This window comes from Nocardioides bruguierae (assembly GCF_023656415.1).
In the GTDB taxonomy this organism is placed as follows: Bacteria; Actinomycetota; Actinomycetes; order Propionibacteriales; family Nocardioidaceae; genus Nocardioides; species Nocardioides bruguierae.
Genome location: NZ_JAMOIL010000013.1, coordinates 57,672 through 171,783 on the forward strand (window position 1 = coordinate 57,672; position 114,112 = coordinate 171,783).

Annotated in this window: 107 protein-coding genes, 3 tRNA genes and 1 riboswitch (2 of these 111 only partly in view); of the genes, 62 read left to right on the forward strand and 48 right to left on the reverse strand. The window is 73.6% G+C overall.

Annotated features, from left to right (window positions below):
* A protein-coding gene (locus tag M8330_RS11740; protein ID WP_250827474.1) for an IclR family transcriptional regulator crosses the window boundary here: on the forward strand, window positions 1-75 show its 3' end. Its footprint begins 693 nt before the window's first position; only the last 75 of its 768 coding nucleotides appear in the window; the start codon falls outside the window, past its left edge; the stop codon is at window positions 73-75.
* A 3-nt stretch (window positions 76-78) separates the two neighbouring features.
* Here the strand turns inward: M8330_RS11740 and M8330_RS11745 are convergent, their stop codons facing one another.
* Entirely contained in the window at window positions 79-1,527 is a 1,449-nt protein-coding gene (locus tag M8330_RS11745) for a CCA tRNA nucleotidyltransferase (protein ID WP_250827475.1), read from the reverse strand.
* Between the two features lie 161 nt (window positions 1,528-1,688).
* On the opposite strand from M8330_RS11745, the gene M8330_RS11750 reads away from it, so the two are divergent.
* The 7 genes from M8330_RS11750 (at window position 1,689) to trxA (ending at window position 11,565) form a co-directional block, all read left to right on the forward strand.
* Window positions 1,689-4,316 carry a DUF6049 family protein gene (locus M8330_RS11750; RefSeq protein WP_250827476.1) on the forward strand — a complete coding sequence of 876 codons (2,628 nt, stop codon included), beginning with the start codon at window positions 1,689-1,691 and terminating at the stop codon, window positions 4,314-4,316.
* On the forward strand, window positions 4,313-5,989 hold the full coding sequence (gene murJ, locus M8330_RS11755) for a murein biosynthesis integral membrane protein MurJ (RefSeq protein WP_250827477.1): 1,677 nt from the start codon (window positions 4,313-4,315) through the stop codon (window positions 5,987-5,989). Before M8330_RS11750 ends, murJ begins: the two co-directional genes overlap by 4 nt.
* A gap of 129 nt (window positions 5,990-6,118) precedes the next feature.
* Window positions 6,119-8,338: a protein kinase family protein gene (locus M8330_RS11760; RefSeq protein ID WP_250827478.1), complete on the forward strand. Its 2,220-nt coding sequence runs from the start codon at window positions 6,119-6,121 to the stop codon at window positions 8,336-8,338.
* Window positions 8,335-9,039: an RNA polymerase sigma factor SigM gene (gene sigM, locus M8330_RS11765; RefSeq protein WP_250827479.1), complete on the forward strand. Its 705-nt coding sequence runs from the start codon at window positions 8,335-8,337 to the stop codon at window positions 9,037-9,039. Before M8330_RS11760 ends, sigM begins: the two co-directional genes overlap by 4 nt.
* Before the next feature lie 96 nt (window positions 9,040-9,135).
* Complete coding sequence (locus M8330_RS11770; protein WP_250827480.1) at window positions 9,136-9,903, forward strand: hypothetical protein; 768 nt, start codon at window positions 9,136-9,138, stop codon at window positions 9,901-9,903.
* A gap of 163 nt (window positions 9,904-10,066) precedes the next feature.
* Entirely contained in the window at window positions 10,067-11,086 is a 1,020-nt protein-coding gene (gene trxB, locus M8330_RS11775) for a thioredoxin-disulfide reductase (RefSeq protein ID WP_250827481.1), read from the forward strand.
* 164 nt (window positions 11,087-11,250) lie between these two features.
* Complete coding sequence (gene trxA, locus M8330_RS11780) at window positions 11,251-11,565, forward strand: thioredoxin (protein WP_250055902.1); 315 nt, start codon at window positions 11,251-11,253, stop codon at window positions 11,563-11,565.
* Window positions 11,566-11,592: 27 nt separating this feature from the next.
* Here the strand turns inward: trxA and M8330_RS11785 are convergent, their stop codons facing one another.
* On the reverse strand, window positions 11,593-12,246 hold the full coding sequence (locus tag M8330_RS11785; RefSeq protein ID WP_250827482.1) for a GNAT family N-acetyltransferase: 654 nt from the start codon (window positions 12,244-12,246) through the stop codon (window positions 11,593-11,595).
* An 84-nt stretch (window positions 12,247-12,330) separates the two neighbouring features.
* On the opposite strand from M8330_RS11785, the gene M8330_RS11790 reads away from it, so the two are divergent.
* Together M8330_RS11790 and M8330_RS11795 are read left to right on the forward strand one after the other, a co-directional pair.
* Window positions 12,331-13,644, forward strand: coding sequence for an aminotransferase-like domain-containing protein (locus M8330_RS11790; protein WP_250055866.1), 1,314 nt, complete (start codon window positions 12,331-12,333; stop codon window positions 13,642-13,644).
* Between the two features lie 71 nt (window positions 13,645-13,715).
* Window positions 13,716-14,480, forward strand: coding sequence for a lysophospholipid acyltransferase family protein (locus M8330_RS11795; protein WP_250827483.1), 765 nt, complete (start codon window positions 13,716-13,718; stop codon window positions 14,478-14,480).
* Between the two features lie 119 nt (window positions 14,481-14,599).
* On the opposite strand, the gene M8330_RS11800 is transcribed toward M8330_RS11795, so the two are convergent.
* From M8330_RS11800 to rpmH, 8 genes are all read right to left on the reverse strand, one after another.
* On the reverse strand, window positions 14,600-15,634 hold the full coding sequence (locus M8330_RS11800; protein ID WP_250827484.1) for a ParB/RepB/Spo0J family partition protein: 1,035 nt from the start codon (window positions 15,632-15,634) through the stop codon (window positions 14,600-14,602).
* Window positions 15,631-16,566, reverse strand: coding sequence for a ParA family protein (locus tag M8330_RS11805; RefSeq protein ID WP_250827485.1), 936 nt, complete (start codon window positions 16,564-16,566; stop codon window positions 15,631-15,633). The genes M8330_RS11800 and M8330_RS11805 overlap by 4 nt, the downstream gene beginning before the upstream one ends.
* A gap of 173 nt (window positions 16,567-16,739) precedes the next feature.
* On the reverse strand, window positions 16,740-17,414 hold the full coding sequence (gene rsmG / locus M8330_RS11810) for a 16S rRNA (guanine(527)-N(7))-methyltransferase RsmG (protein WP_372490201.1): 675 nt from the start codon (window positions 17,412-17,414) through the stop codon (window positions 16,740-16,742).
* Between the two features lie 76 nt (window positions 17,415-17,490).
* On the reverse strand, window positions 17,491-17,967 hold the full coding sequence (locus M8330_RS11815; protein WP_250055876.1) for a Jag family protein: 477 nt from the start codon (window positions 17,965-17,967) through the stop codon (window positions 17,491-17,493).
* Window positions 17,964-19,034 (reverse strand): membrane protein insertase YidC, encoded by a 1,071-nt coding sequence (yidC, locus tag M8330_RS11820; RefSeq protein WP_250827486.1) that lies wholly within the window; start codon window positions 19,032-19,034, stop codon window positions 17,964-17,966. Before yidC ends, M8330_RS11815 begins: the two co-directional genes overlap by 4 nt.
* Before the next feature lie 3 nt (window positions 19,035-19,037).
* Window positions 19,038-19,349 carry a membrane protein insertion efficiency factor YidD gene (gene yidD, locus M8330_RS11825; RefSeq protein ID WP_250055880.1) on the reverse strand — a complete coding sequence of 104 codons (312 nt, stop codon included), beginning with the start codon at window positions 19,347-19,349 and terminating at the stop codon, window positions 19,038-19,040.
* Window positions 19,346-19,684, reverse strand: coding sequence for a ribonuclease P protein component (gene rnpA / locus M8330_RS11830; RefSeq protein ID WP_250827487.1), 339 nt, complete (start codon window positions 19,682-19,684; stop codon window positions 19,346-19,348). Before rnpA ends, yidD begins: the two co-directional genes overlap by 4 nt.
* Window positions 19,685-19,701: 17 nt before the next feature.
* Entirely contained in the window at window positions 19,702-19,839 is a 138-nt protein-coding gene (rpmH, locus tag M8330_RS11835; protein WP_250055884.1) for a 50S ribosomal protein L34, read from the reverse strand.
* A 511-nt stretch (window positions 19,840-20,350) separates the two neighbouring features.
* Between rpmH and dnaA the strand changes: the two genes are divergently transcribed.
* Window positions 20,351-21,835 carry a chromosomal replication initiator protein DnaA gene (gene dnaA, locus M8330_RS11840; RefSeq protein WP_372490202.1) on the forward strand — a complete coding sequence of 495 codons (1,485 nt, stop codon included), beginning with the start codon at window positions 20,351-20,353 and terminating at the stop codon, window positions 21,833-21,835.
* 15 nt (window positions 21,836-21,850) lie between these two features.
* Here the strand turns inward: dnaA and M8330_RS11845 are convergent, their stop codons facing one another.
* On the reverse strand, window positions 21,851-22,291 hold the full coding sequence (locus M8330_RS11845; protein WP_308196282.1) for a MarR family winged helix-turn-helix transcriptional regulator: 441 nt from the start codon (window positions 22,289-22,291) through the stop codon (window positions 21,851-21,853).
* A gap of 52 nt (window positions 22,292-22,343) precedes the next feature.
* Between M8330_RS11845 and M8330_RS11850 the strand changes: the two genes are divergently transcribed.
* From M8330_RS11850 to M8330_RS11900, 11 genes are all read left to right on the forward strand, one after another.
* Entirely contained in the window at window positions 22,344-22,760 is a 417-nt protein-coding gene (locus tag M8330_RS11850) for an organic hydroperoxide resistance protein (protein ID WP_250827490.1), read from the forward strand.
* 604 nt (window positions 22,761-23,364) lie between these two features.
* Window positions 23,365-24,501, forward strand: coding sequence for a DNA polymerase III subunit beta (gene dnaN / locus M8330_RS11855; RefSeq protein ID WP_250827491.1), 1,137 nt, complete (start codon window positions 23,365-23,367; stop codon window positions 24,499-24,501).
* Window positions 24,502-24,619: 118 nt separating this feature from the next.
* Window positions 24,620-25,504: a phosphogluconate dehydrogenase (NAD(+)-dependent, decarboxylating) gene (gene gnd / locus M8330_RS11860; protein WP_250055893.1), complete on the forward strand. Its 885-nt coding sequence runs from the start codon at window positions 24,620-24,622 to the stop codon at window positions 25,502-25,504.
* Between the two features lie 62 nt (window positions 25,505-25,566).
* Complete coding sequence (recF, locus tag M8330_RS11865; RefSeq protein WP_250827492.1) at window positions 25,567-26,718, forward strand: DNA replication/repair protein RecF; 1,152 nt, start codon at window positions 25,567-25,569, stop codon at window positions 26,716-26,718.
* Window positions 26,719-26,779: 61 nt separating this feature from the next.
* Window positions 26,780-27,322 (forward strand): DciA family protein, encoded by a 543-nt coding sequence (locus tag M8330_RS11870; RefSeq protein ID WP_372490205.1) that lies wholly within the window; start codon window positions 26,780-26,782, stop codon window positions 27,320-27,322.
* Between the two features lie 299 nt (window positions 27,323-27,621).
* The gene (gyrB, locus tag M8330_RS11875; RefSeq protein WP_372490203.1) at window positions 27,622-29,751 is read left to right on the forward strand and encodes a DNA topoisomerase (ATP-hydrolyzing) subunit B; all 2,130 of its coding nucleotides are present in this window, start codon (window positions 27,622-27,624) and stop codon (window positions 29,749-29,751) included.
* Window positions 29,752-29,886: 135 nt separating this feature from the next.
* Window positions 29,887-32,577: a DNA gyrase subunit A gene (gyrA, locus tag M8330_RS11880; protein WP_250827562.1), complete on the forward strand. Its 2,691-nt coding sequence runs from the start codon at window positions 29,887-29,889 to the stop codon at window positions 32,575-32,577.
* Window positions 32,577-33,086, forward strand: a complete 510-nt coding sequence (locus M8330_RS11885) for a DUF3566 domain-containing protein (protein ID WP_250827494.1) — start codon at window positions 32,577-32,579, stop codon at window positions 33,084-33,086. The genes gyrA and M8330_RS11885 overlap by 1 nt, the downstream gene beginning before the upstream one ends.
* Window positions 33,087-33,219: 133 nt before the next feature.
* Window positions 33,220-33,293, forward strand: a tRNA-Ile gene (locus M8330_RS11890).
* 45 nt (window positions 33,294-33,338) lie between these two features.
* A complete protein-coding gene (locus M8330_RS11895) occupies window positions 33,339-33,464 on the forward strand; it encodes a DLW-39 family protein (RefSeq protein WP_250055897.1) in 126 nt (41 codons plus the stop codon).
* A gap of 46 nt (window positions 33,465-33,510) precedes the next feature.
* Window positions 33,511-33,586, forward strand: a tRNA-Ala gene (locus M8330_RS11900).
* Between the two features lie 30 nt (window positions 33,587-33,616).
* Here M8330_RS11900 and M8330_RS11905 read toward each other — a convergent pair.
* From M8330_RS11905 to M8330_RS11915, 3 genes are all read right to left on the reverse strand, one after another.
* Window positions 33,617-34,060 (reverse strand): hypothetical protein, encoded by a 444-nt coding sequence (locus tag M8330_RS11905; protein WP_250827495.1) that lies wholly within the window; start codon window positions 34,058-34,060, stop codon window positions 33,617-33,619.
* 335 nt (window positions 34,061-34,395) lie between these two features.
* Window positions 34,396-35,352 (reverse strand): methyl-accepting chemotaxis protein, encoded by a 957-nt coding sequence (locus tag M8330_RS11910; RefSeq protein ID WP_250055907.1) that lies wholly within the window; start codon window positions 35,350-35,352, stop codon window positions 34,396-34,398.
* Window position 35,353: 1 nt separating this feature from the next.
* On the reverse strand, window positions 35,354-35,899 hold the full coding sequence (locus M8330_RS11915; RefSeq protein WP_250055908.1) for a PAS domain-containing protein: 546 nt from the start codon (window positions 35,897-35,899) through the stop codon (window positions 35,354-35,356).
* Between the two features lie 217 nt (window positions 35,900-36,116).
* Here M8330_RS11915 and M8330_RS11920 point away from each other — a divergent pair, with 217 nt between their 5' ends.
* Window positions 36,117-36,983 (forward strand): SURF1 family protein, encoded by an 867-nt coding sequence (locus tag M8330_RS11920; protein WP_250827496.1) that lies wholly within the window; start codon window positions 36,117-36,119, stop codon window positions 36,981-36,983.
* Window positions 36,980-37,369, forward strand: coding sequence for a DUF3817 domain-containing protein (locus M8330_RS11925; RefSeq protein WP_250827497.1), 390 nt, complete (start codon window positions 36,980-36,982; stop codon window positions 37,367-37,369). Before M8330_RS11920 ends, M8330_RS11925 begins: the two co-directional genes overlap by 4 nt.
* A gap of 102 nt (window positions 37,370-37,471) precedes the next feature.
* On the opposite strand, the gene M8330_RS11930 is transcribed toward M8330_RS11925, so the two are convergent.
* Window positions 37,472-38,332 (reverse strand): DUF5324 family protein, encoded by an 861-nt coding sequence (locus M8330_RS11930; protein ID WP_250827498.1) that lies wholly within the window; start codon window positions 38,330-38,332, stop codon window positions 37,472-37,474.
* 222 nt (window positions 38,333-38,554) lie between these two features.
* Here M8330_RS11930 and M8330_RS11935 point away from each other — a divergent pair, with 222 nt between their 5' ends.
* Window positions 38,555-39,067: a peptidylprolyl isomerase gene (locus tag M8330_RS11935; RefSeq protein ID WP_250827499.1), complete on the forward strand. Its 513-nt coding sequence runs from the start codon at window positions 38,555-38,557 to the stop codon at window positions 39,065-39,067.
* Between the two features lie 31 nt (window positions 39,068-39,098).
* Complete coding sequence (locus M8330_RS11940; RefSeq protein ID WP_250827500.1) at window positions 39,099-40,055, forward strand: rhomboid family intramembrane serine protease; 957 nt, start codon at window positions 39,099-39,101, stop codon at window positions 40,053-40,055.
* Window positions 40,056-40,408: 353 nt separating this feature from the next.
* Here the strand turns inward: M8330_RS11940 and M8330_RS11945 are convergent, their stop codons facing one another.
* The gene (locus M8330_RS11945; RefSeq protein ID WP_250827501.1) at window positions 40,409-40,843 is read right to left on the reverse strand and encodes a cell division protein CrgA; all 435 of its coding nucleotides are present in this window, start codon (window positions 40,841-40,843) and stop codon (window positions 40,409-40,411) included.
* Between the two features lie 135 nt (window positions 40,844-40,978).
* On the opposite strand from M8330_RS11945, the gene M8330_RS11950 reads away from it, so the two are divergent.
* Window positions 40,979-41,677: a DUF881 domain-containing protein gene (locus tag M8330_RS11950; RefSeq protein WP_250055916.1), complete on the forward strand. Its 699-nt coding sequence runs from the start codon at window positions 40,979-40,981 to the stop codon at window positions 41,675-41,677.
* A gap of 70 nt (window positions 41,678-41,747) precedes the next feature.
* Here M8330_RS11950 and pknB read toward each other — a convergent pair whose 3' ends face one another.
* From pknB to M8330_RS11985, 7 genes are read right to left on the reverse strand one after another with little or no spacing between them, the layout of a single operon-like run.
* Window positions 41,748-43,547, reverse strand: coding sequence for a Stk1 family PASTA domain-containing Ser/Thr kinase (pknB, locus tag M8330_RS11955; RefSeq protein WP_250827502.1), 1,800 nt, complete (start codon window positions 43,545-43,547; stop codon window positions 41,748-41,750).
* Window positions 43,547-45,271, reverse strand: coding sequence for a serine/threonine protein kinase (locus M8330_RS11960; RefSeq protein ID WP_250827503.1), 1,725 nt, complete (start codon window positions 45,269-45,271; stop codon window positions 43,547-43,549). The genes pknB and M8330_RS11960 overlap by 1 nt, the downstream gene beginning before the upstream one ends.
* On the reverse strand, window positions 45,268-46,767 hold the full coding sequence (locus M8330_RS11965) for a peptidoglycan D,D-transpeptidase FtsI family protein (RefSeq protein ID WP_250827504.1): 1,500 nt from the start codon (window positions 46,765-46,767) through the stop codon (window positions 45,268-45,270). The genes M8330_RS11960 and M8330_RS11965 overlap by 4 nt, the downstream gene beginning before the upstream one ends.
* Window positions 46,764-48,188 (reverse strand): FtsW/RodA/SpoVE family cell cycle protein, encoded by a 1,425-nt coding sequence (locus M8330_RS11970; protein WP_250827505.1) that lies wholly within the window; start codon window positions 48,186-48,188, stop codon window positions 46,764-46,766. Before M8330_RS11970 ends, M8330_RS11965 begins: the two co-directional genes overlap by 4 nt.
* Window positions 48,185-49,570, reverse strand: coding sequence for a PP2C family protein-serine/threonine phosphatase (locus tag M8330_RS11975; protein WP_250055921.1), 1,386 nt, complete (start codon window positions 49,568-49,570; stop codon window positions 48,185-48,187). The genes M8330_RS11970 and M8330_RS11975 overlap by 4 nt, the downstream gene beginning before the upstream one ends.
* Window positions 49,567-50,043 (reverse strand): FHA domain-containing protein FhaB/FipA, encoded by a 477-nt coding sequence (locus M8330_RS11980; protein WP_250827506.1) that lies wholly within the window; start codon window positions 50,041-50,043, stop codon window positions 49,567-49,569. Before M8330_RS11980 ends, M8330_RS11975 begins: the two co-directional genes overlap by 4 nt.
* Window positions 50,036-50,752: an FHA domain-containing protein gene (locus M8330_RS11985; RefSeq protein WP_250055923.1), complete on the reverse strand. Its 717-nt coding sequence runs from the start codon at window positions 50,750-50,752 to the stop codon at window positions 50,036-50,038. The genes M8330_RS11980 and M8330_RS11985 overlap by 8 nt, the downstream gene beginning before the upstream one ends.
* Before the next feature lie 355 nt (window positions 50,753-51,107).
* On the opposite strand from M8330_RS11985, the gene M8330_RS11990 reads away from it, so the two are divergent.
* The 4 genes from M8330_RS11990 to M8330_RS12005 all read left to right on the forward strand — a co-directional run bounded on the left by M8330_RS11990 (window position 51,108) and on the right by M8330_RS12005 (window position 54,808).
* A tRNA-Leu gene (locus tag M8330_RS11990) sits at window positions 51,108-51,191 on the forward strand.
* Between the two features lie 104 nt (window positions 51,192-51,295).
* Window positions 51,296-51,637, forward strand: a complete 342-nt coding sequence (locus M8330_RS11995; RefSeq protein WP_250827507.1) for an immunity protein Imm33 domain-containing protein — start codon at window positions 51,296-51,298, stop codon at window positions 51,635-51,637.
* 64 nt (window positions 51,638-51,701) lie between these two features.
* A riboswitch (cobalamin riboswitch) is annotated at window positions 51,702-51,936 on the forward strand.
* Between the two features lie 176 nt (window positions 51,937-52,112).
* Window positions 52,113-53,111 carry a ribonucleotide-diphosphate reductase subunit beta gene (locus M8330_RS12000; RefSeq protein ID WP_250055925.1) on the forward strand — a complete coding sequence of 333 codons (999 nt, stop codon included), beginning with the start codon at window positions 52,113-52,115 and terminating at the stop codon, window positions 53,109-53,111.
* Complete coding sequence (locus tag M8330_RS12005) at window positions 53,111-54,808, forward strand: ribonucleotide reductase barrel domain-containing protein (RefSeq protein WP_250827508.1); 1,698 nt, start codon at window positions 53,111-53,113, stop codon at window positions 54,806-54,808. Before M8330_RS12000 ends, M8330_RS12005 begins: the two co-directional genes overlap by 1 nt.
* A 224-nt stretch (window positions 54,809-55,032) precedes the next feature.
* Here the strand turns inward: M8330_RS12005 and M8330_RS12010 are convergent, their stop codons facing one another.
* The 3 genes from M8330_RS12010 to M8330_RS12020 all read right to left on the reverse strand — a co-directional run bounded on the left by M8330_RS12010 (window position 55,033) and on the right by M8330_RS12020 (window position 57,463).
* Window positions 55,033-56,016, reverse strand: coding sequence for an NHL repeat-containing protein (locus tag M8330_RS12010; protein ID WP_250827509.1), 984 nt, complete (start codon window positions 56,014-56,016; stop codon window positions 55,033-55,035).
* 93 nt (window positions 56,017-56,109) lie between these two features.
* Window positions 56,110-56,766, reverse strand: a complete 657-nt coding sequence (locus M8330_RS12015) for a hypothetical protein (RefSeq protein ID WP_250827510.1) — start codon at window positions 56,764-56,766, stop codon at window positions 56,110-56,112.
* Window positions 56,767-56,908: 142 nt separating this feature from the next.
* Complete coding sequence (locus tag M8330_RS12020; RefSeq protein ID WP_250827511.1) at window positions 56,909-57,463, reverse strand: TetR/AcrR family transcriptional regulator; 555 nt, start codon at window positions 57,461-57,463, stop codon at window positions 56,909-56,911.
* Between the two features lie 98 nt (window positions 57,464-57,561).
* Here M8330_RS12020 and M8330_RS12025 point away from each other — a divergent pair, with 98 nt between their 5' ends.
* Entirely contained in the window at window positions 57,562-58,461 is a 900-nt protein-coding gene (locus M8330_RS12025; protein ID WP_250827512.1) for an NAD-dependent epimerase/dehydratase family protein, read from the forward strand.
* A gap of 3 nt (window positions 58,462-58,464) precedes the next feature.
* Here the strand turns inward: M8330_RS12025 and M8330_RS12030 are convergent, their stop codons facing one another.
* A complete protein-coding gene (locus M8330_RS12030) occupies window positions 58,465-58,737 on the reverse strand; it encodes a hypothetical protein (RefSeq protein ID WP_250827513.1) in 273 nt (90 codons plus the stop codon).
* A 115-nt stretch (window positions 58,738-58,852) separates the two neighbouring features.
* Here M8330_RS12030 and M8330_RS12035 point away from each other — a divergent pair, with 115 nt between their 5' ends.
* Complete coding sequence (locus tag M8330_RS12035; protein ID WP_250827514.1) at window positions 58,853-59,686, forward strand: alpha/beta fold hydrolase; 834 nt, start codon at window positions 58,853-58,855, stop codon at window positions 59,684-59,686.
* Between the two features lie 69 nt (window positions 59,687-59,755).
* Window positions 59,756-60,637, forward strand: coding sequence for an aldo/keto reductase (locus tag M8330_RS12040; RefSeq protein WP_250827515.1), 882 nt, complete (start codon window positions 59,756-59,758; stop codon window positions 60,635-60,637).
* A gap of 26 nt (window positions 60,638-60,663) precedes the next feature.
* On the opposite strand, the gene M8330_RS12045 is transcribed toward M8330_RS12040, so the two are convergent.
* The 4 genes from M8330_RS12045 to M8330_RS12060 form a co-directional block, all read right to left on the reverse strand.
* Complete coding sequence (locus M8330_RS12045) at window positions 60,664-61,359, reverse strand: hypothetical protein (RefSeq protein ID WP_250827516.1); 696 nt, start codon at window positions 61,357-61,359, stop codon at window positions 60,664-60,666.
* Window positions 61,356-61,871: a hypothetical protein gene (locus tag M8330_RS12050; protein WP_250827517.1), complete on the reverse strand. Its 516-nt coding sequence runs from the start codon at window positions 61,869-61,871 to the stop codon at window positions 61,356-61,358. The genes M8330_RS12045 and M8330_RS12050 overlap by 4 nt, the downstream gene beginning before the upstream one ends.
* A gap of 215 nt (window positions 61,872-62,086) precedes the next feature.
* The gene (locus M8330_RS12055) at window positions 62,087-62,518 is read right to left on the reverse strand and encodes a universal stress protein (protein ID WP_250055942.1); all 432 of its coding nucleotides are present in this window, start codon (window positions 62,516-62,518) and stop codon (window positions 62,087-62,089) included.
* 122 nt (window positions 62,519-62,640) lie between these two features.
* Window positions 62,641-63,057, reverse strand: coding sequence for a universal stress protein (locus M8330_RS12060; protein ID WP_250827518.1), 417 nt, complete (start codon window positions 63,055-63,057; stop codon window positions 62,641-62,643).
* 172 nt (window positions 63,058-63,229) lie between these two features.
* Here M8330_RS12060 and M8330_RS12065 point away from each other — a divergent pair, with 172 nt between their 5' ends.
* Complete coding sequence (locus tag M8330_RS12065; protein WP_250827519.1) at window positions 63,230-64,297, forward strand: Gfo/Idh/MocA family protein; 1,068 nt, start codon at window positions 63,230-63,232, stop codon at window positions 64,295-64,297.
* A 12-nt stretch (window positions 64,298-64,309) separates the two neighbouring features.
* On the opposite strand, the gene M8330_RS12070 is transcribed toward M8330_RS12065, so the two are convergent.
* Both M8330_RS12070 and M8330_RS12075 read right to left on the reverse strand, forming a co-directional pair.
* Complete coding sequence (locus M8330_RS12070) at window positions 64,310-65,185, reverse strand: LLM class flavin-dependent oxidoreductase (protein WP_250827520.1); 876 nt, start codon at window positions 65,183-65,185, stop codon at window positions 64,310-64,312.
* A gap of 130 nt (window positions 65,186-65,315) precedes the next feature.
* Window positions 65,316-67,358 carry a glycoside hydrolase family 5 protein gene (locus M8330_RS12075; RefSeq protein ID WP_250827521.1) on the reverse strand — a complete coding sequence of 681 codons (2,043 nt, stop codon included), beginning with the start codon at window positions 67,356-67,358 and terminating at the stop codon, window positions 65,316-65,318.
* 501 nt (window positions 67,359-67,859) lie between these two features.
* On the opposite strand from M8330_RS12075, the gene M8330_RS12080 reads away from it, so the two are divergent.
* From M8330_RS12080 to M8330_RS12100, 5 genes are all read left to right on the forward strand, one after another.
* The gene (locus M8330_RS12080; RefSeq protein ID WP_250827522.1) at window positions 67,860-68,942 is read left to right on the forward strand and encodes an SDR family NAD(P)-dependent oxidoreductase; all 1,083 of its coding nucleotides are present in this window, start codon (window positions 67,860-67,862) and stop codon (window positions 68,940-68,942) included.
* 29 nt (window positions 68,943-68,971) lie between these two features.
* Window positions 68,972-69,661, forward strand: coding sequence for a hypothetical protein (locus M8330_RS12085; RefSeq protein ID WP_250055951.1), 690 nt, complete (start codon window positions 68,972-68,974; stop codon window positions 69,659-69,661).
* A 47-nt stretch (window positions 69,662-69,708) separates the two neighbouring features.
* On the forward strand, window positions 69,709-70,209 hold the full coding sequence (locus M8330_RS12090) for a glutathione peroxidase (RefSeq protein ID WP_250827523.1): 501 nt from the start codon (window positions 69,709-69,711) through the stop codon (window positions 70,207-70,209).
* The gene (locus M8330_RS12095) at window positions 70,206-70,679 is read left to right on the forward strand and encodes an SRPBCC family protein (protein WP_250827524.1); all 474 of its coding nucleotides are present in this window, start codon (window positions 70,206-70,208) and stop codon (window positions 70,677-70,679) included. The genes M8330_RS12090 and M8330_RS12095 overlap by 4 nt, the downstream gene beginning before the upstream one ends.
* Before the next feature lie 143 nt (window positions 70,680-70,822).
* Complete coding sequence (locus M8330_RS12100; protein ID WP_250827563.1) at window positions 70,823-72,172, forward strand: NAD-dependent malic enzyme; 1,350 nt, start codon at window positions 70,823-70,825, stop codon at window positions 72,170-72,172.
* 70 nt (window positions 72,173-72,242) lie between these two features.
* Here the strand turns inward: M8330_RS12100 and ppgK are convergent, their stop codons facing one another.
* Window positions 72,243-72,986, reverse strand: a complete 744-nt coding sequence (ppgK, locus tag M8330_RS12105; RefSeq protein WP_250827525.1) for a polyphosphate--glucose phosphotransferase — start codon at window positions 72,984-72,986, stop codon at window positions 72,243-72,245.
* Between the two features lie 103 nt (window positions 72,987-73,089).
* On the opposite strand from ppgK, the gene M8330_RS12110 reads away from it, so the two are divergent.
* Window positions 73,090-73,473, forward strand: a complete 384-nt coding sequence (locus tag M8330_RS12110; protein WP_250827526.1) for a hypothetical protein — start codon at window positions 73,090-73,092, stop codon at window positions 73,471-73,473.
* Window positions 73,474-73,510: 37 nt separating this feature from the next.
* Here M8330_RS12110 and M8330_RS12115 read toward each other — a convergent pair whose 3' ends face one another.
* Window positions 73,511-74,368 carry a GTP-binding protein LepA gene (locus tag M8330_RS12115; protein ID WP_250827527.1) on the reverse strand — a complete coding sequence of 286 codons (858 nt, stop codon included), beginning with the start codon at window positions 74,366-74,368 and terminating at the stop codon, window positions 73,511-73,513.
* Between the two features lie 98 nt (window positions 74,369-74,466).
* Between M8330_RS12115 and M8330_RS12120 the strand changes: the two genes are divergently transcribed.
* Window positions 74,467-75,786 carry a M15 family metallopeptidase gene (locus tag M8330_RS12120; protein WP_250827528.1) on the forward strand — a complete coding sequence of 440 codons (1,320 nt, stop codon included), beginning with the start codon at window positions 74,467-74,469 and terminating at the stop codon, window positions 75,784-75,786.
* 67 nt (window positions 75,787-75,853) lie between these two features.
* Here M8330_RS12120 and M8330_RS12125 read toward each other — a convergent pair whose 3' ends face one another.
* Window positions 75,854-76,258 (reverse strand): thiol-disulfide oxidoreductase DCC family protein, encoded by a 405-nt coding sequence (locus tag M8330_RS12125; RefSeq protein WP_250827529.1) that lies wholly within the window; start codon window positions 76,256-76,258, stop codon window positions 75,854-75,856.
* Window positions 76,259-76,312: 54 nt separating this feature from the next.
* Between M8330_RS12125 and M8330_RS12130 the strand changes: the two genes are divergently transcribed.
* From M8330_RS12130 to M8330_RS12150, 5 genes are all read left to right on the forward strand, one after another.
* Window positions 76,313-76,687 (forward strand): hypothetical protein, encoded by a 375-nt coding sequence (locus M8330_RS12130; protein ID WP_250827530.1) that lies wholly within the window; start codon window positions 76,313-76,315, stop codon window positions 76,685-76,687.
* 360 nt (window positions 76,688-77,047) lie between these two features.
* Window positions 77,048-79,003, forward strand: coding sequence for a M13 family metallopeptidase (locus tag M8330_RS12135; RefSeq protein ID WP_308196284.1), 1,956 nt, complete (start codon window positions 77,048-77,050; stop codon window positions 79,001-79,003).
* Between the two features lie 5 nt (window positions 79,004-79,008).
* Entirely contained in the window at window positions 79,009-79,851 is an 843-nt protein-coding gene (locus M8330_RS12140; protein ID WP_250827565.1) for a 2-phosphosulfolactate phosphatase, read from the forward strand.
* Window positions 79,852-80,116: 265 nt separating this feature from the next.
* The gene (locus tag M8330_RS12145) at window positions 80,117-80,815 is read left to right on the forward strand and encodes a response regulator (protein ID WP_250827531.1); all 699 of its coding nucleotides are present in this window, start codon (window positions 80,117-80,119) and stop codon (window positions 80,813-80,815) included.
* Complete coding sequence (locus M8330_RS12150) at window positions 80,812-82,041, forward strand: sensor histidine kinase (RefSeq protein ID WP_250827532.1); 1,230 nt, start codon at window positions 80,812-80,814, stop codon at window positions 82,039-82,041. Before M8330_RS12145 ends, M8330_RS12150 begins: the two co-directional genes overlap by 4 nt.
* Window positions 82,042-82,074: 33 nt before the next feature.
* Here the strand turns inward: M8330_RS12150 and M8330_RS12155 are convergent, their stop codons facing one another.
* On the reverse strand, window positions 82,075-82,467 hold the full coding sequence (locus tag M8330_RS12155; RefSeq protein ID WP_250827533.1) for a hypothetical protein: 393 nt from the start codon (window positions 82,465-82,467) through the stop codon (window positions 82,075-82,077).
* Between the two features lie 399 nt (window positions 82,468-82,866).
* Here M8330_RS12155 and M8330_RS12160 point away from each other — a divergent pair, with 399 nt between their 5' ends.
* Window positions 82,867-84,939 carry a RecQ family ATP-dependent DNA helicase gene (locus M8330_RS12160; RefSeq protein WP_250827566.1) on the forward strand — a complete coding sequence of 691 codons (2,073 nt, stop codon included), beginning with the start codon at window positions 82,867-82,869 and terminating at the stop codon, window positions 84,937-84,939.
* Window positions 84,940-85,035: 96 nt separating this feature from the next.
* Here the strand turns inward: M8330_RS12160 and M8330_RS12165 are convergent, their stop codons facing one another.
* Both M8330_RS12165 and M8330_RS12170 read right to left on the reverse strand, forming a co-directional pair.
* Window positions 85,036-85,425, reverse strand: coding sequence for a hypothetical protein (locus M8330_RS12165; protein ID WP_250827534.1), 390 nt, complete (start codon window positions 85,423-85,425; stop codon window positions 85,036-85,038).
* 89 nt (window positions 85,426-85,514) lie between these two features.
* Window positions 85,515-86,000: a glutathione peroxidase gene (locus tag M8330_RS12170; protein WP_250055977.1), complete on the reverse strand. Its 486-nt coding sequence runs from the start codon at window positions 85,998-86,000 to the stop codon at window positions 85,515-85,517.
* An 81-nt stretch (window positions 86,001-86,081) separates the two neighbouring features.
* Here M8330_RS12170 and M8330_RS12175 point away from each other — a divergent pair, with 81 nt between their 5' ends.
* Together M8330_RS12175 and M8330_RS22460 are read left to right on the forward strand one after the other, a co-directional pair.
* Window positions 86,082-89,132: a DEAD/DEAH box helicase gene (locus M8330_RS12175; RefSeq protein WP_250827535.1), complete on the forward strand. Its 3,051-nt coding sequence runs from the start codon at window positions 86,082-86,084 to the stop codon at window positions 89,130-89,132.
* Window positions 89,129-89,887, forward strand: coding sequence for an SWIM zinc finger family protein (locus M8330_RS22460; RefSeq protein WP_250827536.1), 759 nt, complete (start codon window positions 89,129-89,131; stop codon window positions 89,885-89,887). Before M8330_RS12175 ends, M8330_RS22460 begins: the two co-directional genes overlap by 4 nt.
* Before the next feature lie 34 nt (window positions 89,888-89,921).
* Here the strand turns inward: M8330_RS22460 and M8330_RS12185 are convergent, their stop codons facing one another.
* Both M8330_RS12185 and M8330_RS12190 read right to left on the reverse strand, forming a co-directional pair.
* Entirely contained in the window at window positions 89,922-91,229 is a 1,308-nt protein-coding gene (locus M8330_RS12185) for an HNH endonuclease signature motif containing protein (RefSeq protein WP_250827537.1), read from the reverse strand.
* Between the two features lie 97 nt (window positions 91,230-91,326).
* Window positions 91,327-91,920, reverse strand: a complete 594-nt coding sequence (locus M8330_RS12190) for a TetR/AcrR family transcriptional regulator (protein WP_250827538.1) — start codon at window positions 91,918-91,920, stop codon at window positions 91,327-91,329.
* Between the two features lie 169 nt (window positions 91,921-92,089).
* Here M8330_RS12190 and M8330_RS12195 point away from each other — a divergent pair, with 169 nt between their 5' ends.
* From M8330_RS12195 to M8330_RS12225, 7 genes are all read left to right on the forward strand, one after another.
* On the forward strand, window positions 92,090-93,367 hold the full coding sequence (locus M8330_RS12195; RefSeq protein WP_250827539.1) for a glycosyl hydrolase: 1,278 nt from the start codon (window positions 92,090-92,092) through the stop codon (window positions 93,365-93,367).
* Between the two features lie 80 nt (window positions 93,368-93,447).
* A complete protein-coding gene (locus M8330_RS12200; RefSeq protein WP_250827567.1) occupies window positions 93,448-95,085 on the forward strand; it encodes a carboxyl transferase domain-containing protein in 1,638 nt (545 codons plus the stop codon).
* A 5-nt stretch (window positions 95,086-95,090) separates the two neighbouring features.
* Complete coding sequence (locus M8330_RS12205) at window positions 95,091-97,223, forward strand: ATP-binding protein (RefSeq protein ID WP_250827540.1); 2,133 nt, start codon at window positions 95,091-95,093, stop codon at window positions 97,221-97,223.
* The gene (locus M8330_RS12210; protein WP_250827541.1) at window positions 97,220-98,215 is read left to right on the forward strand and encodes a hydroxymethylglutaryl-CoA lyase; all 996 of its coding nucleotides are present in this window, start codon (window positions 97,220-97,222) and stop codon (window positions 98,213-98,215) included. Before M8330_RS12205 ends, M8330_RS12210 begins: the two co-directional genes overlap by 4 nt.
* Window positions 98,216-98,261: 46 nt before the next feature.
* A complete protein-coding gene (locus M8330_RS12215; protein ID WP_250827542.1) occupies window positions 98,262-99,374 on the forward strand; it encodes a hypothetical protein in 1,113 nt (370 codons plus the stop codon).
* Window positions 99,371-100,624, forward strand: coding sequence for a hypothetical protein (locus M8330_RS12220; protein ID WP_250827543.1), 1,254 nt, complete (start codon window positions 99,371-99,373; stop codon window positions 100,622-100,624). Before M8330_RS12215 ends, M8330_RS12220 begins: the two co-directional genes overlap by 4 nt.
* Window positions 100,621-101,829 carry a hypothetical protein gene (locus tag M8330_RS12225; RefSeq protein WP_250055997.1) on the forward strand — a complete coding sequence of 403 codons (1,209 nt, stop codon included), beginning with the start codon at window positions 100,621-100,623 and terminating at the stop codon, window positions 101,827-101,829. The genes M8330_RS12220 and M8330_RS12225 overlap by 4 nt, the downstream gene beginning before the upstream one ends.
* Window positions 101,830-101,854: 25 nt before the next feature.
* Here the strand turns inward: M8330_RS12225 and M8330_RS12230 are convergent, their stop codons facing one another.
* Entirely contained in the window at window positions 101,855-102,547 is a 693-nt protein-coding gene (locus M8330_RS12230; protein ID WP_250055999.1) for an EcsC family protein, read from the reverse strand.
* 65 nt (window positions 102,548-102,612) lie between these two features.
* Here M8330_RS12230 and aat point away from each other — a divergent pair, with 65 nt between their 5' ends.
* Together aat and M8330_RS12240 are read left to right on the forward strand one after the other, a co-directional pair.
* The gene (gene aat, locus M8330_RS12235) at window positions 102,613-103,296 is read left to right on the forward strand and encodes a leucyl/phenylalanyl-tRNA--protein transferase (RefSeq protein WP_250827544.1); all 684 of its coding nucleotides are present in this window, start codon (window positions 102,613-102,615) and stop codon (window positions 103,294-103,296) included.
* A 57-nt stretch (window positions 103,297-103,353) separates the two neighbouring features.
* Window positions 103,354-103,743, forward strand: coding sequence for a hypothetical protein (locus M8330_RS12240; protein WP_250827545.1), 390 nt, complete (start codon window positions 103,354-103,356; stop codon window positions 103,741-103,743).
* A 33-nt stretch (window positions 103,744-103,776) separates the two neighbouring features.
* Here the strand turns inward: M8330_RS12240 and M8330_RS12245 are convergent, their stop codons facing one another.
* The 5 genes from M8330_RS12245 to M8330_RS12265 all read right to left on the reverse strand — a co-directional run bounded on the left by M8330_RS12245 (window position 103,777) and on the right by M8330_RS12265 (window position 109,153).
* On the reverse strand, window positions 103,777-104,106 hold the full coding sequence (locus tag M8330_RS12245; protein ID WP_250056004.1) for a rhodanese-like domain-containing protein: 330 nt from the start codon (window positions 104,104-104,106) through the stop codon (window positions 103,777-103,779).
* A gap of 87 nt (window positions 104,107-104,193) precedes the next feature.
* Window positions 104,194-105,060, reverse strand: a complete 867-nt coding sequence (locus M8330_RS12250) for an Fpg/Nei family DNA glycosylase (RefSeq protein WP_250827546.1) — start codon at window positions 105,058-105,060, stop codon at window positions 104,194-104,196.
* 189 nt (window positions 105,061-105,249) lie between these two features.
* Window positions 105,250-105,726 (reverse strand): hypothetical protein, encoded by a 477-nt coding sequence (locus M8330_RS12255; RefSeq protein ID WP_250827547.1) that lies wholly within the window; start codon window positions 105,724-105,726, stop codon window positions 105,250-105,252.
* Complete coding sequence (locus tag M8330_RS12260) at window positions 105,723-107,681, reverse strand: primary-amine oxidase (protein ID WP_250827548.1); 1,959 nt, start codon at window positions 107,679-107,681, stop codon at window positions 105,723-105,725. Before M8330_RS12260 ends, M8330_RS12255 begins: the two co-directional genes overlap by 4 nt.
* A complete protein-coding gene (locus tag M8330_RS12265) occupies window positions 107,678-109,153 on the reverse strand; it encodes an APC family permease (RefSeq protein ID WP_250827549.1) in 1,476 nt (491 codons plus the stop codon). The genes M8330_RS12260 and M8330_RS12265 overlap by 4 nt, the downstream gene beginning before the upstream one ends.
* Window positions 109,154-109,402: 249 nt before the next feature.
* Here M8330_RS12265 and M8330_RS12270 point away from each other — a divergent pair, with 249 nt between their 5' ends.
* Both M8330_RS12270 and M8330_RS12275 read left to right on the forward strand, forming a co-directional pair.
* Window positions 109,403-110,884 carry an APC family permease gene (locus tag M8330_RS12270; protein ID WP_250827550.1) on the forward strand — a complete coding sequence of 494 codons (1,482 nt, stop codon included), beginning with the start codon at window positions 109,403-109,405 and terminating at the stop codon, window positions 110,882-110,884.
* Window positions 110,881-111,558, forward strand: a complete 678-nt coding sequence (locus tag M8330_RS12275) for a helix-turn-helix domain-containing protein (protein ID WP_250827551.1) — start codon at window positions 110,881-110,883, stop codon at window positions 111,556-111,558. The genes M8330_RS12270 and M8330_RS12275 overlap by 4 nt, the downstream gene beginning before the upstream one ends.
* Window positions 111,559-111,623: 65 nt before the next feature.
* On the opposite strand, the gene hpxO is transcribed toward M8330_RS12275, so the two are convergent.
* A complete protein-coding gene (gene hpxO / locus M8330_RS12280; protein WP_250056018.1) occupies window positions 111,624-112,781 on the reverse strand; it encodes an FAD-dependent urate hydroxylase HpxO in 1,158 nt (385 codons plus the stop codon).
* A 263-nt stretch (window positions 112,782-113,044) separates the two neighbouring features.
* On the opposite strand from hpxO, the gene M8330_RS12285 reads away from it, so the two are divergent.
* A protein-coding gene (locus M8330_RS12285; RefSeq protein ID WP_250056020.1) for an ATP-binding protein crosses the window boundary here: on the forward strand, window positions 113,045-114,112 show its 5' portion. It continues 180 nt past the right edge of the window; only the first 1,068 of its 1,248 coding nucleotides appear in the window; the start codon lies at window positions 113,045-113,047; its stop codon lies off the right edge, out of view.

Genomic DNA, 114,112 nt, shown 5'->3' on the forward strand with positions numbered 1-114,112 from the left:
CTCCAGCGCAGCCGGCTGGTGGCGGGGCTCCAGGTGGCCGCGCAGGGCATCGGCCGCGCGCTCGGCCCGGGCTGAGGCTCAGCCCCGCGCGGCCCACCAGGCGAGCAGCTTCTCCCGGGCGACCTCGGGCTCCTGCGGGCCCTCTTCCATGCGCAGCTCGAGGAGCCACGTGTAGGCCTCGCCGACCTCGCGGCCGGGTGCGATGCCCAGGATCTCCATGATCTGGTTGCCGTCGAGGTCGGGGCGGATCGAGTCCAGCTCCTCGCGCTCGCGCAGGTCGGCGATGCGCCGCTCCAGGTCGTCGTACGTGCGCTGGAGCCGCTCGGCCTTGCGCTTGTTGCGCGTGGTCGAGTCGGCGCGGGTCAGCACGTGCAGACGCTCCAGCTGGTCGCCGGCGTCGCGGACGTAGCGGCGCACCGCGGAGTCGGTCCACTCACCGGTGCCGTAGCCGTGGAACCGCAGGTGCTGCTCGACGAGCTGGCTGACCTGCTCGGTCTCCTCGTTGGAGAACCGCAGTGCCTTCATCCGCTTGCGGGTCATCTTGGCGCCGACGACGTCGTGGTGGTGGAACGTCACCGAGCCGTCGTCCAGGAACTTGCGGGTGCGCGGCTTGCCGACGTCGTGCATGAGCGCGGCGAAGCGCGCGACGAAGTCGGGGCCCTCGAGCCGCTCGGCCTCCAGGTCGATCGCCTGCTCGAGCACGGTGAGGGTGTGCTCGTAGACGTCCTTGTGCCGGTGGTGCTCGTCGCGCTCCAGCGCCAGCGCCGGCAGCTCGGGCAGGACGCGCTCGGCCAGCCCGGTCTGCACGAGCAGCGTGAGGCCGCGCCGCGGCCAGCGGGCGCACACCAGCTTCACCAGCTCGTCGCGGACCCGCTCGGCGGAAATGATCTCGATCCGGTCGGCCATCGCGGTCATCGCGGCGACGACCTCGGGAGCGACGTCGAAGCCGAGCTGGGCGGCGAACCGGGCCGCGCGCATCATCCGCAGCGGGTCGTCGGAGAAGGACGCCTCGGGGGTGCCGGGGGTGCGCAGCAGGCCCTGGGCCAGGTCGAGCACGCCGCCGAAGGGGTCCTCGACGGTGCGCGCGGGCAGCCGCACGGCCATCGCGTTGACGGTGAAGTCACGGCGGCCGAGGTCGCCGGCGAGGCTGTCGCCGAAGTCGACGTCGGGCTTGCGGGACGACGGGTCGTAGGACTCCGAGCGGTAGGTGGTGACCTCGATCTGGAAGTCGCCCTTGCGGCAGCCGATCGTGCCGAACTCGCGGCCCACGTCCCACATGCCCTCGGCCCAGCCCTTGAGCACCCGCTCGGTCTCCTCGGGGCGTGCCGAGGTGGTGAGGTCGAGGTCGTTGTGGCGGCGGCCGAGCATGGCGTCGCGCACCGGACCACCGACGAGGGCGATCTCGTGGCCGGCCTCGGTGAACAGGCGACCCAGGTCGTCGATCACCGGGCCCAGCCGGTCCAGCTCCGCCGTCACGGCGCGCTGCACCTCGACGATGCTCACGGGGGTGGGGTCGGTCTCCGGCACGGCGGACCACTCTAGTGAAGACACCGCCCGCACGCCGCATGCGCGAGCACCCGCCCCGGTGCGGGTGGTCGCACGGGCCCGTCCTCCGTCCCGGGTGACGATCCTCTCCCCGCCTGGCGGGGCTGGGCGTCAGGGCGTGCCCGCCCCTCTATCCTGCGCACGTGCCTCGCCTGCCCGGACCCGTCGTCGCGCCCCTGCCCGGGCGCCCCGACCGGCGACGTCCGGCAGGGCGACGTCCGGACGCGCAGCGGGTGGTGAGGCTGCTCGTCGGGCTGGTGCTGGCCCTCACCGTCCTGCCCGTGCTGGGCGTCGCCGCGGCCGACGAGGCCGCCGAGCCGCTCACCCTCACCCTCGACGAGGTCTCCCCGCAGATCCCGGCCCGCGGGTCGGTGCGGGTCTCCGGCACGATCACGAACACCGACGACGTCACCTGGACGACGATCAACCTCTACCCGTTCGTGGGCACCGAGCCGATCACGACCGCCTCCGGCCTGGCCGCGGCCTCGGAGACCGCGCTCGACGAGGTCGTCGGCGAGCGGGAGGCCAGCCAGGGGCCGTACCAGGTGATCGACCGGCTCGACCCGGGCGACACCGCCTCCTACTCCTTCCGGGTGCCCGTGCGCCGCCTCGCGCTGACCGGCCAGGGCGTCTACTGGTTCGGGGTGCACGCCCTGGGCCAGGACGACGTCGGTCGCGACGACGTGGCCGACGGCCGGGTGCGCACCTTCCTGCCACGCGTGGTCGACGACACCGCCTCGGTGCCGGTGGCCGTCGTGCTCCAGCTGCGCCGCCGCGTCCGCTACGAGACCGACGGCTCCGTGGCCCGGCTCGACACCTGGACCAGCTCGCTGGACCCGGACGGCCGCCTCGGCCGGCTGCTACGGATGGCCGAGGGGGCCGGCTCCAGCGGCGTGACCTGGGTGGTCGACCCGGCCGTCACCGACGCCCTCACCCGCCTCGCCGCCGGCAACCCTCCGCGCTCGACCGCCCCCACCCTCACCCCCGAGGAGCTGGACGACGCGACGGCGAGCCCGGACGCCTCCGCGAGCCCCACCCCCGCGCAGCCGCAGCCCACGGACGAGGACGACGTCGCCCAGGAGGAGCCCTCGGGCACCGCCTCCCCCTCCGACGAGGACAGCGCGCCCGAGGAGGAGGAGCCCGAGCTGGACGCGGCCACCCAGGCCGCCGCCGACGCCGCGGCCGACTACCTCGCCCGGCTCCAGGTGCTCGCCGACCAAGGGCAGGAGTTCCTGTCGCTGCCCTACGGCGACCTGGACGTGGCGGCCGCCGCCCTGCGCGGACGACCCGGCAACCGGACCGTCGCCGACCCGCGGCAGAGCACCACGGCCGACCCCTCGGCCTCGGCGTCCCCCTCGGCCTCGGCGTCCCCCTCTGCCTCCGCCTCCGCCTCCGCCAGCTCTTCCTCCAGCGCCACCGGCACCCCCCAGCCCGGGGAGACGGTGACGGTGGAGCCCGACGAGGACGCCACCGACGAGCCGACCGACGAGCCGGCGGCCCGCACCGCCGCCTCCTACGTCCCCACGACGGGGCAGGACTGGTTCGACGCCGCCCGCTTCCGCGCCGGCAACCTGCTGGCCGGCACCACCACCCGGACGATGCCGGTGGTGGCGCCCCCCGGCGGCTACCTCTCGGGCCGCGCCCTGCGACTGCTCGGCAACCGCGAGACCGTGCTGCTGACCGACGACGCGGTGCGCGACGAGGGCCTGCGCACCGACGGCGTCGCGCCCACCACCGTCTCGGTCGCCGGCAACCGGGTGGTGCTCAGCGCCTCGGCGGTGCTGGACGGCGGCCCCGACTCCGACGACCGGCCCTCCACCCTCTCGCTGCGCCAGCGGCTGCTCTCCGAGGCGGCCGTGCGCTCCGCGACGGTCGCCGGGGAGGACAGCGACGCCGTGCAGCCGCTGGTCGTCGTGCTGCCCGCGTGGTTCACCCCGGAGGACCCGGACACGTTCCTCGCCCAGCTCGACCTCTCCTGGACCGACCCCGACGCCCTCACCGAGGCCACCGCGGGCGGCGGCGGCACCGCGCTGCGGCGCAACGCGCTGGTCTACGGCCGCGCCGCCGCGTCCGCCCAGATCGAGGCCGGCGTCTTCACCTACGCCCAGCGGCTGGCGGCCGCCGGCGCCGGGCTCCAGGACCTGCTGACCTACAACGACCAGGTGGGCTCCGACGTCCTGGACGAGGCGCTCACCGACCTCGGTTACGGCTGGCGCCGCCGACAGACCGCCATCAGCCGCGCCGCCTTCGCCAGCACCGTCGGGCTGCGCAGCAGCATCGGCGGCGTCACCATCAGCGCGCCACCGGGCGTGACCCTCTCCAGCGCCACGGGCAGGTTCTCGGCCACCGTGGAGAACACGTTGGACGAGGCGGTCACCGTGCAGGTCACGGCGTCGACCGACGCCGACCTCGCCGTCGACCAGCCCGACGCGGTGACCGTGGCCGCCGGTGGCTCGGCGACGATCCTGCTCGACGCCACCGCGGTCACCCAGGGCGTGCACGCCGTGCGGCTGGTGCTGGTCGACGCGGCCGGCACCCCCACGGGCGCCACGGTCACGGTGCCGGTGCGGGCCGCGGCCGTCAGCGACGTCATCTGGCTGGTGATGGGCTCGGGCGTCGTGCTGCTCTTCGGCGCGATCGCGGGCCGCCTGTTCCGCCGCGTCCGCCGTGCCCGGGCCACCGCCCGCGAGGCGCGCACGGCCGGGGCCGCCCCGGCCGGTACGGACCACGCGGACCAGGACCAGCAGGACCAGCAGGACGGACACGCATGAGCGACCCACAGGAGCCGACCCGCGACCAGGATCGCCGCTCGCTCCTCTCCAGCTCGGCGGTGATGGCCGCCGGCACGACGTTCTCCCGGCTCTCCGGCCTGATCCGCTCGGTGCTGCTCGCCGCGGCCCTGGGCAACCTGGCGCACGCCGACGCGTTCAACGTGGCGAACACCGTGCCGAACATGCTCTACATCCTGCTGGCCGGCGGCGTGTTCAACGCCGTGCTCGTGCCGCAGCTGGTGCGGGCGATGAAGAACGACGCGGACCGGGGCGAGGCCTACACCAACCGGATCATGACGCTGGCCGTGCTGTTCCTGGGCGCGGTGACCGTGGCCCTGGTGGTGGCCGCGCCGTGGGTGGTGGCGCTGTACTCGGACCCGGACTGGCCCCCCGCCGTGACCGAGGCGACCGTCGACCTGGCGCGCTACTGCCTGCCCCAGGTCTTCTTCTACGGCATGTTCGTGCTGGTCGGTCAGGTGCTCAACGCCCGCGGCCGGTTCGGGCCGATGATGTGGGCCCCGATCGCCAACAACGTGGTCTCGGTGGCGGTGCTGCTCACCTACCTGGTGGTCTTCGGCGCCGCGGACGAGGCCGAGCAGGTGGGCGGCTACAGCACCGGTCAGGAGGTGCTGCTGGGCGTCGGGTCGACCCTCGGCATCGCCGTCCAGCTGCTGGTGCTCCTGCCCTACCTGCGGGCGGCGGGCTTCACCTGGCGTCCGCGCTTCGACTTCCGCGGCTCCGGCCTCGGCCACACCCTGCGCCTCGGCATCTGGACCGTCGGCTTCGTCATCGTCAACCAGGCGGCGTACACCGTGGTGGTGCGGCTGGCGACGTCCGGCACGGCCGGCGGCACGACGGAGGGCACGGGGTACTCGGTGTACTCCGCGGCCTTCCTCATCGTGATGGTGCCGCACTCGGTGGTGACGGTCTCGCTGGCCACGGCCGTGCTGCCCCGGCTCTCGGCCCGGGCGGAGGACGGCGACCGCGCCGGCGTCGCCGACGTCCTCTCCTCGGTGATGCGCACGTCCCTGGCGATCATCGTGCCGTTCGCGTTCCTGCTGCCGGCGCTGGCCGACCCGCTCGCCCGGGTGCTGCTGGGCTGGGGCGCCGCGGAGGGCACCGTGGAGAACTACGTGCCCACGATCGCCGTGTTCGGGCCGGGCATCGCGCTGTTCACGCTGCACTACCTCGTCCTGCGCGGGTTCTACGCACTCGAGATGACGCGGACCGTGTTCTGGATCCAGTGCGTCGTCGGCGCGGTCAACGTCGCCGTCGCCGTCGCCCTGGTGAGCGCCACCGGCGTCGAGGCCACCGCGCCCTCGCTCGCCATCGCCTACGCCTGCGCGTACGCCGCGGGCTCCGCGGTCTCCTTCGTCGTCCTCGGGCGACGCCTGGGCGGCCTGGGTGGACGACGGCTCGTCGGCTACGGCCTGCACCTGGTGCTGCTCAGCGCGGTGACCGCGGGCGTCGGGTGGGGCGTGGCACGCCTCGTCGGCGTGGGGCTGGACGACCGGCTGCCCGACAAGCTGGCGGCCCTGGCCGAGCTGGCCGCCGTGGGTGTCGCCGCCGTCGTGGTGTACCTGGTGCTGGCTCGCCTCACCCGCCTGCGCGAGGTCGCCGAGGTGCTCGACACGGTCGGCGTCGGCCGGGTGCTCGCCAAGCTCCGGCGTTGACCCGCCACGCGCCCTGCCCACCTCGTACGGTGGCCCCACCGGGCCTACGATGAGGCCCACGTGACCGGTGCCGTGCACGGAGGTACCGGTCGCAGCCCGCGACCACCCCCACGGCGAACGGAGCGCAGCGTGCCCCTGTCCAACCGCCCCGGCGACGAGCTGGTCGGGCGGTACCGCCTCGTGGACCTGCTCAGCGAGAGCAGGGGCGGTCGGTTCTGGCGGGCGCACGACCGGGTGCTGGAGCGACAGGTCGCGGTGCACGTCATCAGCGAGGACGACGACCGCGCCGACGCGCTGCTCGACGCTGCCCGACGCTCGGCCACCGTGCTCGACCCCCACATCCTGCGGGTGCTCGACGCCGCCCGCGCCGACGGCCTCTGCTTCGTGGTCAACGAGTGGGGCAGCGGCACGTCGCTGGACACGATGCTCTCCGCCGGCGGCCCGCTGCCGCCGCGCCAGGCCGCCTGGCTGGCCGGCGAGGTCGCCCGGGCCACCCGCACCGCGCACCGCGCCGGGGTGCCGCACGGGCGCCTGGTGCCCGAGAGCGTGCTGGTCGACTCCTCCGGCTCGGTGCGGATCATCGGCTGGTGCGTCGACGCGGCGCTGCACGGCCGCGGCGCCGGCTCCACCGAGGACGACCTCGCCGACCTGGCCGGCCTGCTCTACGCCGGGCTCACCGCCCGCTGGGGCGGCCCCTCCTCCTCGTCCGTGCCCGCAGCGCCCCGCGACCACGACCGGGTGCTGCGCCCGCGGCAGGTCCGCGCCGGCATCCCGCGACCCCTCGACAGCCTCTGCGACGCCCTGCTCAACCCCGACGGGGACGAGGCCCGCAGCGCCGAAGACGTGGTGGAGGAGCTGGAGGACTTCGTCGGCGACGACACCGGCCTGCGGCGCTCCATCATCGGCCGGCTGGTGACCCCCGAGCCCCGCGTCTCCCTGCCCGCCGTGCCGGACTTCTCCGTGCGCGAGACCGCCGTCGAGCAGCCCACCCAGGCCTGGACGCCACCCGCGGACCTGAGCGCCCCCTCCGACGACTCCGAGGACACCGGCGACACGGGCGCGGTCGCGGCCGCCGGGGCTGCTGCTGGGGCCGGGGCTGCTGCTGTGGCCGCCGGAGCGCACGCGGCGGCCGTCGGGGACAGCGACGACCAGCCCGACGACCAGCCCGACGACCAGCCCGACGACCAGCCCGACGACCCGGGCGAGGACCTCAGCGGGGGCCAGGGCGAGGCCGCGACCGCCGAGCACGCCGCTGTCCCGGCCGCGGACGACCCCCTCTTCGGCGACGTCCCGCCCGCGAGCGGCGAGGTCCCCGACGACGCCGACGCCGACGCCGACGACGCCGAGAGCACTCCCGGGGACGAGGCGGACGACCCGGCCGAGGACGAGCCCGACCTGGGGCCCGCCACCGTGGCCACCCTCCCGCCGCAGCCGGCGGCCGCCGCGGGCGAGGAAACGGGCGAGGAGACGGGCGGCCAGGGCCACCACCGCCCCGCGCCCGGCCCGCCCCCCGAGCCGCTGGCGCCCGTGCCCGCGCGCCCCCTGTTCGCTCCCGACCCCGAGGACGGTGGGCCCGCCCGCCGCACCCGCCACCCCGCGCCCACCGGCCCCGAGCCGGACCCCGAGTATTGGCCGTGGGAGACGGGCACCGGCACGGTGCCGCCGATGCTCCCGCCCGAGGACGAGGACGTCCCGCCGCCGCGCAGCCCGGGTCGGCGGACCCTCACGGTCGCCGCCGTCCTGCTCGTGCTGCTGGGGCTCTTCGTCGCGCTCACCGTGGCGTGGAACGTCGGTCGGGGCCGCACCCCGCTCGGCGCCGAGCCGACCACGCAGGAGACCTCGGCCTCGGCGACCGACGGCACCTCCGCCTCCGCCGAGCCCACGCCCCTGACCGGGCTGACCGCCACGGACCTGGACCCCCTGGCCGACCCGCCCGAGGAGAACCCGGAGCTCGCGCCGAACGCGGTCGACGGCGACGCCTCCACCTCCTGGGTCACCTCCACCTACATCCAGGACCTGGGGCCGTCGGGCCTCAAGACCGGCGTGGGCCTCGTGGTCGACCTCCAGGACGTGACGAGCCTCGACAGCGTCCGGGTGCAGCTGCGGGGCCGTCCCACCGGCTTCTCGCTCTACCTGACCGACGACGAGGTCACCACCGACCCCGCCGCCGTCGACGGCCTGGAGCCGGTCGCCTCGCGCGGCCGGGCCGGCACCGACGTCACCGTCGACCTGGACGGGGCACAGGGCCGCTACCTCACCCTGTGGCTCACCTCGCTGCCCAGCGTCGACGGCGGCTTCCGCGGCGAGGTCCGCGAGATCACCGTGCTGGCGGCCGAGGACGGCTCGTGAGCCACCCGGACGCGCCCGGCGACGTCCACCTCGAGGAGCTCGACGACAAGGAGCTCGTGCGTCGCCACGTGGCCGGCGAGCCCGGGGCCTTCGGCGAGCTGTTCCGCCGGCACCGCGACCGCCTGTGGGCCGTCGCCCTGCGCACCTGCGGCAACCCCGAGGACGCCGCGGACGGCCTCCAGGACGGCATGGTGGCCGCCTACCGCCGCGCCGGCAGCTACCAGGGCCGGGCCGCCGTCACCACCTGGCTGCACCGCGTCGTCGTCAACGCCTGCCTCGACCGGCTCCGCGCCCAGCAGGTCCGCCGGGCCGAGCCGCTGCCCGACGTCCTGCCCGTGCACCTGGAGGAGTACGGCCCCCGCGGTGCCGACGGGCCGCCGTCGCCGGACCCGGCCGCGGAGGTCGTGCGCGGCGAGACGCGACGGGCGGTGCTCGAGGCGCTCGCCGAGCTGCCCCTGGAGCAGCGGGCCGCCCTCGTCCTCGTGGACATGGAGGGCCACTCCGTGGCCGAGGCCGCCGACATCCTGCGCTGCGCCGTGGGCACCGTGAAGTCGCGCTGCTCCCGCGGGCGCGCCCGCCTCGCCGTGCTCCTGGCCGACCTGCTCGAGGACGCCGAGACACCCGTCACGCCCCCGCCGGGGAACCCCGAGGGGCGGCGGGCCGTCCCACCCGTGGAGCCACGCGGCCCACCCACCGCCTGACCCCCCCTTCTGACCACCCCGCTGACCACCCCGCTGACCACCCCGCTGACCACCCCGCTGACCACCCCGGCTGACCATCACCTCGAGAGGAGCCCCGTGACCACCCCGAACTCGCGCGAGCGCGACGACCAGGTGCGCGCGCTCCTCGCCGGCGTCCGCGAGGACGAGGGCACCCCCACCGAGGTCGCCTCCCGGCTGGACGACGTGCTGGCCCGGCTCGAGGCCGGGGAGGACGTGCCCGGCCCCGCCTCGCCCGCGTCCGTCGTGGAGCTGGCCGCGGTGCGCCGCCGCCGGGTCGTCCGGCTGCTCGCCGGTGCTGCCGCGGTCGTGGTGCTCGGCGTCGGCGTCGGCAACGGGATCCAGTACCTGTCGGGCGGCACCTCGGGCAACGACTCCGCCTCGTCGGCGGCCTCCTCCCTCACGCAGGGCGACGCCGCGGACTCCTCCGCCGGCCGCACCAGCGAGGACGACGGCGGCGGCGCCGCCGAGAGCGGGAACGACACCTTCTCCGACCAGTCCGGCTCCGACCAGTCGGGCCGGCTGCAGGTGCCGGTGAAGCAGGTCCTCTCGCTCGACGGCACCCTCCAGCCCGTCTCCGAGGCCGCGTTCGCGGACGACGCGCGCCACCTGCGCTCGCGCCTGCGCGCCGGCGAGGGCACCGCGGCGGCCGGCGCCGGGCTCGGCGCCGACTGGCAGGCCTGCACGCCCGCCGACTGGGGCCGGGGCCGACTCCTGGCCGTCGAGTACGACGGCCGCGCCGCCGTCCTCGCCTACCGCCCGTCGGAGGGCGAGACGCAGGTGGTCGACGTGCTCCAGTGCGGGTCCGGCGACGTCCTGCGCTCCGCCACCCTCACCGGCCGCTGAGCGTGACGTCCACCCCCGGCACCGCGGACCGGGGTGGGGGAATGGCGCTCGCCTACGATGCGTTCGCAACGATGCACCGAGCATCAGAGGCACCGACCGGCGAGGGACGAGTCCCCCGGTCGTCGAGAGCCCCACGGGGGCTGGAACGAGGAGCGATCCAGGCATGACCCTGAACGAGCAGGAGACGGCCGCGCAGGACACGGCTGTCCGCAACGTCATCATCATCGGCTCGGGTCCGTCCGGGTACACCGCAGCCGTCTACGCGGCCCGCGCGAACCTGAGCCCGCTGGTCTTCGAGGGCTCCGTCACCGCCGGTGGCGCACTCATGAACACCACCGAGGTCGAGAACTTCCCCGGCTTCCGCGACGGCATCATGGGCCCGGCCCTGATGGACGAGATGCGTGCCCAGGCCGAGCGCTTCGGCGCCGAGTTGGTGGCCGACGACGTGGTCGAGGTCGACCTCACCGGTGACGTGAAGGTCGTCAAGACCGCCACCGACACCCACCTGGCGCACTCCGTCATCCTCGCCACCGGCTCCGGCTACCGGAAGCTCGGCCTGGAGAAGGAGAACACCCTCTCGGGCCGCGGCGTCTCCTGGTGCGCGACCTGCGACGGCTTCTTCTTCCGCGACCAGCACATCGCCGTCGTCGGCGGCGGCGACTCCGCCGTCGAGGAGGCCACCTTCCTCACGCGCTTCGCCTCGAAGGTCTCCATGATCGTGCGTCGCGACGAGCTCCGCGCCTCCAAGATCATGCAGGAGCGGGCCTTCAACGACCCCAAGCTCGAGATCGTCTGGAACTCGGCCGTCAGCGACATCCACGGCGAGGACAAGGTCTCCGGCATCACGCTGACCGACACCGTCACCGGCCAGACCCGCGACCTGGACGCCACCGGCCTCTTCGTCGCCATCGGCCACGACCCGCGCAGCGAGCTGCTGAAGGGCCAGGTCGACCTCGACAGCGAGGGCTACGTCCTGGTCAAGCACCCCTCTACCGCGACCAACCTCGCCGGCGTCTTCGCCTGCGGCGACCTCGTCGACCACCACTACCGCCAGGCGATCACCGCGGCCGGCACGGGCTGCTCCGCGGCCCTGGACGCCGAGCGCTTCCTCGCCGAGCTCGAGACCACCGCCACGTCCCCCGCCGACGCCGAGGCCCGCGCCGAGGCCGAGCTGGGGGTCTGAGACCCGCACCGGGGTCCCCACCAGGGGCTTCCCCCCCGGCGGTCGCGGCGGAACAATCGAGGGCCCCGACCGTGTTGAACCCACATCCGACGCCGCGTGAGCAGCGTCGCCCAGGCGCACACCGCTGCGCGACCAGACCAGAAAGGGACATCCTCGTGGCCAAGATGGATGCAGTCACCGACGCCGAGTTCGACACCTCGGTCCTCCTGTCCGAGAAGCCCGTCCTCGTCGACTTCTGGGCCGAGTGGTGCGGCCCGTGCCGCCAGGTCTCCCCGATCCTGGAGGAGCTGAACGGCGAGCACGGCGACAAGGTCACCTTCCTCAAGATGAACGTGGACGAGAACCCGGTCACCCCGGCCTCCTACCGCGTCACCGGCATCCCGACCATCAACGTCTACTCCAAGGGCGAGGTCGTGAAGTCCATCGTGGGTGCCCGCCCCAAGGCCGTGCTGCTCAAGGAGCTCGCCGAGTTCATCTGAGTCCCCGCCCTCCCCGGAGGGCCGCGCTCAGTCCGCGTCCCCGTCGTCCCTGCGGACGGCGGGGACGCGCCGTTCCGGAGCCGGGGCCGGAGCCGGGCGCACGACCCCGGCGAGCCTGCCCAGTGCCGCCTCCACCTCCTCGCGCCAGGTCAGCGCGGTGCGCAGGTCCATCCGCATCCGCGGCGCGACCGGGTGCGGTCGCACGGTGCGGAAGCCCACCCGGGCCAGGAACTCCGCCGGCGCCGCGCAGCCCGGCGCGCTGCCGTGCGAGCCGAACGCCTCCAGGGCCCGCACGCCACGACCGACGAGGTCGCGGGCCGCCTGCTGCACGAGCATCCGCCCGAGTCCCCCGCCGCGGTGGTCGGGGTGCACCCAGAGGCCGGCCAGGAGCACCGCGTCCTCGCCCGCGGGAGCCGTCGGGAAGGCGCCGGCGCCCGGCAGGTGCCCGGCCGGGGCGTAGAGCACGTGGGCCACCTCGACGCCGTCGACCAGCAGCACCCTCCCGCAGGAGCCCCACTCCCGGAGGCGCTCGGAGACGAGCGCCTGCTTCTCCTCGGCCCGCTCGTCCTCGGCAACCCGGTCGCGACGCACCGGGTCGAGCTCCCAGAACAGGCACCGGGCGCAGGGCGAGCCGGTGGCCTCCAACCGGTCCAGCGTGAGCGGGACTCCTCGTCGTGCCACGTGCCACCTCCGTGTGGGCCGCGACTGACCAGCACCTGACCGGCGCGTGCGATGGCGGGCCTCATCCTTCATGCTAGGGGGACCATGGAGTCCACGCCTGCCCGCACCAGCACCCGCCTCGACTCGTTCGTCGACCGGTACGCCGCCCGCACCAGCGGGATGACGGCGTCCGAGATCCGTGCGCTCTTCGCCGTGGCCTCCCGCCCGGAGGTGGTCTCCCTCGCCGGCGGCATGCCGAACATCTCCGGCCTGCCGCTCGACGTCGTGGGCGACGCCATCGGCAACCTGGTCGCCGAGCACGGTGCCGTGGCGATGCAGTACGGCTCCGGCCAGGGCGTCCCGTTCCTGCGCGAGCAGATCACCGACGTGATGCGCCTGGAGGGCATCGAGGCGCACCCGGACGACGTCGTGGTGACCGTGGGCTCGCAGCAGGCCGTCGACCTGGTGACCCGCATCTTCTGCGACCCGGGCGACGTGGTGATCTGCGAGGCGCCGTCCTACGTGGGAGCCCTCGGCGTCTTCCGCGCGTACCAGGCCGACGTGGTGCACGCCGAGATGGACGCCCAGGGGCTGGTGCCCGAGGCCCTCGAGCAGGCCATCGCCTCCTGCAAGCGCGCCGGGCGCAAGATCAAGTTCCTCTACACGATCCCCAACTTCCACAACCCGGCCGGCGTGACGCTGAGCGCGGAGCGTCGCACGCGGATCATCGAGATCTGCCGCCGCGAGGGCGTCCTCGTCCTGGAGGACAACCCCTACGGCCTCCTCGGCTTCGACGAGGCCCCCATGCGGGCCATGCGGGCCGACGACCCGGACAACGTCATCTACCTGGGCTCCTTCTCGAAGACCTTCGCGCCGGGCTTCCGGGTCGGCTGGGCGCTCTGCCCGCCGCCGGTGCGCGAGAAGATGGTGCTCGCGCAGGAGTCCGCGACGCTGTGCCCGCCGCAGTTCTCGCAGATGGCGGTCTCGGCCTACCTCTCCAACCACGACTGGCAGGGCCAGATCAAGCAGTTCCGCGAGATGTACCGCGAGCGTCGGGACGCGATGATCTCCAGCCTCGCCGACCTCATGCCGGCCGGGACCCACTGGAACGTCCCGGACGGCGGGTTCTACGTGTGGCTCACGCTGCCCGACGGGGTGGACGCCAAGGCCATGCTCCCGCGCGCCGTGACCGCACGCGTGGCCTACGTGCCCGGCACCGCGTTCTTCGCCGACGGCTTCGGCTCCCGCTCGATGCGGCTCTCCTTCTGCTACCCCACGCCGGAACGGATCCGCGAGGGCGTCCGGCGGCTCGCCGGCGTGGTCGAGGCGGAGCTGGAGCTGCGCACGATGTTCGGCGCCACCATCTCCGCCCCAGGCCTCTCCACCGGGTACGACAACCCGAGCGTCGACCTGTCCTGAGGTCGTCCCGGGCCCGCCCGCGGTCGTCGGGGTGCCCGCGCGGGTTCCCGCGGATGTGGGAGAGTCACCGCATGCGTGACATCACCTACCCCGCGATCATCGTCGCCGCCAAGACGGCGTTCAGGCTGCTGGGTCAGCGGTTCCAGATGACCGGCACGGAGAACGTGCCCCGGGAGGGCGGCGTCATGCTGGCCTACAACCACATCGGCTACGTGGACTTCGTCTACGGCGGCCTGGGGGCCAACCCCTCCGGGCGCCTCGTGCGGTTCATGGCGAAGCGCGAGATCTTCGACCACCCGGTCGGCGGGCCCCTCATGCGCTCCTTCCACCACATCGAGGTCGACCGCGCCGAGGGGCAGGGCTCCTACCTCAAGGCCGTCGACTACCTGCGCAAGGGCGAGGCCGTGGGCATCTTCCCCGAGGCCACCATCTCGCGCTCCTTCGAGCTGAAGGAGTTCAAGAGCGGCGTGGTGCGGATCGCCGCCGCCGCCGGTGTCCCGATCGTCCCCGTCATCCTGTGGGGCACGCAGCGGATGATGACCAAGGGTCACCCGAAGGACTTCTCCCGGGGCAAGACCATCGCGATCCGCGTGGGCGAGCCGATCGCCACGACCGGGGACCACGACGCCGACCGCGCCGCCCTGCACGCGGCCATGGCGCAGATGCTCGAGGACGCGATCGCGGCCTACCCGGCCGACGAGCAGCCTCCGGGTTCCTGGTGGCTGCCGGCACGTCTCGGGGGCTCCGCACCCACGCCGGACGAGGCGGAGAAGCTCGACCAGGCGGAGAAGAGAGAGAGAGCAGCCCGTCGCGCGGCCAAGCGCGCGAAGAAGTAGCGCTCAGATCGCTTCCTGACGAACTCCCAGGACGCTGGAAGGGGCCCGATCCGCACGGATCGGGCCCCTTTCCTGTCGCTAGGCCGACAAACTGCTTTGTCGACTTATCGTCTTGTCTCTTAGTTGCTGGATGGATCTGTGGACTCCTGGTCGGTGTCCAGGATGCCGAGGATGCGCTGCAGGTCCTCCATCGAGGCGAACTCCACGGTGATCTTGCCCTTGTGCTTGCCGAGGTCGACCTTGACCCGGGTCTCGAACCGGTCGCTCAGCCGGTCGGCGATCTCCGTGAGGCCAGGTGCCTGCGGCTTGCGTCGAGCCGTGCGGCGCGGGGCGTCCTCGTCGCCGGATCCCAGCGCCACGATCTCCTCTAGGCCGCGCACGCTGATGCCCTCGGCGACCACGCGCTGGGCCAGCCGGTCCTGGGAGTCCGCGTCGCCCACCGCGAGCAAAGAGCGGGCGTGCCCCGCCGACAGGACGCCGGCCGCCACCCGTCGCTGCACCGCGGGGCTCAGCCGCAGCAGGCGCAGGGTGTTGCTGATCTGCGGGCGCGACCGACCGATCTGCTGCGCCAGCTCCTCGTGGGTGCATCCGAAGTCCTCGAGCAGCTGGGCGTAGGCCGACGCCTCCTCCAGCGGGTTGAGCTGCGAGCGGTGCAGGTTCTCCAGGAGCGCGTCCCGCAGCATGGCGGTGTCGTCGGTCTGCCGGACGATCGCCGGGATGACCTCCAGGCCCGCCTCCTGCGCCGCCCGCCACCGCCGCTCGCCCATGACCAGCTCGTACCCGTCACCAGCGTCGCGGACGACGACGGGCTGGAGCAGCCCGATCTCGCGCAGCGAGTGCACCAGCTCGGCCATCGCGTCCTCGTCGAAGACCTGGCGCGGCTGGTGGGCGTTCGGCCGGATGCGCTCCACCGGGAGCTCGGCGAAGTACGCACCCTCGACCGGCGCCAGCGACGTCGTGTCGGGGGACCCGGACTCGCCGGATGCCGACCGGGAGGACGAGTCCGCCGCGGTCCGACCTGCTACAGGAGAGCTGGTCGCACCCGACGCGTCGTGCTGGCCGGCATCCTCCGCGGCAGGCGGTGCGGTCGGGATGAGTGATCCGAGGCCCCGACCCAGGCCACGACGCGTGCCTGGGCGCTGACCGCCGCTCATCGCTCGACCCCGCGGAACGCGAACTCGCGAGCCGCCTCCAGGTAGGAGAGCGCGCCCGGAGAGGCCGGGTCGTAGGTCATGACGGTCTGCGCGTAGGAGGGTGCCTCGGAGACGCGGACGGAGCGGGGGATCGTCGTGCCGAGCACCTGGTCGCCGAAGTGTGCCCGGACCTCGTCGGCGACACCGGAGCTCAGGCGCGTGCGTGCGTCGTACATGGTGATGAGGATGGCGGAGATCCTCAGGTGCTGGTTGAGGTTCGCTCGCACCAGCTCGACGGTCTCCAGCAGCTGACCGAGCCCCTCCAGGGCGTAGTACTCCGCCTGGATGGGGATGAGCATCTCCTCGCCGGCGACCAGGGCGTTCAACGTGAGCAGGCCCAGCGACGGCGGGCAGTCGACGATGACGTAGTCGTACCGGTCCTCGCCCGCCTCCGCGCCGCCCACCCAGGGGTGCGCCTGGATCGCCTTGCGCAGACGGCTCTCGCGCGCGACGACCGACACGAGCTCGATCTCCGCGCCCGCCAGGTCGATCGTGGCCGGGCAGACCCACAGGAGGTCGTGCTCCGGGCTCTGGGTGACGACTTCCTCGAGGGGGACACCGTCCACGAGCATGTCGTACGTCGAGGGCGTGCCCCGACGGTGGTCCACGTTCAGGGCGGTGGAGGCGTTGCCCTGCGGGTCGAGGTCGATGACCAGCACCCGCTGTCCGAGCTGAGCCAGGGACGCGGCCAGGTTCACCGACGACGTGGTCTTGCCGACGCCGCCCTTCTGGTTCGCGATCACCACGACGCGCGTCCCGCGAGGCCGTTCGACCGGGGGCCGCGAGCCCGCCTGCCCTCGGGCGAGCAGCGTGCTCTCCGCGGCGCGGGCGAGGGGCGTGTCCTCGTCCGCCATGGCGACGTCGTAGCCGGCCATGTCGGCTGCGGTCCTCACGCGGTAGCCGGTGGGCGTTTCACGTGAAACGTCGGCCTCCGTCGCTTGCTCGGCACCGACCTCGTCGGGCCCCTGACCACTCTCGCCCTGTGGAAAAATCTCACTCACCTGTGGAATCTCACGCTCAGGGTGCTTCTCGCACCGGTGGATAACTCCCGAGACAGCTGCCGTGGTCACCGACCCTGACGGCCCCGCTTGCGACGACGAGACGTGTCCTGGCGGCGCTTCGCTCCTCCGACGGAGCCCCGAGGGGGCCACGTTACCGACCCGGGATCGGCCCAGGGAACTCGGCACAGCGTCGTGGGGGTGTCGAGGACGTCCTCACCCACGACCAGCACCTCCGGTCGACCCCAGCCGGCGCGCTCGAGAGCGGGGCGGGCCTCCACGATCTCGTCGTCGACCGAGGAACCCTTCATCGCCAGGACGTGCCCCTGTGGCCGCACCAGCGGCATGCACCACTCCAGCAGCGTGGTCAGCCCTGCCACAGCACGAGAGGTGACCACGTCGAAGCCACCGAGGTGCACCGCACTGTCCGCACGGCCACGGTGCACCGTGACGTTGGGGAGCCCCAGCTCGTCGACGACCTCCTGCAGGAACGTCGTGCGACGGAGGAGCGGCTCGATCAGGGTCACGGAGAGATCAGGCCGCCGGATGGCCAGCACCATGCCCGGCAGGCCGGCACCGGTGCCCACGTCGGCCACGTCGACGCCCTCCGCGATGGCATCGGCGACGACAGCCGAGTTCAGGAGGTGCCGCTCCCACAGACGTGGGGCCTCACGCGGACCGATCAGGCCGCGCACCACCCCGTCCGTGGCCAGCAGCCCCGCGTAGCGCTCTGCCAGCGCCACTCGCTCGATGCCGAACACCCCCTGCGCCGCAGCGGGCACAGGGGGTGTTTCACGTGAAACCTCAGCGGGCTCGACGTCACTCAGGGCGGATCACCACGTACCGACGGGGCTCCACGCCCTCGGACTCGGACACCAGACCAGCGGCGGCCACGACGTCGTGCACGACCTTCCGCTCGAAGGGGCTCATGGGCTCCAGCCGCACGGCCTCGCCGGACGACTTCGCCTCCTCCACGGCCGCGGCACCCTGCGCCTCCAGCACCTCGCGACGACGGGCACGGTGACCCGCGACGTCCAGCATGAGGCGGGAGCGCTCGCCGGTCGACCGCAACACGGCCAGGCGCGTCAGCTCCTGGAGAGCCTCCAGCACCTCGCCGTCCTTGCCCACGAGCTGACCCAGGTCGCCGCCGATGATCGACACGGCAGCGCGATCGCCCTCGACGTCCATGTCCAGGTCGCCGTCGAGGTCGGCGATGTCGAGGAGCTCCTCGAGGTAGTCAGCGGCGATCTCGCCCTCGTTCTCGAGTGCCTCGACGCGGCTCTTCTGGTCGCTCATCGGGACCCTCCGTCCTTCTTCTCGACACCGGCGTCTCCGGTGCTCTTCGCCTGGTTGCCCTGCTTGGACTGGTTGGACTGGTTGGACTGGTGGGGCTGGCCCTTGCGGCGCTGGTCCCGCGACTGGCGCTTGGGCTGCTGCCGCTGGGCCGGCCGACGCTCCTCGGTGGTCTCCTCGGCGGTGGGAGCGGCCGTGGCCACCCCACCTCCGTGGCGCGCTGCCTTGGCCGCGTCCCGCTTCTCCTTGGCCGCGAACGCCGGAGTCCCCGGCGCGGGGTTGTTGCGGATGACGTAGAACTGCTGGCCCATCGTCCACAGGTTCGACGTGGTCCAGTACAGGAGCACGCCGATCGGGAAGGCCACGCCACCGACACCGAAGGCCACGGGCAGGATGTAGAGCAGCATCTTCTGCTGCTGGGCGTACGGCCCGCTCATGGCGTCGGCCGGCATGTTCTTGCTCATCAGCTGACGCTGGGTGACGAACGTGGTCGCCGTCATCGCGAGCACCAGGAACAGCGCGAGCAGCATGACGCCCAGCTGGCCACCGTCCGCGCGCCACACGCCCGCGCCCCAGAAACTCTCGGCCAGGGGGATGCGCCCGAAGATCATCGCCGAGCCGAAGGACTCCGCCATGTTCTCGTTGAGGAAGCCGTGCGGGGTGGAGTCCCGCGCCGCCTCGTTCAGCAGGTGGAACAGGGTGATGAAGATGGGCATCTGCACGAGCAGCGGCAGGCAGGCGGCGAACGGGTTGGTACCGGTGTCCCGGTACAGGTTCATCGTCTCCGCGGCCAGCTTCTCGCGGTCGTGCTTGTACTTCTCCTGCAGCGCTCGCACCTTGGGCTGCAGCAGCTGCATGTTGCGGCTCGACTTGATCTGCTTCACGAAGAGCGGGATCAGCAGCGCGCGGATCACGACCGTGAGGCCGATGATCGACAACGCCCAGGTCGAGCCACCGTCGGGGTCCATCCCGAGGGTGGTGAAGAGCTTGTGCCAACCCACCAGCACGGCCGAGATGGCGTAGTACAGCGGCGTGGCGATCAGGCTCAGCAGGTCACCGAGTGCACCCACGGGTCAGACTCCTTGCTCGTGCGGCGCGGCGTCGTCTGCGCCGCGGTACGTGGTCATGGTGCCGGACGCCTCCGCGTCCACCGGCACCGGTGGGCCGTCGACGTGCCCCGGGACGGGGTCGTAGCCGCCGGGGGCCCAGGGATGACAGCGGGCCAGCCTGCGTGCCCCCAGCCACGACCCCTTCACCGAGCCGTGCAGCTGCACGGCCTCCAGCGTGTAGGCCGAGCAGGAGGGGTAGTACCGGCACACCTGCCCGTAGATCGGGCTGATGAACAGGCGGTAGCCCCGCAGCAGGACGATCAGCACGTACTTCACGACATCACCCGATCAAGGCAACCTGCGAGGTCCGCGCCGAGTTCCGCCGACGAGGCCGATGCCGCGGCGGGCAGCGCCCGCACCACCAACGTGCAACGGCCCGGGAGCAGAGAGATCTGCTCCCGGGCCAGATGACGAAGCCGGCGCTTCACCCGGTTGCGGACGACAGCGACGCCCACCGCCTTGCTGACGACCAGGCCCACCCGGGACTCCCCGGGCAGCCCGCCGTCCTCGGCGAGGTGGACGACCAGCGTCCGCGACCCCGCCCGACGACCACAACGCACCGCCTCGCGGAAGGAGGCGGAGTCGGTCAGCCGGTTGGGGGCGGCGAGCACCGGAGGGTGCCCGCGACTCAGACGGCCAGGCTCTTGCGGCCCTTGCGGCGGCGACCGTTCAGGATCGCGCGACCGGCACGGGTCCGCATGCGGAGGCGGAAGCCGTGGACCTTGTGGCGACGACGGTTGTTCGGCTGGAAGGTGCGCTTGCTCATCGTGAGCTCCTCGTTGTTGGACGTCGGCGGCGTGGTCTCCCCACACCAGGGCCGTCACCCGACCCGATCGGCAGCGCCCCGGCCACGGCGTGCGAGAGTGCTCGCACCCCGTCCCAGGGTTCCCGGACCGCCCTTCGGCCGGCACCGCCCACCCACGCGAGGGCCCGTCTGGTGCGGACCAGCCCCGTGGACATGCGGCACCCGTCGACCTCGGGTGACCGGCCAACGGTACGCGCGGCGCGAGACCAGGGTCAAACCACGCGCGACCCCCCGCCGCACCCCTGTGGATGACGGCTTGCCCGCACCTCCACCACGGGGCTACGTTCGCCCGCATCCCCCACGGCCTGCCGGCCCCGGACCCGTCCGGGGTTCTCACGGTTCGTGGGACGTACCGCCACCGCGCACCTATCCTCTGACCTGCAACGCACCAGCCGAGGCCAACACGCGGCGGCACTCGGGCGCCTCGCCACGAGTGCCCGGCGGGCATTTCCCACAACCTGTGGACAACGTTGTGGAACACGCATCCTCAGGAAGGCCCCACCTCACCGTGACGGACGAGCCCAGCACCTCGCTCTCGGACGCCTGGAGCGCCGTGCTCGCCGACCTGCAGCCGAACCAGCGCGCGTGGCTGACGGCCTCCGAGCCGGTGACGCTGCACGGCACCACCGCCATTGTCGCGGTGCCCAACGACTTCACCCGGCAGCAGCTCGAGGGGCGTCTGCGCGCCCAGCTCGAGGACGCGCTCTCGGTCACCTACGGCACCGAGATCCGCCTCGCCGTCACGGTCAATCCCGACCTCGACGCCGCGGAGAGCCCCGCGCCCGCGCCGGTGGCGGACCTCGCCCCCGTGGACGCCCCGCCGCCTGCACCCCGGGTCGACGCCCAGGTCACCCTGCCGCCGCCGAGCACCGGCCCGGCGGCGGCACCGCCGGCCCCCGAGAAGGACCGCGGAGCCCCCGAGACCCGGCTGAACCCGAAGTACACCTTCGAGACGTTCGTCATCGGCTCGTCCAACCGGTTCCCGCACGCCGCCGCGGTGGCGGTGGCCGAGGCACCGGGCAAGGCCTACAACCCCCTGCTGGTCTACGGCGACTCCGGGCTGGGCAAGACCCACCTCCTGCACGCCATCGGCCACTACGTGCGCTCGCTCTACACGACCGCCCGCGTGCGCTACGTGTCCAGCGAGGAGTTCACCAACGAGTTCATCAACGCGATCCGCGACGACCGGCAGGACCGGTTCAAGCGTCGGTACCGCGACGTGGACGTGCTCCTGATCGACGACATCCAGTTCCTGGAGGGCAAGACCCAGACCCAGGAGGAGTTCTTCCACACCTTCAACACGCTGCACAACGCCAACAAGCAGATCGTGCTCACCTCGGACCGGCCCCCCAAGCGCCTGGAGGCGCTGGAGGACCGCCTGCGCAACCGGTTCGAGTGGGGCCTGATCACCGACGTGCAGCCGCCGGACCTCGAGACGCGCATCGCCATCCTCCGCAAGAAGGCCGCGATGGACCGGCTCACGGCCCCGCCGGACGTGCTGGAGTTCATCGCCTCGAAGATCCAGACGAACATCCGCGAGCTCGAGGGTGCCCTCATCCGCGTCACGGCCTTCGCGAACCTCAACCGCCAGGAGGTCGACATGACCCTGGCCGAGATCGTGCTGAAGGACCTGATCCCCGACGGCGGCGAGCCCGAGATCACCGCCGGGCTGATCATCGCCCAGACCGCCGCGTACTTCGGCCTGAGCATCGACGAGCTCACCGGCCCCAGCCGGGGCCGGCACCTCGTGATGGCGCGCCAGATCGCCATGTACCTGTGCCGCGAGCTCACGGACCTGTCGCTGCCCAAGATCGGCGCCGAGTTCGGCAACCGCGACCACACGACGGTCATGTACGCCGACCGCAAGATCAACCAGCTGCTCGCGGAGCGCCGCGCGGTCTTCAACCAGGTCAGCGAGCTGACCAACCGCGTGAAGATGCAGGCCCGCCAGGCCTGAGCCCGCGACGGCGCCTCAGCCGTCCAGGTGCGCCAGGAGCCGGCCGAGGTCCGCGCGCAGTCGCTCCGCCTCGTCCCGCTCCAGGCCCATCGCCCCCGCCAGCCGCAGGGGGACGTCGGCCACCTGCTCCCGCAGCGCCCAGCCCTCCTGCGTGCACGAGACCAGCACCCGCCGCTCGTCGGCCGGGTCGCGCCGGCGCACGATCCGTCCCGCCGCCTCCAGGCGCTTCAGCAGCGGTGTGAGCGTCCCTGAGTCCAGGCGCAGGCGCGCCCCGAGCGCGGAGACGGACACGGGGGAGCCGGCGTCCCACAGCGCCAGCATCGTCAGGTACTGCGGGTAGGTCAGCCCCGACGGCTCCAGCAGGTCGGCGTACGTCCTGGTCACCGCGCGCGTCGCCGCGTAGAGCGGGAAGCAGAGCTGGGCGTCGAGCGCGAGCTGCGGGTGCTGTGGAGCCACGCCACCAGGGTAGCCGCTTGACAATTAGATTGTGCGCAATAAAGTTGCGGACATGGAAACTGTGTACACCGCCACCGCACTCGCCACCGGCGACGGCCGCAACGGCCACGTCGCCTCCTCCGACGGCGTCGTCGACACCGACGTCCGCATCCCGAAGGAGATGGGTGGCCCCGGCGGCGCCACCAACCCCGAGCAGCTCTTCGCCGCCGGCTACGCGGCCTGCTTCCACTCCGCGCTCAAGATGGTCGCCCGCGGCACGGGCGCGGACCTGGGGGAGACCGAGGTCGTCGCCGACGTCTCCATCGGGACGCTCGAGGGCGGCGGCTTCGGCCTCGCCGTCGGGCTCGAGGTCACGATCCCCCGCCTCGACCGCGACCAGGCCCAGCAGCTGGTCGAGCAGGCCCACCAGGTCTGCCCGTACTCCAACGCGACCCGCGGCAACGTCGAGGTCACGCTCACGGTCGCCTGACCGCACAGCAGCACCCAGGGCCGGTCACGGCCCGTCTCGAGGCCCCCGACGCCGGATCGGTGTCGGGGGCCTTCGCCGTCCGGAGGCTCCCGACGACCCGCCTCGGACCCTGTGGAGAACCGGCCCGCCGGAGATGAACTACACGGTGGTGACTTGAGGATCCCGTGGCAGAGCCCTCCACACGGACGAGGATCCCCACACGGACGCCAGGATCCCCACGACGTCCTCCACACCCCCTGTGCACCTCGATCGAGCGTGGCGACCAGGCATTACCCACGTCGTCCACAGGATCCACCGGACCTATGACCACTCTGGATCCATCACCGACTCGATTCCCGGTGCACTTCTGCACCGACCCCTTCCTGGGGACAAACCCTCTCCGGGCCCGGCGGCTACCTCCCGGAACCACCTGGCCCACCCCGACCCCTCGCTGTCGAAGGTGGCAGGTTGCTGCCACACCGGGGCAGCCGCACGACCACCACCAGGATCACAAAAATCCGTGGGATCACCCGCGGCGTGCCGGTGCGCCGACGCGCGTGGCAGGATTCGACTTCCGCGAGGCCGCGCCCGCCGCCGGCCCACCACGAGGAGAGGGACGCCAACAGTGAAGTTCCGCGTCGAACGCGACGTGCTCGCCGACGCCGTCGCCTGGGCGGCACGCAGCCTGCCCGCACGGCCGAGCGTCCCCGTCCTCGCAGGTCTGCTGATCCAGGCCGGCGACTCCGGCCTCGTCCTCTCCGCCTTCGACTACGAGACCTCTGCCCGCGCGACGCTCGCGGCCGACGTCTCCGAGGACGGTCGGGCCCTGGTCAGCGGTCGTCTGCTCGCCGACATCTGCCGCAGCCTCCCCGGCAAGCCGGTGGAGATGACCCTCGAGGGCTCTCGCGTCTCCCTCACCTGCGGCAGCGCGCGGTTCAGCCTCCAGACCATGCCGGTCGAGGACTACCCGACCCTCCCGGAGATGCCCACCGCCACGGGCACCGTCGACAGCGGTCTGTTCGCCCACGCCGTCGCCCAGGCCGTCACGGCGGCCGGCAAGGACGACATGCTCCCGGTGCTCACCGGCGTCCGGCTCGAGATCGACGGCTCCAGCATCTCGCTGCTGGCCACCGACCGCTTCCGCCTCAGCCACCGCGAGCTGGGCTGGAACCCGAACACCCCCGACGCCACGGTCGCGGCCCTCGTCCCCGCCAAGGTGCTGGCCGACACGGCCAAGTCCCTGAGCGCGGGCGACGAGATCACCATCGCCCTGTCCGCCGGCAACGGCGGCGAGGGGATCATCGGCTTCGAGGGCGCGGCGGCCGGCGGCGTGCGCCGCACGACGACCCGCCTGCTGGACGGCGAGTTCCCGAAGGTGCGCAGCCTGTTCCCGAACGAGCACCTCACGGTGGCCAAGGTCGACAAGGCCTCGCTGGTCGAGTCGGTGCGCCGCGTCTCGCTGGTGGCCGAGCGCAACACCGCCGTGCAGCTCGCCTTCGTCGACGGCGTGCTCACCCTCGACGCCGGCTCCGGCGACGAGGCGCAGGCCTCCGAGTCGGTCGAGGCCGACATCGACGGCGACGAGCTGACCACCGGCTTCAACCCGCAGTACCTGCTCGACGGGCTCACCGCGATCGACGAGCCCGTCGTCGAGCTGGCGTTCACCCAGGCCTCCAAGCCCGTGGTGATCTCCGGCACGACGGACGAGGCGGAGGGGCCCGGCTTCCGGTACCTGCTCATGCCTCGCCGTCTGCTCTCCTGACGACGTGGATACCGTGGGGTCGTCGGACGGCACCCGCGGCACCCACCGGGAACCGCAGGACCGTCCCGAGCAGACCCGGCAGCAGACCCGGCAGTGACTGACAACGAGGAGCGCGTGCATGGACATCGGACTGGTCGGCCTCGGCAAGATGGGTGGCAACATGCGCACCCGGCTCCGCCAGGCGGGGCACACCGTGGTCGGTTTCGACTTCGACCCGGCCCTGCGGGACGTGGACAGCCTCGAGGCGCTCGTGGAGGCGCTGCCCAGCCCCAAGGTCGTGTGGGTGATGGTCCCGCACGGCAAGCCGACGCACGACACGGTCTCCCAGCTCGGTGAGCTGCTCTCCGAGGGCGACGTGGTCGTCGACGGCGGCAACTCCAAGTGGACCGACGACGCCCGGCACGCCGCCGAGCTCGGCGAGAAGGGCATCGGCTTCGTCGACTGCGGCGTCTCCGGCGGCGTCTGGGGCCTGGAGAACGGCTACGCCCTGATGTGCGGCGGCTCGAACGAGGACGTGGCCAAGGTCCAGCCGGCCTTCGACTCCCTCAAGCCGACCGACGGCGGCTTCGTGCACGCCGGCCGCAAGCCGGGCGCCGGCCACTTCGCCAAGATGGTCCACAACGGCATCGAGTACGCGATGATGCAGTCCTACGCCGAGGGCTGGGAGCTGCTCGAGGCGGTCGACCTCGTCGAGGACGTGCCGGCCACGTTCGACTCCTGGCGCAGCGGCACCGTCATCCGGTCCTGGCTCCTGGACCTGCTCACCAACGCGCTCCAGGACGACGAGCACCTCGAGGCGCTGCGCGGCTACGCGGACGACTCCGGCGAGGGCCGGTGGACGGTCGAGGCCGCCATCGACAACGCCGTGCCGATGAACGTCATCGCCGCCTCGCTCTTCGCCCGGTTCACCTCCCGCCAGGAGGACAGCCCCGCGATGAAGGCCATCGCCGCCATGCGCAACCAGTTCGGCGGCCACGCCGTCCACTCCGGCGCGAAGGGCTGAGGGAGCCCCGCTCCCCCGGCCCCACTCACGCCCCGCGCCCCGAGCCCCGCACCCCGGTCGCCATGCACGTCTCCCACCTGACCCTGCACCAGTTCCGCTCCTACGAGCAGGTGGACGTCGCGCTGGAGGCCGGGGTCACGGCGTTCGTGGGGCGCAACGGCCAGGGCAAGACCAACCTGGTCGAGGCGATCGACTACCTCTCGCGGCTCTCGTCCCACCGGGTCGCCGGCGACGCCCCGCTGATCCGCGCGGGCGCCGACCGGGCCCTGGTCCGGGCCGCTGTCGTCCGGGACGGGCGGACCGCCGTGCTCGAGGTGCAGCTCAACCCCGGCAAGTCCAACCTCGCGAAGGTCAACCGGTCCGCCCTCCCCCGTGCCCGCGACCTCGTCGGCCTGGTCCGCACGGTCGTCTTCTCCCCCGAGGACCTGGCGCTGGTCAAGGGCGACCCCGGCGAGCGCCGCCGGTTCCTCGACGACCTGCTGGTGCTGCGGGCACTGCGGCTGGCCGGCGTCCGCAGCGACTACGACCGGGTGCTCAAGCAGCGCTCCTCCCTGCTCAAGACCGCCGGCGCTGCCCGTCGCGGGTCGTCCTCCTCCGAGGGGGCGCTGGCGACCCTCTCGGTGTGGGACTCCCACCTGGCCCGCACCGGCGCCGAGCTGCTGGCCGAGCGGCTGCGCCTGGTCGAGGAGCTCTCCCCCTACGTCGGCCGCGCCTACCAGTCCGTGGCGCGCGGCGCCGGACGCGACGACGCCCGGATCGAGTACCGCCCTTCCTTCGAGCTGCCGCCGGCGCACGACCAGGAGACGCTGGAGAAGACGATCCTCGTGGAGCTCGAGGCGCGCCGCCGCGACGAGCTGGAGCGCGGCGTCTGCCTCGTCGGCCCGCACCGCGACGACCTGCTGCTCACCATCGGCTCGGACGACGGCCCGCGACTGCCCGTCAAGGGCTACGCCAGCCACGGGGAGTCGTGGTCGTTCGCGCTCGCGCTGCGCCTGGCCTCCTTCGACCTCCTGCGGGACGACGGCGACGACCCGATCCTCGTGCTCGACGACGTCTTCGCCGAGCTGGACGCCGGCCGGCGCACCCAGCTGGCCGAGCTGGTGGCCGGCGCCGAGCAGGTGCTGGTGACGGCCGCCGTGGCCGAGGACGTGCCCCCGGCGCTCGCGGGTGCGCGCTTCGCGGTCGCCGGTGGCGAGGTCTCCCGTGTCGAGTGAGTCGCCCCGTCCCGAGGGGGACGGGGAGGACACGGGTGCCACGGACGGTGGGCCGCAGGAGGTGGCGTCGGACGCCGCCGAGCTCCCCGAGCCGCGCACCGGCCCCGAGGAGGAGCCGCACGACGACGCGGGGCTGGACCTGGCCCGCCGCATCGCGCGCGCCACGGCCGCCGGGGGGCTGCCGCCGGACAAGCGGTCACGCCGCCGTCGTCCTCGTGGTGACGCCCCGAGGAAGGCGCGGGGGGACGACCGGGACCCGCAGCTGCTCGAGGGCTCCCTCTCCCGGCTGGTGGCCGACCACGGGTGGGCGCTGGACCTGCGGGTGCACGGCGTCTTCGCCCGCTGGCCGGACCTGGTGGGCGAGGAGATCGCCGGCCACTGCACGCCCGAGTCCTTCACCGAGGGACGTCTCCTGGTGCGCACCGACTCCACCGCCTGGGCCACCCAGCTGAAGCTGCTCGCCCCCCGGGTGCTGGCGCGGCTCAACGAGGACCTCGGGCCCGGCACCGTGACGTTCCTGGACGTGCAGGGCCCCCACGCCCCGTCCTGGACGAAGGGGCCCCGCCGGGTCAAGGGCCGCGGCCCTCGCGACACCTACGGCTGAGCGAGATCCCGGGGTGGACCGCGGGCCGCGCCCTGTGGACGGCAAGTGGCCCTCTCTGCCGATCTGCGGGCCTCGCGTCCGTATCCGGGGCCGTTCCCACCCCCGTTCGGCGCTCTGAGCGCCCGTTCCGGGGCGATGAGAGGGGTCCGGCGGACGATTCATCCCCCGCGGCGGCGAGGGGGACGTGGCTCAGAGGCGCTCAGCCGCTAGACTGAGCCCGGGTCACGACTGCGTGACCCTTCGTCTTGCGTCAGGCCCGACACCCCCCGGTCGGCGCCGACCCCCGGGAAGAGGTAGCAGTGACCGAGCAGGCCGGAAACCCCGCCACCGACGGTGACGGGAACGTCCCCGAGATCACCACCGACATCGCCACCGGCATCCCCGCCGGCGCCGACCCCGAGGTCGCCTACGACGCGTCGGCGATCACCGTGCTCGAGGGCCTCGAGGCGGTCCGCAAGCGCCCCGGCATGTACATCGGGTCCACCGGTGAGCGCGGCCTGCACCACCTCATCTGGGAGATCGTCGACAACGCGGTGGACGAGGCCCTGGCCGGGCACTGCGACCGCATCGTCATCACCCTCACCGAGGACGGCGCGATCCGCGTCGAGGACAACGGCCGCGGCATCCCGACCGACACCGCCCCCGGCCAGGAGCTGCCGGCGCTGACGCTGGCGCTGACCGTCCTGCACGCCGGCGGCAAGTTCGGCGGCGGCGGCTACAAGGTCTCCGGCGGTCTGCACGGCGTGGGCGTCTCCGTCGTCAACGCGCTCTCGAGCCGGGTCGTGGCCGAGGTCAAGAACCGAGGCCACCTGTGGCGCCAGACCTTCACGCTGGGCGACCCCGACGGGCCGCTGCAGGAGGTGCGCCCCATGGAGGACGGTGAGGCCACCGGCACCACCGTCAGCTTCTGGGCCTCCCCCGACATCTTCGAGACCACCACCTACAACCTCGAGACGATCACCTCGCGCATCCGCGAGATGGCCTTCCTCAACAAGGGCCTGGAGATCGTCGTCCGCGACGAGCGCCCCGAGGGCGTGGCCGTCGCCGAGGTCGTCGAGGGCGAGCCCGTGGAGGACGCGGTGGAGACCGACGCCCCGGTGCGCGGCGAGGGCGGCGCGCTCGAGCAGGTCTTCAAGTTCGACCGCGGCCTGGTCGACTACGTCGAGCACCTGAACAAGCGCAAGACGATCGCGACGCCGTCGGTGATCTCCTTCGAGGCCGAGACCCCGGCCTCGGTGAAGAACCACATGAGCGTCGAGATCGCGATGCAGTGGAACACCTCGTTCGCCGAGTCGGTCCACACCTTCGCCAACACGATCAACACCCACGAGGGCGGCACCCACGAGGAGGGCTTCCGTGCGGCCCTCACCTCGCTGGTCAACAGCAAGGGCGAGGACTGGGGCCTGATCAAGAAGAAGGAGGACCGGGTGTCGGGCGACGACATCCGCGAGGGCCTCACCGCGATCATCTCCGTGAAGATGGCCGAGCCGCAGTTCGAGGGCCAGACCAAGACCAAGCTCGGCAACACCGAGGCCAAGGGCTTCACCCAGCGCGTCGTCCACGACGAGTTCGGTGCGTGGATGGAGGCCAACCCCCAGGAGGGCAAGGACATCGTCCGCAAGGCCCAGGCCGCCGCGATGGCGCGCATCGCCGCCCGCAAGGCGCGCGACCTGGCCCGCTCCCGCAAGGGCTTCGGCACCGGCGGCTCCCTGCCGGGCAAGCTCGCCGACTGCCAGTCGCGCAACCCCGCCGAGTGCGAGGTCTTCATCGTCGAGGGTGACTCCGCCGGCGGCTCGGCCAAGTCGGGCCGCGACCCGCGCATCCAGGCGATCCTCCCGATCCGCGGCAAGATCCTGAACGTCGAGAAGGCGCGGCTGGACAAGGTCCTGGGCAACCAGGAGGTCCAGGCGATCATCTCGGCGCTGGGCACGGGGATCCAGGAGGAGTTCGACCTGGAGAAGCTGCGCTACCACAAGGTCGTCCTCATGGCGGACGCCGACGTGGACGGCCACCACATCAACACGCTGCTGCTCACCCTGCTGTTCCGCTTCATGCGGCCGCTGATCAAGGAGGGCTACGTCTACATGGCGCAGCCCCCGCTGTACCGCCTGCGCTGGAGCAAGCCGGCCGAGCACGAGTTCGTCTACTCCGACGCCGAGCGCGACGCGCTGCTGCGCGCCGGTGCCGAGGCGGGCAAGAAGCTGCCCAAGGAGAACCCGGTGCAGCGCTACAAGGGTCTGGGCGAGATGAACGCCGACGAGCTGTGGGAGACCACGATGGACCCGGACAACCGGCTCCTGCTCCAGGTCACCCTCGACGACGCCGCCCACGCGGACGAGATCTTCTCGATCCTCATGGGCGAGGACGTCGACCAGCGGCGCTCCTTCATCCAGCGCAACGCCAAGGACGTCCGATTCCTGGATATCTAGGTCTCTAAACCCAGTCCTAGATACCGGTAGAACGAACCAGAGAGATCGAGACACGTGACTGAGACCCCCACCGACGGCGTCACCCCCACCCCGGGGCCCGGCGGGCGCATCGAGCGCGTCGAGCTGCAGACGTCCATGCAGCGCTCCTACATCGACTACGCGATGGCGGTCATCGTCGGCCGCGCGCTGCCCGACGTGCGTGACGGCCTCAAGCCGGTGCACCGCCGCGTCCTCTACGCGATGTTCGACGGCGGCTACCGCCCGACCGCCGGCTTCTCCAAGTGCTCCCGCGTCGTCGGTGACGTCATGGGTCAGTACCACCCGCACGGCGACTCGGCGATCTACGACACCCTCGTGCGCCTGGCCCAGCCGTGGGTCATGCGTGCACCCCTGATCAACGGTCAGGGCAACTTCGGCTCGCCGGGCAACGACCCGGCCGCCGCCATGCGGTACACCGAGTGCCGGATGGCGCCGCTGGCGCTGGAGATGGTCCGCGACATCGAGCAGGACACCGTCGAGTTCGGCCCGAACTACGACGGCCGCTCCTCCGAGCCGCTGGTGCTCCCCTCACGCTTCCCGAACCTGCTGGTCAACGGCTCCGCGGGCATCGCGGTCGGCATGGCGACCAACATCCCTCCGCACAACCTGCGCGAGGTCGCCTCCGGCGCCATCTGGGCGCTGGAGAACCCCGAGGCGACCCGGGAGGAGCTCCAGGCGGCGCTGCTGGAGCGGATCAAGGGCCCCGACTTCCCCAACGCCGCGCTCATCGTGGGCCGGCAGGGCATCGAGCAGACCTACAAGACCGGGCGCGGCTCGATCACCCAGCGCGCCGTGGTCGAGGTCGACGAGGACAGCAAGGGCCGCACCTCGCTGGTCATCACCGAGCTGCCGTACATGGTCAACCCCGACAACCTGGCCGAGAAGATCGCCGACCTGGCGCTCTCGGGCAAGGTCCAGGGCATCGCCGACGTCCGTGACGACACCTCCTCGCGCACCGGCCAGCGCCTCGTGGTCGTCCTCAAGCGCGACGCCGTGGCCCGCGTGGTGCTGAACAACCTGTTCAAGCACACCGAGCTCCAGACCAACTTCAGCGCCAACATGCTGGCGCTGGTCGACGGGGTGCCGCGCACCCTGACCATCGACCAGTTCATCTCGCACTGGGTCGAGCACCAGGTCGACGTCATCCAGCGGCGCACCCGCTTCCGCCTGAACAAGGCCGAGGAGGACGCGCACATCCAGCGCGGCCTGGTCAAGGCGCTGGACGCGCTCGACGAGGTCATCGCCCTCATCCGCCGCTCCCCCGACGTCGCCGAGGCCCGCACCGGGCTGATCCAGCTGCTGGAGATCGACGAGATCCAGGCGGACGCCATCCTCGCGATGCAGCTGCGCCGCCTGGCGGCCCTGGAGCGTCAGAAGATCATCGATGAGCTGGCCCGGCTCGAGGAGATCATCGCGGACCTGCGCGACATCCTCGCCAACCCGACGCGTCAGCGCACGATCATCGCCGACGAGCTCACCGAGATCACCGACAAGTTCGGGGACGACCGGCGCACGCAGATCGTGGCCGCGGCCGAGGGCGACATCTCGATGGAGGATCTGATCCCCGACGAGGAGGTCGTCGTCTCCATCACCCGCGGTGGCTACGCCAAGCGCACCCAGCGGCACGCCTACCGCGTGCAGAAGCGCGGCGGCAAGGGCGTGCGCGGCGCGACCCTGCGCGGCGACGACGTCGTCGAGCACTTCATCGCCACCACGAACCACCACTGGCTGCTGTTCTTCACCACCGCCGGTCGTGTCTACCGCACCAAGGTCTACAACCTGCCCGAGGCGGCCCGGGACGCGAAGGGCGGCCACGTCGCCGGCCTGCTCTCGTTCCAGCCGGACGAGCAGATCGCCCAGGTGCTGGCCATCCGCGACTACGAGCAGGCGCCGTTCCTGGTGCTCGCCACCCGCGCGGGCCTGGTGAAGAAGACCCGCCTGGGCGACTACAACTCCCCCCGTCAGGCCGGCGTCATCGCGATCAACTTCCGCGAGGACGACGACGCCCTGATCGGCGCGGAGCTCGCCTCGGGCGAGGACGACATCCTGCTCGTCTCCCGCCACGGCCAGGCGATCCGGTTCCGGGCCGAGGACAGCCAGCTCCGCCCGATGGGCCGCGCCACCTCCGGCGTCACGGGCATGAAGTTCCGCGACGACGACTCGCTGCTCTCCCTGTCGGTCATCCGTGCCGCGCAGGTGGCGGCCGAGGAGGCCGCGGGCCTGGCGGAGACCACCGAGGACTCCGCCGACGTGGAGGTCAGCTCCGAGGCCGTGGAGGAGGTGAAGGCGCAGTTCGTCTTCACCATCACCGACGGCGGCTTCGCCAAGCGCAGCCGCATCTCGGAGTATCGCCTGCAGTCCCGCGGCGGCCTGGGCATCAAGGCGATGGCCCTGACGAACGCCGACCGCGGTGGCCTCGTCGGCGCCTTCATCGTGGAGGACGGCGACGAGATCATGTCGATCACGGCCACCGGCCAGGTCGTCCGCTCCCCCATCGACGCGGCCTTCCGCGCCACCGGTCGCTCCACGCAGGGCGTGAAGTTCGTCAACCTCAAGCGCAACGACTCCGTGGCCGTCGTGGCCCGCTCGGTCGAGGCAAAGGAGGAGCCCGCCGAGGACGAGGTGGAGGGTGCCCCCGAAGGGGTGGACCCGGCCACGGACTCGGGTGCCACGGCAGAGGGTGCAACAATCGCAGAGGGTGAAACGTCGCAGCAGGTGAGCGGCGACGAGCCCGCGACCGACACGGCCCCCGCGGCCACCGACGAGCACGACGAGGATGACGACTGATGACGGAGCGTCCCACCCAGGAGCGAACCGCCCCCGCCGAGCAGACGGCGGCGTTCGGCAACGGGCTGACCTCGTCCCGCCCGGCGGAGAAGCCGAAGAAGACGGCCGCGCCGGCGAAGGACACCGTCAGCGTCGCCCCGTCGCGTCGCGCCCGCCTGCGCCTGACCCGCGTGGACCCGTGGTCGGTGATGAAGACCGCGTTCCTGCTCTCCATCGCCGCCGGCATCGTCACCGTGGTGGCCGTGCTGATGGTGTGGAGCGTGCTCGGCGGCGCCGGCGTGTGGGACTCGATCAACCAGACCGTCGCGGACGTCGTCGGTGAGGACTCGATGGGCGGCTTCGACATCGAGGCCTACCTCGGCACCTCCCGCGTCGTCGGCTTCACGATGGTGATCGCCGCGATCGACGTCGTGCTGCTCACGGCCATCGCGACCCTCGGCGCGTTCCTCTACAACATGGCGGCCGCGCTGCTCGGCGGCATCGAGATCACCCTCGCCGAGGACCGCTGAGCCGCACCCCCACCCGCACGTCGATCCCGGGTGCCGCCGCGTTTTGTGGCGTCAGCGGCACCTCGGGTATCGTCCACTCTCGGTTCAGGGCACGACATCGTGCCTGATCCGGGCGGTCGTGAGAGCGACCGACGGGCCTATAGCTCAGACGGTTAGAGCGCTTCCCTGATAAGGAAGAGGTCACAGGTTCAAGTCCTGTTAGGCCCACCCAGCACCACCATCTCTGGCCCGCGACGCTCGGCAGGAGCAGCCATGAAGAAGATCCTCCTCGTGGCCCTGGCCGCTGCCGCGGCCGTCGTCGCGAAGAAGCAGCTCGACCGCACCAAGGCCGAGCAGGCGCTCTGGGCCGAAGCCACGGACGACGTCACGTCCCACTGACCCACGCGGTCAGTCCAGCACTTTCCCACCGCGGCCCCGGCCGCACGGGGCCTTGGCGCAATTGGTAGCGCACCTGCTTTGCAAGCAGGGGGTTAGGGGTTCGAGTCCCCTAGGCTCCACCAGCTCCCTCACCGATCGGCCGGCAGGGCTGATCAACCGAGCGCCAGCGCCACCGGCGCGGCGAGCGCCGAGAACCGGGCGATCCGCCCGACGAGCACGAGGGCTCCGAACTCCCAGCGCGGCTGCGCCGTGGCACCGGCCGCGACGCTGACCACCATGAGGGGTGGCAGGCCGACCGTGGCCGCGGTCAGCACCAGCGGCGCCCGGGTGGCGCGGTGTCCGAGGCGGGCCGCCACGTGGGTGGCCCACCGCGAGGACGGTCGCCGGCGGTGCCGGGCCAGGATCGCCGAGCCGCGCCGGGTCGCCTCGAAGAGCCCGACCTTGGCCAGGGTCTGCCCCACGGCGAGCGCCAGCACCAGCCCGGTGGTCACCGACGCGCCGTGCCGACCGGCGGCGACCGCGAACAGCTCGGCGTTCGCGACGGGCACGAACGCCGAGAGGGCACCGAAGCCCAGCGCGCCGAGCAGTGTCAGCACAGCGGTGCCGCCGCGGTCGCGAGGATGGTCATGCCCGGGAGATCGGCACCGCCGCGCAAGCGTTGACGTCCCTCACGAGAACTTTACCGACACGCCCCGGCGTGTCGCGGCGTGTCGTGGTGGCGCTGGGGCGCCGCTGGTCTAGCGTTCTTGCAACGGCTGCGGCCGGCCTGGGGAAGGGCCGTCCGTGGCCGTTTCCACGTCCGGACGCGGTGTGCCCGCCTCGTCCGCCCGTCCCCGGCGCACGGCGCGGGCCGGGTGAGGACGAGGAGCAGGGACGGTCGTCGGCCACCGCCGTGTCGTGGTGGCACGCAGGACGGCGGTGCGGGGAGCGCTCAGTCCTGGCTGCGGATGCGCTCGAGGAACGTGAGCACCTCGCCCTGGAGGCCGTGGGCGCTGTTGGTCATGCCGTCGTGGCCGTCGACCACGCCCGACATCGAGTCGACCATCCCGGTCATGTCGGAGACGGTCGCGATCACGGTGCCGATCACCTCCACGGCGTGCGCGGTGCGGCCCTGGATCTCGGTGACCTGCTCGGTGACCTGCTGGGTCGCCTTCGAGGTCTCCGTGGCCAGCTCCTTGACCTCGGCCGCGACCACGGCGAAGCCCTTGCCGGCCTCACCGACCCGGGCCGCCTCGATGGTGGCGTTGAGGGCGAGCAGGCGCGTCTGGCTGGCGATCGTGTCGATCAGCTTGGCGACGGACTCGATCTCCTGCACGGCACGGTTGAGGGAGTCGATGGTCTCGCGGGCCACCTCGGTCTGGTCGGCCACGCCCTGGGCGTTGCCGGTGAGCTGCCGGGTCGCGTCGGAGAGGCCGGAGGCCGCGTCGGCCACCCGGCTGGTCACGCCGACGACGGCCTGCTCGAAGCCGTCCGCCAACGCCATCCGCTCGGCGGTGGCGGCGGCCACGACCTGGGCCGTGGAGCGGATCAGGTCGCCGCCCTCGTTGATCTGGCGGGCGCCCTCGCGCAGCGAGCCGGGCATGCCCTGCTCCAGGAACCGGCGGGGGTTGCCGGGGTCCGTGGCGGCGAGCAGCGAGGCGCCGGCCTCGCGGACGAACGCGTCGAACAGGTCCAGCACGCGGTTGACGGCCCAGCGGGCCTCCTGCATCTCGGGCTCCTGGCACCCGCGCCCGGTCACGCGGGCCTCGAGGTCGCCCTCGCCGACGCGGCGGCAGACCTCGTCGATCTCGGCGACGAACGTCATCGCCGCCCGGCAGGAGTCACTGTTGCGTCCGGGGGTGGACGGGGCGGAGCGCTCACGGCGCAGCACCAGGTCGATCGCGGTCATGTCAGGCTCCGGTCAGGGTGGGGTCGGTGATGTGCCAGATCAGCTCGTCGTAGCTCAGGCCCTGGGCCTCGAGCTCCGCCTGGAGGGCGGAGTAGCCCGCCTCGGCCTGCGCGCGGGCGCCGCCGGCGCCGGCCTCGGCGGCCAGCAGCCGGTCGTACAGGGGGCGGACGCGGCCGAGCGCGGCCTGGCTGGGCGCACGCCGGCTGGAGTGGAAGCCGACGATCACGCCGCCCGGCCCGAAGCTGGGCGTGACGTGCGCGAAGACCCAGTAGTAGCCGCCGTCCGCGGTCTTGTTCACCACGTAGGCGAAGACCTCGCGGCCCGCCTCCAGGCGGTCCCACAGGAGACGGAAGACGGCCCGCGGCATCGCGGGGTGGCGGACGACGTTGTGGGGCTCGCCGATGAGCGACTTCTCGGTGTAGCCGCTGACCTTGAGGAAGGTGTCGTTGACGTAGGTGAGCCGACCCTGACGGTCGGTCTTGGAGACGATGAGCTCCTCGGTGCCGAGGCGCGCCTCGCGACCGGACAGCAGGGTGGCGGTGGTCATGCATGCTCCTTCGGGCCTCGGCGGCCCGGGGTGAGGAAAACGTGAAGCCGCGAGGTGAGCGCTGGCAACTGGGGCCCTTGGTCCCGCAAACGTGTGCGTCCTGGGGTTGGCACGAACGGGCCGTGAGCTCTGACAAGGGCCCCTGACGCATCGGCCGTGGCGGCGGGCACCTGATCGGTTTTCGCCGCCCCTGGGCGCGCTCCGTACCCTGGTGGGCGTGGCACCGGCGCTCGCTCCCCGCTTCTGGGGCCTGCACGCGCTGGGCACCGTGGTCGTCCTGGCCACGCTCGCGCTGTCGTGGTGGCAGTGGGGCGCCTTCCAGAACGAGCGCACCGTCGCGGCCCGCGACCTCACCCAGGCACCCGTGGTGCCCCTGGACGACGTGATGGGCCCCGACGACGCCTTCCCCGCCCCCGACGTGGGCCGCCCCGTCACCCTCACCGGCACCTGGGTGCCCGAGGGCACCGTCTACGTGGAGGGCCGCGAGCACGACGGTGAGCAGGGCTACTGGGTCGTCACCCCCCTCGCGGTCTCGGACGACGGCGACGCCGACGCGCCCGCGATGGAGGTCGTGCGCGGGTGGAGCCCGACGGTGGAGGGGGCGCCGGCCGCCCCCGAGGGCACCGCGACCGTGGTCGGCTGGCTCCAGCCCACCGACGGCACCGGCGCGACCGACCCGGACCGCACCGACGACGTGGTCCCCCAGGTCCGCATCGCCGACCTCATCCAGCACGTCGACCAGGACCTCTACTCCGGCTACGTCGTCGCCGACCTCGACGCGACCGGCACCGAGAACGACGGCACCACCGACCTGGCCGCCGCCGACCTCACGCAGCTGCCCGACGTCTCCGGCGACATCGGCCTGCGCAACCTGCTCTACGCCGTCCAGTGGCCCGCGTTCGGGGTGTTCGCGATCATCGTCTGGGTCCGGCTGGCCCGGGACATGCTCGCCGCCGAGCGGCGGGGCCGGGACGAGGACGACGACAGCCCGGACGACAGGCCGGACGACGGCCAGGACGACGGCGGGCCCGAGGCTCCCCGGGAGGGCCGTCCGGGGGTCACCCCGGTACCGTCGGGGCCGTGAACGACGACCTGCGCACCCCCCTCACGGCCTACCGCACCATGGCCTGGATCGTCGGGGTGCTCCTCGTCGTCCTGGTGCTCGTGGGGCTGCCGCTGCACTACGGCTACCTGGTCTCCGACGCGCCGTGGCTGGCCAAGGGTCTGGACGGGGTCGACGGGTCCGGCGGCGCCGGGTGGCGGCTCGGCTCCGACATCTCGCGCTACCTGGGCGTCGCGCACGGCTGGCTCTACATGATCTTCCTGGCGTGCGCCTTCTGGCTCTCCCGCAAGGCCCGCTGGAGCGGTGGGTTCACCATCGTCACGCTGCTGTGCGGCACGGTGCCGCTGCTGTCCTTCTGGGCCGAGCACCGCGCCACGCGGGTGACCCGCGAGACCGCCCCCGCCTGAGTCGCAGCCCCACCACGCACGAACGGCCGGCCCGCCACCGCGTGAGCGGGGCGGGCCGGCCGTGCTGGGTGACCCGTGCGACCCGGTGCGACCGGGCCGGGGTCACTTCTGCTCGTCGCCCTCGGTGATCTCGACGACCTCGGCGGGCTCGTCCGGCGTCGTGGCCTCGACCGGGGTGTCGGCGGCGTCGGCGGCGGCCTCGTCGGGCGAGGCACCGGCCGGGTCCTCCACCGGCTCCTCGGCCGGGGACTCCTCGGCCACCGGGGCGGCGGGGGCCATCGGCGCGGCCGGCGCCGGGGTGGGCACCGGAGCCGGGCTCGACTGCCAGCCGGCGTCCTGGTCCGAGCCGTTCAGCTTCTTCCAGGCCAGCGCAGCACCGCCGGCGGCACCCGCGAGCAGCAGGGCAACGACGACCTTCTTGCCGCGCCGCTTCTTCGGCTGCTCGCCCTTGAGCTCGGCGACCTTGGTGTTGGCGAGGTCGCCCAGCTCCACGGCCTTGGCCTGCGCGGCCTCGGCCGCGGTGGCGCCGTAGGCGACCGCCTTCGCCTTGGCGTCGGCCAGGTAGGGCGCCGCGGCCTCGGAGGCCTTGTCGTAGTACTCGTGCCCGAGCACCACGGCGCGGTCCTTGGCGTCGAGCAGGTAGGGCGTGGCCTTCTCCCGGGCCTCGACCAGGTACGGCGTGGCCTTGTCCTTGGCGTCGTGCAGGTACGGGCCGGCCTTGGTGCGCGCCTCGGTCAGGTAGGGCGTGGCCTTGTCCCGCGCCTCGGTCAGGTACGGGGTGGCCTTGTCCTTGGCGTCGCTCAGGTACGGCGCGGCCAGCTTGTTGGCCTCGGCGTACAGGGAGCGGGCCTCGTCGCGCGCGGTGGCCATCGCGGCCTCGACCTGCGGACGCACCTCCTCCACGACCTGGCTGACGTAGTCGCCGGCCTGCTCCACGAGGGTCTTCTTCTTCCGCAGACGCATCCGCGTCACTTCCTCTCCACAGGTTCTCGTCCATCGAACCATGCCCGCGACGGTTCGTCTCGAACCTCGCCCCCCTGGACGTGCTCTGCCCGGACGTAGGGGTGCCGCGGGGCTCCGCGGGCCCCTCGACCTCGGCAGAGGTTGCGGCGCATGGAAAGATCGAAGCGCGACGGGGCGCCCCGTCGTACACCCCGAAGTGTCCCGTTCCGCGAAAGGCGCCTCATGGCTGACCTCCAGGCCGTCCTCAAGACCAACAAGGGCGACATCACCATCACCCTGTTCCCGAACCACGCCCCGGCGACGGTCGAGAACTTCACCGGTCTGGCGACCGGCACCAAGGAGTACTCGACCCCCAACGGCCGCACCGGCCCGTTCTACGACGGCCTCGGCTTCCACCGGGTCATCTCCGGCTTCATGATCCAGGGCGGCTGCCCGCTCGGCACCGGCACCGGTGGCCCCGGCTTCCAGTTCAAGGACGAGATCCACCCCGAGCTCGCCTTCACCAAGCCCTACCTGCTCGCGATGGCGAACGCCGGCCCCGGCACCAACGGCTCGCAGTTCTTCATCACGGTCGCCCCCACCACGTGGCTGACCGGCAAGCACACCATCTTCGGCGAGGTCGCCGACCAGGCCTCCCGCGACGTCGTGGACGCCATCGGCACCACGAAGACCGGCCCGGGCGACCGTCCGGTCGAGCCGCTCGTCATCGAGTCCGTCGAGATCCTCGGCGCCTGATCGCGCCCGGCGCACCCCGGACGAGGCACGCATGAGCACCACCCCGCCCGAGGGTGCACCCCCGCACGACCCCCGTGACGGCTCCACCGGCGGGGTGCCGGTCTGCTACCGGCACCCCGACCGGGAGTCGCACATCCGCTGCCAGCGCTGCGAGCGGCCGATCTGCCCCGACTGCATGAGTCCCGCCTCCGTGGGCTTCCAGTGCCCCGAGTGCGTGCTCGAGGGGCGGCGGACGCAGCGCCAGGCCCGCTCCACCTACGGCGGGCTCGTGCCGACGAAGGCCGGCCGCGTCTCCTTCGTCCTGCTGGCGATCAACGTGGCCGTCTGGGCGCTGGTCCTGGCCACCGGCTCCGGCTCGTTCTGGCTGGTCGACCTGCTGGGCCTGCGGCCCCAGGGGCTGTGCCAGGCCGGTCAGGCCGGCTACGACATCGCCCAGGGCGTCTGCGACCGCGCCGGCGGCACCTGGCTCCCCGGCTTCGCCGACGGCGCCTGGTGGCAGCTGATCACCTCGGCGTTCCTGCACGTGCAGCTGCTGCACATCGGCTTCAACATGTTCGCCCTCTACATCCTGGGGCCCCAGCTCGAGCGGATGCTGGGCAGCGCCCGGTTCCTCGCGCTGTACCTGGTCTCGGCCCTGGCCGGCTCCGCGCTCGTGGTGTGGCTGTCGAACCCGTACCAGACCACCCTCGGCGCCTCCGGCGCGATCTTCGGCCTCATGGGCGCGCTGCTGCTCGTGGCCTGGAAGCAGGGGCTGGCCTACCAGCAGATCCTCATCTGGATCGGGCTGAACTTCGTCATCACGTTCGTGGGCAGCGGCAACATCTCCTGGCAGGGGCACCTCGGCGGCTTCGTCGGCGGCCTCGCCTGCGCCGCCGTCCTCGTCTTCACCCCGCGCGGGCCGCGGCGTCCCGCGCTCCAGTGGGCGGGCCTCGTCCTCATCGGCGTCGTGGCCCTGGCTGCCGCCGGCGTGGGGGCCCTGGCCGCCTGAGCCGCCCCCGCCCGTCGATCGGTCGCACACCGGCCTCCACGAGGGCCCCGCCGCACGTCGGCGGGGCCCTGCGGCGTCCGGAGACCCTCAGGCCTGCGTGGACCGGGCCGACCAGGGGTAGTGAGCAGGGGAGAGGACACGCGGTTCTCCACAGCTGTGAAAGAACATGTGGAGAACTACACCGCTGTAGTTCTCCACACCGTTGTGCACAGATGTGGACGACCTCTCCCCGGATCCGCCCCCGCGCCTGTGGATGAGCGGCACCCGGACAGCCCGTGACATGCACCGACGCCCGCCACCGCGGTGCGGTGACGGGCGTCAGTGGTCAGCAGGTCAGGCCAGGTGGGGGAGGCTCACTCCCAGCGCGTGGCGAAGGCGAAGCCGACGCCCATGAACGCGATGCCGACGGCCAGGTTCGACTGCGCCAGGTCGTTCATCACCGGCACGGAGCCCAGGTGGTCGGCGGCGAGCACGTAGAACGCGCAGATCCACAGCAGGCCGGCCACGAAGCAGAAGAGCATCCCGACCACGACGCCGCGGCCGCGGCCGAGCGGGGTGCTGGGGTGGGCCGAGACCACGAGGCCGAGGAAGAACAGGCCGAAGCCGATGACGTAGTTCCAGCGGTCCAGGTCGCCGACGATCGCCGGGCTGCCGTCGGGCCGCACGCGCCAGTAGTAGGCGACGATCCAGGCGATGCCGGCGAGGACGAGGGCGATCGCGACCAGGAAGCGGACGCTCAGCAGGCGGCCGCCGGACTGCTCCAGGCCGTCGCGGGACTTCAGCTTCACGGGGGTGCTCCTCGGTGCGGGGTCGCGGCTGCGACCGTGGGGACGTCTCACCGGGCGCGCGCCCGGACGCGCGTTACCTTAGTCGCCGTGAGTCCCAGATCCCATGTGAGGCCCCGGCACAGCCGCTGGTGGCGCGTGGGCACCCCCGTCATGGTGCTGCTGTGCGGCGGCCTGTTCGCCGTCAGCGCCGTCAACAGCGACGGCACGGACCTGCGGGCCGGCCGCTACACCGACCTGGCCTCGCTGGTGCAGGCCGAGGCCGACTCCTACGAGGAGCTGCGCTCGCGCGCCGCCGACCTCGACGCCCAGGTCTCCACGCTCACCGACGCCGTGGACGACTCCGCGGTCAAGCGGGCGCAGCGGCAGGCGAGCCGGCTGGAGGACCCCGCGGGCCTGGTCGCCCACGAGGGCAGCGGGCTGCGGGTGGTGCTCTCGGACTCCCCGCTCACCGCGGACGACACCGAGGAGCCCCTCAACTACCTGATCGTCCACCAGCAGGACATCCAGACGGTCGTGAACGCGATGTGGCGCGGTGGCGCGGAGGCCGTGACGGTGCAGGGGCAGCGGATCATCTCCACCACCGGCATCAAGTGCGAGGGCAACTCCGTCACCCTGCACGGGGTGCCCTACCCCCAGCCCTACGTGATCGAGGCCGTCGGCGACCCGGTGCAGCTCCAGGCGTCGGTGGACGGCGACTCCTACCTGGCCCTGTACCGCGCCCAGTCGGCCCAGGAGGACATCCAGGTCGGGTGGGAGATGTCGGTCGAGGACGACGTCACCGCGCCGGCCTACGACGGCCTGCTCGACCTCTCCTACGCGCAGGTCATCGGCTGACCGGGTCGACCGAGCCGGCCGGGCGGGCCCGCCCTCAGCCCTGTCCTCAGCCCTGTCCTCAGCCGCGGCCTCAGCCCCGGCCGGCCGCCCGCGACAGCAGCGCCGAGGGGCTCTCGGTCGCCGAGTCCGAGGGCGCCGGGGTGCCCGACTCCGACGGGGTCTCGGTGGGGCTCTCGGTGGGCGACTCGGTCGGCTCGGTGTAGGTCGAGACGACGATGAGGACGTCGGAGTCCTGGTCCAGCTTGGTGCCGGCCGCGGGGAACTGGTCGACGACCGTGCCGGCGGGCTCGGTGGAGGTCGGGTCCTCGCGCACCACGGGGTTGAACCCGCGCTGCTGGATCTTCTGCCGTGCCACGTCCCGCTGGTCGCCGGTCACCTCCGGCACCGCCTTGGGGCCGCGGGAGACGTAGAGGGTGACGGACGAGCCGTCCTCCACCTCGGTGCCGGCCGCGGGCTGCTGCTCGATCACGGTGCCGACGGGCTGGTCGGAGTCCTGCCGACGGATCGTCGCCTCGAGCCCGGCGGTGTCGAGGGTCGCCTCCGCCTGGCTGCGGGTGTAGTTGGTGACGTCGGGGACGGCCACCTCGGCCTTGCCGATGGAGATGGTCAGCACCACGACGGTGCCCTCGGAGACGAAGGTGTCCGGCTCGGGGTCCTGGGAGATGACCCGGCCCTCGGCGCGGTTGCTGTTCTCGTAGACCGGGTCGCCGACGGTGAGGCCCTCGTCCACGAGGGCCACGGTGGCGGCGTCCTGGCTCTGGCCCACCACGTCGGGCACGGCGACGCCGGGGTCCGCGGCGGGGAACAGGCGCGGCCACAGCACCACGCCCGCGACCACGAGGGCCACCAGCAGCAGCGCGATGGTGATCAGCAGGCCGACCGGGCCGCGGCGCTCCTCCTCGTCCTCGGGGGACGGGGTGGGGGCGGGCTCGGGGACGGGGCGCGGCGCCGCGTGGGCACCGCCGGTCGGCGGCACGGGCGGCACGGGGACAGTGGTGGTGACGGGGCGGCCGTCGAGGTAGCGCTCGATGTCGGTGCGCATGGCGGCGGCGGACTGGTAGCGGTCCTCCACGCGCTTGGCCAGGGCGCGCATGACGATCGCGTCCAGCTCGGGCGGCAGGTCGGTGTCGTGGTCCGAGGGGGGCTGGGCCTGCTCGCGCACGTGCTGGTAGGCCACGGCCACCGGGGAGTCGCCGACGAACGGCGGACGGCCGGTGAGGAGCTCGTAGAGGAGGCAGCCGGCGGAGTAGACGTCCGAGCGGGAGTCGACGTTCTCGCCGCGCGCCTGCTCGGGGGAGAGGTACTGCGCGGTGCCGACGACGGCCGCGGTCTGGGTCATCGTCGAGGAGGCGTCGGAGATGGCGCGGGCGATGCCGAAGTCCATCACCTTCACGTCGCCCGACGGGGTCAGCATGACGTTGCCGGGCTTGATGTCGCGGTGGATGATCCCCGCGCGGTGGCTGTAGTCGAGCGCCGACAGCACGCCGCTGGTGATCTCCAGGGCGCGCTCGGGCAGGATCTTGCGGCCCTCGCGCAGCACGTCGCGCAGCGTCCGGCCGGCCACGTACTCCATCACGATGTAGGGCTGGGAGACGCCGCTGCCGTCCGCGGCCATCTCCTCGCCGGTGTCGTAGACGGCGACGATGGTGGGGTGGTTCAGGGACGCCGCGGACTGCGCCTCGCGGCGGAAGCGCGCCTGGAACGTGGCGTCCGAGGCGAGGTCGGTGCGCAGGCGCTTGACGGCGACGACGCGACCCAGCCGGGTGTCCATCCCCTTGCGCACCTCGGCCATGCCGCCGCGGCCGAGCAGCTCGCTCAGCTCGTAGCGACCGCCGACCATGTGGGGCCTGCTCGTGGGCTGGTCGTTCATCACGAACCTCCGTCCTGGGCGCCGACCGTGGCGCCGGACGTGCTGGTCTGGGTCGAGGCCGACGTGGAGGCGGCCGCGCCCGAGGTGCTGTCCGTCGCGGCCTGGCTGCTGGCCGGGGCGCTCGAGGTGGTCTCGGTCGGCGTCGCCGACTCGCTGGGGGTCTCGGTCACCGTCTCGGTCTCGGTGGGCGCCTGCGTCGTCGGGGCCGGGCCGTAGAACTGCACGGTGACGCTGTCGCCCTCCTCCAGGGTGCCGGTCGGGTCGACGGAGGTCACCTGGTCCTCGGTGCCGGAGCCGTCGTTGTCGACCTGGTCGAGCTGGACCAGCAGGCCCAGGTCCTCCAGCTCGGACTGCACGGCCTGGACGTCGCGGCCCACGTAGTCGTCGGCGTCGATGCTGACCGTGGCGGCGGCCGAGGTCTCCTCGGACGGGCTCGCGCTGCGGGTGCGGGTGCGGGACGCGCTGGCGCTCGCCGAGGTGGACTCGGCGCTCGCCCCGGTGTCGGACTCGTCGTCGCCGCCGGAGAGCAGCGCGAACGCGCCCACCGCCAGGAGGGCGATGGCCAGGACGGCGGCCACGGCGATCAGCGCCCAGGGGCGCTTGCGCTCGGCCTTGCGGGAGCCGGCGGTGTCGGTGGCTCCGGTGGCGGGGACGGCGCCGGTGGGGTCGCCCGGAGTCGAGCCGGGGGTGGCACCGAACACCTGGGTGCCGGGCTCGTCGGCCGCTGCCGCGCCCGCCCCGAGCGCCGCACCGGCCGCCGCGCCCGCGGCGAGGCCCGCCCCGCCGGCCACCATCGTGGCGGCGGTGGACGGACCGCCGAGCGCGCCTGCGCCGGCCGGGGAGTCGTTCAGGGGGTCGCGCAGGGCGGCGGCGAAGGCCGAGCCCTCGGGGTAGCGGTCTGCCGGGTCCTTGCTCAGGGCCCGCTGGACGACGGCGGCCAGCGGTGCCGGCACGGAGTCGGGCAGGTCGGGCACCGGCTGGTTCAGGTGCGCCAGCGCCGTGGCCACGGGGGAGCCGGCGTCGAACGGCCGCTCGCCGGCGAGGCACTCGAACGCCACCACGCCCAGCGCGTACACGTCGGACGCCGGCGTGGCCGTCGTCCCGCGGGCCTGCTCGGGCGAGAGGTACTGCGGCGTCCCCAGCACCTGGCCGGTCTGGGTGATGCCCACCGCGTCCGCGGCGCGGGCGATGCCGAAGTCGGTGACCTTGACCTTGCGCTCGGGGGTGATGAGCAGGTTGGCGGGCTTCACGTCGCGGTGGACGATGCCGGCCGCGTGCGCGGCGGCCAGGGCCTCGGCGGTCTGGGCCATGAGGTCGGCGACGACCTCGGGCTCCATCGGCTCCCCCGAGCGCAGCAGCGCCGAGAGCGGCTGGCCGTCGACCAGCTCCATCACGAGGTAGGGGCGCGGGATGCCGGAGCCGTCGGTGGCCGGGGCCTCGCCGAAGTCGTAGACGCCCGCGATGCCCGGGTGGTGCAGCACCGCGGCGTTGCGCGCCTCGGTCTCGAAGCGGCTGCGGAAGGTGGCGTCGTCGGCGTACTCGGTCTTGAGCAGCTTTACCGCGACGGGGCGGCCCAGCGTGGTGTCGGTGCCGCGCCAGACCTCGCCCATGCCGCCGGTCGCGATCCGGGAGGTCAGCGAGTAGCGGCCGGCGCCGTCGGCGAAGCGCTCGGGCTGCCCGGGGTTCTCCGGGGTGCCGGGGGTCTCGGGGGGCTGGCTGCTCACTTGATCACCGCTTCCATGACGGCCTTCGCGATGGGGCCGCCGAGCAGGCCGCCCGCGATCTCGCCGCGGGACAGGCCGGGGGCGTCCTGGATCATCACCGCGACGGCCACGGTCGGGTTCTCCGCCGGGGCGAAGGAGACGAACCACGCGTACGGCGAGGAGTCGGTGCCGCTCTGCGCGGTACCGGTCTTGCCGGCCACGCTGATGCCGGTGATGGCGGCGGGGCTGGCGGTGCCGTTGTCGACGGTCGAGACCATCATGTCGGTGAGCTGGTCAGCGGTGTCGGAGCTGACCGCCTGCGACAGGGTCTCGGGGTCCGTGGTCTCGATGGACTCGAAGTCGGGGGACTGCACCTCGTCCACCAGGTAGGGCTTCATCACCTCGCCGCCGTTGGCGATGCCGGCCGCGACCATCGCCATCTGCAGCGGCGTGGCACGCACCTCGAACTGGCCGATGCCGCTCTGGCCGGTCTGCGGCTCGTCGGCGTCGTCGGGGAAGACGGAGGTGGCCTGGGGCGAGAGGTCGGTGAAGTACTGCTGGTTGAACCCGAACGCCTCGGCCTGCGCCGACAGCTTGTCGACGCCCAGCTCCACGGCCATCCGGGCGAACGTGGTGTTGCAGGAGTTCTCCAGCGCCTGGGTGAACGGGATGAGGTCGGTGCCGCAGTCGCGGCCCTCGTTGTCGATCAGGCCCGTGTCGCCGGTGGTCTGGGGCAGCTGGTAGGTCGCGCCGCCGGGCACGTCGTCGTCCTCGGTGTAGAGGCCGTCCTCGATGGCGGCGGCGGCGGTGACCAGCTTGAACGTGGAGCCCGGGGGCAGCGTCGTCTGCACCGCGCGGTTGACCAGCGGGGAGGAGTCGCCCCCCTGCTGGAGCCGGTCGGCCGTGCGCTGCACCTTCGTCAGGTCGTGGTCGGCCAGCGCGTTCGCGTTGAACGACGGCAGGCTGACCATGGCCAGGATCTTGCCGGTGCGCGGCTCGAGCGCGACCACGGCGCCCTCGCCGTCGTCCCCGACGACGTCCAGCAGCCCGTCGTAGGCGGCCTGCTGAGCGCGGGCGTTGATCGTGAGCTTCACGTTGCCGCCGACCGACTCCTGGTTGGAGAGCAGGTCGACCAGGCGGGTGACGAAGAGGCGGTCGTCGCTGCCGGAGAGGACGTCGTCCTGGGTCTGCTCGACGAACTGCTGGCAGGAGGAGCAGGTGCCGGACTGGGCGTTGAAGTAGTTGTACCAACCCGTCAGCGGGGCGTAGAGCGGCGAGTCGGAGTAGGTCCGCTGGTACTCGTAGCGGTCGTCGGAGGGCTCCGAGGTGGCGATCGGGTCGTTGCCGACGAGGATCGCGCCGCGGGGCTGGGAGAACTCGGCGTCGACCGCGCGCCGGTTGTCGGCGCGGGAGTCGAGGCTGTCGGCGCGCCAGTACTGCAGGTAGGTCACGTTCAGCAGCAGCGCCAGGAACAGGACCAGGGCGAAGACGGAAATGGTGCGGATCGGCTTGTTCATCGCAGGCGCACCACCTGGGTGGCGTCGTCGTCCTCGTTCTCGTCGTCGGACAGGTCGGGCAGGGGACGGCGGGCCTGGTCGGAGACCCGCAGCAGCAGGGCGACGATCACCCAGTTGGCCACGAGCGAGGAGCCGCCGTAGGAGAGGAAGGGCGTGGTGAGGCCGGTGAGCGGGATCAGGCCGGTCACGCCGCCGACGACCACGAAGACCTGGAGCGCGAAGACGGAGCCGAGGCCGGCGGCCAGCAGCTTGCCGAAGCCGTCGCGGCTGATCAGCGCGATCCGCAGCGCCCGCTCCACGATGAGCCCGTAGATCAGCAGCACCGCGATCATCGCGGTCAGGCCGAGCTCCTCGCCGATGGAGGACATGATGAAGTCGGAGTAGGCGAACGGCACCCGGGTCGGGTCGCCCTCGCCGAAGCCGCGGCCGATCAGCCCGCCCCAGGCCATGCCGAACTGCGCCTCGACCGGCTGGAAGCCGGTGTCGTTGGTGCCCTCGCCGTAGTAGGCGAACGGGTCGAGCCAGACGTCGACGCGGGTCTTGACGTGGGAGACGAACAGGAACGCCAGCACCGCGCCGGTGAGGAACATGCCGCCGCCCACCACGAGCCAGCCGGGGCGCTCGGTGGCGAGGTAGAGCATCGCCAGGAACAGGCCGAAGAACAGCAGGCTGGAGCCCAGGTCGCGCTGGCCGACGAGGATCATCATGCTGATCCCCCACATCACCAGGATGGGGCCGAAGTCGCGGCCGCGGGGGAGGTCCAGGAAGAGCACCCGGCGCCCGGCCAGGGCCAGCGCGTCCTTGTGCAGCACCAGGTAGCCCGCGAACGCGATGACGAGCAGCACCTTGGCCACCTCGCCGGGCTGGAAGCTGAACGGCCCGACCGCGATCCAGATGCGGGCACCGTTCACCTCGCGCCCGAGCACGGGCAGCATCGGCAGCAGGAGCAGGACGACGGCGGCGAGGGCGCTGGTGTAGGTGAACCGGGCGAGGATGCGGTGGTCACGCAGCAGCACCAGCGTGAGGCAGAACAGCACCACGCCCAGGGTCATCCAGGTCAGCTGCTTGGCCGCGAACCCGGCGGTGCGGTCGGCGGCCTCGTAGGAGAGGTCGAGCCGGTGGATGACCGCCAGGCCGAGGCCGTTGAGCGCGGCCACCAGCGGCAGCAGCACCGGGTCGGCGTAGGGCGCCACGAGGCGGACGACGACGTGCGAGCCGAGCACCAGGGCGACCAGCCAGCCGCCGTAGCCCAGCATGTCCGCGGGGATCTCGCCCTGCATGCCGATGCCGACGGCGGCGTAGGCGCCGAGGCCGACGGCCAGCGCGAGGAGCAGCAGGAACAGCTCCGCGCCCCGGCGCTGCCGGTGCACGAAGCCGAAGGCCGCCGCGCTGCCGCTGCGGTCGTTGGTGGTGGCGCTCACGAGGCGTCCTCGGCGGGCGCGCCCGGACCCATGGTCTCGGCCAGGTTCTCCACGATGGTGCGCGCGTCGGTCAGGTCGTCGGCCGACAGGCCGCCCCGGACCCGCTCGGCGTTGAAGTCCGAGAGCCGGTCGACCTCCACGTTGGTCTCCTCGTAGGGCTGGGAGAGGGCGATGCCGGGCAGCGAGGCGTTGATGCCCTGGTAGATGACCACCACCCCGTCGTCCTGGCCCACGTAGTACTGCTCCTGGCTCCACGAGTAGAGCGCGGCCACCCCGACCCACACGACCCCCACGAGGACGAGGGCGGCCAGGATGCGGCGCAGCCAGCCCAGGCGGCGTGGCGGACGCGGGGCGTAGCGCGCGGCCTCGGCGTCGAGCGGGTCGGTGCGGTAGGCGTGGACGTCGGCGGGCAGGTCGGGCAGCGGGGCGTCGATCGGCTCGATCTCGCCGGTGTCGCCGGAGCGGTGCCCGCGGAAGAGGCCCGTGCCGAGGCCGCCGGCCAGGCCGCCGCGCGTGGAGCGGCGGCGCAGCTCGCTGGCCGCGCCCACCAGCATCGGCATGAGGTCGTCCAGCTCCGGGCGCTCGGCGGCCTGCTCGGGGGTCAGGACGTCGGCCACCACGCAGGTGACGTTGTCGCTGCTGCCGGCCTCGAGGCTGGCGCGGACCAGCTCGACGGCCGCGAAGTCCGGCGTGCCGGTGCGCAGGATGTCGGCCAGCCGGCTGTCCTCGAGGTAGCCGCTGGCGCCGTCGGAGCAGACCAGCAGCCGGTCGCCCGGCTCCAGCTCGACGAGGAACAGGTCGGGCTCGGCCTCGTGCACGCCGTCGAGGGCGCGCAGGATCACGTTGCGGTGCGGGTGCACGCGCGCCTCGTCCTCGGTGATGCGGCCCTCGTCGATGAGGGTCTGGACGAAGGTGTGGTCCTGGGTGATCTGGGAGAGCCGGCCCTCGCGCAGCAGGTAGGCGCGGCTGTCGCCCACGTGCCCGACCGCGGCGAGGTTGCCGGAGACGTGCAGGACGGTGGCCGTCGTCGAGGTGCCGGAGATCTCCGGGTCGTCGTCGACGGCGCGGCCGATACGGGCCGCGGCCTGCTGGATGCCCGCCGCCGTGCGCGTGAGCAGCTGCTGACCGCCCACGTCGGGCGGGGTGTCGGAGTCCAGGCGCCGCAGCTGGCTGACGGCCGTGGACGAGGCGATGTCACCGCGCGCCGCGCCGCCGACGCCGTCGCACACGGTGAGCAGGTGCGGGCCGGCGTAGCCGGAGTCCTGGTTGTCCTTGCGGACCCGCCCCACGTCCGAGATCGCCGACCAGTGCAGGCGCAGGTCGGTGCGCCCGCCGGCGTCGCCGGGGGTGTGCGCGTCGGAGCCGGTGGGCGCGTCGCTCACTTGCGCAGCTCCAGGATGGTCTTGCCGATCCTGACCTGCGTCCCGAGCGTGATGGTGGTGGGCTGGGTGATCCGCACGGTGCCGATGTAGGTGCCGTTGGTGGAGCCGAGGTCCTCGACGAACCACTGGTCCTCCGAGGCCGCCACGCGGGCGTGCCGGGTGGAGACGTAGTCGTCGTCCAGGCGGATGGCGGCGTCCGTGCCGCGGCCGATGAGCAGCGGGGCGTCGGCCAGCTCGGCGCGCTCGCCGACGTTGCTGCCGGCGGTCACGATCAGGTGGGTCGGGGAGCCGCGGCGCTGCGTCGGCGGCTTCGCCTTCTTCTTGCGCTCACGGCCCTTGGCCCCGGCCTTGTCGGGCTCGGGCACGCGCGCGCCGAACATGTCGGAGCGCACCACCGAGATGGCGGAGAGCACGAAGATCCACAGCACGGCCAGGTAGCCGATGCGGATCAGCAGCAGGGTCAGCTCAGACACCGGCGTCCTCCTCGTGGACCACGCGCACGCGCAGGGTGGTGCTGCCGACGCGCACCTCGGTGCCGTCGTCGGCCACCGCGCGGCCCATCTTCTGGCCGTTGACGGTCATGCCGTTGGTCGAGCCCAGGTCGATCACGTCGATGTGCAGGCCGGCACGGCCCTGCTCGACGCGGAACTCCACGTGCCGGCGCGAGACGCCCGGGTCGTTGATGCGGACGTCGGCCTCGTTGCCGCGCCCGACGACCAGGCCGGGCGTCGTCAGCGGGTGCTGGGTGCCGTTGACCTCGAGCAGCGCGCGGGCGCGTCCGACCATCGTCGGGGTCGCCTGGCTGGTCACCTTCGCCTCGGCGCGCGAGCGCACCCGGAAGCGACCGGTGGTCAGGTCCTCGGCGAGCTCGAAGTCGATCGTGACCGGGCCGGGGAAGGAGTAGGAGTTCAGCTCCGCGTGCTCGGTGACCTGCTGCGTGAGGTCCTCGGCCATCGCGGAGTCGTAGGGGGCCAGGCGCTCGAGGTCGCTGGCGGCCAGCTCCACGACGAAGCTGTTCGGCACCAGGCGGCGCTGGCGGGAGAGGATCTGGGCGTTGTTGTCGCACTCGCGCTGGAGGGCGGCCGCGATCTCGACGGGCTGCACCGCCGAGCGGAACGCGCGGGCGAAGGCGCCGGAGATGACCTCCTCGAGTCGACGCTCGAAGCGCTGTAGTCCGCTCACGCGTCTCCTCCGTTCTCGTCCTGGCTGCTCGTGGGCTGCTCGTGTCGGCTGCTGGTGCTGCCTGCTGGTGCTCGCTGCCGCGGGGCGCTCGGCCCCGCCTGCACGTGGGCAGGCTGGCAGTCGGGGCGGTCCCCGGATCGTGGCGATCGTAACGAAGCGGCCTGAGTGCAGCAGCCTCGCCGCGTCGGCGGTGACCATTCCTCGTGCGCGCGAGGCTGCCCTCACCCCGTCGGTTCCGGGCCCCGGTCGGGCCGAGCCTGCTGCTCGGCGCCGCTCGACGGACGGCGGTCGGACGGCGGGGTCGCGCCGGTTTGGGTGCCTGAGCAGGGCTGCCGTATGGTTCATCTCGGTTCACGCGCGAGTGGCGGAATAGGCAGACGCGCACGGTTCAGGTCCGTGTGTCCGAAAGGACGTGGGGGTTCAACTCCCCCCTCGCGCACCGTGAGCAGCAGGCCTCGGTCGATCAGACCGGGGCCTGCTGTCATTTCTCCCCCTGCCCGCCGGCCGTGGCCCGGCGCCCCGGCCGGTGGCAGCATCGGGGGCGTGGACGAGGAGCACGGCGCCGAGACCGACCCCCGCACCGACCCCCGCACCGGCGCTGGGCTCGGCGTCTCGGTGAGCCGGCGGGTGCACGAGGGCGAGCGGCCGGGCTACGTGGTGCGCGACGAGCCGCTCGGTCCCCACGACTCCGGCTGGCAGCTCCTCGTGGGCGACGAGACGCCGGCCGAGCTCGACGACCCGTTCGCGATCGCGGTGCTCCCGCTGGCCGAGGTGGCCCGCCGGTGGCCGGCCCTGGCCGCGGTGCTGCGCGACGGGCCGCTGGGCGGGGAGTGGGTCCGCGACGCCGCGTCCGGGCGCTACGTCCCCCGCCCGGGTGAGGCCTGAGGCTTGCTCCGCCTGATGTGACGCGACACAAGATGTAGATGGTTACATCGCTGTGATTCGCGTATATGGTGGTGCTTGCAGCTGGTTCGACGCCTCAACCCAGGGGCGTCGTCGCAAGAGGGAACCCGGTTCGACTCCGGGACTGCCCCGCAGCGGTGAGTGGGAACGACCTCCGTCTCCTGGAACGACAGGAAGCACTGGGACCACCGATCACGGTCCTGGGAAGCGACGGACAGTAGGGAGGAGCGCGAGCTCCTGCGCCCACGAGTCCGAAGACCTGCCAGTGCCCACCACCAGGTGGGGTCCGCGACCTCGAGGGAGGGTCAGGGGATCGAACCAGCACTGCGCGGCTCGGCAGCTCTTCGCCACCCGCCGGCGCTGCCGACGTCCTCACCGCCTCCTCCGCAGCGGATGCACCGGAACACATCCGACATCCAGCGCCGGCCGAGGGGGCCGGTGGAGGAGGGCACCGCCCATGATCGACACCACGGGTCTGCGCATCCGGACCGAGAAGTCCGCCTACGTCTTCGACTACCCGATGGCCGAGGAGCTGGCGAAGAAGCAGCGCAGCATCTTCTGGACCGCGGAGGAGATCCCGGTCGAGAACGACAAGCAGGACTTCCTCGTCACCATGACCCCGGCCGAGCAGGCGGCGGTGCGGACGACGCTGAAGCTGTTCACCATCTACGAGCTGATCCTCGGCGGCGAGGTGTGGGGCGACCGCCTCTTCCACGCGTTCCCGCGGCCCGAGGTGCAGATGATGACGAACGCGTTCTCCTTCGCCGAGCTCAACATGCACGCGCCCTTCTACGCCAAGCTCAACAAGACGCTCATGATCGACACCGAGGAGTTCTACGACTCCTACAAGAACGACCCGGTGCTCGCCGAGCGGATCGAGTTCGTCTGGGAGGCCATCGCCGACGAGGACCTCCTCTTCGCGCTCAGCGTCTTCACGCTGATGGAGAACTGCGTCCTCTACTCCAGCTTCGCGTTCCTCAAGCACTTCCAGTCCGGCGGCAAGAACCTGCTGCAGAACGTCATCAGCGGCATCAACTTCTCCGCGCGTGACGAGAACCTGCACGCCACCGGCGGTGCCTGGCTGTTCAACACCACGCTCGACGAGTGGGCCGACACGGTGCCCGCGGCCGAGTACGAGCGCGAGCGCGACGCCCTGTTCGCCCGGGTGCGGGGCGTGGCGGAGTACGTCTACGCCCACGAGGCGCGGATCGTGGAGATGCTCTTCGCCCACGGTCCGATCGACGGCATCGACCAGGCCGACCTGGAGGTCTTCGTCCGCTCCCGGGTGAACCTCACGCTGGAGAACATGCGGATGGAGCCGCTGTTCGTCGTCGACGACAACCCCGTGGCCGAGTGGTTCTATCCCGGCATCAACGGCACCCAGTTCCACGACTTCTTCCAGGTCACCGGCAACGAGTACAACCGCACGATCGGCGAGACGGAGTTCGTGTTCTGATGGCGACCACCTCCTGGGAGACCCTGTCGGCCGAGCGCAAGGCGCTCCAGGCCGAGGGCACCGTGCCCGCGTTCATGACCACGGCCGGCTACGCGATGTTCCGGTCCAAGTACACCCACGCCGGGCAGAGCGTGCGCGAGCGGTACGAGGCGATCGCCGACACCGCCGGCGTCCTCGCCGACGAGATGTACCCGCGCGAGGACGGGCGCCCCTGGGCCGAGCCGTTCCTCGAGGCCATCTGGAACGGCTGGCTCTCGCCCTCCACCCCCGTGCTCGCCAACCTCGGCACCGACCGCGGCCTGCCCGTCTCGTGCGAGGGCTCCTACGTCGAGGACTCCGTGTGGGGGTTCTACGACACCCTCAAGGAGGCGGCGATCCTCTCCCAGCACGGGTTCGGCACCTCCGCCTACCTGGGCGACGTGCGGCCACGCGGCGCGCGCTTCTCCGACAACGGGCACGCCAACGGCGTGGTGCCGGTGTTCAACAACTTCGTCGAGATGACGAACCAGATCAGCCAGGGCGCCACCCGCCGCGGCTCGTGGGCCGGCTACCTGCCGGTCGACCACCCGGACTTCTTCGAGCTGGCCGACCTGATCTTCCGCGAGCCCGCCAACAAGAACGTCGGCTGGATCGTGACCCAGGACTTCATCGACCGGATGCTCGCCGGCGACAAGGACGCGCTCGAGCGCTACCAACGGGTGCTCAAGATCCGCGTCGTGCTCGGCAAGGGCTACCTGTGGAAGGTCGACACGGTCAACGCGGCCCAGACCGAGTCGTACAAGGTCCACGGCCTGGAGAACAAGGCCTCCAACCTCTGCTCGGAGATCACCCTCTACTCCGACGAGGAGCACTCCTACACCTGCGTGCTCTCCTCGCTGAACCTCGCCGCCTACGACGAGTGGAAGGAGACCGACGTCCCCTTCACCGCCACCGTCTTCCTCGACGCCGTCGCCGAGGCGTTCCTGCGGCGGGCCCGCTCGATCCGCGGCCTCGAGCGCGCGGTGCGCTACACCGAGAAGGCACGCAGCCTGGGCCTCGGCGTCATGGGCTACCACGACTACCTCCAGCAGCAGCGGGTGCCGTTCGAGTCGGACGAGGCGGCCAAGCTCAACCTGGAGATCTTCGCGTTCCTCTCCGACCGCTCGGACGCGGCCTCACGCTGGATGGGCTCCGTGGCCGGGGTACCGGAGTGGTGCGTGGGCCGCCGCAACTCCCACGTCATGGCGATCGCCCCGACGATGAGCACCGCCGTCATCGTCGGTGGCACCAGCCAGGGCATCGAGCCGTACGTGGCCAACGTGTGGAACCAGACCACCGCCGCCGGCGAGATGCCGCGCGCGAACGGCAACCTCGTGACCCTGATGAAGGAGCGGGGCGTCTACGACTCCGCCCACATCGACGACATCGTCGACCACGGCGGGTCGGTGGCCCACGTGGACTGGCTCGACGACCACGAGAAGGCCGTCTTCCGCACCGGCTACGAGATCGACCAGGAGGTGCTGCTCGAGCGCGCGGCCGAGCGGCAGCAGTTCATCGACCAGTCGCAGTCGCTGAACCTCTTCTTCGACGCCGACGCGACGCCCGCCGAGATCAGCCGCATCCACAAGATCGCGCTGCTCGACCCGCGGATCAAGAGCCTGTACTACCTGCGCTCCCGCGCCGGTGTGCAGGCGAGCAAGCGCACCGCGCAGGCCTGACCCCGCTCTTCCCCGCACCACCCGCCCCCACCCGAGAGGAAACCCCCATGGACGACACGACGATGACCCTGGACACGATGTTCGACGGCGACACCTGGGACGACTGGACCCCCGCGCAGGTGTGCGCGATCGAGAACGGCGACGAGTGCACGGTGTGCGAGGGCTGACCTCTCCGTGCTGAAGCCTCCGTGCTGATCTCTGCGTGAACCGGTGAGGCGGTCGGGTCAGGCCGGCGTGAGCCGCACGACCCGACCGCCGATCACCCACTCGGTCACGAGCACGCCGCCGGTGCTCGTGACGTGGATGCCGTGCGGGCTGTTGAGCCGCATGGGCTCCAGCGGCGGGCGGACGGTGAGGCCGTCGCGGCGCTCGTTCGGCCAGGCGTCGCGCTGCTCGGCCTCCGGGGTCGGCACGCCGAGGCGTCCGACGAGGTCGCCCTCCGACGTCAGCGCCACCAGTGCGCCGAAGAGGTCGGTGACCAGGAGCGTCCCGTCGGGCAGCACCGCGATGCCCGAGGGCGAGGTGAGGTGCTCCGCGCCGAAGGTGCGCAGCGTGCGACCGGCGGTGTCGAGCACGACGATGCGGTGGTTCGCCCGGTCGGCGACCAGCATCTCGGTGCCGGCCAGCGCCCCCTGGGCGACGGTGCGGGTGACGATCGCGTGCGGGGTGTCGAACGGGGTGCCGGAGTCGGACCCGTCGACGGTCTCCCGGTAGGTGCCGTCGGCGTCGTAGCGGTGCAGCAGCGAGAGGCCGTAGCCCTCGGAGACCCAGAGGCCGCCGTCGTCCAGCGCCAGCATCGCGGTGGGCGCCCAGGTGGCGCGCTCGTAGGCAGCGGTGTCGGGCTGGACGAGCTCGCCGACCCGCTCGCCGTCCGCGGTGACCTTGAGCAGGCGGCCGGGGATGCGGATCTCGTCGTAGTCGGGCTGGTCGGGGGTGTACTTGTGGCCGTTGTCGGCGACCCACACCTGCGCGGTGGCGGGGTCGACGGTGAGGCCGTGGGTCTCGACCGCGCCGAGGTCCACCTCGTGCAGCAGGGAGCCGTCGGGCCGGTGCACGCGCAGCGAGCGGCCGTCGGGGTGGCCGGCGACCAGGCGGCCGTCGGGCAGCTCGGCGACGTCGTGGTGGGCCCAGCCCGGGGTGCTCGGGTACGCGAGGAACGCCTGGTCCCAGGTCAGCGCGAGGTGGCCGAGGTGCACGGTGTCGGTCATGTCGTCTCCTGCTCGTCCGGGCTGTGCGGCGTCACCGTAGCCGCCGGGTGGCACGTGCCAGTGGGTGGCCCGCTCGGTGCAGGAGCATGCGGCTCAGAGGCCGCTGGGACCCTGCCCGCCGACGGCGGCCACCAGGTGCGCGCCGACGTGCTCGGCGTTGGCGCGGCGGACCTCGTCGGGCAGCGGGGGCAGCTGGTCGGCCCAGTCGACCAGTGTCGACCCGCGCAGCTGGAGCACCCGGGCAGGCCGGGCCCAGAAGAACAGGTGCAGGTGCGCCCCACCGTCCCCGTACCGGGCCAGGTGGCAGCGGTGCACCGAGGGCAGCGACTCGGCCGCCGCCGTGACGGCCGCGATCAGGACGCCCATCTCCGCGGCCAGGTCGGCCGGGAGGTCGGCCAGGTCGTGGTGGGCGCGGGGCTGGAGCATCAGCTCGGACGGCAGCCCGCCGGCCAGCACCTTCAGCAGCCACCGCTCGTTGCTCCAGGCCAGCGGGCCCTCGGCGAAGCCCTCGCCGCGGCAGCGGCAGGTGGCCGGGTCCTCACCCTGGCGGTCGGGCTCGGCGTCGGCCAGGGGAGCCAGCGGCTTCATCCGCAGCCCGTCGAGCTCGTAGGGGTAGATGTCCCACGCGACCATCGCCTCGTCGACCGTGAACGGCAGCCGGCCCGCCGCGTCCGTCTGGTCCATCAGTCGTGCGTGGTAGGCCTCGGCTGACTCCGGGCCCGACTCCGGGGCTGGCTCCTGCGTGCTCATGGCCGCATCCAACCAGGGCCGGCATCGCAGGACCGGAACAACGGGCTGCCTCCCCGACGCGCGAGGCGCTGACCTACACGGACAGCGGCGACCGCCTGCTACGTCGGTCGTTGTTCCGGTCCGGCGACGGGACGTGCAGGCCTCAGAGCGCGGACGCGGCGGAGGCGACCTCGTCCACCACGTCGGTGAGGACGCGGTCGGGGTCGGCCCGCCAGATCGTCAGCGCGGTGCGCCAGGCACTGAGCGCGGCCTCGCCAGCGAGCCGGGCGGCCACCGCGTCGGCGCCGCCCGCGACCAGTCCCTCGGCCATCGCGCCGACCATCTGCTGCTGACGCAGCAGGTCGCGACCGGCCAGGGCGGGCACGGCCGGGATGACGCGGGCGCTGAGCAGCGGCCGCTCGGGCTCCTCGGCGACGTAGCCGGCGAACAGGCGCAGCGCGGTCATGGCAGCGTCGCGCGGTGGGGAGCCGTCGTCCTGGGCCTCACGGGCCGTGGTGGCCAGCGTGGCGAGCAGGTCGGTGTTGTCGGGGAAGAACGCGTCGACCTTGTCGGGGAAGTGCCGGTAGAAGGTCCGCTCGGTGACGCCGGCGGCGGCCGCGATCTGGGCGACCGTCGTGGCTTCGTACCCCTGCTCGGCGCTCAGGGTCAGGGCGGCGCGCTCGAGGCGTCCGCGCGCTCCCGGCTCCCAGCGACCCATGCACTCATCCTAGGCGCGGGGGGTGGTGATGTCAGTTTCTGACATGGCGCGCTATGGTCGGTGATGTCAGACCATGACATCACCGAGAGGAACTCATCATGCGCGTCTTCGTCACCGGGGCCTCCGGCTGGATCGCCTCCGCCGTCGTCCCCCAGCTCGTGGCCCGCGGGCACGAGGTCACCGGCCTCGCTCGCTCCGAGGCCTCCGCCGCGGTCGTGGAGAAGCGGGGAGGCACCGCCCTGCGCGGCGACCTCGCCGATCACGCTCTGCTGGCTCGCGCCGCGGCCGAGCACGACGCCGTCGTCCACCTCGCCTTCGACCACTCCGACATGAACGACATCAACGGCGCCGCCGAGCGGGAGGCTGTCGCGATGGCCGCCCTCACGGCCGCGCTCGAGGGGAGCGGGACGCCGGTGGTCGCCGCGTCCGGCACGCCCTTCGGCACCGGCCGCGACACCACCGAGGAGGACGCCCTGCCGACCGAGGGCCCGACCGGGGCCCGCGGGCGCAACGAGGTCAGCCTCTTCGCCACCGCGCAGCGGGGCGTGCGGCCCGCCGTCGTCCGGCTGCCCCGCTCGGTGCACGGCGACGGTGACCGGCACGGGTTCGTGCCGGCGCTGGTCGGCATCTTCCGCGAGGCGGGCCGCGCGATGTACGTCGGCGAGGGCAGCAACCGCTGGTGCGCGGTGCACGTCGAGGACGCCGGCCGGGTGTTCGTGGCCGCGGTCGAGGGCCTCGCGGCGGGGTCGGTGCCCCCGGCGTCCGTCCTGCACGCGGTCGGCGAGACCGGGGTGCCGGTCAAGGTGCTCGCCGAGGCGCTGGGTTCCCGGCTGGGGCTGGAGGCCGTCTCGGTCGGACCCGAGCCGCTGGGCTTCTTCGGGAGGCTCCAGCTGGTCGACCACGGCACCACGGCCGAGCGCACCCGCGCGCAGCTGGGCTGGGAGCCGACCGGTCCGACGCTGCTCGAGGACGTCGCCGCGGGGGTCTACGACGCCTGAGGGCTACCGGCCGCGGGCCGCGAGCACGAGGCGTGGGCGCGTGACGAACCAGTAGAACGCGACGCCGATCAGGCCCAGGACCAGCATGAGCGCGATCGACATGCCCTTGGCCTGGCCGGTCGCCGCCCAGAGTGCGGACGGGCGGCCGGCGGCGTCGACGAGCGAGAGCACCCACAGTGCGAGGGGGAGGATCACCAGCACCGCCACGACGACGAGGAGTGCCACCTCCACGCCGTGCGGGAGGAGCGGGTTCAGTTCGGAGGCCAGGGCGTGCACGGTGCTGATCCTCCCGCGCGTGGGGCTGCGACGGCGGCACGTGGCGGCGACTGGTCGGTCACAGCCCTCCCCGCGGGCGGGGCCGCGCCCCGGGCGCCTTGCTAGCGTCGCGGAGGTGTCGAGCGCCGCCAGCAGCCCCAGCCGGATCACCCTCCTCGCCGACGACGGCGCCGAGCTCCGGGTCGCCGACCACGGAGCCGTCGGGGCACGCACCGTGGTGCTGCTGCCGGGCTTCCGCGCGCCGGCGTCCTCGTGGCGGTTCCAGGTGCCCGCCCTGGTCGACGCGGGGTTCCGCGTCCTGGCCGTGGACCTGCGGGGGCACGGGGACGCGTCGCCGAACCCGCCCGGCACCACGATGACGCGACGCGCGGCCGACGTGGAGACCGTGCTCGAGGCCTACGGGCTGGAGGAGGTCGACCTGGTCGGCGGGTCGATGGGCGGCAACACGATCTGGGCCTACCTGGACGCGCACGGTGCGGGCCGGGTGCGGCGCGTGGTGACCGTGGACCAGCCGCCGCGGATGCTCAACGGCCCCGACTGGGCCCACGGCTACTACGGCTACGACGAGAGCAACCGGGACACCTTCTTCGCGGGTGAGGTGCCCCCGACCGGGCACGGCACCCCGCTGTGGCGCCGTCCGCGGCGGGTGGCTCGGATGCTGCGCGCGATGGGTCGTACCCCGGGCGGCGGCTCGGGCCTCGGACGCGGTGACCTGGACGTCCTGGGCGACCACGCGCGCGCCGACTGGCGCCCCGTCATCGCCCGGGACCTGGTGCCGGCGCTGTTCCTGGCCGGCGCCGAGAGCGAGCTGTGGCCGAGCAGCCACGCCGCCGCCTCGGCCGCGCTCGCGGCCGGTGCCCGCGCGGCCGTCGTCGACGGTGCCGGGCACGCCACGAACATGGAGCAGCCGCGCGCCGTCAACCGCGCGCTGCTGGACTGGCTGGGCTGAGCCGGGCGCCCACGGCCCACGGACCGTGCAGGTGGTGGGGCCGTCGGTGCCGGCTGGCAGGGTGGAGGCATGACGCTCCCCACCCGCACGCTCGGCCCCTTCACCGTCTCCGCGATCGGCCTCGGCGCCATGCCGCTGTCCATGGGCGCGAACGTCCGCCCCGACAAGGAGCAGGCGATCGCCACGGTGCACGCGGCGCTGGACGCCGGCGTCACCTTCATCGACACCGCCGACTGCTACGCCCCGTCGTGGGACACGATGGGCCACAACGAGGCGCTCGTCGCCGAGGCGCTGGCCGCGTACGGCGACACCAGCCACGTCACCGTCGCCACGAAGGGCGGCATCACCCGCGCCGACGGCGAGGTGTGGGGTCGTGACGGCTCCCCCGAGCACCTGCGCGCGGCGGTCGAGGCGTCCCTGCGCAACCTGCGCACCGACGTCATCGACCTCTACCAGTGGCACCGTCCAGACCGCTGGCGCGTGTACGGCGAGGTCGTCGAGACCTTCAAGGCCCTGCAGGACGAGGGCAAGATCAAGGCCGTCGGCATCTCCAACGCCAACATCGAGGAGATCGACGTCGCCCTCGAGGTGCTCGGCGAGGGCGGCCTGGCCAGCGTGCAGAACCAGTTCGCGCCGAACTTCCGCTCCTCGCGCGAGGAGATGGAGCACTGCGGCGAGCACGGCGTCGCCTTCCTGCCGTGGAGCCCGCTCGGCGGCACCGGCCAGGGCAGCAAGGACGTCGGCCTGAGCTACCCGGTCTTCCACGAGATCGGCGCCGAGCGCGGCGTCAGCCCGCAGCAGGTCGTCCTCGCCTGGGAGCTCTCGCTGGGCGACCACGTCATCCCGATCCCCGGCGCCTCCCGGCCGGCCTCCATCAGCGACTCCGCGCAGGCGGCGGGCCTGCCGCTGAGCACCGACGAGATCGCCCGCATCGAGGGCCAGTTCAGCTGAGAGGGCCTGTCAGCTGAGCGGACCCGTCAGCCGAGCGGTACCACGGGCCCCAGCGGGGTGGGCTCGACGCTCGTCGTCGGGCCCGACCGCAGGGCGCGGACGCCGGCCTGGTCGGCGTCGACGCGGCGCACCGGGGCCTCGTCGACCAGCAGCGGCCACCGGTGCGGGGCCCGGCCGACGTAGGTGAGGGTGTCGGTGACCGGGCGTCCCTCCACGCACACGCGGCCGGCCTCGAGCCGCACCAGGTCGTAGGCCCGCGCCGCGCGGCCCTCGACGACGTCCAGCACCGCCAGCTCGGCCGGGTCGACGAGCATCAGCGCGGCCTCCTCGGTGTGCCCGGGCGCCTCGACGAGCGTCACGGGCACGTCCCCGCGGTGGGTCAGGCCGTCGCACCACACGCTGGCCAGGCCCTCCAGCGTGCAGGCGAGGTGCACGGCGGGCAGCGGGGTCGCGTTGCGCAACACCTTGCCCGGGCACGCGTTGGAGCCGTAGCCCACCAGAGGTACCCGCTCCTCCAGCGGGCTCGCCCCGGCCGCGGTGAGCCAGGTGGCGAGGTCGGGGCGATCGGGGCGGTCGACGACCCAGTCGGTACCGGTGCGCTCCAGCGGCCACAGCAGGCCGCCGTCGTCCACCACGAAGGAGCCTGCCGGCCGCTCGCCCGGGTACGGATCGGGGGCGAAGGCCGAGGCGTGCTCGCCGGGCCGCACCGGGCGCGGGCTCACCGTGCCGGGGAGGCGCAGGCGATCTCGCCGCGCAGCCGAGCGCGCAGGGCCCACACGAGCAGGCCGACGGCCAGCACCTGGAGGACCGGCTGCACCGGCTCGAACCAGGTGATCGCACCGGCCGAGCCCAGCGCCAGCAGGACGAGCTTGTTGCAGACCGGGCAGCCGACGGCGAAGTAGGTGAGCAGCCCACCGACCCAGCCGCGGCGGGTGCCGGGGCCGGCGTCCTCACCGTCGTCCGTGATGACCGTGAGCGGCGAGCGGACGTAGGTCGCGGCGAGCAGGCCGCCGAGCACGCTGGAGACCAGCAGGGCCGGCCACGCCCACGCCGTCGGCGGGATCTCGCGGCCGAAGACGGGGTTGGGGATCAGGTCCGTCGGCAGGCCGACGACCAGGATCGCCGCGACGGCGGTCAGCAGGGCCACGCCCCAGCGGCGGGCGGGCCACCGGCGCAGGGCGCTCCACGCTGCCTGCTCGGGGACCTGCGGTCGGTCGGGTGCGGTGGTGCTCATGCGTCGGCTCCGTCGGTGGGTCGGCATATCCCCCATGGGGGTCTTCGTCACCGTAGCGGACGGGTGGTGGTCTCGACGTGCGCTCCTCGCCGGTGCTCGTCGCAGCTCGACCACCGAGGCGGGGCTGATCCCGGTGGTCTCGAGACTTCGTCCTTCCTCGACCTCCGGGAGCAGCCCGGGACTCGCTCCCCTCGACCTCCGGGGGAGCAGGAGGCTCAGCGCTCGACGGTGTGCGCGACGTAGACGTCGCAGGGGGCCTTGTGCATGACGTCGGTGGCGATGGAGCCGAAGACGCGGCTGGGGCCCTGGACGCGCTTGTTGCCGATGACGATCAGCTCGGCGTCGACCTCGTGGGCACGCTGCACGAGCGCCTCGCCCGGCTTGCCCTCGACGGCGCTGGGCTCGGCGACGAGCGCCGGCAGGTCGCGCTTGAGGTTGTAGATGACGTGGACGGCGTGCTCGGCGGCCAGGTCCTCGGTGGACCGGTCGAACTTCTCCGGGCCTTCCTCGACGACCTCGGTCTTGAACTTCTCGTAGGCGGAGACCACGTGCAGCGTGGCCCCGGTGGCGACGGCGAGCTCAGCGGCCTTGCGGGCGGCGGTCTCGGCGGTGGCGCTGGCGTCCACGCCGACGACGATGTTCTTCATCTGCTTCCCTCCTGGTCCCGGGACTTCGCCGGGGTCGTGCGGTGCCGAGCCGCTGCTCGACGACCGTGCTGTGTTGCTGACAAGTGTTCCACCTCACATCGGTGGCACGTGCTGCGGGTCGCTCACTTCCCGTGGGTGTGCACGACGTAGACGTCGCAGGGGGCCTTCGCCATCACCGACGTGGCCACGCTGCCGAAGACCCGGGCGACGCCCTGGACCCGCTTGTTGCCGATGACGATCAGCCCGGCGCTCAGCTCGGCGGCCCGCTGCACGAGCGCGTCGCCCGGCTTGCCGTCGACCGGCGAGGCGCTGACCCGCAGGCCGGGGGTGGCGGCGCGCAGGGACGCGGCCAGGCGCCCCGCGACGGACGTGGCGTCGTCCTCGGTCGCGAAGTGCGCCGCCTCGCCGGCCTCCACCGCGTCGTAGGCGGAGACGATCTCCAGGCGCGAGTCGTGGGCCACGGCGATCTGCGCGGCCCGGCGCGCGGCCGCGGCGGCGGTCTCGCTGCCGTCCACGCCGACCACGACGACGTCGTACATGCCTGGTGCCCTCCGCTCGCCGGCCGGACGAGGTGGCCGACCGAGTCCATGGTCCCACGAGCGGGGGCGGTGGCTGAGGGTCATCGGTCCCGACACGGCTGCCGATCCTGAGGGGGAATTGACTGCTCGGAGGCTGTTGGCACGTGCCATCCGCGCGGCTACGTTCAGCCTCATGGCAACTGAGATCACACCGCTGAAGCTGGGTGTCGTCGGTTACTCCGTCGGCGGGCGCTTCTTCCACGCCCCCTTCGTCGAGGCCGCCGAGGGCGTCGAGCTCGCGGGCGTCGTCACCCGCTCCGAGGCCCGCCGCAAGGAGCTGGCCGAGGACTACCCCGGCGTCCCCGTCTTCGACTCCCTCACCGACATGCTCGCCGCGGGCGTCGTCGAGGCCGTCACGATCACCACCCCGCCGGCCACGCACCGCGAGCTCGCGCTCGAGGCGATCGCCGCCGGCGTCCACGTGCTCATGGACAAGCCGTTCATGCCCACCGCCGAGGTGGCGCGCGAGGTGGCGCAGGCAGCGCAGGACGCCGGCGTGGTGCTCGCCCCGTTCCACAACCGCCGCACCGACGCCGACGTCCGCACCCTGGCCGGCGTGATGGAGGCCGGACGCCTCGGCCCGATCTGGCGCGTCCACTCCCGCTTCGACCTCGACGAGGCGCACGGCGTGGAGGGCGGCGAGAACGGCGGCCTCCTGCGCGACCTGGGCAGCCACGTCGTCGACCAGGTCGTCGGCCTGCTCGGCCCGGTCACCCACGTGCTCGGCCACCTCGACCACGCCGACATCCCCGACGTCGGCCGTGGCGGTGGCCTGACCGACGTGTCCTTCCACCTCACGCTCACCCACGCCTCGGGCGCCATGTCGACGGTGGAGTCGACCAAGACCGTCCACCTGGCCCAGCGCGAGCTGCTCGCCTACGGCGAGGCCGGCAGCTACCAGTCGCTCTCGCGCGACGTGCAGGCCCAGGACGTCTTCGCAGGCCTGCGGCCCGCCGCCGACCCCGAGGGCTGGGGGTACGACAGCCCCGAGAACGCCGGCTGGCTGCGCACCGCCGACGGCGAGGAGCGGGTGCCCTCGGCCCAGGGCCGCTACCACGACATGTACACCGCGTTCGCGCAGGCCGTGGCCGGCACCGGTGCCCCGGTGGTCACCGTCGAGGAGGCGATCCACGTCCTCGCGATCCTCGACGCGGCCCGGGTCTCGGCGGCCGAGAAGCGCCTGGTCGCCGTCGAGCAGTAGGCGAGGAGAGGCTCAGCGCCAGCGCGGCAGGACGTCGGCCACGACCCGCTCGAGGTCGGCGTCCTCGCCCGCGTAGGGCTCGCCGGTGCGCGGCCAGTGGGTGATGAGGTCGGTGAAGCCGAGGGCGGCGGCGCGGCCGGTCATCTCCTCGAACAGGTCGGTGCTGGAGAGCGCGAACAGCCCGTGGCTGAACCTGGCGGGCGCGTCCATCAGCAGGTACCGCGGGAACGACGCGCGGTCGCGGCCGGCCTTCTCCAGCGCCTCGTCCAGCGTCGCGGTCATCTCCGCCAGGTGCGCGAACCAGCCGTCGAGGTCGTCGGCCGGGCGGCCCGTCGTCATCCACCCCTCGCCCACCCGGGCGGCGTAGCGGATCGAGCGCGGCCCGTTGCCGGAGACCACGAACGGGGTGGACGGCGTCGGCGCGGTGCGTGCGTCGACGGTGCTGAACCAGGTGCCCGCCGCGTCCACGTGGTCCTCCGAGCGCAGGCGCCGCAGCAGGTCGGTGAACTCCTGGAAGCGGTCGACGCGCTCCTTGGCGCTCATGTCGGGCAGGCCCAGCTTGGCCGAGTCGAGGTCGCCCCCGACGCCGAGGCCGAGCAGGAAGCGGCCGCCCGAGATCTCGTCGAGCGCCTGGACCTCCCGGTACAGCGGCAGCGGGTGCCGGAAGTTCGGCGCGGTGACCGCGGTGCCGAGCCCGATCCGGCTGGTCAGCGCCGCGGCGGCCGCCAGGGTGGTGAGCGCGTCGCGCCACGGCGACTCCGGCAGCGAGCCCCACGTCAGGTGGTCGTAGGTCCAGGCGTGGTCGAGGCCCATCTCCTCCGCCGCGACCCAGCGGGGTCGGGACTCGGCCCAGGACAGGTCGGTCAGCAGGGTCACTCCGAAGCGCACGCGGCCACGGTAGTGGCGGCCGCGTGCGCCCCGAAGCCGGGACGCCCCGAAGCCGGGACGTCATGCGGAGCGGACGCAGTGTCCCTCAGAGGTATGACGTCCCGGCCGGGCCGGCGGGGTCAGGCGCCGCTCACCAGGAGACCTGGTCGACCCCGAGGGTGCCGCTCCAGCCGCCACCGTTGTTGACCTGCAGGCCGACGATGCGGACGCGGTCCAGCGAGGCGGGCACCGTGAACCGCACCGTGTTCCAGCCGTCCTCCAGGCGCGTGCTCGGCCCGGTGCCGGCGGCCCAGGTGCCGGTGCCGGCGGGCACGTGCACGTGCAGGACGACGTCGTCGCCGGGGTCCAGGTCGGTCACCGAGGCCGTGCCGACCGCGGGGTAGCCGGTGCCGGGCCGCACCGTCAGCGCCCCGGCGCCCGCCCACGTGTCGGTGGTGCGGCGGCCCACCGTGGCCGAGCCCCACCGGGTGGAGAAGCCCTCGGTGCCGGCGTCGAAGGTGAGGCGCGGTGCGACCGCGTCCACGTCGTCGACGTAGATCCGGCCGGTCCAGCCGCTGCCGTTGTTGACCTGCAGGCCGGCGATGATCGCCCCGGCGTCGGGCACGGTGAACCGCACGGTGGTCCACGCGCCTGCCTGGAGCGTCACGGCGCCGCCGACCCAGGCCCGCCACGAGGGGTCGAACGTCATCGGGGAGACGCTGACCGGCGCGGTGCCGTCGCCGCGGTCGGGGGCCCACACGCGCATCGTCACCTCGGACCCGCCCCGCACCTGGCCGCTCAGCCCCTGGGAGCCGACGCCGAACCCGGCCGCCGGCCAGCCGGCACCGCTGAGGTCGAGGGCGAGGGCACCGGTGCCGCTGCGCGCGGTGCCGGCCCAGGAGGAGACGCCGATCGAGCCCCAGCGGGCCTTCCAGCCGTGGGTGCCGGACTCGAAGGTCTGCAGGGCGGTCGGGTCGACGGGCACGGGCGTGCCGCCGGGCTCCGTGGGCGGGGCGCCGGCGTCGTCGTCGGGCAGCGTCCGGGTCTGGAGGTGCTCGCGGTAGCCGGCGCCGTAGGCGGTCGGGGTGCCCTGCCAGTCGGAGATGAGCGCCGGCATGCTCGAGCAGTCGGCCGTGCTCCACGACCACGCGAGGTAGCCGATGCCGTGCTCGTCGGCCCACGGGAGGATGCGGTCGAGGAAGTCGCGACCGCACCCGTCCTGGCCGACCTCGGTGAGCAGCACCGGCACCTCCTCGGCCACCGGTGCGGCCGTCGCGTCCCAGCAGGAGGCGGTGCTGCAGCCGGAGAAGTTGTAGACGTGCCAGCCGGCCACCACCTGGCCCTGCGGGTCGGTGGGCCGGAACTGCGACCAGCGCTCGAGGTCGCCGCCCCACAGCAGCCCGGTGACGATCAGCGGCTGGGTGGCGCCGACCGAGCGCACCGCGTCCACCAGCTCCTGCATGCCGGCGGCGCGCCAGCCCTCGGCGGTGGTGCAGCCGTCGCGCCAGCAGCTCCAGGAGATGTCGTGCGGCTCGTTGAACAGCTCGAACATCACGCTCGGGTCGTCGGCGAAGCGGGTGGCGACGCTGCGCCAGAAGTCGATGCTGTGGTCGGCGTTGGGCGCGGGCTCCTGCGCGGTGGCGCGGGTGCTGCCGTGGTGGCTCCAGTGCAGGTCGAGGACGACGGCCAGGCCGGCGTCGTGCAGCCGCGCGACGAAGCCCTCCACGGCCGCGCGGTAGCTCTCCCCGCTCCAGCGCGGGTCGACGCCGTTGATGCCGAGCCAGCAGGTCTCGTTGAGGGGCAGTCGCACGGTGTTGACGCCCCAGGCGAGCATCGACTGGATCGCGGCGGCGTCGGTGGGGCCGTCGAAGAAGCCCCAGCCCTGCACGCAGGCGTACTCGGTGCCGGGGCGGTTGAGGCCGGCCACGTGCAGCGTGCTGCCGGTGCGGGCGTCGACGAGGCGCTCGCCGCGGACCTCGGGCTCGGGCGGACCCTCGGGGGTCGCGCCGGCGAGGGTGGTGCTGGTGCTGGTGCTGGTGCTGGTGCTGGTGCTGGTGCTGGTGCTCGTGCTGGTGCTGGTCGGGGTCTGGGGGAGTGCGGCCGAGGCGGGGAGCACGGCGCCGAGGAGCAGCGCGGTGACGGGGGCCAGGGCCACGACGGCGGCGCGCAGGCGGCCGGCGGGGACGGGCGACATGGGGGATCTCCGAGAGGTGAGGGGTCGAGCAGCGGGGGTGGGCAGGGGAGTGAGCAGGGGCTGAGCAGGGGTGGGGTGGGGACGACGTCCTGGCCCCGGACGTGGCGCTGGGGGCGGCACAGGAGGCACGGACGAGCGCCGTGGAGGCCCGGACCCGCCTCAGGCGGCGGTGTCGAACGGGCGTGGCGTGACCGGTGCGGTCGGGGGACCGGTGCCCGGGGCGCGACTGGCGGGCTGGCGCGCCCCGGTACGGGGTCGTGTCTGCATGGCGTCTCCCGAGAAGGACTCGCATGGGCGATGCGGGCGGCGACGATGGATCGGCATCGAGCGTCGGCGACGGCTTCGTCGTCGTCCACGGTGCGCCAGCCTGCACGCCGGCACGTGCGACTTCCGCATCCTGGTGTCGTTTTCGGGACCTTGGTCCCACGCGGGTGTCCACTCTGTCCACAGGTGTCCTGACCTGCTCGGATCGTCGCCGCGGCGCCCGGCTACGGTCGGGTCGTGAGCACACGAGCACCGGCCTCCCGCACGGCACGGGGAGTGGCGCTGGGCCTGTCACGGAGCCTGTCACTGGGCCTGGCGCGCGCCGCCACCCGCGCGCTGGACGTGGCCGCCGACCGCGCGGTCCTGCCCGGGTACGCGGCCACCGGCCCCCGGCTGCGCCGTGCGGGCTGGCGGCTCGACCCGGCCCGCCGCGACCCCGAGCCCGGCAGCCTGGCCGGTCGGCACGTCGTCGTCACCGGGGCCACCTCCGGCATCGGCCGGGCCACGGCCGTCGGGCTGGCGGGGCTGGGCGCCGTCGTCCACCTGCTCGGGCGCGACCCGGCCAAGGTGGCCGCGGAGGCCGCCGACCTGCGGGCGCAGGGCGCGCAGGTGGTGGAGGAGGTCTGCGACGTCGGCGACCTCGACGCCGTGGCGGCCTGGTGCGCGGACCTGCTCGGCCGGGTCGACGCGCTGCACGGCCTGGTGCACAACGCCGGCGTCCTCACCACCGAGCGGCAGGAGAGCCCGCAGGGCCACGAGCAGGGGCTCGCCGTGCACGTGCTCGGCCCGCACCTGATGACCGCCCTCCTCCTCCCGGCCCTGCGGACGGGGCGGGGCAGCGTGCTGTGGATGAGCTCGGGCGGCATGTACACCGCGGGCCTGCACGCCGACTCCGTCGACGACCTCGAGCACCGCCGCCCCGAGGACCTGCCCTACGACGGGGTCCGTGCCTACGCGCGCACCAAGCGGATGCAGGTCGTGCTCGCCGACGCCTGGGCCCGGCGCACCCGGGGCACCGGCGTGCTGGTCGCCTCGATGCACCCCGGGTGGGTGGCGACCCCCGGGCTCACCGACGCGCTGCCGGGGTTCGACCGGCTGCTGCGACCGCTGCTGCGCGACGCCGCCGAGGGCGCCGACACCGCGGTCTGGTTCGTGGCCACCCGCCCCTCGACCGCCCGGGGCACGTTCTTCCACGACAGAGCGCCCCGCCCCGTCCACCAGGTGCCGCGCACGCGGGCACGCCGGCAGGGGGACGCGGAGGCCCGGCAGCGGTTCCTGGCGCTGGTCGCCGAGGCCTCCGGAGGCCCGGACCTGGGGTGAGCGTGCCCCGACCCCCGATACTGGGCGCCATGCGTCGCCGCAGCCTCCGCACGATCGTGCTCGTCCTCGTGCTGGTCCTCCTCCAGGCCCCGCTGGCCGCGACCTGGTGGACGCAGCACCGGCTCGCCTCCGACGGGGAGCGCGAGCAGGTCGCCGCCACCGCCGCGGACGACGGGGAGCAGGTCGCGGTGCGGCTGCCCGACGCGGTGGTCGAGGCGCTGGTGGCCCAGGCCGGTGACGAGGCCGGTGACCAGGCGAGCGGCCGGGGGCTCAGCGACGACGACCGCACCTTCCAGGTGGCCGTCGACGACGAGACCTGGCAGCAGGTGAGCGACGAGGGCACCGCCGAGGTGCGCTGGGACGCCGAGGACCCCACCACCTTCGCCGTGGCCGGGCAGAAGCTGCCGCTGGGCGGGGTGCTCGTGCTCGACGTCATCGTGCTCGTGGCCCTCGGCCTGGCCGTGCTGCTGCGCCGCCGCAGGCGCCCCGAGCTGCGGATGGTCAGCGACGACGCGCTCGCCGTCGACGACGGGGAGCCGGTGCTCGAGCGGCTCGGCGGGCAGCGCTACCGGGTGCGCGGGGTGGTCGCGGAGGTCGGCGACGGCCGGGTCTGGCTGGACGTGGCGGACCGCCGCGTCCGGGTCAGCGGCGAGGACCTCGGCCCGCTCGCCCCGTCCGTGGGCGACACCGTCAGCGTCGTCGGGACGATGGTGGGCTGACGCCTGGGGGAGACGCCCGTGCACCCCCGCCCGTCATGCTGGCAGGCATGACGAGTCTCAGCTCCTTCTCCGCCCGCGGCATCGACGGCGCGGACGTCGACCTCTCCGAGTACGCCGGCCAGGTCGTGCTCGTGGTCAACACCGCCTCCCAGTGCGGGTTCACGCCGCAGTACCAGGGCCTCCAGGGGCTCTACGACGACTTCGCGTCACGCGGGTTCACCGTGCTCGGCTTCCCCTGCGACCAGTTCGCCCACCAGGAGCCCGGCGACGAGGGCGAGATCGCGTCCTTCTGCGAGCGGAACTTCGGGGTCTCCTTCCCGCTGTTCGCCAAGATCGACGTCAACGGGCCCGAGACCCACCCGGTCTTCGACTGGCTCAAGGGCGAGAAGAAGGGGCTGCTCGGCGGCCGGATCAACTGGAACTTCACCAAGTTCCTCGTCGGCCGCGACGGTGCGGTGCTGCGCCGCTACTCCCCGAAGACGACCCCCGAGAGCATCCGCGACGACGTGGAGGCCGCGCTCGCCGCCCCCGCCGGAGGTACCCCGTGACCCGCTTCTCCGCCTCCACCGAGGCCACCGCCGTCATCACCGCCACCCGCGCCGAGGTCTGGGCCGTGCTCAGCGACCCCGACGCCGTCGCCGAGCTGACGCCCTTCGTCTCGCGGATCACCGCCGACGGCGACCACTGGCGCTGGCAGCTGGGCGGGCTGGAGGTGGCCGGCATGAACGTCTCGCCCGCCTTCACCGAGGCGATGACCTACGACGAGCCCAGCCGGATCGAGTTCCGCCACGACCCGCCGGAGGGCACGACGGAGCGCTCGTCGGTCGAGGGCTGGTACGACCTGGCCGAGGCGGACGGCGGCACCCGGCTGTCCACCAGTCTCGAGATCACCCTCGACCTGCCGCTGCCGAAGCTCTCCGGCCCGGTGGTGCGCACCACCATGAAGCAGGTGATCAACCAGATGGGCGACCGGTTCTCCGAGAACCTGCTGCGCCGGCTGGACGCCCAGGAGGTCTGAGCCCCGCCTGGAACGATCCACGTCTGTGCGGTGCGTCACTTGCGGTCGTTGCGGTCCCGACGGACTTGCCCGTAACCGGGCGGCAGGTGGAATGTGACCCGGTGCCGACCTCCGCAGCCACCGCGTCCTCCTACTCGATCACCATGCGTCTCCACACCCCGGCGAACCCGGGCGTGATCGGGGCCGTGGCCACCGCCATCGGCCAGGCCGGCGGCATCGTCACCGCGATCGACGTCACCGAGTCGACGCACGAGAAGCTGACGGTCGACGTCACCTGCTCCGCGGGCGACGCCGAGCACGCCGCGTCCCTGCCCGGCGTGGCCGAGACCGTCGAGGGCGTCGAGGTCTACCGGGTCTCCGACCGCACGTTCCTGCTGCACATCGGCGGCAAGATCGAGGTCTCCTCCAAGGTGCCGCTGCGCAACCGCGACGACCTGTCCATGGCCTACACCCCCGGCGTCGGCCGGGTCTCCCGGGCGCTGGCCGAGAAGCCCGAGGACATCCCGCGGCTGACCATCAAGGGCAACTCCGTCGCCGTGGTCACCGACGGCTCCGCCGTGCTCGGCCTGGGCAACATCGGCCCCGGCGCCGCGCTGCCGGTGATGGAGGGCAAGGCGGCCCTGTTCAAGCGGTTCGCCAACATCGACGCCTGGCCGATCTGCCTCGACACCCAGGACACCGACGAGATCGTCCGCGCTGTCGAGATGATCGCCCCCGGATTCGGCGGCATCAACCTCGAGGACATCGCCGCCCCCCGCTGCTTCGAGATCGAGGCCCGGCTGCGCGAGTCCCTCGACATCCCCGTCTTCCACGACGACCAGCACGGCACCGCCATCGTCGTCCTCGCCGCCCTCACCAACGCCCTGCGCGTGGTCGGCAAGGAGATCGGCGAGGTCAGGATCGCCCTCAACGGCGCCGGCGCCGCCGGCACCGCGATCTGCAACCTGCTGCTCGCCGCCGGCGTGCCCGACATCGTGATGGTGGACAAGGTCGGCTGCCTGTCCTCGGACGACGACACCCTCACCGGCTCCCACGCCGAGCTGGCCATCCGCACCAACCCGCGCAAGGTCCGCGGCACCCTCGAGGACGCGCTCAAGGGCGCCGACGTCTTCATCGGCGTCTCGGCCCCCAACATCCTCAAGGAGGAGTGGATCCCGACCATGGCGGACGACGCCGTGGTCTTCGCGCTGGCGAACCCGGACCCGGAGATCGACCCGGCCGTCGCCGGCCGCCACGCCGCCGTCGTCGCCTCGGGCCGCTCGGACTACCCGAACCAGATCAACAACGTGCTGGCGTTCCCGGGCGTCTTCCGCGGCCTGCTCGACGCCCGCGCCTCCGACGTCACCACCGAGATGCTGCTCAAGGCCGCCGAGGCCATCGCGCTGACCGTGGGCGACCACGAGCTCAACGCCAGCTTCATCATCCCCAGCGTCTTCAACACCGAGGTCACCGAGGCCGTCGCGGACGCGATCAGCGGCCGCGAGCGCGACTGAGGCCGGCGTCGGGTGCGGCGGTCTCGAGGCTCCTCGCCGGGGCTCGTCGCACCTCGACCACCGCTGGGCGTCAGGTCGTCGCGTAGAGCGCGGCGCCCACGACGCCGGCCTTGTTGCGCAGCTGGGCGGGCACGATCTCGGTGTCGAGGTCGAGCAGCGGCAGGAACTCCGCGTGCCGCTTGCTGATGCCGCCACCGACCACGAACAGGTCGGGGGAGAACAGCATCTCCAGGGTCCGGTAGTACCGGGTCAGGCGCTTGGCCCACTTCTCCATGGAGAGGTCCTCGGCCTCGCGGGCCCGGTTGGAGGCCCGGGACTCGGCGTCCTCGCCGTCGATCTCCAGGTGCCCCAGCTCGGAGTTCGGCACCAGCACGCCGTCCTGCACGAGGGCGGAGCCGATGCCGGTGCCGAGGGTCGTCACGATGACCAGGCCGGTGCGCCCGGCCGCGGCGCCCCAGCGGACCTCGGCCAGCCCCGCCGCGTCCGCGTCGTTGACGGCGTGCACCGTGCGACCCGTGGCCTCGGAGAAGAGGCGGTCGGCATCGGTGCCGATCCACGAGTCGTGGATGTTGGCGGCGGAGCCGACGACGCCGTGCCGGACGACGCCGGGCACCGTGACGCCGATGGGGCCGTCGTTGTCGGGGAAGGACGCGACGAGGTCGCGGAAGACCGCGGCGACGGCCTGGGGCGTGGCCGGCTGCGGGGTCCTCACCCGCACCCGCTCCTCGGCGAAGTCGCCGGACACGAGGTCCACGGGGGCGCCCTTGATGCCGGTGCCGCCGAAGTCGATGCCGAACGCGTGGCTGCTGGTCATCCGGCCACTCTCGGGGACCGCGCGGCGGGCGGGCAAGTCGGACGCGCCCGTCTCACGGCACTGTCCTTCCCCTCTGACAGCCTCGCCGAGGACACTGCGAGACATGTCCTACGCCACGATGGGTTCGAAGGTCGGCTCGCTGCTCGTGGAGAGCACCGGGCGCGGCGGCAGCGGCTCCGACGCTGCGCTGAACACGTTCCAGGAGCAGTGGGCGGGCTCCTGGGTCAACGGGCGGCTGATGCTGTCCCACCTCCACCTCACCTTCCTCCCCAGCCGGGCGGCCACGAGCAAGGGGATGCTCAAGCTCGAGACCGTCGACGTGACCGGGGTCGAGATCGGCCCGGGGCTGGTCACCAAGACGATCGGGGTGCGCACCGAGGGGCACCTGGTGCAGTTCCGCTGCACGGGCGGCGCCGACAAGTTCGCCGAGATGATCGCGCAGGCAGCGCGCGACGCCCGGGACCCCGGGCTGGCGCACCACCTCTGACGGGCGAGCTCTGACGGGCGAGCTCTGACGGGCGGCCTCAGGCCGCGGCGCGCTCCCGCGCGGCCGAGACCGCGCCGGCGAACGCCTGCACGATGTAGTCGGGCACGGGCAGGCCGTGCCCGCGCGCCCACAGCAGCTCGGTCTCCACGCGGGCGATCTGGGCGACGAACTGCACGTCCTCGCTCACGCCGAGGGTGGCCATCACGTCGCCGAAGTCGGCCAGCTGCTCGGGGTTGTTGACGCCCACGGGGGAGAACGAGAACGACCGCAGCTTGCGCACCAGCCACTTCTGCCACGGCGCCAGCTCGGCCCACAGGTGGCGGGCGGAGAGCTGGTAGAAGGCGTAGTGGCCGGGCTCCTGCCGCTTGATCGGCACGATGACCGTCTCCGCGATCGCGCCCTCGCCCATCTCCACGATGCCGTCGTGGAGGATGTTGTAGGCCAGCACCGCCGAGCGCTCCGTGGCCATGCCGGTCAGGTAGTAGAGCATCCGGCTGACGTCCTGGAACGCGCCGAGGTGGGAGAGCGCGCCGAGCAGCTTGAGCTTGAACCCCACGTTCTCCAGGTCGGTCACCGCGTTGTCGCGGCCCAGGCGCACCTGGAGCTCGTCGAGGATGCGGCCGTGCTGGATCTCCTGCGGCTGCCACACGTCGCGGTAGAAGAACACGTCGACCTCGGGCGGGTCCGGCAGCAGCGTCAGCAGCTCGAGGACGTTGCGGTCCACCTCGAGCTCGACGCGGGCCATGAAGTCGAGGACGTGGCCGAACCGCTCGTTGAGCAGCCGCGGGTCCTTCACGGCGAAGTCGACGCTGGCGAGGTCGATCGGCGGGTGCTGCTCACCCAGCTTCTGGACGTGCTCGACGAGCCGGGCGGAGGCAGAACGGGGGCGAGCCACGGGCCCAGCCTATTCAGGTGATCCTCAGGAGCGTCATGCGCGGGGGTGAGTGACGGTGGCCACACTCGTGCGCCGAGCCGCCTACCATCGTCAGCACCATGGCCCACGCGCGCTCCCCCCACCGCCGTCACCACCGCGGCGCCCCCCGTCCCGGTGGTCTGCTCGCGCGCCTGGTCCTCGTCGGCTGCCTGGTCGCAGCCCCCGTCCTGGTCGCCTGCGGGGCGGCGGACGACGGCAGCGCCGGCGCGCCGGCCGACGACTCGTCCGCGGCCACCGCGGGACCGGCCTCCCCCTCCTCACCCTCGTCCGGCTCGTCCGGCTCCTCCGGTGCCGCGACGAGCCCCGGGGAGACGCTGGGCGCCTGGGCGGCCGATCCCGAGCACGCCGTGGACCGGCCGGCGCCGCTGGAGGCCGCGCTCGTCGCCGCGGACCTCCTCGTCACCACCTCCCAGCCGCTCGACGCCGCGGCCGTGGCCCGGGTGCGGGCGGTGCCCGGCGTCCGCCTGGTCGAGCGGGTCTCCCGGGCCCAGGCCCTCGTCGAGGACCGCACGCTCGACCTGCTGGCCGTCGACCCGGCCCGCTACCGCCGCTTCACCCCCGCCGCGTCCGCGCAGAGCCAGGTCGTGTGGAACCGGGTGGCCGGTGGTGAGATCGCGGTGCGCCCCGCCCTGCGCCGCCGGCTGCCCGCCGACGACGAGGGCTGGCTGCGGCTGGGCAACCGCACCGACAGCCCGCGGGTCCACGTCGGCGCCTACGCACCGCAGGTGGCCGGCGTCGACGCCGTCGTCAACGAGGCCTGGGTCGACGACCTCGAGATGACCCGGGGCAACGCCCTGCTCGTGGCCGTCGCGCCCCGCACCTCCCCGCAGTCGGTGCGCCGCGCCGTCACCCGGGCCGCCGGGTCGGACGCCGCCGTGGAGATCCTCGGCCCCGACCTGCCCGTCGGCGCCGCACAGACCGCCGTCGTCGTCGGCACCGTGGGCGAGGCGGTCGGCCGGTTCACCTACACCGTGCTCGGCGGCGGACGCATCGCCCCCGACCCCGCCTGGGTCGCCGCCCACATCAGAACCGAGACCGTGCCGATCCTGGGCTCGGTGACCTGCAACAACGCGATCTTCCCTCAGCTGCGGGCCGCCCTCACCGAGATCGTCGACCTGGGGCTGGCCTCCGAGATCCACCCCGGCGAGTACGCCGGCTGCTACTACCCGCGGTTCATCGCCGGCACGACGTCGCTGTCCAACCACTCCTTCGGCCTCGCGCTGGACCTCAACGTGCCCGGCAACCAGCGCGGCACGGTCGGCGAGATGGACCGCACCGTCGTCGCCGTCTTCGAGAAGTGGGGCTTCACGTGGGGCGGTGACTGGGCCTTCACCGACCCGATGCACTTCGAGATGAACCGGGTGGTCAACCCCGGCTGACCAGCGGCCCGGCCGTCGGCCGAGGAAGGACGAGGTCCTGTCGCGAGACCAGGCCAGGGGAGGGCGCTCAGTCCTCCAGCCGGCAGGCGGCCGTGCCGCCCGGCAGCCGGTACCGGTTCGCCGCCACCCAGCGGTAGACCAGCGCCGCGAGCGGCCGCACCGGCGGGAGGTCCACCAGGACGCCGGCGGCGCGGTAGACCGGGGAGAGGGCCGTGCCCCGGCAGGCCCGCAGCGACGCGGCCACCGCGCGCGCACCGCCGCGCGGGGCGTCGGTGCCCGTGTCGGTGCCTGTGCCGCCGGGCAGCCACCACGCCGCCGTCCGCACCTGCTCGGGCGTCAGCCCCACGGCCGCCAGGTCGAGCGACTGCCACGGCTCCACCCGGCACGTCGCCCGCGCCGCCAGCCACTGCGCACACCGGGTGCAGAAGGCGCAGTCGGCGTCGTAGACGAGCACGGGAGCGGAGGTGGGCACGCCGTCATCCTCCCGCAGCGGCCCGGCCGGCGGCAGGTCCGGCAGGATGGGCGCATGAGCCACCACGAGGACCACGGGCACGACCACGACCACGGTGACCACGGGCACGACGCGCCCGAGATGAGCGACGAGGAGCGCGTGCGCCGCGCCGGCCACATCATCCTCGACGGGGTCGTCGCCTCCGACGGCGTCGGCGGTGGCGACGAGGCCGACACCATGGACCTCGTCTTCTCCCACCTCCTCGAGATCGAGGCCATCGAGCTGCTGCTGGACGAGGAGACCGAGGAGCTCGAGCTCGACATCTCCCCGCTGATGGGCGGCATGCTGCTCGTCGTGCGCCGCCTCGTCGCCGAGCTCGCCGCCCGCGACGGCCTCGACCCCGAGGCCGTCGTCATGAGCGTGCGCGCCGCCCTGGACGAGGCGGTGTGAGAAGGCTCCCTCCGGTCGCATGTTCTCGGGCTCGTAACCCTTGCTCTTCGGTCGCAGCACTCGGCACGGGCGTTCGCAGGCTCACGGCCCGCACCTCGTCATGCTCCCTGCAGATCAAGGGCGCCCGAGAACGGGTCATGTGACCCAGCAGACCGAGTCCCCAGAGGCACAACCCCTATGCCTCTGGGCATCGTGCATCCCGGACACGTGAAGCGTCGTCGGGCGACGCCTGTTCTGCAGGGACGAGACGAGCGTGCGGGCCGTGAGCGCAGCGAACGCCCGGGCCGAGTCGAGGAGTGAAGAACAGGGGTATAAGCCCGGCGACATGTCGCCGGAGGCGACGATAGGTACTGTGCAAGCGTGAGCATCCTCGACGACGCCCGCGAGGGCATGGACCTCGCCATCCGACCGGTCGACGACCTGTTCGGCCACGTCAACGGCCGCTGGCTGGACGAGGTGGAGATCCCCTCCGACCGGTCCAGCTGGGGCCCCTTCGTGCAGCTGGCCGACGCGGCCGAGTCCCAGGTCCGGGAGATCATCACCGACCTGGCCGCCGCCGACCCGGCGACGATGAGTGACGAGGCCCGCAAGATCGGCGACCTCTTCGCCTCCTTCATGGACACCGACGCGATCGCGGCACGAGGCCTCGAGCCGGTGCAGCCGCTGCTCGCGGCGGTCGACGGCCTGCGCGACGTCCGCGACCTGGCCGCGTTCCTGGGCGAGTTCGAGCGGATCGGCGGCCACGGCCTCTTCGGCTCCTACATCGACACCGACGACCGCAACTCCGACCGCTACCTCTTCCACCTGGGCCAGGGCGGCCTCGGCCTGCCCGACGAGTCCTACTACCGCGACGACAAGTTCGCCGAGACCCGCGAGAAGTACGTCGCCTACCTGACCCGCCTGCTCCAGCAGGGCGGCGTGGCCGACGCGGCCGGCAAGGCTGCCACGGTGCTCGCCGTCGACACCCGCATCGCGGCCGGGCACTGGGAGCGCGCGGCCACCCGCGACGTCCAGAAGACCTACAACCTGCGCTCCCTGGACGAGGTGAAGGCGCTGTGCCCCGGGTTCGACTGGGAGGTCTACGTGACCAACCTGTCCGGCTCGCACCGCACGGCCGCCGAGGTGATGGGCGAGGCGTGCGTGCGCCAGCCGTCCTTCTTCGAGCACCTCTCGACGGTGCTGACCGAGGTCCCGCTGGCCGACTGGCAGGCCTGGCTGGCCAGCCACGTCATCCGGCACGCCGCGCCGTACCTGACCGACGACCTGGTCGAGACGAACTTCGACTTCTACGGCCGCACCCTCTCGGGCACGCCCGAGCTGCGGGCCCGCTGGAAGCGCGGCGTCGCGCTGGTCGAGCGGGCGCTGGGCGAGGCCGTGGGCCGCGAGTACGTCTCCCGGCACTTCCCGCCGACGTCCAAGGCCCTCATGGACGACCTGGTCGCGAACCTGCTGGCCGCCTACCGCCAGTCCATCTCCGAGCTGGACTGGATGACGGAGGAGACCAAGCAGCGGGCCTACGCCAAGCTCGAGACCTTCCGCCCGAAGATCGGCTACCCGGAGACGTTCCGCGACTACTCGGGGCTCAGCGTCCGCAAGGACGACCTGATCGGCAACGCCGCCGCGTCCTCGGCGTTCGAGACCGACCGCCAGCTGGGCAAGATCGGCGCGCCGGTCGACCGCGACGAGTGGTTCATGCTCCCGCAGACCGTCAACGCCTACTACAACCCGGGCACCAACGAGATCTGCTTCCCCGCCGGCATCCTGCAGAAGCCGTTCTTCTCGCCCGAGGCGCTGATGGCGGAGAACTACGGCGGCATCGGCGCGGTCATCGGTCACGAGATCGGCCACGGCTTCGACGACCAGGGCGCCCAGTACGACGGCGCCGGCAACCTCAACGACTGGTGGACCGCCGACGACAAGGCCGCCTTCGAGGAGAAGTCGAAGAAGCTGGTCGCGCAGTACGACGGCTTCGAGCCGCGCAACCTGCCCGGCGAGCACGTCAACGGCTCGCTCACCGTGGGCGAGAACATCGGCGACCTGGGTGGCCTCACCATCGCGCACCGGGCGTTCATGATCGCCTCGGGCGGGCAGGCGAGCCTCGAGGAGCGGCGCACGCTGTTCTCCAACTGGGCCTACGTGTGGCGCACGAAGCGGCGCACGGAGCAGGAGCAGCAGTACCTGACGATCGACCCGCACAGCCCGCCGGAGTTCCGCGCGAACATCGTGCGCAACCTGGCCGAGTTCCACGAGGTGTTCGGCACCCAGCCCGGCGACGGGCTGTGGCTGGACCCGGAGGACCGCGTCCGGATCTGGTGAGCACGATGACGTCGGTGCAGCACGCCCACGGCCAGGCGGCCTCGCAGGTGCGCCTGGCCTGGGGGCTGTCCGGTGCGCTGGCCTGCACCGCACGCCGCGGCCGGCAGGAGCATGGCCAGCCGGTGCAGGGCCGGGACGACGGCCTCGCGGTGGTCGTCGACGTCCTGTCCTTCACCACCTCGGTGGGGCTCGCGGTCGCGGGCGGCACCGAGGTGGTGCCGTGCCCGTGGCGCGACGAGCGCGCCGCCGACCTGGCCAGCGAGCACCAGGCGGTGCCGGCCGTGGGCCGCTCGGAGTCGGCCGCCGGCGGGGTCAGCCTCTCCCCGGCGTCCGTGGCCGACGCCGCTGCCGCCGGCGACCTCCCGGCCCGCCTGCTCCTGCCCAGCCCCAACGGGTCCACGATCGCCACCCGGCTCGCCGAGGCGGGCGTGCAGGTCTGGGCGGCGTCCCTGCGCACCGCGCGGGCGGTGGCCGACGCGCTGGTGCCCGAGGTCTTGGCCGGCCGCGAGGTCACGCTGGTGGCCGCGGGCGAGCATTGGCCCGACGGGTCGCTGCGCCCCGCCGAGGAGGACCTGTGGGGCGCCGGCGCGGTGCTGGCCGCCGTGGCCGCCGAGCTGGGCACCGGCCGGTTCTCGCCGGAGGCCCTCTCGGCCCGCGCCACCTGGGTCGCGCTGGGCGGTCGCGCCGACCACGCGGGCCACGCGGCTGCGCTGCTGCACGGCTGTGCCTCGGGCGGTGAGCTGGTGGCGCGCGGGTTCGGTCGCGACGTGGACCTCGCCGCGCAGGTCGACCGCGACGCCGTCGTCCCCGTGCTGGACCGGGCCACCGGGCGGTTCCGCCGCCGCTGACGGCAGGCGCACGAGCTCGCGGGGGAGCCCCAAAAAGAGCTGTGGCGGACGCCCGCAAGACGCCCGCCGCCGAGCACGAGTGTGATCAAGGCTCGGCCCACACTCTGGCCGAGGGTCGCGGCGGCGTCGGTCGTGCTGCCACCACTCCTGCGGCAAAGAATGTACCGACGCCTGTCAGCCGGCACGCCGCGCGCGTCGTTCCGGGTGGACCGACCCTCTGGACCAGTCCAGTGCCGCGGCCCTGCCGGGCCCTACCCTCGGCGGCGTGGACGACGTGATGCGCGTGGTGCTGGCCGAGGACGGGGAGCTCATCCGGGCCGGCGTCCTGACCCTGCTCTCGGGCTTCTCCGACGTCGAGGTCGTCGGGGTGGCCACCGACCTGCCCGGCCTGCTGCGCGCCGTCGAGGAGCACGACCCCGACGTGGTGCTCACCGACGTGCGGATGCCGCCCGACCACGGCGACGAGGGCATCCGGGCCGCCCGCGAGCTGCGGCGCACCCGGCCCGGCCTGGGCGTCCTGGTGCTCACCCAGTACGCCGACGCCCAGTACGCGCTGGACCTCATCGCCGAGGGCTCCCAGGGCCGCGGCTACCTGCTCAAGGAGCGGGTCGGCCGGGCCCGCCAGCTCGTCGACAGCCTGCGCGCCGTCGCGCGCGGCGGCTCGGTGGTCGACGAGACCGTGGTCGAGATGCTCGTGGAGGCCGGACGACGGCGCCCCGACTCGCCCCTGGCGCGACTGACCCCACGCGAGCTGGAGGTGCTGGGCCTGGTGGCCACCGGCTACACCAACCAGGCCATCGCCGAGCAGCTGGTGGTGACCGACCGGGCCGTGGAGAAGCACGTCAGCTCGGTGCTCAACAAGCTGGAGCTGCCGCAGGACTCCCAGACCCACCGCCGGGTCGCCGCCGCGATCGTCTACCTCAGCGAGATCGGCGAGACCGCACCGCCGGGTCGCCCCCGGTGAGCCTGCTCGACCCGGTCCGCCGGCGGGCCGGCGTCCGCCCGCCGCTGCCCGCCGTGGCGTCGCCGGAGGCCGAGGCCCGCGCCCGCCAGTACTGGTGGGTCAACGCGTTCGCCCTGACCAGCGCCACCGTGGCGCTGGCCGTGGCCTACCTGGCCGGCGCCCGGTTCGTGACGATCGCCCAGGACCTGCTGGTCATGTCGCTGGCGCTCCTGGTGCTGCTCGGCAGCGCGCCGTGGGTGCAGCGCCACGGGGGTCGGGCCGCCGGCGCCTCGGTGCTCGCCTCGACCCTGCTCTTCTCCCTCGGCGCGGTCTGGGTGACGCCGTTCCTGGCCCCGCTGGCGGTGCTGGCGCTGCTGGTGCCGCTGATGGTCACCATGCCGCTCCTGGACCGGCGGCTGCTGGTGGTGACCACGGCCGTCGTGCTCGCCGGGGTCGCGGTGGTCTCCGGGCTGGGCGAGTGGCGGCGGGCGGCCTCGCCGGTCCCGTCGTCCGTGGGGCCCGTGGTCTCGCTGGTGGTCTTCACGCCGATGGTGGTCGGGGTCATCGCCTGGGTCGTGCTCGACACCTACCGGCGGCTGGAGGCGCAGTCCGCGGAGCTGCGGGCCTCCCGCGAGCAGGTGGTGCGCGCCGCCGACGCGGCCCGGCGCACGCTCGAGCGCGACCTCCACGACGGCGCCCAGCAGCGGCTGGTGGGGCTGAGCCTGCGCCTGGGCGGCATGCGCACGCTCGTCGAGGCCGGCGACTGCGACGCCGTGCTGCGCTCGCTGGACGAGGCCGTCGAGGAGAACATCGCCGCCGTGCGCGAGCTGCGGGAGCTGGCGCGCGGCATCTACCCCGCCGTCCTCACCGAGCGCGGGCTCGTGCCCGCGCTGCGGGCCGCGGCGCTCCAGGTGCCCGTGCCGTGCGGCGTCGACGGCGGCGACGTGCCGCGCTACCCCGAGAACGTCGAGGCCGCGGTGTACTTCTGCGTCCTCGAGGCGCTCCAGAACGCCACCAAGCACGCCCGGGCCACGGAGGTCCGCATCGAGGTCTGGGACGAGGCGGGGCCGGCGTTCCGCGTCCGGGACGACGGCGTCGGGTTCCACGTGGACGAGGCGACCCGCAGCGGTGGCGGGCTGGCCGGCATGGAGGCCCGCATCGTCGCGATCGGCGGCCGGTGGGGCGTGGCCAGCGCGCCCGGCGAGGGCACCTCCATCGGCGGCGTGGTGCCGTCGGAGCCGCGCTGACTCCTGACCGCGCCTGGGGCGTCGGGCCAGCACTCAGGCCAGCATGAGGGCGGCGCCCAGGAGCACCGTGCCGCCCAGGGCGACCACGCTGGCCAGGACCACCGGCCCGATCTCGCCGGTGGCGTGCGCCCGCGCGCCCAGGTAGCCCCAGGGCGTGGTGAGCAGACCGATGCGGACCATCCGGCCGGTCGCGCCGGGGGCCGCGAGGGTGCGGTCGGCGCGCAGGTCGAGCAGGTCGGAGACGAACGCCTGCACCGAGACCACCACGGCGGCCGCGACGGCGGCCCACCACAGGGAGACGGGCAGGGACCCGGCGTCCAGCAGCGCCGTGGGGCCGGGCAGGCCGGCCAGCCAGGGCACGAAGGGCACCAGGACGAGGGGGGCGACCGCCAGCCGCACCGCGGGCTGCGCCAGCCCGGTGGCCACCGACCTCGACACCCGGGACGTCCCGCTTCTCAGCAGGGGGGTGAGCGAGGTTCGGGCTCGGTGGACCAGCCGGCGCGTCGAGCGCGGACGAGGGAGGGAGAACGGCTGGACGGTCACGTCCCTGACGGTGCGCCTGCCGGCTGGTGAGGTGCTGAGGGGCACCGAAGCGTCGGCTGTGAAGGCCACCTGACGTCCACAGGCTCACGTCTCGGCGGCTTCGTCCCCAGGCCCGGTGCCGCGGCTGCCGCGGCGTCGGCGTGCGCTGGTAGACATCGGGGCGTGGTCCCCACCGATGCTCCCGTCCCCGACTCCGCCCATCCCGACTCCGCCCATCCCGAGCCCGCCTCCGCGCACCCCGATGCCGAGCGGGCGGCCGTCCGCGCCCGCGCCGAGGAGCACCTGCGCGCCCTCGTCGGCAAGGACGAGGCCACCCTGCGCGAGGACCAGTGGACGGCGATCGAGGCGCTCGCCGTCGACCACCGCCGCGCCTTGGTCGTCCAGCGCACCGGGTGGGGCAAGTCGGCGGTCTACTTCGTGGCCACGCTGCTGCGCCGCGAGGCGGGCGCCGGGCCGACCGTGATCGTCAGCCCCCTGCTCGCGCTGATGCGCAACCAGATCGAGGCGGCCACGCGGGCCGGCATCCGAGCGGTGACGATCAACTCCACCAACGCGGGGGACTGGGAACCGATCCACGAGCAGATCCGCGGCGGCGAGGTCGACGTCCTGCTGGTCAGCCCCGAGCGGCTCAACAACCCGGGCTTCCGCGACGAGGTGCTCCCGCGCCTGGCCGCGACTTGCGGCCTCCTGGTGGTGGACGAGGCGCACTGCATCTCCGACTGGGGCCACGACTTCCGCCCCGACTACCGCCGCATCCGCACCCTGCTGGGCGACCTGCCCGACGGCATCCCGGTCCTCGCCACCACCGCCACCGCCAACGAGCGCGTGACCGCGGACGTGGAGCAGCAGCTCGGCTCGGTGCGTGCCGGCGAGGTGCTGGTGCTGCGCGGCTCCCTGGACCGGGAGTCGCTGCGGCTCGGGGTCGTGCACCTGAAGACCCCCGACCAGCGGCTGGCCTGGCTGGCCGACCACCTCGACGAGCAGCCCGGCTCCGGCATCGTCTACTGCCTGACCGTGTCGGCGACCCAGGAGGTGGCCGACTACCTGCGCTCGCGCGGGCACGACGTGGCCGCCTACTCGGGCCAGACCGAGGCCACCGAGCGCCAGGCGCTCGAGGCCGACCTGGCCGCCGGGCGGGTCAAGGCGCTCGTGGCCACCAGCGCGCTGGGCATGGGCTTCGACGCCAGCCTCGGCTTCGTGGTGAACCTCGGCGCCCCCAGCTCGCCCGTCGCCTACTACCAGCAGGTCGGCCGCGCCGGCCGCGGGCTGGACGCGCGGAGCGAGTCGGCCACCGTCGTCCTGCTGCCCGCGCCGGAGGACCGCGACATCTGGGCCTACTTCGCCTCCCTCGCCTTCCCCCGGGAGGAGCAGGTGCGCGAGACGCTCGAGGTGCTGGCCGAGGAGGGCCGCCCGATGAGCACCGCGGCCCTGGAGACGCGCGTCGAGCTCAACCGCACGCGGCTGGAGACGATGCTGAAGGTCCTCGACGTGGACGGGGCGGTGCGCCGCGTCCGCGGGGGCTGGGAGTCCACCGGGCAGGACTGGGTCTACGACCGCGCCCGCTACGACCGGGTGCGCGAGGCCCGCGAGCGCGAGCAGGCGGCGATGCTGGAGTACCTGCGCACCGACCAGTGCCGCATGCGCTACCTGCGCGCGCAGCTGGACGACCCGGAGGCGCGGGACTGCGGACGCTGCGACAACTGCGGCGGCTTCGGGCTGTCCACGGACGTCTCGGAGGAGGCCGTCGCCTCCGCCCGCGAGCGGCTCGACCGGCCCGGCGTGCCGCTGTCGCCGCGCAAGATGTGGCCGACCGGGCTCGACCGCATCGGCATCGACCTCCGCGGCAAGGTGAAGGAGCAGGCCGCCGAGGGCCGCGCCGTCGCCCGGCTGACCGACCTCGGCCACGGCCAGGCGCTGCGGGCGCTGTTCCGCGAGGGCGCCGAGGACGGCCCGGTGCCGGTGCCGCTGGTGCAGGCCGTGCTCGAGGTCCTGCGCGACTGGCGGCCCGACGTCGACACGATCGTGATGGCGCAGTCGGTCACCCGCCCCACCCTCGTCACCGACCTGGCCGAGGGTCTCTCCCGGCAGTCCGGCTTCCCGGTGCTCGGCCGCTGGGCCGTCGTCGACCCCGACGTGCCGCCGGGCGCCGGGCGGGCCAACTCCGCCCAGCGCGTGGCCGCCGTGGGCCGCCGGTGCGACCTGGTCGAGCGCGAGCCCGGGGCGCTCCAGGGCGCCAAGGTGCTGCTCGTGGACGACCTGGTCGACACCGGCTGGTCCTCGACGCTGGCCGCGCGGGCGATCCTGCGTGCCGGCGCGGTCTCCGTGCACCCGCTGACGCTGGGCCTCTCCGGCTGACCTTCGTCCCGGTCTCACGACGGAGGCAGAGCAACGTCCGGACGAGTGCGGGCCGTTGGTCGAGGAAGGACGAGGTCCTGTCGCGAGGCCAGGCCGTCAACCGCCCACGAGCGGCCACCAGTGCCGGTGACCGAGCGCCTCCGCGGCCTCGCCCAGCGGCAGCCACGTGCCGCCGCTCCGGGACGCCAGATCGACCCGGTGCACCACGAAGAACGCCTCCGGCGAGGGCCACGGGTAGTCGACGGGTGGGTCGGGGACGTGGTTGCGCACCCAGCCGACCGGCACGGGCTCGGCGACACCGACACCGTGCTCGGCCAGGAGACCGCGCAGGGCGCCGGTGGCGTCCTGGCCCTCGACCCGGGCCGTGGGCAGGTCGAGGCCGCCACCGTCGGGGCGGGGCACGACGAGCACGGCGGCGTCCGCGACGGCGAGGAGGCGGACGACGGCCGTCGGTGAGGGCGGGACGGCACCGGGGGCGGCGCGCACCACCTCAGCGACCCCGCCGGGCGGCAGCCACGGGCACGGGTCGTGCCTGATCAGCACCCGCGCGCCGGGGTCGTGGTCGGCCAGGTCGATCAGCCCACCTGGTCGGCGATGAGGCCGCGCAGCCGCTCGTCCGAGGGCTCGACCCGCGGGGAGAACCGGGCGAGCACGCCGCCGTCCGCGGAGATCACGAACTTCTCGAAGTTCCACTGCACGTCGCCGGCGTTGCCGCCCTCGTCGGGGGTGGTCACGAGGGTCTCGTAGAGCGCGTGCCGGCCGTCGCCGTTGACCTCGATCTTCTCGCTCATGGGGAACGAGACTCCGTAGGTGGCGGAGCAGAACTCGGCGATCTCCTCCGAGGAGCCCGGCTCCTGGCCGCCGAACTGGTTGCACGGCAGGCCGACCACGGTGAAGCGGCCCTCGTACTCCTCCGCGAGCGCCTCGAGGCCGGCGTACTGCGGGGTCAGGCCGCACTTGGAGGCCACGTTGACGAGCAGTGCCGGCTTGCCGCCGGTCAGGTCACCGAGCGTGGCGGGGGTGCCGTCGAGGCGGGCGATCGGGGTGTCGAGGAGCGTCATGGGCCCAACCTAGCCCCGCCGATCGACACCCCTGTTGCGCCGGGGGTGCCGCTGTCGGGGGCGCCGGATAGCGTCGCCCGGGTGAGCTTCGTCCCCGTCACCGGCACCGCGACGTTCCACGCGGCGAGACCGCCGCGGGAGTCAGTCGTGGAGTTCACCGACGAGCGACGCACGGTCGCGCTCCCGATGCGCGCGGCCCTGCCGATCCTCACCAAGGCCCACGGCCGCACCGACCTGGACCCCTCGACCCGGCTGCTCTCCGGGGCGGCGCTGCTCGGCATGCGGCTCGTCGCCGCCGGCACGTTCGAGCCGGCTCCGGCGGAGGAGGGCCAGGCGCCGTCCTGGCAGGTCGGCACGCTGGAGGACGCGGACGAGGACCGCGTCCGCATGCTCGCCGCCGCCCGCGCCCACGACGCCCTCGACGAGGACGAGGCGGAGTCGGTCGTCCGGGCCGTGCTCGACGCCGTCGTCGACGCGATGCCCCGGGGCGCGCCGCGGCCCGGCCAGGGCGCCCGGGGGGCGACCCGCCCCGCGACCGCGCGACCGCGCCGCCGACTGCTCACCGAACCACCGGGGCCCGGGCAGCCGACGCTGCCCGAGGGCTCCGACGATCCACCCGCCGAGGACCGCTTCCGCCGCCGGCTGGCCGACCGGATCGCGCGACACCGCCACGCCGGCGTCCTGCCCACACTGGTGACGCTGTCGCTGCGCGTGGAGGCCGACGAGGAGGACCTGACCGCCGGGTCGGTGCGCGTCGTGCCGCAGGTCGCCGAGGAGCGCGAGCCCCTGCACCTCGTGGACGCGGCCGCGCTCTGGGTCGACGACCCGACCGAGCACGGCTTCGGTGACCGGGCGCGGGTGCACGCCGCAGCTGCGCTGCGCGGCGCGGCCGAGGCCTGGCCGGTGCTGGAGCGCCTGCTGGACCAGCGGGTCCCCGACGAGATCCTGCTCGAGGCCGACGAGCTCGCCGACCTGCTGGAGAGCGGCGTGGCCGCCCTGGCGGGGCGCGGCGTGGACGTGCTGTGGCCGCGGTCGTTGGGGCGGGACCTGTCCACCTCGCTGGTGCTGGACGAGAAGAAGCAGCCGCGCGCGGCCAAGGACGCCCCGCTGCAGACCGGCCTGCTCACCCCCGACGCCGTCTTCGCCTTCTCCTGGCAGGTCGCGCTCGGCGAGGACCCGCTGACCGAGGAGGAGATGGAGGAGCTCGCCCGGGCGGCCTCGCCCGTCGTCCGCCTGCGGGGCGCGTGGACCGTCGTCGACCCTTCCGTGGCCCGCAAGGCCCGCAAGCGGCTCGTGCGCACCGTGCGGCCGCCGGAGGCGATCGCGGCCGCGCTCACCGGTGGCGCCGCACTGCTGGACGGGCTGGTGCTCGACGGCGTGGCCGCCCAGCTCGAGGCCGAGGCGCGCGACCCCGGCCCTCCGGGCACCGCCGGCCACGACGAGTGGGGCGCCGGCCCCTCCGTGGTGCTGGGCGCGAGCCTGCTGAAGGTGCGCGAGCGGCTGGCCGCCGTCGGCGATGCCGCGCCGGTCGCGGAGCCGGCCGGGCTGGAGGCCACCCTGCGTGACTACCAGCGGGCCGGGCTCACGTGGCTCTCCCACCTCACCGGGATGGGGCTGGGGGCCTGCCTGGCCGACGACATGGGCCTCGGCAAGACCATCACCCTCATCGCCCTGCACCTGCACCGTGCCGAGCAGGCCCGGGCCGCCGGCACGGCACCCGCGCCGACCCTCGTCGTCTGCCCGACCTCGCTGCTCGGCAACTGGGAGGCCGAGATCCGTCGGTTCGCCCCCGGGGTGCCGGTGCGCCGGTTCCACGGCGCGCAGCGCTCGCTCGACGGCCTGGCTCCGGGTGAGGCGACCCTGCTCGACGTGGCCGGCACCGACTCCGGCACCGACTCCGGTGCCGACCCCGGCTTCGTGCTCACCACCTACGGGACCATGCGCACCGACACCGTCCCGTCGCGCCGACGCCCGGCGGGTGCGGGTGCTGAACCGGCGGCCGAGTCGGCTGAGGAGCCCGTGGTCGGCGCGGGCGCCGAGCAGCCGACCACCGGGGGCGCCCTGGGGTCCGTGCCGTGGGGCCTGGTGGTGGCCGACGAGGCGCAGCACGTGAAGAACGCGAGGTCGGCGACGGCCCGCGGCCTGCGCACGCTCGGCGCCCAGGCGCGCGTGGCGCTGACCGGCACGCCGGTGGAGAACGACCTCACCGAGCTGTGGTCGATCCTGGACTGGCTGGTGCCCGGCCTGCTCGGCAGCCGCCAGGCCTTCCGGCGGGTGTGGGCCGCCCCGATCGAGACCGGCGAGGAGCCGACGAAGGCCGCGCAGTTCGCCGACCTCGTCCGCCCCTTCCTGCTGCGGCGCCGCAAGTCCGACCCCGGCATCGCCCCCGAGCTGCCACCCAAGACCGAGACCGACCACCTGCTCTCCCTCAGCCGCGAGCAGGCGGTGCTCTACGAGTCGTTCGTGCGCGAGACGATGGAGCGGATCGAGGCGGCGGACGAGGACTCCCGCCGCGGCCTCGTGCTGGCGCTCCTCACCGGCTGCAAGCAGATCTGCAACCACCCGGCGCAGTTCCTGCGGCGCACCGGCACGCGCAGCAGCGGTCGCTCGCCCAAGATCGAGCTGCTCGACGAGCTGCTCGGCACCGTGCTGGCCGAGGACGGCGCCGTGCTGGTCTTCACCCAGTACGTGGCGATGGCGCGGATCATCGAGGGGCACCTGGCCCGCGCCGGGGTGCCGCACCAGCTCCTGCACGGCGGCACGCCGGTGAAGGAGCGCGAGGCGATGGTGCGCCGGTTCCAGGACGACGGACCCGACCGCGTGCCCGTCTTCCTGCTCAGCCTCAAGGCCGGCGGCACCGGACTGAACCTGACCCGCGCCGACCACGTCGTCCACGTCGACCGCTGGTGGAACCCCGCCGTCGAGGAGCAGGCCACCGACCGCGCCTACCGGATCGGCCAGACCAAGCCCGTGCAGGTGCACCGGATGGTCACCCGCGGCACCGTCGAGGAGAAGGTCGCCGAGCTGCTCACCCGCAAGCGCGCCCTCGCCGACGCGGTGCTCGGGGGCGGCGAGGCCGCGCTCACCGAGCTCAGCAACGACGAGCTGCGCGACCTGGTGAGCCTGCGGTGAGCCAGCCGGGCGACGTGATCGTCCACGCGGCCTCACCGCCCCGCCGGCAGGCGCCGCGGCTGCGGCAGTGGTGGGCCCGCGCCTGGGACCGTGCCGCCGAGGAGGCCGCCTACGGCGAGCCCGACCTGACCGCCGGTCGCCGGCACGCCCGCACCGGCCGCGTGGGTGGGCTCCGGCTGGAGCCGGGGCGGGTCACCGCCGCGGTCGGGACCGACGAGACGCTGGCCAGCGTCGTGGTGAGCGTCCCGCTGCTGGACGAGGCGGACGCCACCGCCCTCGTCGAGGTCGTGCTGGCCGAGCCCGCCCGCGCCAGCGCCCTGCTCGCCGGCGACCTCCCGCACGACCTGGTCGAGCACGCCGAGGAAGCCGGGGTCGAGCTGCTGCCCTACGGCGGTGAGCTCGTCTGCGAGTGCACCTGCCGGCACTGGGTGGACCCCTGCGAGCACGCCCTGGCGGTGCTGGTGCAGGTCGGCTGGCTGCTCGAGGCGGACCCGCTGCTCCTGTGGCACCTGCGCGGCCTGCCGCGGGCGCGGCTGCTGGCCCGGGTGCGCGAGGCGCGGCCGGTGCTCGACGCGGCCCAGCGCTCCCTCGCCGGGGCTGGTGAGGAGTCCGGTGAGGAGGCTGGTGAGGGGAGCGGTGAGGAGCCGGAGCTGGACCTCGCCGTCGACGCCGCCGTGCGGGCGCAGCGGTTCCTCGCCTGGCTGGAGGAGCACCCCGAGCCGGACGACGACCCGCCCGCACACCTGCTCCCCTGACCGGCCCGGCGGCCGACCAGGGACGCCGGTGGGTCTACGTCCGCCGGTGGAACCGGACCTGGTTGTCGGGGGTGATCTCCGCCCGGTAGGCCGGGTCGTGGATGCGCCGGTGGTGGTGCCCGCACAGCAGTCGGGCGTTGGCCAGGTCGGTCGGGCCCCCGCGTGACCAGGGCTCGTCGTGGTGGGCGTGGCAGAAGCCGGCGGGCGCGTCGCAGCCGTCCGCGGTGCACTCGCGGTCACGCCTCTGGAGCACCAGCCGCTGCGACCGGGTGAACAGCCGGCGTCGTCGGCCGAGGTCGAGGACCTGTCCGGCGCCACCCAGGACGGCGGGCACCAGGCCGGCCTCGCAGGCCCGCCGTCGTGCGTCGGCCACGGAGAGCCGGTCGCCGGTGTCCAGGGACGCGACGGCGCCCGCCCCGTGGTCGCCTGCCCGCTCACGCGGCTCGGCGCGCAGCTGGTCGAGGGTCATCGAGACCACGATCGTGGCGTTGGCGCCGCCGGTGTCGGGGAGGGCGTCGACCGGGATGCGGTCGAGCAGCTCGCAGAAGGCCTGCCCCATCCGGAAGCGGTAGGGCCGGGACCGACCGGGCGGGCCCGGGTCGGCGGGACGCTCCGGGTCCGGTCGTCGCGCGGGCGCGGCCAGCGCGTGGAGGGCGGTGCGCAGCACCGCGGCCGAGGCGGTCGGGATGCGGAAGCGGCCCCAGGTGGCCCCGTGGCCGTCGTCGTTCATCCACAGGTCGGCACGCTCCCAGGCGTCCCGCTCCTGCGCGCTGAGCACTCGGGCGTCGTGGGCGTCGGCCGTCTCGGGGGAGACGACGTGGAGCAGCCTCTCCCCGATGACCCGCAGCTCCCTCGGCCCGAAGTCGCGGGCCTCGGTGAGCAGGTGGGCCTCGGCGCGGTCGAGGAGAGCGGGGTCGAGCGAGTCCGGGAGGTCGTCGAGCGCCGTGGTGATCGCCTGGGCCTGCTCGGCGTTGACGTCCCCCTCGGCCAGTGCCGCCGCCACGGCCTGCCAGCGGACCAGCCGCTGCGCGAACCGCGACCGACGGCGAGCCTCGGCCGACGACAGCCGGGACCGGTGGGCCAGCCAGGCCCCCGCGTCCCGGGTGCCGGTGCCCGTGCCGACGCCGACCGCCTCCGCCTGCGAGGTCAGCCGCGCACGCAGCGCGACCAGCCGCGACTCCACCGCGGTCACGGCGGCGAGCGCCTCGGCCGCGCGCGGCTCGTCCAGACCCAGCAGCGGCACCTCCAGCGCCTCGCCGACCGCGGTGTCGAGGCGCGCGAGGACGCGGGTCACCGGGTGCTGCTCACCCGGTGCCGGCCACGCGGTCGCCTCGCTCGTCATGGGTCCACGACACCAGGGGCGGCGGGTCGCGGCCAGGGTCGACGGCGTCCCTGGGGAGGGTCGCGCCACGGCGCGGGCCTGTGGACGGTGAGCGGCCTCAGAGCCCCAGCACTCGCAGCGCGGAGCGGGTGAGGAGCACGCGCATCTCGTCCGCGGGCAGCACCGCCGAGTGCGGGGTCGAGTTCACCAGCCCGAAGACGACGTGCGCCGTTGCCCGCGCCTCGTCCTCGGAGAGCGCCTCGTCCTCGGAGAGCGCCTCGGCGTCCGGCGAGGTGGAGGAGCGGGCGGCGGAGAGCAGCCGCAGCTGCTCGGCCCACGTGGCCACGTACTCCCGCTGGAGGCCGCGGACACGCTCGCGGGCGTCGGTGGGCAGGCTGGCCCAGTCACGGTCCTGCACGACGATCAGCGCGGGCTGCTCCAGCGCGAAGGCCACGTGGTGCTCCACCAGCGCGGTCACGGCCGCGGCGGGCGAGTCGGCGGCGGCGACGCGGCGGCGTGCCTCGTCCCGGAGGCGGACGCTGATCTGCTCGAGCATCTCCGCCAGCAGCAGGTCCTTGGAGCCGAAGTGCTTGTAGAGGGCCGGCCCGGAGATGCCGCAGGCCGCGCCGATCTCGGAGACGGAGACCCCGTGGAAGCCGCGGGCCGCGAACAGCCGCGCGGCGGTCTGGAGGATCTGCTCGCGCCGGCTCACGCCGGTCACCGTATCGAGCACCCGGCGCCGAGCAGGGCGGGACGCGCCCCCGCGCAGCACCGGGTGACGGCATCGGTGGGCGCAGCAGGTGAGGGGAGGCACGCGTGCGCCGACGTCCGGCTCGCGCGAAGCGGACCCACCGCCTGGCCCGATGCCCGACCATGGACCCGTGCCCCGCCCCACCCGTCACTCCCGCCGCGTCGCCGCGCTGCTCGCGACGACGGGCGCCGTGCTGGCGATGGTGATCGCCTACGCGGGTGCCGAGGTGGGCCTGGTCTCCGTCAGCGAGGCGCAGGACCAGGTGGGCGACCTGGTGCAGCAGGTCACCGGGGGCACGGACGCCGGCAGCGCCGGCGCGTCCCCGACGGCCACCGCCACCGCCACCGCCACCGTGACCGTGAGCGAGGAGCCCGTGACCGAGACCCCGTCAGCGCAGCCCAGCAGCACCGGCGGGACCTGCTCCACGACCCCCGACCCCGCCCCCGTCGACACCTCGGCGGACCCGGCGGTCGGCTGCCTCCTCGCCACGCTGGACGGCTGGCTGGCGAGCGGCCGGACCGGCCTGGGGCAGCAGGTGAACATCTCCAACGACCGCTGGGCGCGGCCGCTGAACCGCCTCGGCACGCTGCCGGCCCTGGTCGGCTTCGACGCCGACGAGCTGGTCGACGCCCTCGACAACGGCTCCGACCGCACGAGCGACCTGGCCTCGCTCGCCGACCAGGGCGTGCTGCTCACCGCCTCGTGGCACGCCCCGAACCCGTGGACGGGCGGCTCCTCCGACGACACCACCGGTCAGGGCCAGGTCGCGGACCTGCTGGACACCGGCAGCGCCGCCGGCCAGGTCTTCTGGGCCGACTACGACCGCGTGCTCGACCGGTTCGCCGCCCTGGGCGAGCGCGGCGCCGCCGTCCTGTTCCGACCCCTGCACGAGGCCAACGGCACCTGGTTCTGGTGGGGCGGGGCGGACGCCTCGACGCTGACGCAGCTGTACGCGGCCATGCAGGACCGGGCCGCCGAGCGCGGCGTGCACAACCTCGCCTGGGCGTACTCGGCGAACGTGGTCTCCGTCGGCGAGGAGTCGAGCGTGACCGCCGCGCTGCCCGCGCGGGTGGACCTGGTGGGCATCGACTCCTACTGCGACGTCTCCGGCAACGACGGCCGCTGCACCGGCAGCGACGGGGTGGCCGTCGACGCGGTGCCGGTCACCGGCTACTCCGCCCTGTCGGGCACGGGGCTGCGGGCCGCCTTCACCGAGATCGGCCCCCGGCACGACTACGACGGCCGGTTCAGCCCCGTCTCCGTCGGCAACGCCGCGGGCGCCCAGGCGGACGCGCCCGCCTACGCCCTGTTCTGGTTCGACGACAGCACCGGCCGCAAGCAGATCGCCTCGCTGGACGGCGGGCTCGACTGGTTCACCACCTGCACGGCGGTGTGCAGCTTCGGCTGACGGACCCTGCTGACGAACCCGGCTGACGGCCCCGCTGGCCCCACCGGTTAACGCTCGCTAACCTGTGTGACGTGGACGACATGCGGGCCCTGGTGACCGAGCTGCACTCCCGCCTGGCGCTGGCCCGGCAGGGCGGGCCGGAGCGCTCCCGCGAACGGCACACCGCCCGCGGCAAGCTGCTGGCCCGCGAGCGGGTCGACCGGCTGCTCGACCCCGGCAGCCCCTTCCTGGAGATCGCGCCCCTGGCCGCCACCGGGATGTACGACGAGGACGCCGGCGCGGCCAAGGGCGAGGACAAGGGGGAGGGCAAGGGCAAGGGCGACGGTGCGGGGGAGGGCGTGCCCGGGCTCGACCGCCCCGACGCCGTCCCGAGCGCCGGTGTCGTCGCCGGAATAGGCCTCGTAGCCGGGCGCGAGGTGGTGGTCGTCGCCAACGACGCGACCGTCAAGGGCGGCACCTACTTCCCGCTGACGGTGAAGAAGCACCTGCGCGCGCAGCGCGTGGCCGAGGAGAACCACCTGCCCTGCGTCTACCTCGTCGACTCCGGGGGTGCCTACCTGCCGATGCAGGACGAGGTGTTCCCCGACCGCGAGCACTTCGGCCGCATCTTCTTCCACCAGGCCCGGCTCTCCGCCGCCGGGATCGCCCAGGTCAGCGCCGTGATGGGCTCTTGCACCGCCGGCGGTGCCTACGTGCCGGCGATGAGCGACGAGACCGTGATCGTGCGCGACCAGGGCACGATCTTCCTGGGTGGCCCGCCCCTGGTGAAGGCCGCCACCGGCGAGGTCGTCACCGCCGAGGAGCTGGGCGGCGGCGAGGTGCACGCCCGCACCTCCGGGGTCGTCGACCACCTCGCCGAGGACGACGACCACGCCCTCGAGATCGTCCGCGGCATCGTCGACACGCTGCCCGCCCCGGCCCCGCCCCCGTGGGAGGTCCGACCGGTCGAGGAGCCGCTGCTCGACCCGGCCACGCTGGTCGACGTCGTCCCGGCCGACCCGCGCACCCCCTACGACGTGCGTGAGGTGCTGCGGCGCCTGGTCGACGGCAGCCGGTTCAGCGAGTTCAAGCCGCTCTACGGCGACACGCTGGTCTGCGCCTTCGCCCACCTGCACGGCCACCCGGTCGGCATCCTGGCCAACAACGGCATCCTCTTCTCCGAGTCCGCGCTCAAGGGCGCCCACTTCGTCGAGCTGTGCGACGCCCGCGGCATCCCGCTGCTGTTCCTCCAGAACATCGCCGGGTTCATGGTCGGGCGCGAGTACGAGAACGCCGGCATCGCCAAGGACGGGGCCAAGCTGGTCAGCGCGGTCAGCACCACGCGCGTCCCGAAGCTGACGGTGGTGATCGGCGGCTCGTTCGGTGCCGGCAACTACGGCATGTGCGGACGCGCCTACGACCCGCGCTTCCTGTGGACCTGGCCGCACTCCCGTATCTCGGTCATGGGCGGCGAGCAGGCCGCCTCCGTGCTGGCCACCGTGCGCCGCGACGGCCTCGAGGCCCGGGGCGAGACCTGGAGCCCCGAGGCCGAGGACGCGTTCAGGGCGCCCATCCGGGAGCAGTACGAGGCCCAGGGCTCGCCCTGGTACGCCACGGCCCGGCTCTGGGACGACGGCGTGCTCGACCCCGCCGACACCCGCCGCGTCCTCGGCCTCGCCCTCACCGTGGCCGGCCGCGCGCCGCTGGCCCCGCGGTCCACCCCGCTGTTCCGGATGTGAGCACCATGACCGACACCCCCCAGGCACGCCAGGCAGACCAGCCCCGCCCGATCCGCACCCTCCTCGTCGCCAACCGCGGCGAGATCGCCCTGCGCGTGCTGCGCACCGCCCGTGACCTGGGCCTGCGCACCGTCGCGCTGCACACGCCCGCCGACGCCCGGCCCGGCGCCGCCGGCGGGCACCACGTCCGTGCCGCCGACGCGACCCTCGAGGTGCCCTCCTACCTCGACGTCGACGCCGTGGTCGCCGCGGCGCTGGCCTGCGGGGCCGACGCGGTGCACCCCGGCTACGGCTTCCTCTCCGAGCGCCCGGCCCTCGCCCGCGCCCTCGCGGACGCCGGCGTGCGGCTGGTCGGCCCCCGCGCCGACGTCATGGACGCGATGGGCCGCAAGGACCACGCCCGCGCGATCGCGGAGCGGGCCGGCGTCCCCGTGGTGCCGGCCTGGGGTCCTGACGAGGACCCGGGCACCTTCTCCTACCCGGTGCTGGTCAAGGCCGCGGCCGGCGGTGGCGGCAAGGGGATGCGGGTGGTCCGCTCGCCCGAGCAGTACGCCGAGGCCCTGGCCGCCGCGCGCCGCGAGGCCGCCTCCGCGTTCGGCGACGACACCATGCTGGTCGAGCGCTACGTCGAGCGCGGCCGGCACGTCGAGGTGCAGGTCATGGGCGACGAGCACGGCACCGTCGTGACGCTGGGCGAGCGGGACTGCTCCCCCCAGCGCCGCCACCAGAAGGTGCTGGAGGAGGCCCCGGCCCCCACGCTGGACCCCGCGGCCCGCGCCCGTCTCGCGGAGGCCGCTCGGGCGCTGGCCCAGCAGGTCGGCTACACCGGCGCCGGCACGGTGGAGATGCTGCTCGACGCCGACACGGGGGAGTTCTTCTTCCTCGAGATGAACACCCGGCTCCAGGTCGAGCACCCGGTCACCGAGGCCACCACCACCGTGCGCGGGGAGCACCCCGACCTCGTCGCCCTCCAGCTGCGGGTCGCCGCCGGCGAGCCCCTCGGGTTCGGCCAGGACGACGTCGCCGTCACCGGGCACGCCATCGAGGCCCGGGTCTACGCCGAGGACGCCTTCGGCGGGTTCCTGCCGCAGGCCGGCACCGCCACCCTGGTGCGCTGGCCCCAGGGCCCCGGCGTGCGGGTCGACCACGCCCTGACCAGCGGCGAGACGGTCTCCACCGGGTTCGACCCGATGCTCGGCAAGGTCGTCGCCACCGGCGTCGACCGGGAGGACGCCCGCCTCCGGCTGCTCGCGGCCCTCGACGACACCGCCGTGCTCGGCCTCACCACGAACACCGGGTTCCTCCGCGCCCTGGTGGCCACCGACGCGTTCGCCGCGGCCGCGATCGACACCGCCTGGCTCGACCGCGAGCCGCTGCCCGCGCCTCCGGACGCCGGGGTCGCGCGTGCCGTCACCGCCTGGGTGGCTGCCTGGCTGGGTCATGGCGGTGGGGCGGAAGCGGGGTCGGGCAGCGGCTCGGGCGGCGGCTCGGGCAGCGGGGCCTGGGCGGCCGACGGCTTCCGGTCCTCCGGGCCGCGGGCCCCGGTGCGGGTGCGGCTGGACCGCCCCGTCCTGGTGGACCTGGGCGTGGCCTCGGGATCGGTCACCGAAGCGCACGGCGCCACGGTCACCGGGCCGGACGGCGAGGCCCTGGTCCTGCGGGTCCTGGAGGCAGCCGACCACGTGGTCACCGTGGACGTCGGGGACGCCGCCGGCGTGACGCGGCACCGGGTGGTCGTGCACGTGCAGCCGGGCCCGCAGCCTGGCGGCCCTCCCCGCGCCGAGGCCTCCCACCGCGGCCAGCGCGTCGTGCTCGAGGCTCCGGCCCGGGCGGCGGGGGCCGCCGCCGCGAGCGACGGCGCGGTCACGGCACCGATGCCGGGCACCGTCACCGCGGTCCTGGTCTCCACGGGAGAAACGGTGGCGGAAGGAGACGTGCTCGGCGTGCTGGAGGCGATGAAGATGGAGGTCTCGCTGCGGGCCCCGAGGTCGGGAACCGTGGTCACGGTGACCGAGGAGGTCGGTGCACAGGTGTCACGCGGAAGCCTGTTGTTCCACGTGGAACAACGAGACGAGCAGGTGGACGGCGACCAGGGCGGTGACCAGGGAGCCTCCGCTCGGAGAGCAGGTGTGCAGTGACGGCAGTGCAGAAGTCGGTGCCGAAGCCGGTGCCGCGGCCGCTGCCGATGCCGGTCGGGGAGCCGGGGCTGCCCCGGGCGGTGCGGATCTGGGAGGTCGGCCCCCGCGACGGCCTCCAGAACGAGGCGACCGTGGTGCCGACACCGGTGAAGGCCGCGTTCGTCAGCCGCCTGCTGGACGCCGGACTCCCCGTGGTCGAGGCGACCAGCTTCGTCCACCCGCGCTGGGTGCCGCAGCTCGCGGACGCCGAGGCCCTCATGACCGACCTGCTGGCCGAGCTGCAGGAGGAGGCGGTCGGCCTCCCCGTCCTGGTGCCCAACGAGAAGGGGCTCGACCGCGCGCTGGCCCTCGGCCTGCGCCACGTGGCCGTCTTCGGCTCCGCCACCGAGACCTTCGCCCGGCGCAACCTCAACCGCGGTCTGGCCGAGCAGTGGGCCATGTTCGCCCCCGTGGTCGGCCGGGCCCGGGACGCCGGCGTGGCGGTGCGCGGCTACCTGTCGATGTGCTTCGGCGACCCGTGGGAGGGCCCGGTGCCGGTCGACCAGGTGGTCTCGGCGGGGCTGCGCCTGCTGGAGCTGGGCGTCGACGAGCTGAGCCTGGGCGACACCATCGGCGTCGGCACGCCGGGCCACGTGTCGGCGCTGGTGCGTGCCTTCCAGCGCGCCGGGGTCGGGCCCGAGCGGCTCGCCCTGCACTTCCACGACACCTACGGGCAGGCGCTGGCCAACGTGCTGGCCGGGCTGCGCGCCGGCGTCACCACCTTCGACGCGAGCGCCGGCGGCCTGGGCGGCTGCCCCTACGCGGCCTCGGCCACCGGCAACCTCGCCACCGAGGACCTGGTCTGGATGCTCACGGGGCTCGGTATCGAGCACGGCGTGGACCTCGACCGGCTCGTGGCGACCAGCGCCTGGATGGCCGGTCACCTCGGGCGGCCCAGCCCCTCGGCCGTCGTCCGCGCCCTGGCGGGCACGGGCGAGGGTGGCGACGGGTGACACCGGGGGAGGGCCCCGCCTCGACGGGTGAGGCAGAATCGGGCGCGTGAGCAGCACCAGGCGCGTCTTCCTGCACATCGGAGCCCCGAAGACCGGCACCACCTACCTCCAGGACCGGTGGCTGACGAACCGGGAGAGCCTGCAGAAGGCGGGGGTGCGGTACCCGATCGGGGTGCGCTCCGACATGTTCCTGCCCGCCCTCGACCTCATCCAGCGCCCCTGGGGCGGCCTGCTCGAGCGCGCCGGTGGCGAGTGGGAGGGCCTGGTCAAGCGGACGCTGCGCGGCGACGACGACATCCTGATCAGCCACGAGATCCTCGCCGGCGCCTCCGCCGAGCAGGTGCAGCGGGCGATGAAGGACCTCTCCGACATGGAGGTCCACGTCGTCTACACCGCCCGTGACCTGGGCCGACAGATCCCTGCGGAGTGGCAGGAGCACGTCAAGCACCGCGGCAAGACGCCCTACAACCGCTACCTCACCAAGCTGCGCGAGACCCGCACGACGCCGTCGGAGATGTGGTTCTGGCGCGTCCAGTCGCTGCCCGACGTCCTCAGTCGCTGGGGCGCCAACCTCGAGCCCTCGCGGGTGCACCTGGTGACGGTGCCGCAGAAGGGCGCCCCGCGCGACGAGCTGTGGAACCGGTTCTGCCGCGCCGTGGGCGTCGACCCGGCGGCCGGGCCGGAGGAGTCCGAGCGCGCCAACCAGTCGATGGGCGCCGCGGAGACCACGCTGCTGCGCAAGCTCAACCGCCGCCTGCGCGGGCAGCTGCTCGACGACGACTACCGCCGCCTCGTGCGCCAGACCCTCGCTCACCAGCACCTCGCCCAGCGCGAGAACATGCAGAAGATCACCGTGCCCCCGCGCGACTACGAGTGGGTCGAGGAGATGGCCGAGCGGGCCCGCGAGTGGGCGGAGGGTGCCGGCGTCGACGTGATCGGTGACCTGGACGAGCTGAAGCCGGTGTGGCCCGCCGCGCCCGAGGGCGTCGACGCCCAGGAGGCGTGGGCCAACCCGGACAAGGCCGACCCCGCCGACGTCCTGGAGGCCTCGCTCGACGCGCTGGTCGTGGCCCTGCTCAGCGCCAGCGAGCGCCCCGACCCGCACGAGAGCGCCACCGCCAAGGCCGGCCGCCTGGTCAAGCGCCTCGGCGGCTCGTGACGGACGGGGCCGCCCGCGCCTGGGGCTGGCTCGCCCACCTGCGCGACGGCGGCACGACCACCTGGCCCGCGTGGGCCGGGGCGGCCGAGCCCAGCGCGCGCACCCTCCCGGGCGCCCAGCAGCTGGAGCTGCTGCGTCGCCTCAACCTCCAGCTCCGGGCGGACGCCGGCCCCGCGGCGCGCCCGCAGGACGCGCTGGTCGAGCGGGTGCTCACGACCTCGCCGCCCGGCCGCGGGCGGCCCGAGCTGGACCTCGTCGGCGTCGTGCCCGACCGCGGCTGGGGCTACGCCCCGGCCGACCCGACCCTGCTGCCCCGCCCCGAGCTCGTCCGGCTCGCCTCCGCGCTGCTCGCCGAGGACCTCGTCGCCGCCGGTGGCGGCCGCGGTCAGGAGGCGCCGCAGCGCCCGCCCGCGCGGCGGTTCGCCCGCCGTCGTCCGGCCGTCTCGGGCGACCCCTGGCGCGCCGACCTGCTGCGCCGCAGCCTGCACGCGCGCGGCGTGCGCCTGGGTCACCCGGACGCCGGCCTCGTCGTGCTCGGCGCCGACCTCGCCACGATGCTCACCGACAGCTGGACCGCCCTGGCCTTCTCCGGCCGCGGCCGGCTCACCGGCTGGCCGGCGTGGGTGCGTCAGCTGCCCGAGCGCGACCTCCTGCCCCGCGGCGCCGACCCCGCCGGCCTGGCGGCCGTGCGGGCCGAGCGTCGCGCGCAGCGGCCGGGACGCGCCGGCGACCTGGGGCCGGAGTCGGTCCGCATCGTCCTCGACCCCGCGCTCCTGCCCGGCCTGCTGCGGGTGCGCGACCTCCCGCCGCCCCCGCGGGTGCCCGCCGACGCCGTCGAGCTGGCCCGGCGGGTCTCGGCGACCCTGGCGCTGCGGGTGCCCCGCGCCCGGGGCCGGCACCTCATGCGCGGGCCGTTCCTCGCGCGCGTCGACGGCCTGCCCGGCCCCGCCCTGGGGGTGCCGGCGGAGCTGCACCGGTGGGTCCAGCGGCAGTCGAGACGGCAGCGTCGGGGCCTCGAGGACGCCGGATACCCTGTGCACGGCGACCCCGGCCTGCTCGTGGCGGACCTGCGCTCCCTGGCCGGGCGCGACGCCGCGGAGCCCGACGAGGTCGGGGTCCTCTCCCTGGCGCTGCGGATGCTGACCGGCACCGAGCGGGCGCACGAGCAGGACGAACCCGGGCACGACCAGCACAGGCACGACCAGCACAGGCACGACCAGCACGACGACGAGACAGGGGGCACCCGGTGAGCGCGAAGGTCCTCCTCCACGTCGGGACCCCCAAGACCGGCACGTCCTACCTGCAGGACGTGCTGTGGCGCTCGCGGCCGGCGCTGGAGCGGGCGGGCGTGCTGTACCCCGCCGACCGGTTCGACGCCCACTTCCTGGCCGCGCTGGACCTCATGGACCTGCCCTGGGGCGGCCTGGAGACCGAGGCGGTGGGCCGCTGGGAGCAGCTGGCCGCCCAGGTCCGCGCGTTCGAGGGCACCTCGATCGTCAGCCACGAGATCCTCGCGACCGCCACCCGCACGCAGGCCGCGCAGGCGCTGGCCGACCTGGGCCACGCCCCCGGTGACCCCGACGGCGCCGAGGTGCACGTCCTCATCTCCGTGCGCGACCTCGTGCGCCAGGTGCCCGCCGAGTGGCAGGAGACGGTCAAGCACCGCTCGACCCTCACCTACGAGAAGTTCCTGGCCGACCTGCGCGACCCCGCCCGGCCGACCCGCGTCTCCAGCTGGTTCTGGGCCGCGCAGGAGATCCCCGCCATCCTCGACCGCTGGGTCGGCGACCTGCCGCCCGAGCGGGTGCACCTCATCACCGTGCCGCCCTCGGGCGCCGACCGCGACCTGCTGTGGCAGCGGTTCTCCAGCGCCTTCGGCCTGGACGGGATCGAGCTCGACCTCGAGGCCGACCGCGCCAACGCCTCCCTCGGCGTGCCCGAGGCGGCCCTGGTGCGGCGGATCAACACCGCCGCCACCGGCGTCGTGCCGCCGGCCGACTACCGCCCGCTCGTGCGCGAGCTGCTCGCCCACCGCACCCTCTCCGCCCGCTCGGGCAGCCCGCGCCTGGCCCTGCCCCCCGACGTCCACCCGTGGGCGGTCGAGGTGAGCGAGCAGTGGTCGGACGAGGTGCGCCGCCGCGGCTACGACGTCGTCGGTGACCTCGCGGACCTGCACCCCGGGCCCCCGCCGACCCGCTGGGCCGACCCCGACTCCCCGCGGGAGTCGCAGGTGGCCGACGCGGCCGTGGACGCCATCACCGCCCTGCTCGTCGAGGGCGTGGCCATGCGTGAGCACGAGGCGCGCCTGCACGGCGAGATCGAGCACCTGCGGGCCGAGCTGCACCGGGCCCACCGCTGGCGCCGGGCCAAGGAGAAGGCGCTGCGGGGCGTGCGTCGCTCCCGCGCCGGCCGCGGCCTGCACCGCGTCTACCGGCGGGTGCTGCGCCGCTCCTGACCCGACCGCCGCACCCGGCTGCGGGCTACGCCTTGCGCCGCACGAGCAGCTCCCGCTCGGCGTACCGACCGACCTTCCAGGTGCTGTAGCCGTCCGCGCCGAGGCCCACGACCCCGCCGAGGAACGGGACGCGGCGCCCGATCGTGACCGCGGCGCGCTTGCCGACCATCCGCTCGACGAGCTCGGTGGCCACCAGCGTGCCCAGCTGCTCGTGCAGGGTCCGGTCGTGCGCGGGGGCGGTGGCCAGCGCCATGGGCGGCGCGGGCAGGGTCCGGTCGCTGACCAGGTCGTCCACCCGGTCCTCGCCGAGCAGGAGGGCCAGGATCGCGTTGCGGGTGCGCAGGTCCTCCAGGTCGTAGCCGCGCAGGTGGGCGATGACCGCGAGCATCCGGGACTGCACGAGCGCGAGGCCGGAGATGTTGGCCGGCACGAGCACGGTGCTGGTGACCAGCCCGCCGATGTTGGTGACGAACCCCTGGGCCCCGGCGTAGCGGGTGTGGTCCTCGGTGATCTTGCGGACGGCCTTCTCCGCGTCCCCGCCGTGCTCGGTGAGCGCCGTGCTCGCCGCGGCGGCGGCGCTGGGCAGCGGCCCGACGCCGGCGATGGCCCGCTCGAGGGCCTGCCGGACGAACGTGCTGGTGAGCCCGGGGGCCACGCCGGTGACCTTGGGGGCCACGCGTCGTCCCACGGCTCCGACGAGGCTGCGGCTGCGACTCATGTGCTCGATCCTGCCCAACGTCCGGGTGGGCAACCACCCACCCCCCTGGGGACTACGGTCGTGGGGTGCCCGTCCAGCCGCCCCCCACGCCCTGGTCCTTCCCGGACCGGCGACGCTTCGACGCGGACGACGACCTGGTCGGCGTCGGCGCCGACCTGGAGCCCGGCACCCTGCTGCGGGCCTACAGCAGCGGCCTGTTCCCGATGCCCTCGGGTGCGCTCGGCGACCCGATGTACTGGTTCTGCCCGGTCCAGCGTGGCGTGCTGACGCTCGAGGGGCTGCGGGTCTCCCGCTCGCTGCGCCGCTCGTTGCGCGGGTTCGAGATCCGGGTCGACACGGCCTTCACCGACGTCGTCCTCGCCTGCGGTGACCCCGACCGCCCGCACGGCTGGATCGACGACGACATCGTCGAGGCCTACTCCTGCCTGCACGACCTGGGCTGGGCGCACTCCGTGGAGGCCTGGCAGGACGGTGAGCTGGTCGGCGGGCTCTACGGCGTCGCGATCGGCGGGCTGTTCGCGGGGGAGTCGATGTTCCACCGCGTCACCGACGCCTCCAAGGTGGCGCTGGTCGGGCTGGTGGACCTGCTGCGCGACGAGCACGCCGGGGACCGGCTCATCGACGTGCAGTGGCGCACCGACCACCTCGGCAGCCTCGGGATCGTCGAGGTGCCGCGCGGCGACTACCTGGACGGGCTGCCGGCCGTGCTGAGCGTGCCGCTCCCCGCGGCGTTCGACGACGGGCGCTGAGGACCGCCGACGGGGCCGGCGTCCCGCAGGCTTCCCCCGCCTGGCTACGGTGGCGCGGTGCGTCGTCGAACCCGCTCCCTGGCCTCCGTGCTCGCCCCGCTGGCGCTCGTGGGCGTGCTGCTGGCCGGTTGCGGCAGCGACGCCGAGGACACCGCCGGCCCGGACGACGCCAGCACCAGTGCCTTCTGCTCGGCCTGGTCCTCGCTGGACGTCGACGCCGCGGACGACACCGAGGCCACCGACCAGATCCTCGACACGGGGACGCCGTCCGGCATGGGCAAGCAGGCGCGGCGGGGCTACGAGGCGATCGTGGGGGCGCTGGAGTCCGGCGACGCCGACAACGCGCTGGACGCCCTCGACGAGGTGGACGACGACGAGGCGACCGACCTCGCGGCCTTCCTGTCCTACCTCACCACCACGTGCGCCGAGGACAGCAGCGACGGCTGAGCCCGGCCTGTGGCTCGACCGGCAGCCACGTCGTCAGACGACGGCCGGGGTGTCGCCGTTCTCGGAGACGAGCGGACGACCGGCCGCGGCCCAGTCCTCCATGCCGCCGGCCAGGTTGATGACGTCGTAGCCCTGCTGGACGAGGTACATCGCCGCCTGGGCCGACCGGCCGCCGACCTTGCAGACGACGAGGAGCCGGTCCTGCGGCACGTCCTGCAGGCGCACCGGGAGAACGCCCATGGGGATGTGCAGGGCGCCCGGGGCGTGCCCGGCCTCCCACTCGGAGTACTCGCGCACGTCCAGGATGGTCAGGTCCTCGGGGAGCGGGTCGGGGACCCCGTCGATGCTGACGGTGGGGATCATGGCGGGCGCTCCAGGGCTCGAGGGGGCTGCCCGACCGGGCAGGTGTGGCCACTGTAGGGGTCGAGGCCTCACCCCTGCCCTCACCACCTACTTCAGCAGTCTGGACATCCTGCGGTCGGCCAACGGCTTGCCTCCGGTCTGGCAGGTCGCGCAGTACTGGAGGCTGGAGTCGGCGAACGACACCTCGCGCACCGTGTCACCGCACACCGGGCACGCCTGCCCGGTACGACCGTGCACGGCCATGTTGGTCTTCTTCTCGCTCTTCAGCTCGGACGCGGCGGTGCCGGCGGAGCGCGCCACGGCGTCGCCGAGCGTGCCGCGCAGCGCGTCGTGGAGGGTCGTCAGCTCGTCGTCGGTGAGGCTGTCGGCGGGCTTGAACGGGCTCATCCGTGCCGCGTGCAGGATCTCGTCGGAGTAGGCGTTGCCGATGCCCGCGATGGTGCCCTGGTGCCGCAGCACGCCCTTGAGCTGCTTGCGGCCCTCGGCGGCGAGGATCTCGCCCAGCTTCTCGCGGGTGAAGTCGTCGGTGAGCGGGTCCGGGCCGAGGCTGGCCACGCCCGGCACCTCCTGGGCGTCGCGCACCACGTACAGCGCCAGGCTCTTGCGGGTGCCGGCCTCGGTGACGTCGAGCCCGGAGCCGTCGTCCAGGACGAGGCGCACCGCCAGCGTCGACTTCGTGCTCGGCTTGGGCGGCAGCGCCGGCACCTCGTCGCGCCACCTGATCCACCCGGCCCGCGCCAAGTGCAGGACCAGGTGGACGCCGCTGGCCTCGATGTCGAGGAACTTGCCGTGCCGGCCCACGCCGTCCACCAGCGTCCCCTCGAGTGCGGTGACCGGCGGGTCGAACGTCTTCAGCGCGGAGAACTGGGGCACGTGGACCTTCACGATCGCGCGACCGTCCAGACGCCGGCCCAGGTCGTGGGCCAGCGACTCCACCTCGGGCAGCTCGGGCACGGGCTCACTCTAGGCCGATCACGCCACCGGCGGTGGTCGACCGGCGGTGGTCGAGGGGTGACGAGCCCCGGCGAGTCCTGGCGAGGAACCACGAGTCCCCCGCACCTGACGACGGCGAGTGCCGAAGCCGGGTGCGGGGGTCTCGTGGCTCAGCCGTGGACGGCTTCGCACCTCGACCACCGGCGGTGATCAGGCGGGGGCGAGGACCTCCCGACGGCGACGCAGGGCGGCGACGGCCAAGGTCGCGAGCGCGCCGAGCGCCAGGAGCACCTCGGCACCGGCGACGACGGAGGCGACGTGCATGAGGTCCCAGCCCGCGCCGGAGGCGTGTGCCGCGGCGTGGTCGTGGGCACTCATGTCAGCCATCCCGGCCATTCCCGAAGACGAGGACGACGAGGACGACGAGGACGACGAGGTGGTCATCGAGGACATCGCCACCGCGTGCACCACCAGCATCGCGACGTTCACGCCGGCCGCCATCGACCACGCCAGCACGCTCCCGCCCCGCCACAGCGCGGGCACGCACGACAGGCAGGCGGCCGCGGCCACGAGCATGCCGAGCGCGAGGGCGAGCGGCAGGTCGAGCGTCGCGATCACGTGCAGCGTGACGCTGGTCAGCGCGAGGACGACGGCCAGCCGGCCCACGAGGACCATCCGCGCGCTCATCCGCGGCCCTGGCAGTGCGGGGTGGTGCCGGAGGGCACGTCGAGCGCGGGGTTGCGGTCGAAGAACCCGACGGGCTTGAGCTTGAAGCCGGTCATGTCGACGGGCATGACGGGCCAGTCCTCGGGCCGCGGGAAGTGCGTGAGGCCGAAGGTGTGCCACACGACCAGGTCGGCGCCGTCGACGTCGCGGTCACCGGCCACGAACGAGTCCAGGCCGTCCTTGCCCGTGGACTGGTTGACCATCTCGCCGGCGGGCCAGCGCTGGCCGTCCTCGTGCGCGGAGACCCACAGGTGGTGGGTGGCGAAGGCGCCGCGCTGCGCGATGACCGAGGAGGGGTCGGCGAGCAGGGCGGGCTGGCCCTCGGGGTGCAGCGCGTAGCCGACCGGCTGGCCCAGGCGGTTGTTCTTCTCGGGGTTGGTGATCAGCCAGGTGCGCGACTTGAGGTTGTCGGCGTCGCGGATCGCGTCCTGCTCGGTCCTGAGCCGGGTGTGCTGCTGGCGGAACGCGTTGCCGTGTGGGTTCTCGGGGCCGACGGGCACGCGGACGGCGTCCACCTCGTCCACGGCGTTGACGTGGCCGTCCACCGCCATGTCGAGGCGGGCGGAGAACAGGTGCTGGTGGAACGGCGCGCCGAGGCCGGGGGCCATCTCGGTGGCGAACCCGTCCGGGCCGGTGAAGGCCGAGGTGAACACGATGCCGGTGGCCTTGGCCTCGAGCTCGATGGTGCCGTCGAGGTAGAGGTACCAGTAGAAGCCGTAGTCGTAGTTGCCGATGGTGACGAAGAACGAGATCACCATGCGCCGGTTGCGGCGGGTCTCGGCCATGCCGTTGAACAGGTCGGTGTGCTTCCAGAGCACGCCGTAGTCCTCCTCGTGCATGCAGATCGCGTTGCGCATGGTGCGCGGGTTGCCCTGCTCGTCGGAGATCTCGGCGTCGACGTAGGTGATGTCGCCCAGGCAGTCGCAGCCCAGCTCGAGGGCGTTGGTGTAGCGGCCGAAGACGTACTCGCCCTGGTCGAAGTAGTTGATCCAGTAGCGCGAGGGCTGCGGGTCGCCGTAGGGCACGACCATCTCGGGGATGGAGGCGCGGTTGATGATCGGGCGGACGCCGCCGGGCGCCGAGGCGTCCTTCCAGCCGATCTGGTGCAGCACGAGGCCCTCGCGGGCGTCGAAGGTGAACCGGAACTGCCAGTTCGCCCACTCGACCAGGTTGTCGGTAACGGTGAACGAGGGGCCCTCGGGCTGGGTGATCTCGATGGGCTTGAGGTCGGTGCGCGTCGGGGAGGCGTGCGGCTCGGCGTCCCACTGGGCGCGCTCCATCGGCACGTCCATCACCTTGTTGTCGTCGACGTGGAAGACCTCGCCGGCGGTGAGGTCGACGTAGGCGCAGACGCCGTCGATCGGGTGGCCCCAGGGCAGGTCGGCGTCGTCGAGCTGGAGGAAGGCCAGCACGCGACACATGCGGCGGCCGACCTCGTCCTCGTACCCGAAGTTGCCGGGCGAGAGCGGCACGGCGCGGACCATCATCGGGTCGATGCCGCGCTTGCCCAGGGCGGCCAGCCACGCGTCGGAGGTGAGCAGGATGGCCTCGATGTCCTCGAACTCCTCGTCGAGGATCGGCCCGTGGCCCTCGGCCGCGGTGTCGACCACGCGGGTGGAGACGACCACGCCCGCGGTCACGTCGACGGTGGCGGTGGTGACGCCGCCGGTCGCGCGGTCCACGAGGACGGCGGTCGCGCGCCGGGCGAACGGCTGGCCGGGCTGCCAGGCGAGGACCTCGGCCTTGGGGGCCTCCTCGAGGCCGATGTAGCCGAAGCGGACCTGCTCGCCGAGCAGGCCGGCGGCCTCGACGATCGCCTTCGTCGCGGCGATCTCGGCCGCGCTCAGCATGGACAGCGGGTGCTCCGTGCTCGGAGCCGTGGTGGACGCGGTGCTGGAGTGGGCGGTGGCGGTCATGCGGTCTCTCCCTGGGTGAGCGGGTCGGTGGCGAGCGGTGCGGTGGTGCTGGTGACGGCGTTGGTGACGGGCGGCAGGCCGGCGACGACGGCGCCGACGAGGAACGACCCGGCGAGGACGACCTCGAAGACGGCCGCGACGGTGGAGGACCCACCGACCAGCAGCGTGAGGTTGTCGAGGGTCATGACGACGAGGACGCCGAGGCCCACGACGGCGAGCGTGGGGGCGACCAGGCCGGACCAGGCGGGCGCCAGGCCGCGGTGGCGGCTGAAGAAGACCAGCGCGGCCAGCGAGGTCAGCAGCATGAGGGCGAGCAGGCCCACGACGGCCATGCCGGCGAACCAGGTGAAGATCTCGTTGACCGGGTCGAGGCCGGCGACGGCGCACCCGGCGAGCAGGACGAGGCCGATCACCGTGGTGGCGACCGAGGCGACGTGCGGGGAGGCGTGCTTGCTGTGGGCGCGGGCGAGCCCGGCGGGCAGCACGGCCACCTCGGAGTCGGGGTCGCCGAGCGTGAACAGGTAGCGCGAGAGCACGTTGTGGAAGGAGAGGATCGCGGCGAAGACGCTGGTCACGAGCAGCACCTCGACGACGTCGCCGACGGCGGAGCCGAGCACCAGGGTGGCGGTCTCGCTGACCATCGTGCCGGGGTCCGCGGCCGCACGGGCCACGGCGCCGGCGTCCCCCCACCACGAGACGAGCGCCCACGCGGAGAAGGCGTAGAAGACGCCGATGACCAGCAGCGCGGCGTAGGTGGCGCGGGGCACGGTGCGGTCGGGGTCGCGGGCCTCGTCGCGGAAGATCGCGGTGGCCTCGAAGCCGATGTAGCCGGCCACGGCGAAGATCAGCGCGATGCCGGGGGCGCCGGTGGTGAAGGAGGTCGGGCTGAACGCCGCCGTCGCCAGGCCCTCGCTGCTGCCGCCGCCGCGGGCGACGATGACGACGTCCATCACCAGGACGACGGCCACCTCCGCGACCAGCAGGACGCCGAGCACCTTGCCGGAGAGGTCGATGTGCCGGTAGCCCAGCACGCCGACGACGGCGAGGACGAGCAGCGACCACACGGGCCAGGGCAGGTCCGGGCCGCCGTGGCCGGTGACCAGGGCGCCGGTGGCCGCGCCGATGAAGCCGTACACGGCCAGCTGGATCGTGGCGTAGGAGACGACCGCCAGGAGGGCGGCGCCGACGCCGGCGGGGCGGCCCAGGCCGCGCGCGATGTAGGTGGAGAACGCACCGCCCGAGCGGACGTGCTTGGTCATGGCGGTGAAGCCGACCGCGAAGAGCAGCAGCACGAGCGTGCAGACGACGTAGGTCGCCGGGAAGCTCGCGCCGTTGCCGGCGGCGATGCCGATCGGCACGGTGCCGGCGACGACGGTCAGCGGCGCGGCGGCGGCCACGACCATGAAGACGATGGCGCCGGGCCCGAGGGAGCCGGTGAGACGGCCTCCGGATCCGGTGGGGCTGGTGGTCACGAGGACCTCCTCGCAGTCAGAGCGGGTGCGGTGCCGGGCCCGGGCTGCGCTGCCCGTCCGGCGGTCGGCACCAGCCTGGTGAGCCCGCCTTGCGGCTGTGTCTCGTCGGCGTGAAAGGCCTGCGACCTCAGTCGGGAATCGTGTTGCGGGCCCGTCTCGCTCGGGGGCCCTGCGGATTCTCATTCGGCGACGCGGCGCGTTCACACGTGTGTTGCCGGGGGCGTCGTCGGGCCGACTAGGTTGCCCGCCATGCCGGCTCCGTCCCCCTCGCCCCTGCTGCGCCGCTCGCCGGTCAGCGGGCTGGCGCGGCGGACCATGGCCTTCCCCGAGGTGCTCGCCCAGTCGGTCGCGGCGGTGGCGCCGTCGGCGGTGATGGTCACCGTGCCCGCCGTCGTCCACCCCGTGGCGGGGGCGTGGAGCGCGCTCGTCTTCGCGCTCGTCGCTGTGCTGATGACGGGCGTCGGTGCGGCGGTCAACGTGTTCGCCGGGCGGATGGTCGGCGTCAGCGGGCTCTACGGCTTCACCGTGCGCGGCCTCGGGCCGGGCCCGGGCGTCGTGGCCGGCGCGGCCATGGCGATCGGCTACGGCGGCGCCGCCTGCGTCGGGGTGCTGGGGGCGGGCCAGTTCGGCCTCGCCGCCCTGGACGACGGCGCGCGGCTGCTCGGGTCACCACCCGGGCCGCTGGGCGACCCCGGCCCGGGGCTGAGCGCGGTGGCCGCGGTGCTGGCCGCCGTGGGCGTGGTCGTGCTGCTGGTGCGCGGCGTGCGGGCCTCGGCGCGCGCGGTGCTGGTGACCGAGACGGTCGCGATCACCGTCGTCCTCGTGGTGCTCGTGGTCGTGGCGGCCTCCGACCTGTCGATCTCCGCCGGCCTCACCACCGCGCTCGCCCCCGGCCAGTGGGGCGTGGCGCTGCTGCTGGCGACCATGGCGTTCGTGGGGTTCGAGTCCTCGACGACCCTGGCCAGCGAGTCGCGCCAGCCGATGGTGACGGTGCCCCGGGCGGTGCGGTGGACGCCGCTGGTGGCAGCGAGCCTGTACGTCGTCGCGAGCCTGCTCTTCGGTGCCGACCTCGCGGCCGGCGGCACCTCCGACCGGCTGGCGTGGAGCCTGGCCGGCGGCGACGGCGCCCCCGCCCTGGAGCTGCTGCTCAACCTCGGCATCACCGCCTCCTGGGTGGCCTGCGCGCTGGGCTCGGTGACCGCCCTGGCCCGGATCGTGTTCACCATGGCCCGCGAGGGACTGCTGCCGCCGGTGCTGGGGCGGGTGAGCGCCGCCAGCGGCACCCCGTCCGCCGCCATCGTGCTGGTCGGCGCCCACCTCGCCGTCGTGCCGGCCGTGCTGCTGCTCGTCGGGTTCTCCGTGCCGGCGCTGTTCGTGCTGGTGATGACCATGTCGGCGTTCGGCTACCTGCTCGGCTACGTGCTGGTCTGCCTGGCCGCGCCCGCGCTGCTGGGCCGGCTGGAGGAGCGCACCCAGCTCGGTGCCGTCGTGCCGCGGGTGGTGGCCGGCGTCCTGGTCGTGATCGTGCTGTGGGGCGCGGCGACCGGCGGTGCCTGGGCCGTCGGCGGGTTCGTGGCCTACGGGCTGGTCGTGGGGGCCGCGCTGGCGCTGTGGCGCCGCCGCGCCCGGCGCCGCGGGCTCGCGCTGGGCCTCTACGACGAGCCGACCCGCGCCGACGTCCTGCGGCCCGACGCCCCCGGTGCTCACCGTTCTCCGGGGACCCGCCCGTGAACGCCCCGGCCGGGCCGCCCGCGGGGGACGGCGGCATCATCGGCGGGCGCCAGCCGCGGGCCGTGCAGAGCGCGCTGCGGGTGCTGGAGGCCGTGGCCGTCGAGGGCGACGGGGTCACCGCCAAGCAGATCGCCCAGCGCCTCGGCATGGCCCCGGCCACCGTCTACCGGCTGGTGAACATCCTGGTCGCCGAGGAGTACCTCGTGCGGCTGCCCGGGCTCCAGGGCTTCGCGCTGGGGGTGCGGATGGGGGTCTTCGTGGACGCGGCGGGCGCCGGTGAGCCAACCGTGCTGGTGAAGGCCGCCCGGGACGTGCTCGCCGGCCTGCGGCTGCGGGTGCGGGTCGGCATCCACCTGGTGACCTACCGCGGCGACCTGGTGCGGTTCCGCGACGTCGACCAGGACTTCCCGCCGCCCGTGGGCGAGGCCCAGCTGAACCAGGTGCTCGACTCCTGCGCGCTCGGCGAGCTGCGCGCCGGCGGCGCCGCCTACGTCCACCGCCGCGAGGACGTGGCGCCCGGCTGCGCCTCCCTCGCCGTGGCCGTCACCGACGAGACCGGTCACGTGCACGCCGCGGTCTGGCTCGTCGGCGCGCCCGGGGGCGTCGACGTGGCCGTCGCGGCCGTCGAGGACCTGCTGCCGCTCGTCCAGGGGCTGGACCCGCTCCTGCGCTGAGACCGTGCGCCGGCGGTCTCGAGGCTCGTCGCCGGCGCTCCTCGCACCTCGACCACCGGGGGCCGTCAGGCGAAGGGTCCGCCCACGATGTTGCCGACGATCCCGGCCATCACGCCGGTGCCGTCCTCGGTGGCGAGCTCGCGGTACCAGGCCTGGGTGGCCTCGGGGTCGTGCCCGTGGGTGACGGCGGAGCGCTTGCGGGCCTTCAGCACCAGCTCGGCGGCGCGCTCGGTGCGGGCGGCCTGGTACCGGGTGAGCGCTGCGAGCGGGTCGTCGCGGTGGGCGGCGAGGAGGCCGGAGAGCACGACCGAGTCCTCCAGCGCGGAGCAGCCGCCCTGGCCGATGTCGGGGGCGGTGGAGTGCGCGGCGTCGCCGAGCAGAGCGACGCGTCCACGGACCCAGGTGTGGATGGGGTCGAGGTCCCAGATCTCCACGCGGTTGGCGGTGCCGGGCTCGATGGCGTCGATGAGCTTCTGCACCGGCGGCGCCCAGTGGCCGAACACCGAGCGCAGCTCGTCGACGACCTTCTCGCGCGGCACGTCGGCGCCGGCGGGGGTGACGTGGTCGAACCAGAAGTAGAAGCGGTCGCCGGCCACGGGCATGACGGCGCAGCGGCGGTTCTCCCCGACCCAGGTGGTCCAGTGGGTGGTGCCGGTGATGGCCGGGTCGGCCGGCACCAGCCCGTTGACGTTGGTGTAGCCGGTGTAGCTGCGCTCGACGTCGTGACCCAGCACGTGGGCGCGGGTGCGGGAGCGGGCTCCGTCGGCGGCGATCAGCAGGTCCGCGGTGGTGGTGGAGCCGTCGGCGAAGGTCGCGGTGACGCCGTCGTCGTCCTGGGTGATGTCGACGACCTTCGCGCCGAAACGGATGTTCTCGACGCCCACGGCCTCCATCAGCATCGCCTGGAGGTCGGCGCGCGCGACGGGGTAGGACCGCTGGCCCGTGCCCTCGTGGACGGGCGCGAGCGGGAAGTCGCAGAGCGTCTCGCCGGTGAGGGCGTCGGCGTAGGAGAGGTGGTCCATCCGCCCGCCGAGCGCGGCGACCTGCTCGCCGACGCCGAGGTAGTTGAGGCACTTGATGCCGTTGGACCACAGCGAGATGGCGGCACCGACGGGCTTGTTCTCCCGGACCTGCTCGACGATCTCCACCTCGATGCCGTGCCGCTGCAGCCCGAGCGCGATCGAGGTTCCGCCGATGCCGGCGCCGACGACGAGGATCTTCATGACGACGACCGTAGGGAACTCGTGTTGCGGCAATGTGAAACGGCAGTTTCAGGCTGATTCGGCGTGGGAGGGCCCGGGCCGGGGATCGTCGAACGATCGATCAAGGGCCGTCAGGTTCGTCGAACGTTCGATCAATGCGGGAAGGCCCCCGCCGGCGCGGCGACTGGGGGCCCCGTTCTGTCGGGCTCCTGCCGGACGAGAGCTCGATCAGACCCGCTAGTGAAATCTGCCGGATTGCCTAGAGAGCCGGATACGGTCCCATCGTGGACCCGATTCGCAACCCCTACGCCCCCGGCGCCGGCCAGCGCCCGCCCGAGCTGGCGGGGCGCGACACCGAGCTGAGCACGTTCGACGTGGTGCTCGAGCGGGTGGCGCGGGGCCGGCCCGAGCGGTCGATGGTGCTCACCGGCCTGCGGGGCGTGGGCAAGACGGTGCTGCTCAACGCCCTGCGTGGAGCGGCGGTGCGCCGCGGGTGGGGGACCGGCAAGCTCGAGGCCCGGCCCGACCAGACGCTGCGACGGCCGCTCGCCGGCGCCCTGCACCAGGCGGTGCGCGAGCTGGGGCACCCGTCGGCGGAGGAGTCCGACCAGGTGCTCGGCGTGCTGCGCGCCTTCGTCGAGCGCGAGGCGGGCGCGGACGCGAAGCTGCGCGACCGGTGGAGCCCCGGGATCGAGGTGCCGGCCGCACGCGGGCGGGCCGACTCCGGCGACATCGAGATCGACCTCGTCGAGCTGCTCACCGACGTCGGTGGCCTGGCCGCCGACGTGGGCAAGGGCGTGGCCGTGTTCATCGACGAGATGCAGGACCTCGGCCCGGCCGACGTCTCGGCCCTGTGCGCCGCCGTCCACGAGATCGGCCAGCAGGGCCTGCCCGTCATCGTCGTGGGGGCCGGGCTCCCGCACCTCCCGGCCGTGCTGAGCGCGTCCAAGTCCTACTCCGAGCGGCTCTTCCGCTACGCACGCATCGACCGGCTCACCACCGAGGCCGCCAACCGTGCGCTCGCCGCGCCGGCCGCCGAGGAGGACGCCGAGTTCACCCCCGACGGCCTGGCCGCGATGTACCGCGCCACCGGCGGCTACCCCTACTTCATCCAGGCCTACGGCAAGACGGTGTGGGACCTCGCCCCGCGCAGCCCCATCACCGCCGAGGACGTCGAGGTCGCCGCCCCCGAGGCCGAGGCCGAGCTCGCGGTCGGGTTCTTCGGCTCCCGCTACGAGCGGGCGACGCCCGCCGAGCGGGACTACCTGCGCGCCATGGCGGACGCGGCGGCGCAGCTGGCTCCGCTGGCCGAGCCGGCGAGCGACCAGCCCGACACCGGTGCCCGACCGGCC

Coding starts and splice junctions, on each gene's coding strand:
- murJ (WP_250827477.1), top strand. CDS start 4,313: ATGAGCGACCCACAGGAGCCGACCCGCGACCAGGATCGCCGCTCGCTC.
- trxB (WP_250827481.1), top strand. CDS start 10,067: ATGACCCTGAACGAGCAGGAGACGGCCGCGCAGGACACGGCTGTCCGC.
- trxA (WP_250055902.1), top strand. CDS start 11,251: ATGGATGCAGTCACCGACGCCGAGTTCGACACCTCGGTCCTCCTGTCC.
- M8330_RS11790 (WP_250055866.1), top strand. CDS start 12,331: ATGGAGTCCACGCCTGCCCGCACCAGCACCCGCCTCGACTCGTTCGTC.
- M8330_RS11795 (WP_250827483.1), top strand. CDS start 13,716: ATGCGTGACATCACCTACCCCGCGATCATCGTCGCCGCCAAGACGGCG.
- M8330_RS11800 (WP_250827484.1), bottom strand. CDS start 15,634: ATGAGCGGCGGTCAGCGCCCAGGCACGCGTCGTGGCCTGGGTCGGGGC.
- M8330_RS11815 (WP_250055876.1), bottom strand. CDS start 17,967: ATGAGCGACCAGAAGAGCCGCGTCGAGGCACTCGAGAACGAGGGCGAG.
- rpmH (WP_250055884.1), bottom strand. CDS start 19,839: ATGAGCAAGCGCACCTTCCAGCCGAACAACCGTCGTCGCCACAAGGTC.
- M8330_RS11850 (WP_250827490.1), top strand. CDS start 22,344: ATGGAAACTGTGTACACCGCCACCGCACTCGCCACCGGCGACGGCCGC.
- gnd (WP_250055893.1), top strand. CDS start 24,620: ATGGACATCGGACTGGTCGGCCTCGGCAAGATGGGTGGCAACATGCGC.
- recF (WP_250827492.1), top strand. CDS start 25,567: ATGCACGTCTCCCACCTGACCCTGCACCAGTTCCGCTCCTACGAGCAG.
- gyrA (WP_250827562.1), top strand. CDS start 29,887: ATGCAGCGCTCCTACATCGACTACGCGATGGCGGTCATCGTCGGCCGC.
- M8330_RS11885 (WP_250827494.1), top strand. CDS start 32,577: ATGACGGAGCGTCCCACCCAGGAGCGAACCGCCCCCGCCGAGCAGACG.
- M8330_RS11895 (WP_250055897.1), top strand. CDS start 33,339: ATGAAGAAGATCCTCCTCGTGGCCCTGGCCGCTGCCGCGGCCGTCGTC.
- M8330_RS11910 (WP_250055907.1), bottom strand. CDS start 35,352: ATGACCGCGATCGACCTGGTGCTGCGCCGTGAGCGCTCCGCCCCGTCC.
- M8330_RS11915 (WP_250055908.1), bottom strand. CDS start 35,899: ATGACCACCGCCACCCTGCTGTCCGGTCGCGAGGCGCGCCTCGGCACC.
- M8330_RS11930 (WP_250827498.1), bottom strand. CDS start 38,332: ATGCGTCTGCGGAAGAAGAAGACCCTCGTGGAGCAGGCCGGCGACTAC.
- M8330_RS11935 (WP_250827499.1), top strand. CDS start 38,555: ATGGCTGACCTCCAGGCCGTCCTCAAGACCAACAAGGGCGACATCACC.
- M8330_RS11940 (WP_250827500.1), top strand. CDS start 39,099: ATGAGCACCACCCCGCCCGAGGGTGCACCCCCGCACGACCCCCGTGAC.
- pknB (WP_250827502.1), bottom strand. CDS start 43,547: ATGAACGACCAGCCCACGAGCAGGCCCCACATGGTCGGCGGTCGCTAC.
- M8330_RS11965 (WP_250827504.1), bottom strand. CDS start 46,767: ATGAACAAGCCGATCCGCACCATTTCCGTCTTCGCCCTGGTCCTGTTC.
- M8330_RS12000 (WP_250055925.1), top strand. CDS start 52,113: ATGATCGACACCACGGGTCTGCGCATCCGGACCGAGAAGTCCGCCTAC.
- M8330_RS12005 (WP_250827508.1), top strand. CDS start 53,111: ATGGCGACCACCTCCTGGGAGACCCTGTCGGCCGAGCGCAAGGCGCTC.
- M8330_RS12010 (WP_250827509.1), bottom strand. CDS start 56,016: ATGACCGACACCGTGCACCTCGGCCACCTCGCGCTGACCTGGGACCAG.
- M8330_RS12015 (WP_250827510.1), bottom strand. CDS start 56,766: ATGAGCACGCAGGAGCCAGCCCCGGAGTCGGGCCCGGAGTCAGCCGAG.
- M8330_RS12020 (WP_250827511.1), bottom strand. CDS start 57,463: ATGGGTCGCTGGGAGCCGGGAGCGCGCGGACGCCTCGAGCGCGCCGCC.
- M8330_RS12025 (WP_250827512.1), top strand. CDS start 57,562: ATGCGCGTCTTCGTCACCGGGGCCTCCGGCTGGATCGCCTCCGCCGTC.
- M8330_RS12040 (WP_250827515.1), top strand. CDS start 59,756: ATGACGCTCCCCACCCGCACGCTCGGCCCCTTCACCGTCTCCGCGATC.
- M8330_RS12050 (WP_250827517.1), bottom strand. CDS start 61,871: ATGAGCACCACCGCACCCGACCGACCGCAGGTCCCCGAGCAGGCAGCG.
- M8330_RS12055 (WP_250055942.1), bottom strand. CDS start 62,518: ATGAAGAACATCGTCGTCGGCGTGGACGCCAGCGCCACCGCCGAGACC.
- M8330_RS12060 (WP_250827518.1), bottom strand. CDS start 63,057: ATGTACGACGTCGTCGTGGTCGGCGTGGACGGCAGCGAGACCGCCGCC.
- M8330_RS12065 (WP_250827519.1), top strand. CDS start 63,230: ATGGCAACTGAGATCACACCGCTGAAGCTGGGTGTCGTCGGTTACTCC.
- M8330_RS12075 (WP_250827521.1), bottom strand. CDS start 67,358: ATGTCGCCCGTCCCCGCCGGCCGCCTGCGCGCCGCCGTCGTGGCCCTG.
- M8330_RS12085 (WP_250055951.1), top strand. CDS start 68,972: ATGCGTCGCCGCAGCCTCCGCACGATCGTGCTCGTCCTCGTGCTGGTC.
- M8330_RS12090 (WP_250827523.1), top strand. CDS start 69,709: ATGACGAGTCTCAGCTCCTTCTCCGCCCGCGGCATCGACGGCGCGGAC.
- M8330_RS12100 (WP_250827563.1), top strand. CDS start 70,823: ATGCGTCTCCACACCCCGGCGAACCCGGGCGTGATCGGGGCCGTGGCC.
- ppgK (WP_250827525.1), bottom strand. CDS start 72,986: ATGACCAGCAGCCACGCGTTCGGCATCGACTTCGGCGGCACCGGCATC.
- M8330_RS12110 (WP_250827526.1), top strand. CDS start 73,090: ATGTCCTACGCCACGATGGGTTCGAAGGTCGGCTCGCTGCTCGTGGAG.
- M8330_RS12120 (WP_250827528.1), top strand. CDS start 74,467: ATGGCCCACGCGCGCTCCCCCCACCGCCGTCACCACCGCGGCGCCCCC.
- M8330_RS12130 (WP_250827530.1), top strand. CDS start 76,313: ATGAGCCACCACGAGGACCACGGGCACGACCACGACCACGGTGACCAC.
- M8330_RS12140 (WP_250827565.1), top strand. CDS start 79,009: ATGACGTCGGTGCAGCACGCCCACGGCCAGGCGGCCTCGCAGGTGCGC.
- M8330_RS12170 (WP_250055977.1), bottom strand. CDS start 86,000: ATGACGCTCCTCGACACCCCGATCGCCCGCCTCGACGGCACCCCCGCC.
- M8330_RS12185 (WP_250827537.1), bottom strand. CDS start 91,229: ATGACGAGCGAGGCGACCGCGTGGCCGGCACCGGGTGAGCAGCACCCG.
- M8330_RS12200 (WP_250827567.1), top strand. CDS start 93,448: ATGCGGGCCCTGGTGACCGAGCTGCACTCCCGCCTGGCGCTGGCCCGG.
- M8330_RS12205 (WP_250827540.1), top strand. CDS start 95,091: ATGACCGACACCCCCCAGGCACGCCAGGCAGACCAGCCCCGCCCGATC.
- M8330_RS12230 (WP_250055999.1), bottom strand. CDS start 102,547: ATGAGTCGCAGCCGCAGCCTCGTCGGAGCCGTGGGACGACGCGTGGCC.
- M8330_RS12245 (WP_250056004.1), bottom strand. CDS start 104,106: ATGATCCCCACCGTCAGCATCGACGGGGTCCCCGACCCGCTCCCCGAG.
- M8330_RS12255 (WP_250827547.1), bottom strand. CDS start 105,726: ATGAGCGCGCGGATGGTCCTCGTGGGCCGGCTGGCCGTCGTCCTCGCG.
- M8330_RS12260 (WP_250827548.1), bottom strand. CDS start 107,681: ATGACCGCCACCGCCCACTCCAGCACCGCGTCCACCACGGCTCCGAGC.
- M8330_RS12270 (WP_250827550.1), top strand. CDS start 109,403: ATGCCGGCTCCGTCCCCCTCGCCCCTGCTGCGCCGCTCGCCGGTCAGC.
- hpxO (WP_250056018.1), bottom strand. CDS start 112,781: ATGAAGATCCTCGTCGTCGGCGCCGGCATCGGCGGAACCTCGATCGCG.